The sequence below is a fragment of the Parasedimentitalea psychrophila genome (genome assembly GCF_030285785.1).
Classification (GTDB): domain Bacteria; phylum Pseudomonadota; class Alphaproteobacteria; order Rhodobacterales; family Rhodobacteraceae; genus Parasedimentitalea; species Parasedimentitalea psychrophila.
In genome coordinates this window covers 4,270,040-4,385,382 of record NZ_CP127247.1, presented here as the reverse complement: position 1 = coordinate 4,385,382, position 115,343 = coordinate 4,270,040, and the positions used below count along the sequence as shown (strand labels likewise).

Sequence of the window (115,343 nt, the reverse complement as noted above, 5' to 3'; positions counted from 1 at the left end):
GGATATCGGCACCTCGTGGCGATCTGGCACTCGCTTTGGCCCCAAACAGATACGGGCCGAGAGCGCCATGATCCGGCCCTATAATATGACCACCAAGGCGGCGCCTTTTGATTACCTGCAAATCGCCGATATCGGCGATCTTGCGATCAACACCTTCTCGTTGCCGGACAGCCTGCGTATCATCGAGTCCAGCTATGACGCGATTGTCGCCACCAATGTGGTGCCGGTGGCGATGGGCGGCGATCACTCGATAACCCTGCCGATCCTGCGCTCAATCGCCAAGAAATATGGCCCGGTGGCGGTGGTGCATGTGGATGCCCATGCGGATGTCAATGACGAGATGTTCGGCGAAAAGGAAACTCATGGCACCGTGTTTCGCCGGGCCTATGAGGAAGGTCTGATACAGGCGGACAAGACTTATCAGGTAGGACTGCGCGGAACTGGCTATGCGGCCAGCGATTTCACCGAAGCGCAGGGCTGGGGCTTTCAGCAATTCCCGGCGGCTGAGCTGTGGCATCGGTCGCTGAGCAATCTCGGCGCGGAAATACGTCGCGATATTGGCAATAGGCCGACCTATCTGACCTATGATATTGACAGTCTGGATCCGGCCTATGCACCGGGCACCGGAACCCCCGAGATCGGCGGATTGACGACTCCACAGGCGTTGGAACTGATCCGGGCCTTGCGGGGGGTGAATATTGTCGGCTGTGATCTGGTTGAGGTGTCGCCGCCATATGACACCACCGGCAACACCGCCTTGACGGGCGCCAACCTGTTGTATGAGATGCTGTGCATACTACCGGGTGTGACAACAAAATAAGATAGCTCCCCAAATCCAATTGTGGCTTTGGGGCCGCATCACAGCGGGGGGCGGCTGAGGTATGGGACGAATTATGATATTTGGCTGGATTTGTTTGGCCGCTGTTGTGGTGGTGCTGGGCTTGATCCGACTGGCTCCGGTTGACCCGATTGACTGGAACATCCAACCGGATTTTTCCGAGGACAAGACGTTTCGTGGCGGTGTGTTCCGGGTGGTGCAAACCGGGCCCGGCGGGCTGGCCCGGTTTGACCGAGTGGCCAGTGCCGCGCCGCGGACCAAACTGCTGGCGGGCTCTGTTGAGGACGGCTTGGCGACCTATGTGACCCGGACCAAATTTATGGGATTTCCAGATTATACCACGGCGCGACAAGATGGAGATTTCCTGAAAGTCTATGCCCGGCTGCGATTTGGACGGTCAGATCTGGGCGTGAACGGGGCGCGGATTGGTGACTGGCTGCGCCAAATGGGAATTGAGGCGGTTCCCGAGGCGATGCCGGCCGACTAGAAGACCGGCGTTTACAGCTGCGGATATGGGGCGACCGGGCTGTCGTTGCTCTGGTTTTGATCCAGCGAGGAGGACAGGCAGCCCTGCTGCACCTCGCGCCACATCGGCACATTGAGCGACATTTGGCACTGCGCCATGAACATGCGCCCGTCAACCTGCAGGCAGATGGTCTGGCCCAATTCTACCCGCGAGCCAGACCTGTCGGTGCAGTAGCAATCAATGGTCTTGCCGCCGGGGACAACGACATCAGACAGTACGGGTTGCGCCCAGAGGGCAAGGGTGGCGGCGATAACGGCTCTGGCATGTTGCATGGCGCTAGCATATCACAAGGATCAGGCCAGACCAAATTTCACTACAAGCGGATCACCCACCTATGGTTCCCGAACAACGTCTTGAACAGATCATCCAGCGGTTTCAGTATATTGAGGCCTTGATGTCCGATGGCACCAGTGGCAGCGATATTGCCCAGCTGGCCAAGGAATACTCGGACCTGCGCCCGGTTGTGGAACAGATCATGTCCTACCGACGGCTCATTACCGATCTGGGTGACGCACAAGAGATGCTGTCTGACCCGGATTTGAAGGGGCTTGCCGAAGAGGAAATCCCGGTTCTGAAGGCGGCGATACCGGCTGCCGAGACCGCCTTGCAACTGGCGTTATTGCCGAAAGACGCGGCAGATACCAAGCCGGCCATGCTGGAAATTCGCCCCGGTACCGGCGGCGACGAGGCGGCGCTGTTTGCCGCAGACCTGCTGCGCATGTACCAGCGATACTCTGAGGCGCGTGGCTGGAAATTCGAGGTGCTAGAGGAGCAATTCACCGAATTGGGCGGCATCAAGGAAGTTGTGGCCCATATCAAAGGTGAAAATGTCTTTGCCCGAATGAAGTTCGAATCCGGTGTGCACCGGGTGCAGCGGGTTCCGACCACCGAAAGTGGCGGCCGTATCCACACCTCGGCTGCAACTGTCGCAGTTCTGCCCGAGGCCGAAGACGTGGATATCGAGATCAACGCCACTGACCTGCGCATTGATACCATGCGGGCCTCCGGTGCCGGTGGCCAGCACGTGAACACCACCGATTCCGCTGTGCGCATCACTCATTTGCCCAGTGGTGTCGTTGTCACCAGCTCGGAGAAATCCCAGCACCGCAACCGTGAGATTGCGATGCAGGTGCTGAAGACCCGGCTGTATGATCTGGAACGTCAGCGGGTGGACAGTGAACGCTCGGCGGACCGCGCGGCGCAGGTGGGGTCGGGGGATCGCTCGGAACGTATCCGCACCTATAATTTCCCGCAGGGCCGGATGACCGATCACCGTATCAACCTGACGCTCTACAAGCTGGATCAGGTGATGGCGGGGGATCTGGACGAGATGATCGACGCTTTGTCAGCAGACAATCAGGCGCGGCTTCTGGCCGAAATGGGCCAATGAGCGGCGCCCAGACTGCGGCGCAGGCGATGGTCACCGCCACCGCACGGCTGCGTGCCGCCGGGGTGCCGGATCCGGCCCGTGATGCCCGCGTGTTGCTGGCCCATGCGGCCCGGATCGAGGCCAGCCGGGTCACTCTGATCGCACCTGAGGATCTGGATCCTGATATTGCCGAGCGCTATGACCAGTTGATTGCGCTGCGGGCCATTCGGGTGCCGGTGTCGCATTTGTTGGGCGAGCGCGCGTTTTATGGTCGCCGGTTCAAAGTGTCGGGTGAAGTTCTGGATCCGCGTCCGGAGACCGAATGCCTGATCGAGGCGGCCCTGTCACTGCCGTTTCAGCGGCTGTTGGATCTGGGCACCGGCTCGGGCTGCATTCTAGTGACGCTGCTGGCTGAACAACAGCAGGCCACCGGCCTTGGGGTGGATTTAAGCGAAGCCGCCTGTTTGCAGGCCAGTGCCAATGCGGTGCTGCAGCGGGTGCAAGCACGGGCTGATATTCGCCTATCGGACTGGTTTCAGACCGTGGATGGAAAATTTGATCTCATCGTGTCCAACCCGCCCTACATAGCGCTGTCTGAAATGCCGGGTCTGTCGGCCGAGGTGCGCGACCACGAACCGCAAATGGCGCTGACAGATGGCGGTGACGGTTTGGGCGCCTATCGCCGTATTGCCAGCGAGGTGGGAAATTACCTGACCCGGGGCGGCCGGGTGCTGGTTGAAATCGGCCCAACCCAGGCGGTGGCGGTGGCGGACCTGTTCGAGCAGGCCGGCCTGCGTCAGATCCGGGTGGTTCAGGATTTGGATGGCCGGAATCGGGTGGTTTGTGCGCAAGCCGACTAAATGGGATGCGTTTGGTCGCTAAATTGGCATTTTTGATCGAAAAAGTGGAAAAATCCCATCCTGCCCCTTGTCTGGATGTGCTGGTCAGGGTTACACATAGGTGTCGCAGAGTGTTCGGTTTGAAATCCTTACCGGCGACACCAAGCCCAAAATGGTCGATGATCCGGCGCTAATAGGCGCACTTTGGGATCTGCGACGCAACGAATCAAGGCTGACGTTAAACAAATGAGATCGTCTAAAACACGTTCGCGGTCGAAATCGAACCGCAATCGCCCCACTGGTGGTGGTAATGTTGTGAACCGGGTGTTCGATAGCTCGGGCCCAGAGGGCAAGGTGCGTGGCACTCCGCAACAAATCATCGACAAATACAATCAACTGGCGCGCGATGCCCAGTTGGGCAATGATGGGGTCGCCGTTGAGAACTTCCAACAGCACGCAGAGCACTATTTGCGGATGCTGGGAGAGGCTCAGCGCGAGCAGGATACCCGTCGCGAAGAGCAGGAACGGCAAAATCGGGAGCGCCAGGTTGAGCGCGACCGGGAACGCGCCGAGCGTCAGGAACGCGATGCCGCGGCCCGCAGTGACGCTGCGGCCCGGAATGAACCGGCAACCACCCCTCGCGATGATCCAGCAGGGGCGCCACAGCCTGATGTCCTGGAGGTGAGCAACACGGTCGAACCGGCAGGGGATTCCGGTCTGGTCGAGACGCCGGAAAGCAAACCTAAAAAAACCAGCACTCGCCGCCCGCGGACGCGAAAACCCGCTCCAAGACCTCAGGAACCAGTCGCCGTCAAAGCGGTAGAGGACCCTGTCGTAGCCAAGGCTGCAACACCCGTGGCGCCGGTCGCGCCCAAGGTTGAGGCACCGGTCGCGCCCAAGGTTGAGGCGTCGGTCGCACCCAGAGCTGAGGCGCCCACGGCGTCAGACCGTAAGGCTGGAGATGCGCCTGAAGCGGCTGAGTAAGCCTGTTTTATTGAGACAGAGAATAGAGACAGAGAAAAGCCCCGGTCCAGTTGGACCGGGGCTTTTTGCATTTGGGGTGTCGTGGTGACACCTCGCAGAATGTCAAAACCATAGCTGTTCTTGCGCCGGGGATTGGCAAGCCATAGGCGGGTGTCGCCGTCAGGTCCCGGGATTCAAGCTGCGTGCCAGGGCGCAGAACGCTTCGAGACCAACCTGCTCTGCGCGCTCGGTCGGAGGAATGCCGGCAGCCTTCAGGTGGTCTTCGATGTCGGGAGACACGCTTTTCAGTGCCGACCGCAGCATTTTCCTGCGCTGGTTGAAGGCGGCGGCCACCACCTGATTCAGGGTGCCGGCATCTGCTGGAAACCGAGGTTCGGGCAGCGCCGTCAGATGGACAACTGCGCTGGATACCTTTGGCGGTGGGGTGAAGGCTCCGGGCGGCAGCGACATCACGATATGCGGCTCGGCGCGCCACTGTGCCAAGAGGGCGAGACGGCCATATTTCTTGGTGCCCGGCTGCGCCACGATGCGTTCGGCCACTTCGCGCTGGAACATCAGGGTCAGGCTCTGCCAGAACGGCGGCCATTGTTTGGGGGTCAGCCAGCGCACCAGCAATTCGGTGCCGATATTATAGGGCAGGTTGGCAGTAACCCGGATTGGCGGGGTCAGGTGTTCAAGTGGATTGATCTCCAGCGCATCGCCTTCGATCACCTGCAGACGATTGGGGTAGGCGGCGGCGACCTGGGCCAGCGCGGGCAGGCAACGTGCGTCTTTTTCGACGGCCAGCACCCGGCGGGCCCCCTCGGCCAGCAGGCCTCGGGTCAAACCACCAGGGCCGGGGCCGATTTCCAATACGTCGCAGTCAGACAGATCACCGGCCAAGCGGGCGATCTTGGCGGTCAGGTTCAGGTCGAGCAGAAAATTCTGGCCCAGTGATTTGCGGGCGGAGAGCTGGTGGTCTGCAATAACCTCGCGCAGGGGAGGCAGGCTGTCGATGGTGGTCATATTGTTTCTAACTTGGGGTTGGGCGTTGGGACTGGACGTTGGGGAGGCTTCAAAACTTTATGCCTCCGGCGGGGATATTTGCAGCCAGATGAAGGATCAAGAGGATTTGGCCATGGTCTGCGCCATTTTGAGCGCTTCGATCAGGCTGCTGGGATTGGCCTGTCCCAAGCCGGCGATATCACAAGCAGTGCCGTGGTCGGGGGAGGTGCGAATGAAGGGCAGGCCGAGGGTGACATTGACGCCGCGATCAAAATCCAGTGTTTTGATCGGGATCAGCGCCTGGTCGTGGTACATGCAGATGGCAGCATCATAACGGGCGCGGGCGGCGGCGTGGAACAGGGTGTCGGCGGGATGTGGACCGGTGAGATCATAGCTGTCACTCTGCATGTCTTGAAGCAGGGCATTGATCCAGTCGAGTTCCTCGGAGCCCATCGCGCCGCCTTCGCCCGCATGAGGGTTCAGGCCGGCCACTGCGATGCGCGGGTGAGGGATTCCAAATTGGTCTTGCAATCCTTTGACCGTGATCTCGATGGTTTCGCGTAGCAGAACCGGGGTCAGATGCCGGGGCACCTGGGCCAGGGCAATATGAATGGTGGCAGGCACCACGCGCAACTGCTCGCAGGCCAGCATCATCACCACGCGGTTGCGCCCGGCCAGCGCCGCCAGGAATTCGGTGTGGCCCGGATAGGCAAAATCAGCCCCGTCGATCAGGGCCTTTTTATGGATTGGTGCGGTACAGAGTGCCGAGGCCTGGCCGCTCTGGACAAGGCTCACGGCTGTTTCGATCGACTGGATGACACCTGCGGCGTGCCGTGCAACAGGCAGTCCTGCGATGGCGGCACCGTCAAAAGCCATCGGTAAAACCGGCAGTGCGGTGGCGCAGACAGTCAGGGATTCGGCGGCGGTGGAAATTTCCACAAACGCAGTGCCCTCAGGAAGATGACGGGGATCGCCGATCCAGAAAAACGGGCAACTATCGCGCAGCTTGTCCCAGGCCTTGGCGGCGATTTCAGGGCCCACTCCGGCGGGCTCCCCACAGCTGAGGGCAATGGGGGGGAATGGGCTCACTTTATCACGATTTCGGCGTCGGCGCGAAGTTGTTCAATGAAACTGGCGGCATAGGCCTCAAGCCGTTGTTGGGTGAGCGCATTTGCGACCCCCTGACGGCCGTCATCCTCGTCGGTGCCCAGATCAGCGGTGCGGCCGCACATCATCAGCAGCACCAGGGTTTGGCCATTGTTGCGGGTCAGCACGGCAGAGGTCTCGCCACTGTCAAGTTTTGCCAGCTCCAGTGCCACATCCAGCGGGATCTCCGCCGGCGCCAGGCTCTGGATCTCCAGCACCGCAGGATCCTGGTCTTTGGCGATGCCGTAGAGGTCGTCACAGGTGTCGATCTGGGCGGCGAGCTGTTGCGCGGTTGCCTGCGCCTGCGGGCTGTGGCCACCTGCAATCAGGTAGCTGGCGTATTCAATAGCGGCAAAGCGAGGGGCGGCACCGGCGACTTCCCGGACGTCGCGCATCTGAAACAGGGCAATGGCGCCTTGCACTTGCAGCGGCGAGGTGATTTCGCCTGCGTTCAGAGCCAACACAACTTCCTGCAGTTGTGGCGGTAGCTTGGTCAGTGAGACCCAGGGCAGGTGACCCTGATTGTTGCGGCTATCGGCAGCGGAATATTGTGTCGCGGCGGATGAAAAGGCTGAAAAGCTGTCCAGCTGGCTGATTTGTTCTGCGAGTTCTTTAACCTGACCCACATTCTGTTCATTGATCGGGATGATCACTTCGGACAGCAGCACCTGCACACCACCGGTGTCGGCCCGGCCCATGGCCCGGTCGATTTCGCCTTCACTGGGGCGCGCCAAAGACAGGAACCGCGAGCCGACATAGTCCCGCCAGCTCAGGCCGGCAATGGTGTAGTCGCGCAGGGTTTCGGGGGCCACATCATTTTCCCCCAGCGCTTTGAGAAATTCCTCGAGGGTCAGGTTGGCCCGCCCGGCGAATTCGGTCATGCCAAGGGTAATTGCATCTTCGGAGAGCGTGATCCCGGCCTGGGCCGTGGCCTCTTTCTGGAGCCGGTCGTTGATCAGATCCTCAAGCGCCCGTTTGTTGGGGTCACCCGGGGTGCCAAGCAGCCGCATGAACTGGGTCCGTTGTTCCAGTTCGTATTTTGTGATCACCGATTCATTGACGGTGACAGCTGGCGAAAATAACCCCTGTGCTGACGTGGATTGCGGCACAATGACCGCCGCACCAAGAAAGAGGGCCGTGTAGGTTAAACGGATTGTGCCGCGGACCAGATCCGGGGCAGAGAACCAAGACTTTAGGAATTGCTGCATGATCGCCTGTAATTTTGTGTGCCGCTATCAACGGAAAACCCGTTCAATGCGATGGTAAAGCCGAAATCGGTCGAAGGCTCAACACTTGATGTGGTAGTATAGCGCCTGTTAACCGAAAGATCGACCTTGACGCATTCGTTTGTGTAGACAAATCCAATACCGGCGCGTGACGCACGAGAATCGGAAATATCGTAGCGCAGATTGGCGCTGGCGGACCAGTTCGAGTGAATCTGATAGCGGCCATTGAACCAAAATTCCGAGGTTTCCTCGGTTCGGCCTTCGGCCGCATCGGTGCCCAGCCATAGGTAGCTGCCCGAAATCTGGGCGTTCTGGTTGGACCAATCGCCGCGAAGTTCGGCCTTGGAGAAGTTCAGCGCGCCATTTAGCAAGCCGCGGGTTGTGATAGCGATATCGTCGTTAAGCCTGAGCTGCCCGGCCATCAATATATCGGAGGAGGTGCCGCTAAGGCCCGAAGATTTGGTGAATTGGCTGTCTGCAGTGCTGCGAAACACCTGGCCGAGGGCGGCGGAGGCCTGCCAGCCGTCTTGCGAATACCGAGCCCAGTTGATGCCATAAACCAAGGTCACGCCATCCTCGCGGGCATCGGTTGCCGGAAACCGGGACATTTCCAGCAAATTGCCCTGATCAAACTCGACGAAATTGCTTTCGTCATTTGGCACCGCATCGCCAATGGTATCGGTCCAGCCCAGCTGCACAATAGGTTCCAGGAATTCCGTGCCCCCAGAGGTGGATTGGCGCGTCATCGGCAGTCGAAATGTAATGGCACCGCGTGGCGTCAGACGGGATTCATTTGACGAATATGTACTGTCATCCTGAATGTTGAACGCATCGGCGGACAGGCCAAATTGGGTCTGGGTGACAACTCCGTTCTGTAGGTGCCATTCGCGTTGCCAGTTGGCATCCACCGTGGTGCGGGCGATATCGCGACCTATAATATCAGTGTTCGAAGAGCGGTTGTGGGCGTGGGCCAGCAGGGTCATTTGCAACTCACCGCCCAGTTGCTCAGGGTGAAAGCGCTGCTGATAATAAATGTCACCGATCGAGGATGGAATTTCAGTCTGCTCGTCGGAATCCCGCAGCGTTTTGTAGTAGATCATACTGGTGTGGAACAGGCTGTCGCGATTGACTTTTGTCAGCGTCAGTTGCGAGCGCAGACGGTCGAGATCTGGCAGCCCGTAATCGGCAAGATAGGCATCGTCCGAGACGGTTCTGATTTGAAATTCAAGATTGTAGCCTTTGCGCAGATCGAAGGCGCCATCAGCAAACAGATAACCGCGGGTATCGCCGGGCTGCAGGTCATCGCGGGTCAAGGCGCCTTCGACTTCCAGTGTTCCCGTTTTGAAGGCCTGTCGGTAGCGGGCGTCAAGGGTGCGTGTTTTGGACGACAGGTAGGGGGCCAGTGTCAGGTCCCGGGAGTCGCCCAGAGTGAAGAAGTAAGGCACTTTGACCCCGGTGCCCAAACCCGACGTGGTGCGTACTGACGGCACCAGTAAACCCGAGGCGCGCTCTAGTGTCGGATCGGGCAGGCGCAGAGCTGGGAAATAGAACACTGGCACATCCAGAATTCGGAACTGTGCGTTCTCAAAGTAGAGCTGTCTCTCCAGCTGGTCGTGGGTGACCTTCTCGGCCCGGATTTGCCAGAGCGGCGGCGAGCCATCATCACAGATCTGGCAGGAGGTGGCCGATGTCTTGTAGAGTTGCGTATAGCGACCACTGACCCGAGTCATCTGCACCGAGGCCAGTTGCAGCTGCTGCTGAAACACCATGCGGGCCCCCTTGAGGATACCATTGCGGAGGTCTTTGTCCATGTCAGCGGCATTTGCCAGAATGGTGATCTCGCCGCCCTGATCTATGCGAATAGGGCCTTCAATATGAAGGGTGCCCTTGTCGCGGTCAAAGGTGATTTTCTGTGCCCGCAAGCGGATGTCGCCCTGATAGGCTTCGACATTGCCCTCGGCGATCAAGGTGCGGTCCGGGGTGATGTAGACCGTATCGGCAACCAGCAATGCCGGCCGTCTGTCGTCCACTGACACCGAGGTTTGCTGGGCACCGGCCGTTGAGGCCAGGATCATCCAGGGAACCAAGGTCAATACATAAAGAGTACGACGCATGTCAGCCGTCCTCCGCATGCAGCAGCAGGCCAAGGGTCAACAGGACCGAGGCAACCGGCGGAGCCCAGGCCGCCAGGCTGACCGGGATCTGGCCGTTCTCGCCGAGGATTTGAGCGAAATTACGGATGAAATAGAGGCCAAAGCCCAACAGCACGGCTATCAGAACCGCCAGCCCGGTGCCTCCCGACCGCGCGTGACGCATGGTGAAAGCTGCGCCGACCAGAACCATGGCCATCAGAAACAACGGCCGCGCCAGTTCTACCTGAAACCGAACTTCATGCCGTTTGGTCGAAAACCCGGCCTGGCCAAGGACCCGAATTGTTTCTGGCAGGTCATAGATCGAAACCCCGTCGGCAGATCCAAGACTGTCGCGAATGCGATCCTGGGTCAGGGTTGTCGGCAGTCTAAGTTCGTCATGAATGGCCGAGTTTGTTTCAGGGTTGAGACCGGGCGTCAGAGGCCAGGCCTTGGCATTTTTCAATAGCCAGACGTCCCCCTGAATTTGAGCACTTTCAGCGATGATCTGGCGCACGGGCCCTCCGTCGGGAGCATAAGAAACGATGGTGACATCATACAGGCTGATATTGCCGGCCTCACCGCCATAGCCGGCGGCATGAATGACGGACTGGCCCTGAGCCCCGCCCTGGCGCAGCCAAAGGCCCTCACCAGACAGCGACAGCGCCGCTGAGCCGTCGGTGCGGTAGGAATCCGCCAGATCTTGATACCGGTTTGAGGTGGCTGCAACAATAGGGTTCAGCGTGGTGACTGTCAGCACGCCAATCAACGCAGCCATGCTCAGCGGTGCGGCCAGGGCGCGCAGCCCTGACCGGCCTATGGCACGGGTCACCACCAATTCGCTACTGCGTGCAAGACCGACAAACAACACAATGGTGGATAGAATCATGATCAGCGGCAGAAACTGGTCCAACGCCGCTGGCGCCGTCAATAAGGTCAGGTTTACCAGCTGACCAAAACTAAGACCAAACCCGTCAAAACGACGGAACTGTTCGTTGAGGTCGATCAACATCACCAGCGTAAGCAAGACAATGCAAATGATGGCGAACCATTGCAGGAAGCGGCGCGCATAATAGAGGTCTAGCGTCACTGGGCAGCCTCTCTTGTTGCCGGTTGTGAGGGGCGTCTAAACAGTTTGATCGGATGTGCTGCAAGTTGAAGGAAGATGGCTGCGATCACCAGCCCAATTGCCGAGGGAAGATAGATCAGTGGCCAAAGATCGGCATTCTCAAGGACCGGCCCAGCCACCACGCCGCGCAGACCTTCGATGACAACCAGCAGCACAAAGGCCAGCAGCGCCTGACGCCACACTCCGAACCGTGAAAATGTCCCCAGCATCAGTGACGAAAACCCGATCAACACAACCGCGACGCAGACAAGCGCCCGGGCAAAGCGCAGATGCAGTTCTTCGGTCAATTGGCCGCGACTGAATTTTTCCCGCTCGGCAATCTGATCCAGACGCGTCAGCAACTCATAACTGGGAATAACCCGAATGCCGCGGTTTCTTTGCCCGTTTTTGTCCGTCAAGCTACTTATATCATATGAGAAATCAGAAAAGACAGTTGATGATAGCTTGCGGCCCTGAAGATCCATGCGAAGCGCCATTCCGTCCACCATCACCAGATGGGAGCGATCCTGTTCTCGAACCAGAAAGGCCCGCGCCCCGGTATAGAGGACGCTTTGACCCGGGGTGCGCCGGTCGGAAAGGAATACATCGTTCAGCGTTCCGTCCGGGTCGATTTTGCGGATGTAAACGGTGACGCCCTTAGCGGGGTGCAGGAAACTGCCTTCGTTCAACAGCTTGGCGGTAATATTGCGGGTGACTTCGGATTCACGGTCCTTCAGCTGGCCAATCGATGCAGGCAGCAGGAAATGGGTGAGCACCGACATCATCAGCGCGGTGACAACACCAAAAACAAGCGCTGGCCGGGCCATTTGCCAGGGGCTGGTGCCGGTGGCCCGCAACACTGTCAGCTCACTTTCTCTGCTCAACCGGTTGGTCACCCAAACCGCCGAGGCAAAGGCGGCAACCGGCAGAACCATCCGCACAAGGTTGGGCAGCGCCAATGTGGTGAATTCAAGAAATACAAGCGCCGATTGTCCATCGCCAATCAGCCGATCAAACAGCACCACCGCCCGGTTGATCCAGAATACCGCCACCAGGATCAGCGAGAAGAAGCCGAAAAACAGTAGATATTGGGACAGCAGGTACCTGTCGAATCGTGACACTGCGATCCCCCCAGATCTAGCCATATTTATTGTCGTCGATGTTAGCGTAGATTGAGGCCGGGTAAAACTGCAATTTCCACGTCAACGCAGATCCTTCGCCTTCGACTGCCCCTAGCCAATTGCGGTGTCGCAGGCTAGCTGTTGCAGCACCTCGTATCAACCTAAGCTGGAGCCCGCTTCATGAGCCATCTGACACCAATCCGTTTTGTCGATTACGACCCCAAGTCACTGTCAGAACAGGTCGGGCGTCTGGTGATCCTGATCACCCCCGAGGGCCTCATGGATCAGGCTGGACGCAGCGCCAACCGACTGAGCAAAGGCGCCTTGGCGCGGCTCATCGCCAGCGACAGTTTTAAGAAAGCCAAGACCGGCCAGATCATCTCTCTGGGCTGGCCTGCCGGACTGCAGGTCGAAGCGTTGGATGTGCTGGTACTGCCACGCCGGGTCACTCCGATTGAGGCCCGCAAGGCCGGTGCGGCCCTGGCCAAAATAGGGGCCGGCAAGATCATGACGGTGATGGCCGGATCAATGCCCAAAGCCGCCGATCTGGCGCTTGGTATTGCTCTGCGCAGTTACTCATTTGATCAGCATAAAACGGCCCAGGACAGCAAGACACTCGACGCCGTGGTGATTGCGCATAAGGCGCATGAAGAGACTGCCACCAAATTTGCACCGATGCTGGCGGTGGCCGAAGGCGTCCACATGACCCGCGATCTGATCAATGAGCCCGCCAATGTACTGACCACAACCGAATTCGCCAACCGCCTGGTTGAGATGGAAGCCATCGGCCTGAAGGTCGAGGTGCTGGACGAGCCGCAGTTGGAAGAGCTGGGGATGCGCTCGCTGCTCTGTGTCGGTCAGGGCTCCGATAGCCCCTCCAAAGTGGTGATCATGCAGTGGAACGGCGGCCTTGAGGGCGAGGCTCCACTGGCGCTGGTCGGCAAGGGCGTGGTGTTTGACACTGGCGGTATCTCATTGAAACCGGCGGGAGGCATGGAAGATATGACCATGGACATGGGCGGGGCGGGCGTGGTGGCCGGCACCATGCGGGCGCTTGCGCTGCGCGGCGCCAAGGCCAATGTGGTTGGCTTGGTTGGGTTGGTGGAAAACATGCCCTCTGGCAATGCCACCCGTCCCGGCGATGTGGTGACATCGATGAAGGGTGACACCATTGAGGTGATCAACACCGATGCCGAAGGGCGTTTGGTGCTCTGTGATGTGATGTGGTACACGCAAGAGCGGTTCAACCCGGTTGGCATGATTGATCTGGCCACCCTGACAGGGGCCATTATCGTAGGCTTGGGGCATGAAAATGCCGGTGTGTTTTCGAACAATGACGCGCTGTGCAATGCCTTTCTCAAAGCCGCCGCTGCCGAAGATGAAGGTGCTTGGCGGATGCCCTTGGGAAAGGGCTACGATGATCTGATTAAATCCCGTATTGCGGATATCAAGAACACCGGTGGTCGCGCAGCGGGATCCGTTACCGCAGCCCAGTTCCTGAAGCGGTTCGTCAAGGACGAGACCCCTTGGATTCACCTGGATATTGCCGGCGTTGCTTCGGTCAAGGCAGACACCAGCTATGCGCCCAAGGGGGCCACCGGCTGGGGCGTGTCTGCGCTGAACCGGTTGGTACACAATGGCTTCGAGACGCAGACCGAGACGCAGACCGAGACGCAGACCGAGACGCAGACTGGGGCGGAGTGAGGCGATAATGGGCGCGGTCTTCTTTTATCACCTCACCCGCAGGTCCCTAGAACAGACCCTACCCATGCTGCTGGAAAAGGCAGGGGGCGCGGGTTGGCGGGTTGCGGTTCGCGGTCGGGACCCGGATCGCATGGGGTGGTTGGACGAACATCTCTGGCAGGGCGCTAAGGATAGTTTTCTGCCACACGGGGTGCAGGGTGGGCCCAATGATGCGCTGCAGCCGGTACTTCTGACCACTGGCGCGATGGCTGCCAATACCCCGGATTGCGTGATGGCTGTCGATGGTGCATCGGTGAGTTCGGACGAGGTGGAGGCGCTGCAGCGGGTCTGTGTCTTGTTTGACGGCACCGACGGAGATGCCGTCAAACGCGCGCGCAGCCAATGGAAGACACTGACGGACGCTGGCTGTTCTGCACAATACTGGTCCGAGGCCTCGGGCCAGTGGGAAAAAAAGGCAGAAACCTGAAGCCAGGGGCGCTGCCCCTCTTGGCCTGCGGCCAATTCACCCTGAGGTATTTTGGACAAGAAGAAGCAGGCCCGGCTCTCCTTTTAACCGAAGGTTAACCAAAACCTGATTTACTTCCTATGCGGTACAGGCTGAGGAGCCAATGACCGCACAAGGAGAAACCTCGCTGCGCGATCCATCTGCGTCCCGTGGCGGGGGGCCTTGCGATCAGCCTTAAAGTGTCTTGCCGCCGATGTGGGCGCCACCTGTTTTTCTTCTTGTTTCAAATACCTCCGCCGGAGGCCTGCGCCAATAGGCGCATTTTTTGTCAGCGGGTCAATACCAACGAGCCGTTGCGAATTTCAATGCTGGACCAGCGTTGAAGATAACTCATACCAAGCAGCGATTGGTCCAGTTCGCCTTGATTGACCCAGGCCCGGATATTGGTGTCAGTGATGGGGCCCAGTGAAATGCTGTCGAGCCAGACCGAGGCGGTGCGCACCTCTCCGTTGGCCGTGTTGGCGCGGCCCAGGTAGGCCAGGGCATCAGGGTCTATTCCGGCCCTGCGCGCATCTTTTGCGTTCAACACAACATCGGTGGCGCCGGTATCGACCAGAAAGGTGACAGGCACGGAATTGATGTTGAGGGTCAGATAATAGTGACCGTCGGCTGAGCGTGGTACCGCGATCTGGCCGCTGTTGCGGATCACGGATTGTTGCGACAGGACCGTGCGGCGGATGTCATCCCAGAGCCCATAACCTGCAATCACGCCCAGAAAGATAAAGGCCCAAATGGCGAGCTGCTGTATTGTTTTTCCCAGCCGCTGGCGGTTTTGTACAAACACCCAGGACCCCACGGCGGCCAGCATCAGCACAAGGTAGATCACCCGGCCAAAATCGACATCTGTCATCAAGCATCCCCCCTGCAGTCTAATTTAGACATCGATGCTGAACTTGCTAGCCTGCAAATCCGAAGTCCTTTAGCCCGTCGAGAATGAACTGCACCGACAGGGCGGCCAGCAGCATTCCCAGAAGTCGGGTGATCACATTGATGCCGGTTTTGCCCAGCATGCGCTCAAACAGGCCAGAGGCGAGAAACATCACCACCAGCACGGCCAGCACCGCCAGCATAACGGTTATCACCATGGCAAAGCCTTCGATACCTGGCCTTTGCCCGGCCAACAGGATCACCGTCGCAATCGAACCTGGTCCGGCAATCAGCGGCATTGCCATTGGAAAAACCGAAGGATCGTCAATGTCGTCGTCGCTGCCCTGATCTTGCCGCCGCTTTGTGCGCCGCTCAAACAGCATGTCCAGTGCGGTGAGGAACAGCAGGGCGCCGCCAGCCACCCGGAAGGCGGCCATCGAGATGCCAACAAATCCCAGCACCGCCTCGCCAAAGGCGGCAAACAGGGCCAGCAGTCCGGCTGCGGTGAAGCAGGAGCGCAGCCCGACCGAGCGCCGTCTGGCTGGGCTCATGCCTTGAGTCAGTGCCAGAAATACCGGTGTCAGGCCAATCGGATCCACAATGACAAACAGCGTCACAAACGAGGTGATCAGAAAGGCCGTGTCGATCATAGAGCTTCCGCTTTTTCCAGTTTCTCCAGCGCCTTCATCCACATGGTCTCGGCACGCCCCAGGGCAATCATGACTTCGGCGTGCTTGCTTTGCCAGACCTTGGCCTGATCCTTGTTCTCGGGCTGGTACATCTCGGGATCACCCAGTTTGGTGTCCAGCTTTTCCTTCATCTGCGTCAGCTTTTCCACCCGCTGCTCGCTTTTGCGGGCATCTGAGCGCAGCGCCAAAATGGCATCCCGGGTGGGGCGTTTGGGTTTTGCCTTTGCTGCGGCCGCTTTTGGGGCTGGCTTGTCCTTGGCCAGCAGCAGGTCGCGATAAGAGGCCAGATCGCCCTCATAGGGGGTCACTGTGCCCTTAGAGACCAGCCACAGGCGATCGGCCACCAGGCTGAGCAGGTGCATGTCGTGGCTGACCAGGATCACCGCACCGCTATAGGCGGTCAGCGCCTCGACCAGCGCCTCGCGGGATTCAATATCCAGGTGGTTGGTCGGCTCATCGAGAATCAGCATATGCGGCGCATCAATGGTCGCCAGCAACAAGGACAGCCGCGCTTTTTGGCCGCCGGACAGCCGTCCGACTTCGGTGTCAGCCTGATTGGCGCCCAGGCCAAATCCGGCCAGACGGGCGCGCAGTTTCGACTGGCCCTCGCCGGGGCGTTCCCGTTGCAGGTGCATCAGCGGCGTTTCGTCAATGAACAGCTCGTCGACCTGGTGCTGGGCAAAGAAACCGATGCGCAGTTTGTTCGACTGGGTCATCTTGCCCGACATCACCTGCAGGCGCGCCGACAGCATCTTGGCCAGGGTGGATTTACCCTCGCCGTTTTTGCCCAGCAGGGCAATGCGGTCGTCCTGGTCGATGCGCAGGTCCAGATTGCTCAGGATCGCCTTGCCGTTATAACCAACCGAGGCCCCCTCGGTGGCGATGATCGGTGGTGACATTTCTTCGGGCTCGGGGAAGGTGAAGACCGTGCGCGCGGCATCTTCGGGCGCGCGGATGGTTTCCATCTTCTCCAGCATCTTGACCCGGCTTTGCGCCTGCTTGGCCTTGCTTGCCTTGGCTTTGAACCGGTCCACAAAGCCCTGCAAATGGGCGCGACGCAGATCTTGCTTTTTGGCAGCGGCGGCTTGCACGGCCCGGTTGGCAGCACGCTGACGGGCAAATTGATCATAGTTGCCAGAGTAATAGGTCAAGCCGCGTTCTTCGACATGCAGGATGCCACCGACCGAGCGGTTCAGCAATTCGCGGTCGTGGCTGATGATGATCACGGTATGTGGGTATTTCACCAGATAGGCTTCAAGCCACAGCGCGCCTTCGAGGTCGAGGTAGTTGGTCGGCTCATCCAGCAGCAGCAGGTCCGGTTCGGAAAACAGCACCGCAGCCAGGGCCACCCGCATCCGCCAGCCGCCAGAGAAGTCTGAGCAGGGGCGTTGCTGCGCTTCGACGTCGAAACCCAGACCCTTGAGGATCGAGGCGGCACGGGCCTCGGCGGACCAGGCGTCGATATCGGCCAGACGGGTCTGAACGTCGGCGATCCGGTGCGGGTCGGTGGCGGTTTCCGCCTCGGCCATCAGCTCAGCGCGTTCGGTGTCGGCGGCCAGAACGGTGTCGATCAGCGACACGTTCGATGACGGGGCCTCTTGCGAGATGCCGCCGATACGGGCCTTGTTGGGCAGCGATATGTCGCCTGATTCCAACACCAGTTCGCCGTAAATCAGCCGGAACAGAGTGGTTTTCCCGGTGCCATTGCGGCCAACCAGGCCAACCTTGTGCCCATTGGGAATGGTGGCGCTGGCGCCTTCGAACAGGGGCCGACCTTCGACCGCGTATGTGATATCTTTGATGCGTAACATAAAGCCGGACGTAGCAGACAGTGACGGTGTGCGCCAGTCTCTGTTATGGGGTTCGATGCGATCTGTTTGTTGCGGCATTTCCGGCGGTCAGACGCCGACTGTCCCCTTTCCAAACGGTGGCTGCCGTGCTACCCGAGCGCCAAATTAGATCACTGGCGGTGGGGCGTTTTGCCCGACCCCAATAACAGGAGAAGCCCGATGGCTCTGGAACGCACATTTTCGATCATCAAGCCCGATGCAACACGCCGTAACCTGACTGGCAAGATCAACGCCAAATTCGAAGACGCCGGCCTGCGCATCGTCGCACAAAAGCGTATTCACCTGACCATCGCGCAGGCGGGTGAGTTCTACAAAGTACACGCCGAGCGTCCGTTCTACGGTGAGCTGTGTGAATTCATGGCGTCGGCTCCTATCGTTTGCCAGGTTCTGGAAGGCGAAGGCGCCATTGCCAAGAACCGTGAAGTCATGGGCGCAACCAACCCAGCAGACGCTGCCGCCGGCACCGTGCGCGCTGACTTTGCTGAGTCGGTTGGCGAAAACTCGGTTCACGGCTCCGACGCTCCGGAAACCGCTGCTGAAGAAATCGCTTACTTCTTCTCCGGTCTTGAACTGGTTGGCTAAACCTTAGCCGGTTTTGAAAATTGATTGGGCCGTCTGTTAACGCAGGCGGCCTTTTTTGTATGATGAGGGCTTAGCGGCGTTTCTCGACGACACCGATCTGGTTCAAGGTCGCCTCCAGCTCTGACAGCCCTTTGTCAAAGGCGCGGCCCTTGATGTCGTCAAACCGGACGCGAAGCGCCTTTTTTTCCTCCCCCTTGCAGTCATTCCACGGCCGACCCTGCAGGCCCATCACCAACACGTAATAGCCAATGAAATGGGGTCTGGTGCCGGTTTTCAACAACTGCTCATAGGTCTCATCAGCGCCTAGCTGCCGCAGCTGTTCAGCCGTTTGGATGCCCGCACGGGCACAAGCCTCTTCATATGCGGGGCCAAGGTTGCGGATCGAGGATATCGGTGTGTTCATGTTTCGTTTCTATCCGGGCTGAACGCGGTTGTCATCCATAGAAAACGCCCGGACAGAGACCGTTTGCCCCTCCTGGCAATTGACAGTGTACTTACAGTCATTCACCCTATCTGTGAAATTGAGAGAGGGTGATGGGAATGGCCGCAAACAGAGCGTTGCAAGCAAATGTGAATATTGAAGGCTTTGATCTAGCGAATCCGCCGCAGGGGTTTGTTGACGATCCTTTTCCCTACTATGACGCGCTTCTGGCAGAGGCTCCGGTTTTGCCGCAGCCGGATGGGTCGGTGATGCTGTGCCGTCACCGTGATCTGGATCGTATTTACCGTGATACCACCCTGTATTCGTCAGATAAAAAGGCGGCATTTGGGCCCAAGTTCGGGGTTGGTTCGCCACTGTTTGAACATCACACCAGCTCGCTGGTGTTTTCCGACCCGCCGCTGCACACGCGGGTGCGCAGGATCATGACCTCGGCACTGGCGCCGCGCGCCATTGCCCGAATGGAGACAGGGTTGATCGCAACCGTCGATCATTTGCTGGAGGATATGGCGCAGCGAGATCAGGTGGATCTGATCGAAGATTTTGCCTCCTCTATCCCGATCCAGATCATTGGCAACCTGCTGGACGTACCGATGGAGGAACGCGGACCGCTGCGGGACTGGTCGCTGGCGATCCTCGGGGCGTTGGAACCGTCGCTGAGCGCCGAACAGCTGGCGGCCGGTCAAACGGCAGTTGCCGAGTTCAAAGCCTATTTGTCGGACCTGATTGGACGGCGGCGGGCGCAGCCGGGGGATCTGGAAAACGATGTGCTGACCCGATTGATTCAAGGGGAGGGGGCCGACGGCACATTAAGCGAAATCGAGTTGATTCAGAACTGTATCTTCATCCTGAACGCAGGCCATGAAACCACCACCAACCTGATTGGCAACGGATTGGCCCTTTTACAGGATCATCCGGATCAAAAAGAGCGATTGCTGAACAGCCCTGAGTTGATCAAACCGGCCATTGAAGAGATGTTGCGGTTTCGCTCTCCCAATCAGCTGGGCAACCGCGAAACCACGGCAGAGGTTGAGATCGACGGCAGGATCATCGCCAAGGGCACCAATTTGCATCTGGTGATTGGCGCAGCTAATCGCGACCCGGATGTGTTCGACGCGCCCGAGATTTTCGACATATCACGGGCCCGGAACCGCCACCTGGCGTTTGCAGGTGGTCCGCATGTCTGCGTGGGTCTGACGCTGGCGCGGATGGAAGGCTGGATTGCGATTGGACGATTTTTGAATCGGTTCCCGGATTTTCAGATCCTTCCCGGTCGCATAGGTGGAGGCCGGATGAGGTTTCGCGGCTACGCCAAGCTTCCGGCTGTGCTGTAAACGCCGGTCCCAGGACGCATTAGAACAGACCGGCTTCTTTTGCAGTGATCGCAGCCTGGGTTCTGTTTTTTGCGTCCAGTTTGCGACACAGGGTCCGCACATGCAGTTTGATGGTCACTTCCTGCAACTCCAGATCGCGGGCAATTTCCTTGTTGGATTGTCCGCGGCAAAGACCGCTCAGAACTTCGACCTCGCGCGGGCTGAGTTTTTCAGCCAAAGGGTGAACGTTTGCAGGTGATTGCTCTCTGAGCAGCTCAACCGGGACATATACCTCGCCTGCGCTCATGAAGCGGACGGCGTTCAGCAGCGATTTAGCCCCCATGGTTTTTGGCAGATAGCCAATGGCGCCCGCGTCCAGCGCATCCTGAGCGGTGTGGGTGGGGGCGCTGCCGGACAGGATGGCGACGCCCTTGCCGCCATTGCTTTTCAACGCGCGCGCCAGCCCCTCGAGGCCAAACATCCCCGGCATGTTGTAATCGAGCAGAACAAGATCAAATGGACCAGTCTTTTCGATCTGGTCCAGTGCATCTGGCAGGTTGACGGTCGAGGTTACTTCGGCGCCGCCTACTGAATGCAGGTAGGCGGATATGGTGTCACGAACCATGTCGTGGTCGTCTGCAAGTAATATGCGCATGAAACTCACTTACTGGATTAAGTTCCCCCATATTTTCAATATAGCGGTAAACTTGCCAATACCATCCACTTTTGTGAAATGGAGAGCGTTTTTTTTCGACCTAAATGCTTCAAATTTTTATGGACATCACCCTCGAAGTTCAGGGTTGGGCTGCTCATTTGAGACCTGATAAGCTTGGCTGAGGAGGGGGCGACCTAAGTACAGCCCATATACAAAAGGATAGTCGGGTATACTTAGGCTAACGTGCGTTCCAGCCGTTTCTGTGTCAGGTTTGGCCGGTCGTCCGCTATTGAGTGTCGCACTGACTTTTTGATTTTCCAAATAGATTTTCAAGGTTGTCATATTTATTATCTTGGCTGCGCCTCGTTGTCTTCACCCCTGATTCTGGGACTAAAATGCTGATTGGTGCGGTTCGTCCTGCAACCCGATAATTAGGAAGGTCTGCCAATTGAACTCCAAACGCGCCACAGCACGCACAAGACTGGTGCTCACGCTGACGATTGCATTTCTTGTTGGCCTTGGGACGCTTTCGCTAGGACTTGGACGGCTCGTTCTGGATGAGCTGGACACGGTTGGGGGCAAAGCCTCCGAGCGATTGACTTGGAACCTAGCACAGGTTCAGTTTTCCCACATAAAAATGACGGAAATTGCCTATCGGGCCAAGGAAGGCGAGAACCTGAATGTTTTTCGTCTTGAATTCGCCAAATATTACAATCGCGTAGCCACATTGCACGATTACCCGATGTTTGATGAGGTGCGGGCAGATGGCATTGTGGCTGAGAAGTTCATCCGAATCCAAAATCGGTTGGATTATTTTGCGCCGATTGTGGCCGGGCCGGATAGGGATTTGGTCAAATCACTGCCCGAGTTGATCATCAAGTTTCAACAAAATGACAGCGATATTCGCGATTTGATCCGATATGGTTTGCAAATGGAAACTCTGCTCGGTGCCGAAAGCAAACAGCGCGTGTCACTCACGATCAGGCGGCTGGGAAGGGTGTTGTTGACGCTGGTGGCGGCATTGGCAATGACGGCGATAATGATCCAGCGTCTGTTCCACCACAGTCAGGGTTTGATCGCGGAAAATCGGGCCACTGCAGAGCGGTTACGCGTTATCGTCGACTCGTCTTTGGAGGCCATTGTGTCGGTTGATGTTTCGGGCCGAATTCTGAGCTTTAATAGCGCGGCTGAGAAAACATTCGGCTATTTGTGCAAAGACGTGGTCGGGCGACGCTTGATGGATGTGATCATTCCGGAGCACCTGCATCAATTCTCCGAAGACAACACCGCAAGTTTTCTGAAAACCGGCGATGGTGAACTAATCAACAAGGGGCGCACACGGGTAGAGGCCAAACGGAAATCCGGGGAGATTTTCCCCATCGAGCTCAACGTGACAGCCAGTCAGGATGGCGATGATTTGGTTTTTGTGTGCTTCATACGTGATATCACTTCCCGTATTGAAGGCGAGAAAGCGTTGCGCTGTGCGCGCGATGATGCACAGGCAGGGGAGCGGGCCAAGGACAAGTTGCTGACAGTTCTCAGCCATGAAATCCGAACGCCACTGAACGGAATTATGGGTTCGATTGAGCTACTGGAGACGGCTGACACGCGGTCCCAAGAACAGCAATACTTGCGGGCGATGCGGCAGTCCGGAGAGTTATTGCTGCATCATGTCGATGAAGTTCTCGAAATGTCCCGGCTCGAGTCTGCTGCAGAACTCGAACGCAGTGAGCCATTCGATTTGCAGGAAATGCTAGCGGGCTTGATTGACGGCCTCCATCCGACCGCCCAATCGGGTGGCAACCTGATACGTTTGCGGTGCCGGTTGCCTGAGGATGCGCATTGCATCGGTAACTCTAAGAGTATTCGGAAAGTGCTGCAGCGGTTGATTGGCAATGCCCTGAAGTTCACCGAACGCGGAGAAGTCACCATTGAGGTTGAACGTCTTGCGCACAGCGATGCGGTTGAGTTTCGCGTTTGTGACACGGGCGAGGGGATCGCTGCCGATGATCTGGAACGGATTTTCGACGACTTTGTAACTTTGGATGCCAGTTACAGCCGCCAACAAGAAGGGACCGGACTGGGATTGTCGATCACCCGTCTTATTGTTGAGCAAATGGGCGGCGAGATTGGCGTTGAAAGTGAACCGGGAGAGGGCAGTATGTTCTGGTTCACATTGTCCTTGCCGCTGGTGTCCTCGCGTCAAAACCAGCACCCAAAGATGTCTATTGATGATGTTGCCGCGCGCCGGATTCTGGTTGTCGAAGACAATGATATTAACCGGATGCTGTTGGAGGAAATGTTGTTGCGGCAAGGCCACCGGGTGAGGTGTGCCACCGGCGGAGCAGAGGGTGTCGAGGCGGTGCAGCATGAGAGATATGATCTGATTTTGATGGATATTAGCATGCCGGGTTTGGATGGCATCGAAGCGCTTGGGCAGATACGGTCAAGAAAACTGGCCGAAGGTGTGGAAATTATCGCGTTGACGGCTCATGGCGCAGGTGATGATCAAAGGCGCATTCTGGATGCGGGATTCACTGAAATCCTGATCAAGCCTGTGACACTGGCGAAATTGGCATTGGCGATCGACCGCTACACGGGCCAGAAAACACCGATTAAAATGAATCATGAGGGTTCGGATATCCAGCAATTCATCGAAGCTCTAGGCAATGAAAAGGCGCAGGGCTATCTCAATGCCCTTTGCCGGGATGTTGCTCAGTTTCGTCAGGATCTGGGCGCAAGCGAACAGGTTAGCCAATCCCATCAACGCGAGGCGCACCGTCTGGCGGGCTCTGCTGCTGTGCTGGGGCTCACGGCGCTTCGCACCTGTCTGCAAGAGATAGAGGCGGCGGCGGCGGGCAGTGTGCCGCCGTCGGACGCGCTGGCGGATGCATGGGGTGAGGCAGGCGTTATTCTGGGCCCTTATCTGGTCAGTAGCCCGGTCAATGCGGGTATTTCGCAGGCATTTTTTCCGCCCGGTAGCTCTGCCTGACCGAGGCCAAAATCAGAATGCCCGGAGCACAGGGCCCCGTGACAGCGCGGGTTTTAACAGCGCCGTGCCCTAGCGCCAAAAAGCCACCCAATCGATCAGTTCGTAAAACCGTTTGCCAAGAAAAACCACATGGACAGTTCCAAACAGGGCGATATCAGCCACAAGGGAGGCGATGATTATCAGACCAAGAACGATAGAAATTTTGGTGGTCATGTCGCCTCGTTAAGATATCTCACCCGGGCAGATATGCCTGACCGGGTGAGATATCTCAAGCTCAAGCCGCCTTGGACAGGGCAGAAAGACGGCCCATGGCGCAGGCAACATCCGCCATGCGCACAGAAAAACCCCACTCGTTATCATACCAGGCCAGAACACGGACCATACGGCCGCCCACAACACGGGTCTGATCCGGGGCAAAAATCGAGCTTTCCGGCGAGTGGTTGAAGTCGGTCGACACCAAAGGCGCCGGCTCGTAGCCCAGAACGCCTTTCATCGGGCCTCTTGCGGCCTCGGCGACGATTGAATTGACCTCGTCCACGGTCACATCCCGTGAGGCATAGAAAGTCAGGTCCACCGCCGATACATTTGGCGTCGGCACCCGGATGGCAGAGCCGTCCAGACGGCCCTTTAGATTGGGCAGAACCTCGCCCAGGGCAATGGCGGCGCCGGTTGAGGTCGGGATCATCGACATGCCAGCCGCGCGGGAGCGGTACAGGTCATCATGGCGGCGATCCAGGGTCGGTTGGTCGCCGGTGTAGGCGTGGATCGTGGTCATGATGCCATGTTCAATGCCGATGCCTTCGTCCAGCACTTTGGCCAGTGGCGCCAGACAGTTGGTGGTGCAGGAGCCGTTTGAAATCATGGTGTCGGTGGCGCGAAGCTCATGATCATTGACGCCATAGACAATGGTTCTGTCGATGTTTTTGCCCGGCGCTGAAAGCAACACCCGCTTGGCGCCCCGCTCCAGGTGCACCTTGGCCAGGTTGCCGTCGTTGAACTTGCCAGTACATTCCAGAACAATATCGCAGCCGTCCCAGTCCAATGCGTTCATGTCATAGGTGGAGTACATCTGCATGTCGCCGCGACCCAGGTTCATGGTGCCGTCGCCGATGGTCACTTCGCCTGGAAAACGGCCGTGCACAGAATCATATTTGATCAGGTGGGCCGCAGTTTCCAGCGGGCCGGTGGCATTCACCTTGACCACTTCGATGTCATCACGACCCGAAGCAGCGATATGTGACAGGGTGCAGCGGCCAATACGGCCAAATCCATTGATCCCGACTTTGATGGTCATGTGTATCTCTCCAAGCGAGCAATCCTTAAGCAGGATATAATGCGGTGCCGGTCAGTTCGAAAGGGAGAAAACGGATATAAATCCATACTGTTAGCGCAAAATACTCATGTTAACGATAACGGAAATTGACTGGTGGCGGTAACACAAAAGGCGATTGCGCTAACGCTTGTGCCACCGGTGGTATCGGTTAGATTGGCCCGCATAATGACAGGCTGAGAGGGACTTGCGATGAGCGGATTGCTGGCACTGCTGGATGATGTGGCTGGAATTGCCAAGGTGGCGGCGGCCTCGATCGACGATGTGGCGGCGCAGGCTTTGAAGGCTGGTTCAAAGGCTGCCGGTGCGCTGATCGACGACGCCGCCGTGACCCCAAAATACCTGCATGGTTTTGCCGCCAGCCGCGAGTTGCCGGTGATCTGGAAGATCACCAAGGGCTCGCTAAAGAACAAACTGCTGTTCCTGCTACCCATCGGCTTGCTGCTGGTCAATTTTGCCCCCTGGTTGATCTCTCCGTTGCTGATGCTGGGTGGGTCGTATCTGTGTTTTGAGGGCGCCGAGAAGATCTATCACCTGCTGGTGCCCCATGACGAGACCCATGTGTTCAAAGAGGATGAGGCCGGAGATCCGGCGCATCTGGAGGAACAAAAAGCATCCGGCGCCATCAAGACCGATTTCATCCTGTCAGCCGAGATCATGACCATCGCACTAGCTGAAATTCCTGATAGTAACATCTGGATGGAGGCGGCAACGCTGGCGCTGGTGGCTGTTGGTATTACAGTGGCCGTATATGGCTCAGTCGCCTTGATCGTCAAAGCCGACGACGTGGGTCTGTACATGGCGAAGAATGGCTATTTTGGCGTAACCCGCAATCTGGGAACGGGGCTGGTCCGGATGATGCCGGGCTTCCTGAAGCTGCTGATGGTTGTTGGCACTGCGGCAATGCTGTGGGTTGGCGGGTCCATCGTCATCCACGGGATGGAGCAGCTGGGTTATGGCTGGCTGGGCAATCATATCCACGATTACGCAGCGGCGGTGGGGCATCTGGTGCCCGAAGGCTGGACCGGATTTGTAGAATGGTTCGCCAAGGCGGCGATGGACGGGCTGTTGGGTCTGGTGCTGGGGTTTGCACTGATCCCACTGGCGACCAAGGTGATTGCGCCTATTTGGGGCGCTTTCAGAGGCTCCAAATAATCAGGCTCAAAGATAACTGAATGAACACAAATTAACAGGCCGAGATATTATGGCGAAACAACCGACAACAGCAATTATCAAAATCATTTCCGGCCCTTCGCCGACAATGAAAGGGGTAACCGGAGCAGCGTCCGGCGGCCTATCGCCGCTTTTTTCGGCGTTGAGTACAGCAGCGGACCTGGCGCCAATGGATGCCAAACAGCTTTATGGGTTTCTTCACTTTCGAGTTGAAGCAGCAAGCAGAGCTGAAGGCCGTAGTGGTTGGTTTGGAGGCCGGATGTACAATAAATTCAGTGGAGAAAGTCCTGATTACATCCCTCTTTCTGGGACGCAGCTAAGACAGGCCTTCCTGGTTGCTGGTATTCAACCACCTGATTTTGTCGTTGCTGCAGGCCAATATGAACTGCGTCTGGATTATGTGCGCAAGGCGTATAATGCACTTAAGGCGGTAGTCGAGACAAAGGCGTCGTAGTAAATTGTACGTGCAAATCACGGGCAGAACCCTGACCGAACCCGAGGCGAGGCGCTTTGCACCCCATTTCTCGACCCGGACGCCGGTTATGTAAGTCTCAAGTGCTGTTTCAAAAGAAATGGGCGCCCAAAGGCGCCCATTCTTGATCCGACAGTGTAGGGTGCGTGCTTGCACGCACCGTTCAATTTAGCCCAGCAGGTCTTTGACCTTGGCAGCAGTCGCATCCGCTGTGATGCCAAATTTCTCGTACAACTCGCCCGCAGGGGCCGAGGCGCCAAAGCTATCCATGCCAACAAACGCGGCTTTCTTGTCCTGGCCACGCTCGCCCATCAACCAGCGATCCCAGCCGCCGGCCCGCATGGCGGCTTCGATACCAACCCGAACTGGTCCTGCAGGCAGCACTTTGCGGCGGTAGGCTTCGTCCTGGGCTGCAAACAGCTCCATACAGGGCATGGAAACAACACGGGTGCCGATGCCCATCGCCTCCAGCTTGGCTTTGGCCTCCATCGCGATTGCGACTTCGGAGCCAGTGGCGATCAAGATGGCCTGACGCTTGCCCGTCGCTTCGGCCAGCACGTAGGCGCCCTTGGCGGTCAGGTTGTTCAGCTTGTGCTCGGTCCGTACAGTCGGCAGGCCCTGACGGGTCAGCGACAGAACCGATGGCGTGTCTTTGGTGGTCAGAGCAATTTCCCAGGCCTCGGCTGTTTCCACCGCGTCTGCTGGGCGGAACACATAGGTGTTCGGGGTGGCGCGGCAGATCGCCAGATGCTCCACCGGCTGGTGGGTTGGGCCATCTTCGCCCACACCAATTGAATCGTGGGTCATCACAAACACAGTTGGGATCTTTGACAGGGCCGCCAGACGCATCGACGGGCGCGCATAGTCGGTGAAGCAGAAGAAGGTGCCCGAGTAGGGGCGAATGCCGCCGTGCAGCGCCATACCGTTCATCGCGGCGGCCATGCCGTGCTCGCGAATACCCCAATAGACAAAACGACCCTTGCGGTTATCCAGGTCGAACACGCCCATGTCGCCGGTCTTGGTCAGGTTTGAGCCAGTCAGATCAGCCGAGCCACCAACGGTTTCCGGCATGATCGGGTTGATCACCGCCAACGCCATCTCTGACGCCTTGCGGGTGGCGACCTTTGGCAGGTCTTCGCTGATCTGCTTTTTCAGGGCTTTGACAACAGCCGACAGCTTTTTCGGCGCGTCCATTGCATAGGCACGGTTGAAGCGATCCTGTTTCTGCTGTGAAACCTCAGCAAAGCGACCCTCCCACTCAGTACGATCCGCAGCGCCACGGCTGCCAATGGCTTCCCACTGGGATTTGATGTCGGCAGGGACTTCAAATGGACCAGAGGTCCAACCATAGGCCTCTTTGGCCGCTTTCATCTGGTCGGCGTCGGTCAAGGCGCCGTGACCTTTGGAGGTGTCCTGCGCGGCGTGACCAAGGGCGATATGGGTTTTGCAGGCAATCATCGAAGGTTTCTTCGATTTCTTGGCGGCAGTGATTGCCTCGTCGATGGCCAGTGGATCGTGGCCGTCGATTTCAATGACCTGCCAGCCAGACGCCTTAAAGCGCTGCACCTGATTGGTACGATCGGACAGCTCGACGGTGCCGTCGATGGTGATGTTGTTGTTGTCCCAGAACAGGATCAGTTTGCCGAGGCTGTGACGCCCGGCCAGACCCATGGCCTCTTGGCTGATGCCTTCCATCAGGCAACCGTCGCCGGCCATGACATAGGTGTAGTGGTCGACAATCTTGCGGCCATACTGCGCCCGCTGCATTTCTTCCGCCATGGCAAAGCCAACCGCGTTGGCCAGACCCTGACCCAGCGGGCCAGTGGTGGTTTCAACCGCGTCCAGCAGGAAATTTTCCGGGTGACCGGCAGTCAGCGCACCCATCTGGCGAAAATTCTTGATCTGGTCCAGGGTGACCTGGGCATCGCCGCAGAGGTGCAGCAGCGAATAAATCAGCATTGAGCCATGGCCAGCCGACAGGATGAACCGGTCGCGGTCGGGCCACTGAGGCGCAGATGCATCAAACTTTAGATGCTTTTCAAACAAAACGGTAGCGACGTCAGCCATGCCCATCGGCATGCCAGAGTGCCCCGAATTGGCAGCGGCAACGGCATCAAGGGTCAGGGCGCGGATGGCGGCAGCCTTGGCCCAATGTTCGGGGTTTGCAGTACGCAGGGCGGTCAGGTCCACTGGGTCATTCCTTTGGGTTTTCACGCAGATAGAGGGCTCAATAGCAGTGATTTGACAAAGATCAAGTATTGCTGGGCGTTACATCGCCGCCCAAGGTCAAGATTGGCCTGCAAGTGGTTGAAAGCAAACATGGGGTAATTTACTCCTGCTTTGAGTAAGCTGGCACAAACCGGGCCGCAGGTGCGATTCGCTTGTGGGGTTGGGTTTAAGCAGATGGTGCGGATTGGTGAGGAACGGGCATGAGGCAAATCGAGGAACTGCAAGGCCGCATAGCGGCCGCGATGGACAGAATCGGGACCGGATTGGGCGCTCTCGAGGCGGCTCAGAACGCGGCTCTGGGTGCGGCTGCACAAGACGATTTGACCCAGGCTTTGGACGATGAAAGACTCGCCAATGCTCAGCTCCAAGAGCGCCTGAAAACGCTAAAGGCGCAATTGGCGGATGTGGCACCGTCGGCGGATACGTCCGGGGATCTTGAGTCTTTGCAGGCCGAAGTTGAATTGCTGCGCAATGAAGTCGGAAATACCGCCGAAAAAGACGCCCTGAAGGCTGAAAACCAGCGGTTGACAGCTGATTTGGAAGCGGCGGGTAACACTGCAGCCGTGATGGCCGAAAGCAAAGCGGCGCTAGATGCCGAGGTCGCCGAACGGAACGCGGATATCACAGCGCTGCAAGCCCGGATCGCCGAGGCAGAGGGCGCGGCCAGTGAGGACGAAGACAGTGCGGATGCGGACAGTGCGGATGGCGGCTCTGCTGAGCTGCGCGCAGAAATTGAAGATTTGAAGGCGCAACTGCAAACCGCGCAGGGTGAATTGGCCGCGGCCCAACCCGCAGCTGCACTGGCGGATGGTGACGTCGGGTCCGACCACAGCGAAGAACTGGACCGGCAGAATGATATGCTGGTTCGGCTGGACACTGAATTGCAGCAGTTGCGCCACGCCAACGAAAGCCTGCGCAGCGCCAATACGGCCCTGCGTGAGGCCAATGCCGCCGGGGTTGGCGATGCGGATTTGATCAATACAGCGATGGAAGCCGAGATTGCAGGTCTGCGCGCCGCACAGGCCAGCGATCAGGCTCAGGTCAATGTGGTTCTGGCCAAGCTGGAACCGCTGTTGGCCCATGCGCGAAATCTACCAGAAGGGGAGGAAGTCTGATGCCCGAGTTGACCATTCATATCGGCGGTCGTGATTTTGAAGTTTCCTGTCAGGATGGCGAGCAGAGCTTTTTGCAATCGGCAGCCAAAATGCTGGACGATGAGGCGAAGGTGTTATCGGATCAGATCGGCCGGATGCCCGAGGCCCGGATGCTACTGATGGCCGGCCTGCTGCTGGCGGATAAAACCGCGGCGGTTGAGGACCGGATCAGAATCGTCGAGACTGAGCTGGCGGCGCGGGATGCGGAGCTGGTCTCGCGGGACGCGGAACTGGCCGAGCTGCGGGCCGCGCCGGCCCCCGAGCCCGAGCGCATCGAGATTCCGGTGGTGCCGCCACAAGTCACCGATACGCTGAGCGAATTGGCCACCAGGGCCGAGGCAATGGCGGCGCAGGTCGAAGAAAAACTGGCACAGTAACCGCCCGGTATCTGCATTTCTCCATCAGTTGAACGACAAAAGGCCCCCAGATCGCTCTGAGGGCCTTTTCGTTTCTGGGCAGATCAGCTCAGGCGTTGGATTCGCGGATCTTGTTGGAGGCCTCTTTGTCATAGGCGATACCATTTTCGTCAAACATACCGTCCAGCTCACCGGACAGGGTCATCTCGACGATGATGTCGCAGCCGCCAACAAATTCGCCCTTGACGTAGAGCTGCGGAATGGTGGGCCAGTCGGAGTAATCCTTGATGCCGGCACGGATGTCTTCGTCGGCCAGCACGTTGACGTCGGTATAGTCGATGCCGATGTAGTTCAGCACACCGGCGACCTTGGAGGAGAAGCCACACTGCGGCATCTCTTTGGTGCCTTTCATAAACAGCACCACGTCATTGGCTTTGACGGTTTCGTCGATACGGGTTTTTGCGTCAGTCATGTCGCGTTTCCTTAGTCTACCGCGCTGTCGCGCTTCATTTGATGTTACGGCTGCTCAAGCGCCTGCCGACGTCTTTTAACAGCTGGTTTTGTCTTATGGCCTGTTCAACCAGATCCAGATCCGTTGCTTCTTGTCCCAGCTCAACCTTTTTGCGGTTTCCATGGCGCATTTTGGGTTGCGACTGCGACAGTGCCCGTCTTTTGTTGCGCTTCACATAGGCTTCAATGCCGATTGCCGCAACAATAAGTGCAACAATTCCAGTTATGATCCAGGGACCAGTGGTCACTCAGGCGCTTTGGTGGTCAGACCCAGGGCGTGGATCTCGCCATTGGCGCCATCCATCTTGCCCTTGAGCGCCGCCATCACCGCGCGTTGTTGTTGCACCCGGTTCTTGCCCCGAAAGCTCTCGTCGATCACCTGGGCCGAGAAATGCACCCCGTCGTCCCCCATCACAGTGATCTCGGCGTTTGGGAAGCTTTCTCGGATCAGCGCTTCGATGTCTGAGGCTATCATGGCCATTAGGGTCGTCTCCTGTCTTGTTGGCTTAGATGTAGATGTGCTGGGGCGGGGCTGCAAGGGGGAGCTGTGATGACTGGGGGATCTGGGGGATCTGGGGGCCCACAAGGCGACAGATCAAAGCCACCCTTCCTTAAGGGGAAGGGGTGGCTTTGATGTGATTCAGATTGTGTCGTGGTGCCTAGGCCACTGCTGCGGCAAAACTGCTGCGGTAAATGGCGGACAGCTCAGCCAGCGGCGCCTCGCTGCCACCGATCTTCACCGTGTCGCCTGAAAAGTGGCCAACAGTGGTGAGGGTCACGCCAGCTTGCCCGGCAGTCAACATCAGTGCCTCGGCCTGGTCAAAATTGCAGGCCACCAGATAGCGCGCCTGATCTTCACCAAACAAAGTGGGGGTGTCGGCGGCGTCAATTTGCACCCCAACTCCAGCCTCTTCTGCCATCTCAAAGGCCGCCAGTGCCAGGCCACCATCAGCCAGATCAGTACAGGCCTTGATATAGTCCCGGTTGGCGCGGATGAACTCGCCGTTACGCTTTTCGGCAGCCAGATCCACTGCCGGGGCGTCGCCGTCTTCGCGGTTGAAGATCTCGGCCAGCAGGGCAGACTGACCCAGGTGGCCAAGGGTTTCACCTACCAGCAGGGCGATATGGCCGTCGCGGGCCTCGCCAATGATCGGCTCTTCACCGGCGGCAATCAGGCCAACGGCTCCGATGGTCGGGGTTGGCAGAATGCCCTCTCCGTCGGTCTCATTGTAAAGTGAGACGTTGCCGGAAACGATGGGCATGTCCAGCGCAGTAACCGCTTCGCCGATTCCTTGAATAGCGCCGACGAACTGGCCCATGATTTCGGGCTTTTCCGGGTTGCCAAAGTTCAGGTTGTCGGTGGTGGCCAACGGGGTGGCACCGACGGCGGTCAGGTTACGATAGGCCTCGGCCACCGCCTGTTTGCCACCCTCAACGGGGTTGGCTTTGACATAACGCGGCGTCACATCCGAGGTGAAGGCCAGCATCTTGTCGGTGCCATGCACCCGGATCAGGCCGGAACCGGCACCGGGGCGGCGGGCGGTGTCGCCCATGACGGTGGTGTCATACTGCTCATAGACCCACTGTTTGGCGGCGTAGTTGGGCGAGCTGATCAGCCCTTTGAGCCCGTCGATCGGGTCAATGGTGGGGACGTCCGCATCGGTCAATGGTTCAGCGGCGGGGGTAGCAACCCAGGGGCGGTCATATTCAGGCGCCGAGCCCGCCAGAGTGGTCAGCGGCAGATCTGCCTTGATCTCGCCGTTGTGCAGGATCAGGAAGCGGTCTTCGGATATGGTTTCGCCAACGATGGCAAAATCCAGATCCCATTTCACAAACACCGCCCGGGCTTCGGCCTCCAGCTCGGGGTTGAGCACCATCAGCATGCGTTCCTGAGATTCCGACAGCATCATCTCATAGGCTGTCATGTTCTCTTCGCGCTGGGGCACGTCCTCCAGGTTCAGCTTGACGCCCAGCTTGCCCTTGTCGCCCATTTCCACAGCCGAGCAGGTCAGACCCGCAGCGCCCATGTCCTGGATCGAGATCACCGCCCCAGTGGCCATCAGCTCAAGCGTGGCTTCCATCAGGCGTTTCTCGGTGAAGGGGTCGCCAACCTGAACGGTGGGGCGCTTGTCTTCGATGCTGTCATCAAATTCAGCCGAGGCCATGGTGGCACCACCAACGCCGTCGCGGCCTGTTTTGGCGCCAAGGTAGACAACTGGCATACCGATGCCAGAGGCGGCTGAATAGAAAATCTTGTCGCTGTCTGCCAGCCCGGCGGCAAAGGCGTTGACCAGGCAGTTGCCGTTATAGGCGGGGTGGAAGCGGACTTCGCCGCCGACGCAGGGCACACCAAAGCAATTGCCATAACCGCCAACGCCCGCCACCACGCCATTGACCAGCTGGGTGGTCTTGTGGTGGGCAGGTTCGCCAAAGGACAGCGAGTTCATCGAGGCGATGGGGCGCGCACCCATGGTGAATACGTCGCGCAGAATGCCGCCAACGCCGGTCGCGGCGCCTTGATAGGGCTCGATATAGCTGGGGTGGTTGTGGCTTTCCATCTTGAAAACCACACATTGGCCATCGCCGATATCGACGATGCCTGCATTCTCGCCGGGGCCGCAGATGACTTGTGGACCTGTGGTTGGCAGCGTGCGCAGCCATTTTTTGGAGGATTTGTAGGAACAATGCTCGTTCCACATCGCCGAGAAGATGCCCAACTCGGTGTAGGTCGGATCGCGTCCGATGATTTCCAGGATGCGCTCGTATTCGTCCGGGCTTAGTCCGTGGCTCTCAATCAGTTCGGATGTGATGGCTGGTTCCTGCATTGATCATTTGTCCCCGGATGGCTGGATGTGGGCGCCTTTTAGGACAAGCTGGCCTCAGGGGGAAGGGAAAAGCGGTCATTTGGGTTTCAGCCGTCGGTGTTTCCTGTTCGCGCAGGCGCGAAAAGCGCTGACAGATCGCAGCTCCCGCCCGTCGCTGGGTATCAGAGATACCCGCTCCCGTTGGGCGTGGCGCCGCGCTTTGCGCGGCGCCACGCCCAAGTCGGCAACGTGTATTGGCCTCGCCAATGCTCGGCGCAGACGCGGGAGGGTTTGGAGGGCGGCGGTGACATTGCAATGGGCCGCGTAAATGGGCGCCGCAGAGGGGCTCGGCTGTCAGAACCGCTGCCCAACATAGATATAGATCTGATCATCGCCCAGATTACTATGGCTGAGGTCAACCGAAAAATCGACCGGGAACTTCTTGGAGACACGATACCTGGCGCCCAGCCCGACGGCGCTGTGGCTGCCGTTGTCGCCAAGCGAGCTGAGGTCTGCGCCGGTCCAGCCAATGCCGCCAAACACAACAGCACCCCATCGCGGCCCAAATCTATGCCGGTATTCTGCCTGCAGAGATGTGGAGCGCAGATCGAGAAACTGGGTGGAGTTGAACCCGCGCATATTATCGGTGGCACCGATCGAGCATTGGTCAAAAAACGGAGTTTCATCCGTTGCCGCGCAGAGCACCCCGCGAAAAGCCAAGCTCTTGTCCGCCCCCAGAGGGTGGTAGGCATCATAGGTGACATCGGCCTTATCATAGCTGGCTCTGACACTATCAATTAAAAAGCTGCGGGTGGCCTCGGCTGTCAGGCGGGAGCCATCTGTTGGGTAATCACTGTTATCACGGCGATCCCAGTCGGCGCTGAAGCCGGCGGTGATGATTTCCAGGTTTAGATCAGGCTCATAGCTGGGGGGCAGCGACGGAAGGCCGGGTCTGTCGCCAGAAATGGAGGTGTTCAGGTATCGCATGACACCGCCGAACGAGAGTTCCTCGGTGACACCATAGGCCAGATTAAAACGTGCTAGATCACCATCCTGATGCACTGGAAACGGGCCAAGCGGCGTGTACAGATCATATCGGACATCAGCCTTGCCTGCGAAAATGCTCACCAGCCAGCGGTTGTTATTAAAGGCCAGATTGGTCATCAGGCCAACGGCCTGGCTGCCATTGTCTGACCGCATGGCCCCCAGTCCGATCACCGAGGTATTGGAGCCGGGATCGGTTTTGAACAGATAGCCGGCACCAAGGGCCAGCCCGGACCCGATTGTTGGATTGGAAAACGGAACCGGCGCCACAATCACTGACCCGTTGCTAAATCCGAAGTTGGACTCTGCCCCGGCGGTTTGAACGTGATCCATCTGTCGGTGAACGTCGTCGGGGCCAACAGCCTGCACCGCCTGCGGCGCCGTGCAACACAAAAGCACCAAGGCAACCGCCCGCGACAGGCAGCTTTGTGAAAGTGTCAGACGCTTGTATCCGAACGCGTCTGACAGGAATGGCCGGGAAATTTGATCAGTCATTTTTGTACAGTTCACTTGCTCTTTTTTGCAGCCTCGGCCTGCTTGGCTTCGACCTGCTGCTGAACGGCTGCTCCTGCCGCAGCTGCAATTGCGGTTTTATCCGCTTGGTTCAGGGTTTCACTGTTCTCCAGCCCAGGCAGGGCAACGCGGACCTCGCGGCGGGCGAATTCAATGCCGTTGGCCTCGAATTCTTTGCGAACCCGGTTGTAGATCTCCTTGCGAATGGTGAATTGAGTGCCGGGCTTGGCCATGAACTTACCCCGCATGACGATGCCAACATCATCAAACTGAAACACCCCCTGGCTTTTGAACGGCTCCAGGAAATCATCCTTGTACAGAGGGTCTGAAATCATTTCGGCACCGATCCTCTTGAAGATCTTTTTGACCTTGTTGGGGTCGGTATCAAACGGCACCGTGAACATCAGCTTCATGATCACCCAGTCGCGGCTGAAGTTGGTCAGCTTGGGGATCTCGCCGTAGGGAATGGTATGCACCAAGCCACGGTGGTGACGCAGCTGCATCGACCGAATAGAGATCTTCTCAACGGTGCCCATGGTGCCGCCAACCTCGACATATTCGCCAACGCGAAAGGCGTCGTCGACCAGGAAAAACACGCCGGACACCACATCGGTGACCAGTTTCTGCGCGCCAAAGCCTATCGCAAGGCCAAGGATCCCGGCGCCCGCCAGCAGCGGCGTGATGTCGATGCCAAGGCTGCCAACGGCCAGCAGTCCAAAGATCACCACGATCGCAGATTGGGCGCTGATCAGCGCCAGCGGCAGGACTGTGGTCAGACGAGACCCGCCTGCGCCGCCGCCTTCGCCGCCGCCCAGATCGCCTTCGACCGCGCCGCTGGCTGTTTGTTCCTTGGCCAGCTTGCGGTTGACGTAAAGCGAGACCAGTTCATAGATCACATAACCGGTGGCAACGGTCATGATGAACTCAACCGAATTGGCGGCAAACCGTTCCCCAACACCGGCCGCAGCCAGATTGCGCAGATCCAGGTTCCAGGCTTCGGCGACCCTGAGCACCACAAAAAGGCCGGCAATAACGCGACCGATTTTGATGTAGCTGCGTTTGGTGGCCTTATAGGCGGCCTCGGCGACGGCGCCTTTGCCGATCATGGGAGGCAGCAGATGGCGCACCAAACCCCTGATGGCAGTGTCGATGGCCGGTGCCAGCAGTAGCCAGAACATGGTGGTGTAATGCGGGGTTGTCAGCAGCAACTTGAAATAGCCATGGCCAGACAGCAGCTGGACAACGGTCCATGTGATGGCGGCAACTGAAATGGCAAAATAGGGATAAGCAGAGGCCACCCAGACATCAAACCGGCTGCGATCCGAATCGGTGCCCAGCATCATCTGGGTCAGGCCTTCGCGGGCGGTCCAGAATATCCATGCCACGTAGATGTGCACGGCGGTGTTGAGCCAAAAGGCAATCCGGGTTTCACGGATGGCAATGCCGTTGGCGATATCAAAGCCAATGATGAACAGGGTAAACCCAGCCAGAAGCACCAGGCCAATCAGGTTCCGGTGCAGATAGCTGGCCCAGCGGTCGTCGATGTTGACCAGTCGCAGGTCAGACCGATTTGGTGCCAGTACAAAGCGCGAGATCGCGGCGCCCAGACGTGGGAACCAGATCAAGTAGGTGACAAACGGGCCAGCAAAGGACAGCTGGGCTGGGCTGAGGAGGGCGAGGCCCACCAGTCTAAGCGCAAAATAGAATGCAACCAAACCAAGGATGTCGCGGCCAAAACGGCGCGCCAAAAAGGCAAGCGCGCTCCACAACGTGGCGTCTTCAGCTGCGGTTTCAGCCCCTTGCCAGCGTTTCGAGATTTGCTTGACGATCCACTCGGCAGCGAGGCCGGCGCCAATGGCAATCGCCATGAAGGCAAATAACTTCAGCAAACCCTTATCGCCAAATGAGCTTCTGAAGTTAGAGAGGGCCTCGCCCTGCTTACTGAACAACACCGGCAGCTTTTCAATGGCGCCCAGACCGGGCGAATAAAACGCGCTCCAGTTTTCTTCCAGAACTGTGATCATTCCCTTGCTTGCCGTTGGGGCGGCCTGAGCTGCGGCAACGGCGTCCAGCCGGTCCAGCAATAATCCCCGAACCTGATCATCCGACATTCGGGCGACCATTTCGTGGATCGCCTCTGGGGTCAAAGGATCTGGGAGTGCCACAGACTCCGCAGAATCAGCGCCGGTATTCGCAGTTGTAGGCAACATCGGCGATTGGGCGGAAAGAGGCACGGCCGTCGCAATGGTCATCAGAACGACAAGCAAAATGGAAGCACAACGCTGCAAAAGAGTATTCATATTATCCTCTCGGAAATTGGTCGTCAGGTGCAAATTCGAAAAAGCGGCAGAACACTGGCAGTGCCCTTGGTTAATATAATGTGACTGTTTCGCGTAGTTTGCTGGAATTTTCCAGATAGGAAAAGCAAAAAAAAAGGCCGAGCACAAGGCTCGGCCGAAGTCCAACAGGGAGGTATGAAGGTGAAGCAATCGCCATCACCTTCGAAAGCTGATCTAGGCGCGCTGAGTTAGCCCTTCAAGGCAATAATTGCTTGGATTGGATCAAAGCCGTTATGCGTTTTTTGCATGGCTCATATTTTGCCCAGCTCTTTTAGATGTTTGCGGTGGGCAATGATCTCATTCTGCACAAAATCACGGAAGGCTGAAATCCGTCGAGAATGACGCAATTCCTCTGGATAAGCTAAGTATACAGGGACGTCAGTGGAATATTTGTGTTGGAATATCTGCACCAGATCGGGGAAATCCTCGGTGACATAATCCGGCAATACGCCGATACCGAGGTCGTGTAAAACCCCTTGCAGCACACCGAAATAATTGTTCACAGTCAGCAGGGATGCAGGGTTATGTGTCATCAAATTCTGCACCAGACTGGCGGCCGTCCCAACTTGCGGTGACCGTGGGTTCTGACAGATCAACCGGTGCTTCGACATGTCGCTGAGTTCTTCGGGGGTGCCGTTGCGTTCAAGATAGGCGCGCGAAGCATAGAGCTGCATTTTGACGGTCATCAGGCGTTTTCGAATCAAATCAGCCTGGCTGGGCTCTTTCATGCGAATCGCTACATCGGCTTCGCGCATCGGCAGATCCAGCACACGCTCTTCCAGCATGAGGTCGATTTTCAGGTTTGGGTATTGCTCGTAGAGCTTGGTCAGACGCGGCGCCAGCCATAGGGTGCCAAAGCCAAATGTGGTGGTGACCCGCAACTCGCCAAACACCTCTTCATCGCTATCGCGAATCCGCGCCGAGGCGGTTTCCAGCCGTTTCGACATCGCCGCGGTCGCATCGAACAGCAACTCGCCCTGTTCGGTGAGTATCAGCCCACGCGCATGGCGGTGAAACAGCGTTGCACTCAGGCTTTCCTCCAAAGCGCGAATCTGCCGACTGACGGCCGATTGTGACAGGTTCAACTTGTCACCGGCATGGGTAAGACTGCCGGCATCAGCCACCGCGTGAAATATTCTAAGCTTGTCCCAATCCATAGCCATCTCTTTTGATCCGTTGGGGCTAACCTATATGAATTGTATCGCTTGTTTCAATTTTAACCGTGCCCAAACCGCAAATTTTTGGAAATGCGGCTATACAGGTCAGTATTTGTGACCTAATAATGGATTGAACACAGCACGCCAGTCAAGGTTGGGAGGCCCCGATGAGCAAGCAGGATATTTCGCTTAATGATAAATATGACCTAGAGAAATCCTCGGTCATGTTGAACGGCACCCAGGCCCTGGTGCGGTTGATGCTGACGCAAAAATTGCGCGACACCGCCGCCGGGCTAAACACTGCGGGTCTGGTCACCGGCTACCGGGGCTCGCCGCTGGGGTCCGTCGACACCATGATGGTCCGTGCCGAAAAGCAGCTGAAGGCTGCGGATGTGACCTTCCAGTACGGTCTGAACGAAGACCTCGCGGCGACCGCTCTCTGGGGCAGTCAGCAGGCTGAGGTGCGCGGCGAAGGCAAATACGACGGTGTGTTTGGCCTGTGGTACGGCAAGGGTCCGGGGGTTGACCGTTCGGGCGATGTCATTCGTCACGCCAATATGGCGGGCAGCTCCAAACATGGCGGCGTGCTGATGGCCATGGGCGATGATCACACCGGTGAGTCCTCGACCGTTTTGCACCAGTCGGAATGGTCTCTGATGGATTCCTATCTGCCGATTGTCAGCCCGGCGGGCGTGCAGGAGATCCTCGACTATGGTATTTATGGCATCGCGCTCAGCCGGTTTTCGGGTCTCTGGGTTGGCCTGAAGACAATGAAAGACACCATCGAGGTCACCTCGGTTGTGGATGGCGACCCTACCCGGGTGCAGCTGGTGACGCCCGAGTTTGAAATGCCAACCGACGGGCTCAATATCCGGCTTGCCGATGACCGCTTCCAGCAGGAAGACCGCCTGATTGACCACAAACGCTTTGCCGCCGAGGCGTTCTCCCATGCCAATAAGATGGACAAGCGGATCTGGGGCCAGCGCGGTGCCAAAATCGGCTTTGTCGCAGCCGGCAAGAACTGGCTGGACCTGACCCACGCACTATCGCTGCTCAATATCGACGAGAACACCGCCGAACGGCTGGGGATCACCACCTATAAAATCGGCCAGACCTTCCCGCTGGATATGAAGGGTTTTCACGATTGGGCCGAAGGGCTGGACCTGATCGTTGTGGTCGAAGAAAAACGCAAGCTGATCGAGGTGCAGATCAAAGAAGCCATCTTTGACGACCGTCGTGGCCGACGGGTCTATGGCTGGCACAAGGGCGGCGGTGCGGGCTCAATGCACGGCGAAGAGCTGTTCCCAACCCGCTACGCGCTGGACCCGATCATGATCGCCGAGAAGCTGGGCCAGATCCTGATCGAAGAGGGCCGCGAAACCGATGCGATTCACGCCGGTCTGGCGGCGCTGGACCAGGCCCGCCAGGCTGACAACGCCGAAGAAATCACCTCGCGGCTGCCGTATTTCTGTTCCGGCTGCCCGCATAACTCCTCCACCAAACTGCCCGAAGGCTCGCGTGCCTATGCCGGCATCGGCTGCCATTTCATGGTGCAGTGGATGGACCGCGAAACCACCGGGTTCACCCATATGGGCGGCGAGGGTGTCAACTGGATCGGTGAGGCACCATTTTCCAAGCGGCCGCATGTGTTCCAGAACCTCGGCGATGGCACCTACAACCACTCAGGCGTGCAGGCAATCCGTGCTGCATTGGCTGAGGGCACCACCATGACCTACAAGATCCTGTATAACGACGCGGTTGCGATGACCGGCGGCCAAGGCAACGAGGGCGGTCTGGATGCCCCCCGCATCGCTCGCGAACTGCTGGCCATGGGGGTCAAAACCATGGCGGTGGTCTATGATGAAAAAGAAGATGTGAGTGCCAGCCAGTTCCCCGCAGGTATGCGGATGCATGAACGCAGCGAGCTGATGAGCATTCAGCGCGAGTTCGAACAGGTCGAAGGCGTCTCGGCGATCCTGTATATTCAGACCTGTGCCGCCGAAAAGCGCCGTCGCCGCAAGCGCGGATTGTTCCCGGACCCGGATCAGCGGGTGTTCATCAACACCGATGTCTGCGAAGGCTGCGGCGATTGCGGTATCCAGTCAAACTGCGTGTCAATTGTGCCGGCCGAAACCGAACTGGGCCGCAAGCGGGCGATTGATCAGTCCTCCTGCAACAAAGATTTCTCATGTCTGAGCGGCTTCTGCCCCTCTTTCCTGACAATCGAGGGCGGCACCCCACGCAAAAATGCTACTGCTGAACTGGAGCTGCCAGAGCTGCCACAGCCTGTGCTGCCGACAATTGACGGCACCTTCAACGTGGTCATTACCGGCGTTGGCGGCACCGGTGTCGTCACCCTTGGAGCGGTGCTGGCCCAGGCGGCGCAGATTGACGGCAAAGGTGCCGGCATGATGGAAATGGCCGGTCTGGCGCAAAAGGGCGGCGCCGTTCACATCCATTGCCGTCTGGCCAACCACCCCGAAGATATCAGCGCCATTCGAGTGGCCACAGGCGAGGCCCACGCGCTGATCGGCGGCGATCTGGTGGTCAGTGCCGGCGCCAAGACGCTTGGTCTGGCCACCACCGGGCGCACCGGTGCGGTGGTCAACAGCCACGAGATCATCACCGGTGATTTCACCCGCGACACCAATTTCAAAATCCCCTCGGACCGGCTGCAACTGGCGCTCAAAGCGCGGCTGCGGGATCGCCTTGATCTGTTCGACGCCACTGATTTGGCCAAGGCAACACTGGGCGATTCGATTTTCTCCAACATGATGGTGTTTGGCGCCGCCTGGCAGCGCGGCTTGATCCCGTTGAGCCTCGATGCGCTGACCCAGGCGATCACCTTGAATGGCACTGCGGTCGCGCGCAACCTGCGGGCCTTTGACATTGGCCGCTGGGCGGTGCTGTTCCCGGTTGAGGCCGCACAGCTGAGCCAGTCGAAATTGGCGCAATTGCCGGTGAGTTTGGACGACAAAATAGCCTATCGCAGCACCCAATTGGTGGCTTATCAGGGGCCCAGACTGGCCAAGCGTTATGGCAAGCTGCTGGACGGGATCAGCGACCCAGCCCTGAAAGAGGCGGTCGCCAAGGGTTATCACAAAGTGCTGGCCTATAAGGATGAGTATGAGGTCGCCCGGCTGCTGCTGGACAGCCGCGCCAAGGCCGAGGTGGAGTTTGAGGGGGATTTCAAACTGTCCTACAATCTTGCGCCGCCGGTTTTGGGTGGAAAAGATGCCAATGGCCGCCCCAGAAAACGCAAATTCGGCCCCCGCATGCTGCCGCTGCTGCGCCTGTTGGCGCGGTTGAAACCGCTGCGAGGCACGCCACTGGACGTGTTTGGCTATACCGCTGATCGCAAAATGGAACGCGCCCTGATCAAGCAATATGAGGCGGATATGAAGACCTGGTTGCCCAAAGCCAGTCCCGAACTGCTGGAGCCGCTCATCGCCTTGTCAGAGCTGCCATTGCAGATCACCGGATTTGGGCCGGTCAAACATGCAGCCGTACAAAAAGCCGCCAAACGACGTGAGGAGCTGCTGGCTGTGCTGGCACAGGGCGGCGCTCAGATCGGCAAGGCGGCAGAATAACCGCAAGCGCTGCGCGGCAGCGCCGCGCTCTAAACCGGGGGCCGGTTCTTCATCTGGCGATAAATATCCCGGGGTCCGGGGCTGGCCCCGGTGCAACAGCTGTTGCGTGCACAAACGCCGGTTTTGCCGGTGGTCGGCCGGTGGTCGGCCTGTGGCTGGCCGCCGGATAGTGCCGCTGCGCGGCAGATTGGCGATCCGATTTACTGCGACAGACTTCAGCCGCGGCACTCAGGCGCCAAAGCAATGATGGATTTCCTGCGCAAAGCCCCGTATGAGCTTTCCCCAACGCCGCTAAAAACTTATGATTACGGCTCTGACTTCGAGGACAGGCGTCGCGCCTGACAGGGACTATGGCAGTTGGTATCTTTGATTCCGGATTGGGCGGCCTGACCGTCCTGAACGCCGCGCAGCAGCGGCTGCCCGATGTTGACTTTCTCTATTATGGCGATAATGCCCGTGCGCCTTACGGGGTGCGGGACGCCGAGGATGTCTTTCAGCTGACCAGAGGCGCGGTTGAAACCATGTGGTCGCATGGCTGTGATTTGGTGATTCTGGCCTGCAATACCGCCAGTGCCGCGGCGCTGCGGCGCTTGCAAGAGGGCGGCTTGCCGCCGGGCAAACGGGTGCTGGGGGTCTTTGTGCCGCTGATCGAGGCGCTGACCGAGCGCCAATGGGGCGACAATTCGCCACCGCGCGAAGTTGAAGTCAAACATGTTGCGCTGTTTGCCACGCCGGCAACCGTCGCCAGCCGGGCTTTTCAGCGCGAACTGGCGTTTCGGGCCATTGGTGTGGACGTCGAGGCGCAGAGCTGTGGCGGGGTGGTGGATGCCATTGAGGACGGCGATGAGATCCTGGCAGAGGCCTTGGTGCGCAGCCATGTGGAGGCGCTGAAGCGCAAGATGCCCGAGCCGCAGGCCGCCATCCTGGGCTGCACCCATTATCCGCTGATGGAAGCCTGTTTTCAAAAGGCGCTCGGGCCGGATGTGAAGGTATTCAGTCAGGGTGATCTGGTGGCTGAAAGCCTGGCCCATTATCTGGATCGTCACCCCGACATGATGGGCAGCGGGCCGGCTGGGTTTCTGACCAGTGGTGACGCCGCCCGGGTGAGTGATCGCGCGACCCAGTTTCTGCGACGAGAAATCACTTTTGCCGCCGCATGATCAAGCCGCATGATCAAATTGCCTGATCCAGGTCAAGGCGCTTGTCCCTTCCAACCCTATCTTCATCACCAGTCCTGGCGATGACATATGACATTCAAGAAAGAGGTCTGATATGGCCCATAAAATAGCTATTCTGGGCGCCAGTGGTTATACTGGTGCCGAACTGGTGCGGTTGATTTCGCAGCATCCGGGTCTGGAGATCGTTGCCCTGTCAGCCGACCGAAAGGCGGGTATGGAAATGGCGCAAGTCTTTCCTCATCTGCGGCACCTTGCGCTGCCAACTCTTTGTAAAATCAATGAAATTGACTTCTCTCAAGTCGATCTGTGTTTTTGTGCCCTGCCGCATAAAACCAGTCAGCAGGTGATCTCGGCACTGCCGGACACCCTGAAAATCGTCGATCTGTCAGCAGATTTCCGTCTGCGGGATCCAGCCGACTACGAGGCATGGTACGGCAACCCGCACGCGGCGCCAGAGCTGCAGAAAGAGGCGGTTTACGGGCTGACCGAGTTTTATCGCGCGGAGATTGCCGCGGCGCGTCTGGTTGCAGGCACTGGCTGCAATGCGGCAGCTGGGCAGTTTGCCCTGCGGCCCTTGATCGCCGCCGGAGTGATTGATCTGGATGATATCATTCTGGATCTGAAATGCGCGGTGTCCGGGGCTGGCCGCTCGCTAAAAGAGGGCCTGCTGCATGCTGAGCTGAGCGAAGGCTATAATGCCTATGCCGTGGGCGGCAGTCACCGGCATCTGGGTGAGTTTGATCAGGAGTTTTCCACCATCGCCGGGCGTCCGGTTCAGATTCAATTCACGCCACATCTGATGCCCGCCAACCGGGGCATTCTGGCGACGGCCTATGTCAAAGGCGATGCGCAGGAAATTTACTCCACCTTTGCGGCAGCCTATGCGGATGAGCCCTTTCTTGACCTGCTGCCGTTTGGCGAAGTGCCCAGTACCCATCACGTACGCGGCTCAAACTTTTGCCATATCGGTGTCTCGGCGGACCGGATCGAGGGCCGGACCATCATCATCGCAGCATTGGATAACCTGACAAAAGGTAGCAGCGGTCAGGCCTTGCAGAATGCCAACCTGATGTTAGGTGAAGATGAAACAACGGGGCTGATGATGGCTCCGCTTTTCCCGTGAGGACGACATGAAAACACTGAAAAAGCGGCGGCGGGTGCAGATTATTGTGGTGTCGGTGGTGACTCTGGCGCTGGCCACCGGGCTGATCGGCTGGGCCCTGCAGGATGGTATCAACTTTTTTCGCGCACCCAGCGAAGTGATTGCCCAGCCGCCGCTGGCCAGTGAAGTCTTTCGAATTGGCGGTCTGGTCGAAGAGGGAACGCTGGTCAAGGGACAAGGCAAGGTGGTGACATTTTCGGTCACCGATGGTGGGGCCTCGGTTCCGGTGTCATATACCGGTGTTTTGCCGGACCTGTTTGAAGAGAACCAGGGGATGATCGGCACTGGAAACTACATCGATGGTGTGTTTGTGGCCACTGAAATTCTTGCCAAACATGACGAGAGCTATATGCCGAGAGAGGTTGTCGATGCGCTGAAAGAGCAGGGTGTTTACGTCGATCCCGACAGTTGAAGCAACCTGACGGCTGCGGCCTCCGGCGGAGGTATTTAGGACAAGAAGAAGCGCGCGGTCTGGATAACAGGGCGCGCGCTCTGCTGTCTGGGGGGTAAGGTTTTGGCGGCAGAGTGTTGCGCACATCCTATAGGAGAGCGTAATGCCAACTGTGCAGCAGATTGCTGAGGATATTGTCGCCCGTGAAGGCGGCTTTGTGAACGACCCTGATGATCCGGGCGGTGCCACCAATCATGGGGTGACGCTGGCGACGATGCAGCGATTGGGGCTGGATCTGACACGAGATGGCCGCATTGGGGTGGCGGATGTGCAGGCTCTGAGCCGGGCCCAGGCGGTGGATATATTTGTGAAGCATTATTTTGCCGCGCCACAGATCTGTGATCTTCCGGCTGAGCTGCAACCTTCGGTGTTCGACATGTATGTAAATGCCGGCGCCAATGCGGTGAAGATCCTGCAGCGGCTGTTGCGTGACATGGGCTATGATGTTGCCGTGGACGGCGTGATCGGACCGCAGACAGAGGCGGCGGCCCGGGCGGCTGGCGCGGTGGATACGATGGCGTTGCGGGACGCCTATGGGGTGGCGCGGCGCAACTACTATTTCCGGCTGGCGGATCGTCGGGTCGCCAGCCGGAAATATGCCCGCTCAAAGGCGGGGGGCAAAGGCGGCTGGATTCGCCGCGCCGAAGCGTTTCTGTCGCCCTGTTATCATCTGAGCGATCTGGGTTTTCGGGCGCGGGTGGCAGCATGGGGCTGATATCTGAAGTCTTGAGTGTAATTTTTGGGAGCAACCGCAATGTGTTGCGTGAAACTGTTGAAGTGCTTCGGGAGAATTCAGAAGCGGGTGCAGGTCGCGGCCATGACCGAGAGATGGCTGCTCTGGCACAGATGCAGGCTGAATTTTCGGTGGCGCAAAGGGGCCGATTTGATCGGCTGATGGATGCGGTGAACCGAATGCCGCGACCGGCTCTGGCGCTGGGGACCCTGGGGTTGATGGTGTCGGCGATGGCGGATCCGGTGTGGTTTGCGCAGCGAATGCAGGGAATTGCGCTGGTGCCAGAGCCATTGTGGTGGTTGTTGGGGGTTGTGGTGTCGTTCTACTTTGGGGCGCGACAACAGGTGAAAAGTCAGCAATTGCAAAGCGATATGGCGCAAATTCTGGCGCGAGCCCCGCAGGTGGTCAGAAACATCTCGGCGCTGCGCGGGCTGGCTGAGGGACCTATGGACAATGCGGCAACGCAGGGCGTTGCTACGGATGAAATTGCAGTGGTCACGCCGGGGGAAAACCCGGCGCTTGATCACTGGACCAACACCCACCGGGGAGGGACGGAATAAAGCACAAACCTGTGACGGGATGGCGCGGTAATTGCCATTGGCCCGCCGCCCTGTTCAGCCTATACAGTCGCCATGATTACAGAACTCGGACACTTCGCCCTCATCCTCGCCTTTTTGATTGCTATCGTGCAGATGGTGGTGCCGCTGATTGGTGCCCATATGCGATGGCCGGGATGGATGGCGGTTGCCGAGCCGGCCGCACAGGCGCAGTTCCTGTTTACCGCCTTTTCCTTTGGCGCCCTGACCTGGGCCTTTGTGACCTCTGATTTCTCGCTGAAGCTGGTGGTGGAAAACAGCCATTCGGCCAAGCCCATGCTGTATAAAATCAGCGGTACATGGGGCAACCATGAGGGCTCGATGTTGCTGTGGGTGCTGATCGTTTCGCTGTTTGGCGCGGTTGCCTCGGTGTTTGGCGACGGTTTGCCGCCAACCCTGAAGGCGCGCGTGCTGGCGGTGCAGGCCTCGATCGGGGTGGCGTTTTTTGCCTTTCTTCTGTTCACCTCGAACCCGTTTTTGCGCATGGTGGTGCCACCGTTTGATGGCCAGGATCTGAACCCGCTGCTGCAGGATCCGGGCCTGGCCTTTCACCCGCCGTTTTTGTACCTCGGCTATGTGGGGCTGAGCATGGCGTTTTCCTTTGCCATTGCCGCCCTGATTGAAGGCCGCGTTGATGCGGCCTGGGGGCGCTGGGTGCGGCCCTGGACCCTGGCGGCCTGGGTCTTCTTGACCATCGGCATCGCTCTGGGCAGCTGGTGGGCTTATTACGAGCTGGGCTGGGGCGGCTTCTGGTTCTGGGATCCGGTTGAGAATGCATCCTTCATGCCGTGGATTCTGGCCACTGCGCTGCTGCACAGTGCGATTGTGGTCGAAAAGCGCGAGTCGCTGAAAAGTTGGACAATTCTGCTGGCGATCCTGGCCTTCAGCTTCTCTCTGGTGGGTACGTTTATCGTACGATCCGGATTGCTGACCTCGGTGCATGCCTTTGCCACGGACCCGGTGCGCGGGGTGTTTATCCTGTATATCCTGGCGATCTTTACCGGTGGTGCGCTGACGCTGTTTGCCACCCGTGCGCAGGCGATGGAGGCCAAGGGGGTGTTTGGCGTGGTTAGCCGCGAGAGCATGCTGGTGGTCAATAACGTGCTGCTGGCCGTCAGCTGTTTTGTGGTGTTCTTTGGCACTCTGTGGCCGATTGTGGCCGAACTGGCCTTTGATCGGAAGCTCAGCGTCGGGCCGCCTTTCTTCAACGCCGCCTTTACGCCCTTTATGGTGGTGCTGGGGCTGGTGATGCCGGTGGGAGCCATGTTGCCGTGGAAGCGGGGCAGGCTGGGCCGTGCGGCCTGGACCCTGCGTTATGTGTTTGTGCTGGCGGTTGCCCTGGGTGTCACCGCCTGGGCGATGCAGTCGGGGCGCTCGGTGCTGGGGCCGGTGGGGTTGTTCCTGGGGTCTTGGATGGTGTTTGGCGCCGCTGTTGATCTGTGGTCGCGCACCGGACGATCCGGTGTGGCCGGGCGGCTGGCGCGGCTTGTGCGCTTGCCGCGGGCCGATTGGGGCAAGACGCTGGCACACGGTGGTCTTGGCATCACCATGTTTGCCATTGCCGGGCTGACCGCCTGGGAGGAAGAGGATATCCGGGTGGCCTATATCGACCAGCCGTTTGAGGTTGGTGCCTATAGTTTGACGCTGGAAGGTGTCGCCCGCAGTCGTGGGCCGAACTACTACGCAACAACTGGCACTGTGCGGGTGACCAAAGCCGGGCAGCTGGTGGCCATGATGAAACCCGAGAAACGCAATTACCCGGTGACGCGGATGCCAACCACCGAAGCGGCTATTGATTTCCGTTTCCTGCGGGATCTCTATGTGGTGGTTGGTGATCAGCAAGCTGACGGTGGCTGGGTCATCCGGACCTATATCAAACCGCTGGCCAACTGGATCTGGGGCGGCTGTTTGCTGATGGCACTGGGTGGTTTGCTGTCGCTCAGTGATCGCCGGTACCGGGTTGCTGTTGGCGCCCGTAAGTCACGGATGACGGGGGTGGCTGCGGAATGATCAATAGCTGGAAAATCTGGGTCGCTGCCTTGGCTGTGATGCTGAGCCTGATTGGCTCGGCCTGGGCGGTGCAACCGGACGAGGTGCTGGACGATCCGGCGCTTGAAGCGCGGGCACGGGAGCTGTCCAAAGATCTGCGCTGTCTGGTGTGCCGCAATGAAAGCATTGATGAAAGCAACGCCGACCTGGCCCGCGATTTGCGTGTCCTGCTGCGAGAACGTCTGGTGGCTGGCGACAGCGACACAGAGGCTATGGAGTTTATCGTCGACCGGTTCGGTGAATATGTGCTGCTGCGGCCGACAACAAGTGGCGCCAATTGGCTGCTGTGGGCGGCGGGTCCAGGGATGCTGATTATGGCGATGATTATGGCCGGGCTCTATGTGCGCGGGCGCGCGGCCCCATCAAAATCCTCCGATGCGGGGTTGACCGGGGCCGAGCAGGCCCGGCTTAAGGAACTGATGGACGAGTGATTGCATCGCTCGCCTGCGGTTGCTAGGGTGAACTTGGTCAGCAGTTCACCCAGGCTCCGCCATGCGCTAAACCTGCTTTTTGTATATCCGGATCCTTTGCTCAGGATACCATTAGGATAAGGGCGGGCATCCACATCCCTGAACGGGCTGCGGTATCCATGGGAGAGACATATGACCCGGGATGTTATTCGGCTGACCATTGCCGACCTGTCACAATTCACCAAATCACTGCGCAGCATATTGCCCGATCCCCCCAGCCACGTTGAAATGTTGAACGTGGTGGCACAGGCGGCGGGCTACAAGAATTTTCAACACCTGCGGGCGACAAATACGCCGACCCCGCAAGTGGACCGACGTCGGGTTGACCGTGCCCTGCGCAATTTCGACGCTGAGGGACGGTTTGCCAATTGGCCGGGTAAAACCAGCATGCAAAATCTTTGCCTTTGGGCGGTCTGGGCCTTGATCCCGCCGCGAACCATTATGAATGAGCGCCAGATCAGCGCCTTTATCGATCAGCAAACAGTAACCAGTGATGCCGCGCAAATCCGTCGCTCGCTGGTGGAAATGAAACTGCTGACCCGCACCAGGGACGGCTCGCAGTATTGCCGGGTCGAGCAACCGGTGCCTGCCGATCCCCGGGCGCTGATTGCCGAACTGCGCGAGGTGCAAAGACCAGCTTTGCCTGACGTTGCGTTTGCCTTTCACCGACCGGCTACCTAAGTCAGCATGTAAACAACGTAAAATGATGTGAGGCCGAGTGATGGACTACAAGGAAATTACCTATTTGCTGGCGGATGGGCTGGCGATTGTGACGTTGAACCGCCCTGAAAAAATGAACGCGCTGACCAGCCAGATGCGGGCCGAGATAACCCACGCCATGCGCCGTGCTGGTGGCGAAGCGCGGGCCGTTGTGTTGACCGGGGCAGGGGCGGCCTTTTGCTCAGGGCAGGACCTGAGCGATGCCAGCAATGGTAAAGACCTGGATCTGGAACGCACCCTGCGGGATGAATACACTCCGATGCTTGAGGCGGTGTATGACTGTCCGGTGCCGACCATTGCGGCGGTGAACGGTCCGGTGGCTGGCGCCGGGGCCAATCTGGCGCTGGCAACAGACGTGGTGATCGCCACCGAGAGCGCCTATTTCATGCAGGCCTTTGCCCGTATTGGTCTGATGCCGGATGCCGGCGGCACCTGGTTCCTGCCGCGGCAGATGGGTATGGCCAAAGCCATGGGTGCTGCGCTGTTTGCCGATAAGATCTCGGCCCGGCAGGCCAGTGATTGGGGCATGATCTGGGAAGCGGTGCCGGACGCGGAGTTTGGCGATCAGTGGCGGGCGCGTGCCACCTATCTTGCCAAGGGTCCAACCAAGGCCTTTGGCGCCATCAAACAGGCGATCCGGGCCAGCTCGGGCAATACTCTGCCGGAACAGTTGTCGGTCGAGGCCAATCTGCAGGGCGAATGTGGCAAATCCCGCGATTTCCTGGAGGGCGTCACCGCCTTTATGGAAAAACGGCCAGCAAAATTCGAAGGCCGCTAAACCTGTGGCCGCCGTTTGGGATCAAGCGGCGGCCATTTCATGTCCTGTCATCTCTGGTGTCAAGCGGCGGGCAACAATGCGATATCGGTGCTGATGTCAAAGGTATCGCCTGCGTTCTCTAACCGCATGACTATGACACCGTCAGCCATAATGACCGCGTCGCTGCCGCCGCTGCTGTTGGCCTCGGCGACCATGGTCATCTTAGGTTCTGGCTGGCTGTCGTCATAAATATAGCCCAGAACGTCTTCGCCCTCAGTGAAATCGGTAATCACGGCGGCCTCATGGCCTTCGATCCAATCGCCAGTCAAAAAGACGTCCTCGCCTTCGCCACCGGTCAACGTGTCACCGATGCCGGCAAAAATCGTGTCGTTTCCATCGCCGCCATCAACGATATCTCCGTCACTGTCGGTATCCTGCGAAAAGTCCAGTTTCAAAAGTTCCTCCAACTCGGCAGGCGTCAGGTCGGCAGGAGGATTGGTGAATAGATCAACAAGAACCTGATCATCGATGAAGCCACTGGCGTAAATAAGGTCATCGCCACTGCCCCCATTTAATTCATCGGTTCCAGCGCCGTCCGTCAGGATATCATTGTTGGCACCGCCGTTCAGCGTGTCATCGCCGTCCTGACCAAAGAGCAGGTCTAGGCCGTCACCGCCGTTGAGCACATCATTGCCCTCACCGCCAGTCAGCAGATCATCGCCAAGGTTGCCGCCGACAGTGTCATCACCGAGACCACCGTCAACCAGATCATGACCGTTGCCGCCAGAGACGCTGTCATCACCACCGCCGCCATAGATGGTGTCATCACCTACGTCACCAAAAACACGGTCTGCTCCAGCGCCGCCGCGCAGAAAGTCATTGCCGTCCTGGCCCAGAACGGTGTCGTTGCCCTCGCCGCCATAGACGCTGTCATCACCGGCACCACCAGAGGCGACATCATTGCCACGACCGCCATAAACCTTGTCGTTATCTTCGCCACCATCCAATTGGTCGTTGCCGTTGCCGCCAAACAGGCTGTCGTCGTCAAAGCCGCCGGTAATGGTGTCATTTCCGTTGTCGCCAAACAGCCGATCGCCCCCTTTGCCGCCGGTCATTTCGTCGTCGCCGTCCAGACCAACCGTGCTGTCCGCGGCAGAGGTTCCAAGCAATAGGTCGTTGCCCGCGGTTGCTGCAGTTGGTTCCTGCTCGATAGGTATCTGGTCGCTGTCACTTTCGGAGGTGTCATCGTCGTCATCTGCCACCACAAAACCGACAACCAGTCCCAAACCAATCAATGTCATCCAAATCATTATAAGTGTCCGATCTAAAGAATGTGGTGAAATTATGTAGAATTAATGGAAAATTAAGACGTAGGCTGAAGGGGCGTCAAGAAGAAACGATCATTATGTCGATGCTGGGAACAATGGCCGGAAATCAGGGGTGTTGTCGCAAAAAAAGAGCCCCAAACCATCAGGTTTGGGGCTTTTGTTAACGACGCTTTGCCTGCGGTTTAGCAGGACCAGACTACCGATTCTCGATGTCGGTATAGTTGCGTGCAGTCTCGCCCAGATAAAGCTGACGCGGGCGGCCGATTTTGTTCTGTGGATCGGCGATCATTTCCTTCCACTGCGACACCCAACCAACGGTGCGCGCAACCGTAAAGATCGGCGTGAACATCGAGGTTGGGAATCCCATCGCCTCAAGAATGATGCCCGAATAGAAATCGACGTTGGGGAACAATTTCTTTTCGATGAAATAGGGATCATGCAACGCGGTCTGTTCCAGCTCTTTGGCAACCTGCAGCAGCGGGTTGTCTTCGATGCCTAGCAGTTCCAGAACCTCGTCAGCCGACTGTTTCAGCACCGTGGCGCGCGGATCGGTGTTCTTGTACACCCGGTGGCCAAAACCCATCAGGCGGAACGGATCGCTCTTGTCTTTGGCGCGGGCGATGAATTCAGGAATGCGGTCAACGGTGCCGATTTCCTTGAGCATTTCCAGGCAGGCCTGGTTGGCGCCACCGTGGGCCGGACCCCACAGACAGGCGATGCCTGCGGCAACACAGGCAAACGGGTTGGCGCCCGAGGACGAGGCCAGACGCACGGTTGATGTGGATGCGTTCTGTTCGTGGTCGGCGTGCAGGGTGAAAATGCGGTCCATGGCGCGGGCCAGGATCGGGTTCACATTGTAGTCTTCTGCCGGCACCGAGAAACACATGTGCAGGAAGTTGGCAGCGTAATCCAGATCGTTGCGCGGATAGACAAAAGGCTGTCCGATTGAATATTTATAGGCCATCGCTGCGATGGTCGGCAGTTTGGCGATCAGCCGGATTGATGCCACTTCACGCTGCCACGGATCGGCGATATCGGTTGAATCGTGATAGAAGGCCGACATTGCCCCAACAACACCAACCAGCGTCGCCATCGGATGAGCATCGCGACGGAAGCCACGGAAAAAGTTGTGCATCTGCTCATGCACCATGGTGTGGCGAGTCACACGGCCTTCGAAATCTTCCAGCTGGGTGGCAGTGGGCAGCTCACCGTAAAGCAGCAGGTAGCAGACCTCTAGGTAATGTGACTTACCGGCCAGTTGGTCGATGGGATAGCCGCGGTGCAGCAGTTCACCCTTGTCGCCATCGATAAAGGTGATGGTGCTGTCGCAGCTGGCTGTCGAGGTGAAACCCGGATCGTAAGTGAACACACCCGCCTGGGCATATAGCTTCCGGATATCAATAACATCTGGCCCGGCTGTGGGTGAAAAGATCGGTAGCTCATAGGATTCGCCATTGAGGCTAAGCGTGGCGGACTTCTTGGTGTCGGTCATGGATATCCCTTCCTGTTACTGGCATGAAGTGGCATCGGGCCACTGCACGCAGGCACGGCCTGCGCGATTGAACCGCAGGCTTTGTTATTTTGAGTAGATTACAACAGCATACAGCTGGTTAACCCACGGCATCGTTGAGTCGGGCCATGGTTTCATCGCGGCCCAGAATCGACATCATGTCAAAAACCGAAGGCGTCACCGCGCGTCCTGCCAGTGCTGCCCGCAATGGGCCAGCCAACTTGCCGAACTTGGTGTCATGGGCTTCTGCAAATTCAGTCAGAAGCTCCTCCAGATCATCTCTGGTCCAGCTAACATTTTGCAGCTGCGGCGTCAATTCACTCAGTATACCATCGGATACAGCAGCCAGCGCCTTGGCGGCTTTCTGATCCGGCTGAATGGGACGTGACGCTAGGGCAAATTCAGCCTTTTCAAGGAGATTCGGGAATGTTTTGGCCCGTTCCTTGAGGCAATACATCGCTTTCTCCAGAGCGGCTGACTGAACGTCAGTCAGGGTGGGCTGTTTCGCCGCTGCCAGATATTGCTGAATTTCATGCCGCAACGCAGCGTCATCGCTGATTGCGATGTGTTGGCCAGACAGGTTCTCCAGCTTTTTGGTATCAAACCGGGCCGGGCTTTTGCCGATTCCGCCCAAATCAAACCAGTCAAGCGCCTGGGCATCGGTAAAGAACTCGTCATCGCCGTGGCTCCAGCCCAGACGGGCCAGATAGTTGCGCATGCCACCCGCCGAATAGCCCATCGCCTGATATTCCTGGGCGCCAAGGGCGCCGTGGCGTTTCGACAGTTTCTTGCCATCTGGCCCATGAATCAACGGGATATGCGACCAGACCGGCACCGGCCAACCCATTGCTTGATAGATGGTCATCTGGCGGGCAGCATTGTTCAGATGGTCATCACCCCGGATCACATGGGTGACGCCCATGTCATGATCGTCCACCACCACAGCCAGCATATAGACCGGGGTGCCATCCGAGCGCAGCAGGACCATGTCGTCCAGCTGATCATTTCGAATGGTAACGTCGCCCTGCACCTGGTCCTCGATAATGGTCACGCCGCGCTGCGGCGCTTTGATGCGGATCACATAGGGCGCATCGGGGTGGGTGGCGGCGTCCGCGTCACGCCAGGGGGAGCGGTACAGAGTGGATTTGCCGTCGGCCTTGGCCTGTTCTCGAAAGGCGGCGATTTCCTCCTGAGTGGCAAAACACTTATAGGCTTTGCCCGCGTCCAGCAACTGATGCGCCACCTCGGCGTGGCGGGCGGCGCCGTCAAACTGGCTGATGACCTCTCCGTCATGATCCAGCCCCAGCCATGCCATGCCCTGCAGGATCGCAGCGGTTGCCTCGGGAGAGGATCGCTGCCGGTCGGTATCTTCGATGCGCAGCAGAAATTTACCGCCCCGGCCGCGGGCATAGAGCCAGTTGAACAGTGCGGTGCGGGCGCCGCCAATATGGAGAAAGCCGGTCGGGGATGGGGCGAAGCGGGTGACGACCTGTTGAGACATGGGGGCCATTTACCTTTTGGAAACTATTGTGGGGGTAACTTTGAGCCCTGTTTACCGAGCCAAACGGTGAGGAGCAAGATGTCTGCGACTGCCGCATTCGACACCCTGTTGCTGAGCCAACGGGGGCATCTGTTCCCCTGGGCCCCAGTGTGTCTGGGCGCAGGGGTTGGGCTATATTTTGCGCTGATGGCTGAGCCGGACGTCGAAATATACCTCGCTCTGGCGCTGCTTGGCACCTTTGGCGGGTTGATTGGCCTGCGGGCCCCGGAAAATGCTGCGGTCTTGGGATGGGCGCTGATGTTGGTTGCCGCCGGGTTCTGTCTTAGCGGGTCCCGCGCCCATTATGTCGCGGCTGCGGTGTTGCCCTACCGGTATTACGGTCCGATCGAGGGCCGAGTCATTGCCATTGACCGCTCTGCCAGCGACGCGGTGCGGCTGACCCTGGACCGGGTGAGATTGCGCGATATGGCGCGCGTGGAGACCCCTGAACGGGTGCGCATATCGTTGCATGGGTCGAAAAACATACCGGTTCCGGGCAGTCAAATTCTCACCACTGGCCATCTGATGCCGCCGCAAGGCCCGGCCGAGCCCGGCGGCTTTGATTTTCGCCTCCATGCCTGGTTTCAACAGATTGGCGCCGTTGGTTACACCCGTTTGCCGGTGCTCCTGGCCGCTCCCAACCGGAGGGATCTGTGGCTGCAGCGATTTCGCAGAGATGCCTCAACCTATATCCAGAAGCGTCTTCCGGGCGAGACCGGCGGCTTTGCCGCGGCGCTCACCACCGGAGACCGAAGTGGCATCGGACAGGGTAGTCTGATGGCGTTGCGCGGCAGTAACCTGGCGCATCTGCTGGCGATTTCCGGTCTGCATATGGGGTTGCTGAGCGGATTTGTCTTTGCTTCCCTACGGCTGTTTCTCTGCCTTTGGCCGAGAGTTGCGCTGCGGCTGGCGGTGAAAAAGATCGCCGCTGTGGGGGCTTTGCTGGTGGCGGCGGCATATCTGGCGCTGTCGGGCGGCAATGTTGCAACCGAGCGGGCCTTTATCATGGTGGCGGTGGTGCTGGGCGCGGTGCTGCTGGACCGGCGGGCCTTCTCTTTGCGGGCGGTGGCACTGGCGGCGATGATTGTGCTGGCACATCGACCGGAAAGCCTGATGAGCCCGGGGTTTCAGATGAGCTTTGCTGCCACCACGGCACTGGTTGCGGTGTTCACTTGGATCCGGGAGACGGGGGTGTCGCTGGGGCCTGGCTGGATGCGGGGCGCTGTTGCGGTGGTGATTTCCTCAGCCGTGGCGGGGGCGGCGACGGCGCCGTTTGGGGCGGCGCATTTCAACACTCTGTCGCATTACGGATTGATTGCAAATCTGGCGTCAGTGCCGCTGATGGGGGTGCTGGTGATCCCGGCGGCGGTGCTGGCATTATGCCTGGCCCCGCTGGGCGGCGAGATGATCGGCTTGAGGCTGATGGGCTGGGGATTGGACTGGATCCTGATGGTGGCGCATTGGGTCACCGGGTTGGAGGGGGCGCAGGGCCGGGTGGTGGCGCCCGGTCCTGTCGTTTTGCCGCTGATCACCTTTGGCATGTTGCAGCTAATCCTGTGGCAGGGGCGGTGGCGGAGCCTTGGTCTGGTGCCTGTGATGCTGGCCTTTATCCTATGGGCGCAGGCCACCCGCCCGCCGGTGCTGATATCTGCCGATGGCGCTTTGCTGGGAAAGATGACCGTCGGCGGCCGGGCGCTGTCAAAACCAAAAGGCGCTGGTTTTGCGGCCCGGATCTGGCTGGAGAATGACGGTGACGGCAGTGATCAGGCCGCTGCTGCGGCGCGCTGGACTGGTCCTGTCAAAAGCACCATGATTGGCAGCACCGAAGTGATACATGTGATCGGCAAACGGGCCGTTGAGGCGCATGATGTCTGCCTGACGGGGCAGGTCATTGTCACCACGGTGGACAAGGATCTGAGCGGCGGCTGCCAGCTGTTTGATCCTGCCCGTTTGCGCCAGCTGGGCAGTCTGATGATCACCTCGGATGGCACCCTGTTGAGCGCGCAGGAGCTGGCGGGACAGCGTCTGTGGACCGGCGCCTTGCCAAACGGCGCCAGCGCCGACCGCCGCTGATGCCTCAATAGGTGCGGATCAACCCAACCAGACGGCCCTGCACCTTGACATTTTTTTCCGGGTAAACACGGGTTTCATAAGCCGGATTGGCCGCTTCGAGCGCAATGGAGCCGCCCTGGCGGCGAAACCGTTTCAATGTTGCCTCTTGCCCCTCAACCAGCGCAACGACGATATCACCATTGTCTGCCACCGTGGTTTCGCGGATCACCACAACGTCACCGTTGTTGATGCCGGCCTCGATCATTGAATCGCCACGCACCTCAAGCGCATAGTGCTGGCCGGCGGTGGAGAGCATTGAGCTGGGCACCGAAACCTGATGGGAAACCTGGCTGATGGCCTCGATCGGGACACCGGCGGCGATGCGTCCCATGACCGGCAGCTCCACCGCCATTGCCCGGGCGGGTTCGACATTGGCTGGTGCCGCAGACGAATTGCCGCCTTGGATCACCCGGGGTGAGAAGCCAATCGGCGCATTGCTACCGCCCAGGGTTTCCGGCAGGCGGATGATTTCGATGGCCCGGGCCCGGTGCGCCAGACGGCGAATAAAACCGCGTTCCTCGAGGGCGGTGATCAGCCGGTGGATGCCGGATTTGGAGCGCAGGTTTAGCGCCACCTTCATCTCGTCAAAGCTGGGTGGCACGCCGTCCTTTTGGAGCCGATGGTGAATGAATTCAAGTAAATCCAACTGTTTCTTGGTCAGCATAAGGGGATCCTCCGCACCGCCGCGTTTTGATTTGTTCTAGTCCTGTTCTTGTTTTGTGTCAACGGCGTTGCGGCTTTGCCCCAATTTTAGAGGGGCCGCGCCCGGGGCACGGGCCTCCGGCGGAGGTATTTAAGGACAAGAAGAAATGGTTCAGAGTGGCAGATATGCGACCTGCTCGCCGATGGTGCGGGCCGGGTCGTTTGGCGGCCGGATCAGCAGAGCGTTGGCCTCGGCGAGAACCGTCAGCAAGGCGCTGTCCTGGCGATCAAAGGCGCGGATCTTGCCCTGGTCCAGTTTTGCACGCATGTAGTGCTGGCGCGGCCCATTGGCTGGCAAAGGCGCAGACAGGGATGCGGTTCGAGGGGAGCAGGGAACCGCCCCCAGACCGAGCATGCAGCGGATCATCGGTGCGATGAAGATATGGCCGCAAACCATTGCAGATACAGGGTTTCCCGGAAGACCAACCATTGCGGCGCCGGTCATCCGGCCGCCCATCAGAGGCTTCCCTGGGCGCATTGCCACTTTGTAAAAGGAGCGCTCCAGCCCCAGATCGCCGGCCACTTTTCCGACCAGATCATGATCACCAACCGAGGCACCGCCAATGGTTATGATCAGGTCGGCGCCGGCTGCGAGGTCAAAACCCATCGTCAGCGAGGCCTCGGTATCACGGGCGATTGGCAGGATGCGGCAATGGGCGCCGAGCTGATCCAACATCGCCTTGAGGCCAAAGGTGTTGGAGGCGATGATTTGATCCGGGCCCGGATTTTCGCCAGGCATCACCAATTCGTCTCCGGTTGAGATCAGCGCCACCTGCGGCCGCCTGGTCACCGGCACATTGGCGATGTTCATTGACGCCAGAAGGGCTATGTCGCTGGGGTTGAGCAGGCGCGGTGCCGTCACCCGGTCGCCGATTTTGAAATCACCGCCCAGGGCGCGAATGTTGGCATTGCTGCTGGGGGCGCTGGCGATGGTGATCAGGTCGCCGGAGCGGCTGATGTCCTCCTGAATGACCACAAAATCGGCACCTGCCGGCACCGGCGCACCGGTGAAGATACGCACCGCCTGACCCGGTTTGACCTGGCCCTCAAAACGATGACCGGCCGCGGATTCGCCAATCACCTTGAAGATAGAATGCTGCTCCACCTCGTCGGCGCGCATGGCGTAACCATCCATCGCCGAGGCGGCAAAAGGCGGCTGATCGCGCCGCGCTGTCACATCTGTGGCCAGCACCCGACCGGCGGCCTCGATCAAGGGGACCTGTTCGCTGTCCAGTGGTGAGACCAGCGCCATAAGATGGCCAAGAGCGTCGTCAACTGTGATCATCTATGCCTCGTAACGTCCTGATTTACCGCCGTCTTTTAGAATAACGCGCAGCCCGCCGATCTCCATCGCCTTATCAACTGCCTTGCTCATGTCATAGACCGTTAGGGCGGCGATACTGGCGGCGGTGAGCGCCTCCATTTCGATGCCGGTCTGGCCAGTTGTCTTGACCGTGGTCTCAATCCGCACCCCGGGAAGGTCCGGGTCCAGGGTCAGCTCAACCGCCACTTTGGTGATGGGAAGCGGGTGACACAGCGGGATCAGATCGGCGGTTTTCTTGGCCCCCATGATGCCTGCCAGACGCGCCACGCCCAGCACATCGCCTTTTTTCGCGCGCCCCTGCGAGAGGATGTCGAATGTGGCCTGGGCCATGCGGATATAAGCCTGGGCGCTGGCAATGCGCGCGGTCACCGCTTTGTCGGAGACGTCAACCATATGGGCATCGCCCTTGGTGTCAAAATGGGTCAGCGGCATCACATGGCTCCGGGTCTGAGGGGCGAGGCAAGTAGGGTGCGGGTGGCGCTGGCCACGTCGTCCTGACGCATCAGGCTTTCGCCGATCAGGAAGCTGCGGGCGCCGTAGCGGGCCATTGCCGCCAGATCCTGCGGGCTGGTCAAGCCGCTTTCGCTGACGATCATACGGTCGGCGGGGACCAGTTTTGACAGGGTGCGAGTGGTGTCCAACGTGGTCTCAAAGGTCTTGAGATTGCGATTGTTGATCCCCATCAGCGGTGATTGCAGCGCGCAGGCCCGCTCCAGCTCCGCCGCATCATGCACCTCGAGCAGCACATCCATGCCCCAGTCAAATGCCGCCTGTTCCAATTCGGCGGCCTGGGCATCAGAGACTGAGGCCAGAATGATCAGAATGCAGTCGGCGCCAAGCGCGCGGGCCTCGGCGACCTGATAGGTGTCATACATGAAATCCTTGCGCAGGGCCGGCAGGCTGCAGGCGGCGCGGGCCTGGACCAGGAAATCCTTGGCGCCCTGAAAGCTGGGCGTGTCGGTCAGCACCGAAAGACAGCTGGCACCGCCCAGCTGATAGGCCTGTGCCAGTGCTGCGGGCTCAAAATCAGCGCGGATCAGGCCTTTGGACGGGCTGGCCTTTTTGATCTCGGCGATCAGGCCATATCCCTCGCGGTTGGCCCTTTTCAGCGCCTGGGCAAAACCACGCGGCGGGCTGGCCTCGCGGGCTTCGGCCTCGACCTCGCTTAGGGGTTTGGCAGCCTTGTCGGCGGCCACTTCTTCCAGCTTGTAGGCCTTGATCTTATCGAGCACATTTATTGTCATTTCAACGCCTCCGGGGGGTTCGTCCAATTGATTGTAACCTCACCGCGAGAGTTCAGCCAGCGGTTTACCGCTGAAAACGGCTGCGAGCCAAAAAAGCCGCGTCGCGCCGAGAGCGGCGAGGGATGGGGCGATTTCAGGATCAGGTGATCGCCCGGATTGATATAAGTTTCAAGCTTTTGCGCCGCGTTGCCCCAGAGAATGTAGGCGGTGGGTCGGCGAGACGTCAGGTCCAGCACCTGATGGGCTAGCCGGGACCAACCAAGCTGTTTGTGGCCATTGGCCTCGCCCGCCGGAACCGACAGCGCGGTGTTCAGCAGCAAGACCCCCTGGGCGGCCCAGTGGTGCAGGTCTCCGGATAAAGGGGCCTGACCGGTATCGTCGATCAATTCCTTGAAGATATTGTTCAGCGAGCGTGGCAATGGGCGCACATCTGGTTCGACCGAAAAGGCCAGCCCGTGGGCGTGCCCCGGCGTCGGGTAGGGGTCCTGGCCCAGAATCACCACGCGGGTTTTTTCGGGCGGGGTGAGCTGCAGCGCCGCAAACCGCTGATGATCAGGCGGCAGAATTTGCCGAGCATCGGCGGCGATGGCTGCGTCTATTGCTGGCCAGTCCTCGGCAAAGAACGCGAGGTCTGACCAACCCGGGGGCTTGTTGGATTTGCTCATCGGGGTCTCAGCTCGCTGCAGTGGTGATCCGTGCCAGGGCCTCCAGCTTCGATTTTGCCGCCCCTGATTCAATGCTTTCTCGTGCCATTTCAACACCTTCCGGCAGGTTCCTCACCTTTCCAGCGACAATCAAAGCCGAGGCCGTGTTGAGCAGAACCGCGTCGCGGTAGGCTGATTTTTCACCATTTAGCAGCGCCCGAAAGGCGTTGGCGTTGTCGGTCGGTGAGCCTCCAATGATGTCCTCGAATGGGTGAACGGGCAGGCCCGCCTCTTCCGGGTGAAGTTCGAAATCCTTGACGCTGCCGTCTTCTTCCAGCGCCGAGACCCAGCTGACACCGGTGATGGTCAGCTCGTCGGTGCCGTCGGAGCCATGCACCAACCAGGCCCGCTCAGAGCCCAATTGTCCCAGCGTTTCCGCCATTGGCCGGATCAGGTCGCGAGAGAAGGCTCCGGTCAACTGGCGTTTGACGCCGGCCGGGTTGGTCAGTGGCCCAAGGATGTTGAATATGGTGCGGGTGCCCAGTTCTTGCCGGGTTGGCATCACATGGGCGGTTGCCGGATGGTGCATCGGCGCCATCATGAAGGCGATGCCGCATTCCGCCAGTGCTTTTTCCACCACATCCGGCGTCACCATCACGTTGATACCCATCTGGGTCTGAACGTCAGCAGTCCCCGAGCGCGATGACAGGTTGCGGTTGCCGTGCTTGGCCACCACCACTCCGGCGCCGGCTGTGACAAAGGCGGTGGCTGTGGAAATGTTCAGCGTGTGTTTGCCATCGCCGCCGGTGCCCACGATGTCCATGGCGCCCGCCGGCGCCTTAACCGCATTGCATTTTGACCGCATCACCGTAGCGGCGGCAGCATATTCATCGACAGTTTCACCGCGGGTCCGCAAAGCCATCAGAAGCCCGCCGATCTGGCTGGGGGTGGCCTCGCCCTCAAACAGCAGGGTAAAGGCCAGTTCCGCCTCGTCGCGGGTCAGCGGGCGTTCTGCCGATGCGCCGATCAGCGGCTTCAGTCGATCACTCATGCGGGCTCCTTCATTTCGTTCAGAAAGTTCTTCAGCAGCGCATGGCCATGTTCCGAGGCAATGGATTCGGGGTGGAACTGGACGCCGTGAATGGGCAGGGTTTTGTGCTGCAGCCCCATGATGGTGCCATCCTCCAGCTCGGCTGTGATCTGCAAACAGTCCGGCAATGTATCACGGTCAACCACCAGAGAATGATACCTGGTGGCCTCAAACGGGGTTGGAAGGCCGCGGAACAGACCCTTACCTGTGTGTTTCATGGTGCCCATCTTGCCATGAACGATCTCGTGGCAACGCACGATGTTGCCGCCAAAGTTTTGGCCGATGGTCTGGTGGCCAAGGCAAACGCCCATCAGCGGCGTGCGGGTTTCGGCGGCGGCCTGTGTCAGCGCCAGACAGATACCGGCCTGATCAGGATCGCGGGGGCCGGGAGACAGCAAAATACCGGCGGGTTTCATCGCCATTGCCTCTTGCACATCAAGGGCATCATTGCGGCGGATTTCGACCTGCGCGCCCAGTTCTCCTAGGTAATGCACCAGATTGTAGGTAAAGGAATCATAGTTGTCTATTAGCAGCAACATGTTGACAGGCTCGTTTAAGGGCTGGCGGGGCGGGGCCACGCCGCATTATAGTGGTCACAACATACATGTTCAGGGTTGCGTGGCAGCGTCAAGGGCGCAGGGTGGCGCGGCAGTTATTCCACCGGTGTTGATGGGCGCAGTGGCCGCAACTCTGACGGGCAGACGCAAGACGCGAAAGGCGAGACAGGCATGCGAGAATTCCTGGGTGGGATAAGTTTGGGGGCGGTGGTCGCCGTCGGTGGCGCAGCGATGTTATCATTGTCGGCACCGCTGCCAAACGTGGTGGATGTCACGGTTCAGACCCCGTCTGAGGCCAGCGAACCGACAAAGGAAACGGGCCTGCCGACGGACACACCTGGCCCGGATGCCCATCTGGTCGAGGTGGCTCCGGTTGCACCCACGGGCGAGGCCGGTGATATCCTGAGCAGGATGTTGCAAGACGTTGACACCCAAACCGCTTCCCGCCCCCTGGTTGCCACCACCGGGACCGCGCTGTCTGACACTGTCGAGCTGCCGGGCGACGGTGGGTCTTCCCCGAATGTTGCGGTGCAGATGGATGTCGCCGTTGTGCCCGTCGATCCGCTGCCGGTGCCCTTGGCGCCGTCGCCGGAAGCTGAGATCGTGGTCTCCAGCGAACCGGCGCAGCCGCCGCAGGCAACAGTGATGCCGCAATTGCCCGAACTGGACCTCGAGACCTCTGAGGCCCCGGCGCCACAGATTGCGGACAATACCGCCGATGGTGCTGAGGGGGGGCCGTCAACTGGGCGCGGCGCTGACCTGGAAGCCAGCCCCGACATGGGGGTTGCCCCGATTGCCCCCGAAGGCGCCGCAGCGGCCCCGGTGACGGTACCCGAGCTAAGCGCTGAGGTGCCAAGCCTGCAGGCGCCGGACTCTGGCACCATGCCGGTCAGTCAATTGCCAGTCGTGACCACCGCCCCAGCCGAGCAATTTGTTCCCGGAGAAAGCCGCAATACCGCCGAAGCGCAGGACGAAACCCAGGGTCAGCCGGGCGAAAGGGTCGCTGCCCTGCCGACCACTACGGGGGGGCGGGACACGTCTGAAGCTGTGACAATCGGCACGCCCGTTGTACCGTTGACCGAGCGCAACACTGAAACCACTGGCGGCAATTATTCTGCTGCTCAGCTGGAATCGCCTTTTGACGCATATGCTGAATCTTTCACAAATCTCGAAGGCCGGCCGCTAATGGCCATTGTGCTGATTGACGACGCCCAGTCGATTGGCGCCGAGGCACTGGTCGGGTTCCCCTATCCGCTGAGCTTTGCCATCGACCCGGAAGATCCCAATGCGGTCGAAAAAATGCACGCGCGCCGGGCATCAGGCTTTGAGGTGTTAATCTTGACCGATTTGCCCCGCGAAGCAGCACCTCAGGATGCGGAAACCGCGCTGGCGGTTTGGTTTGAGACCCTGCCCGAATCGATTGCCGTGCTGGAAGGCACCGGCACCGGGTTTCAGGGCAACCGGCCGCTGGCCGATCAGGTCTCGGCTGTGGTCGCGGCATCGGGGCGCGGCCTGCTGACACAGAATCACGGGCTGAACACTGTGCAGAAACTGGCGGCCCGCGACGGGGTGCCGGCCTCGGTTGTGTTCCGTGACTTTGACGGCGCCGGACAGAACCCCAAGGCGATCCGCCGCTTTCTCGATCAGGCGGCATTTCGCGCCGGTCAGGAAGGTGCGGTGATCATGCTGGGCCGGGTCAGGCCGGACACCATCTCGGCGCTGTTGCTGTGGGGGCTGCAAGATCGTGCCTCACGGGTGGCATTGGCGCCGGTGTCTGTCGCGCTGTCACATCAGACCGGCGACAATTAACCACCGCATTTGAGAACCGCCGATCCTGGCTATCCTAACAAAAGAGAAAACTTCTCATGATCGACCTGGTGGTTCTAATCACGGCCGCGTTTCTGGCGGGGGGCCTAAATGCCATTGCCGGCGGTGGCAGCTTTCTGACCTTTCCGGCCTTGGTGTTTACCGGCGTTGCACCGATCGCTGCCAATGCCACCAGTGCGGTCGCGGTTTTCCCAGGCTATGCCAGTGGCGCATTGGGATTTCTGAGTGAGCTGCGGCGCTTTGATCGTCGGGTGCTGATCCGCCTTCTGGGCCTGTCGGTGCTGGGCGGTGTATCGGGCTCGCTACTGCTGCTGGTCACGCCTGCCACTGTGTTCAACTGGGTGGTGCCCTGGCTCTTGTTGTTTGCCACTATACTATTTCTGTTAGGGGGGCGCATCAACTCCTGGATCGAGGCGCGCGGTAGGGCCGAGAGCAACAGCTGGTTGCCCACCTTGTTGGTGTCGATCTACGGCGGTTATTTCAACGGTGGGCTTGGCATCGTGCTGCTGGCGCTGTTTTCGGCGCAGGGGATGCGCGATCTGAACCTAATGAACGGGTTGAAGAATTTACTGTCGTTTTTGCTGTCCGCCGCTTCGGTGGTCACCTTCACGCTGGCGGGGATTGTGCACTGGTATGAGGCGGGGTTTATGATGGTCGCTGCCACCATCGGCGGTTACTTCGGAGCACGGGTGGCGCGGCGGCTGCCGGTGGCGATGATCAAGGCGATTGTGGTGCTGGTGGGTCTGGTGATGACCACTGTGTTTTTCGCGCGTAGTCTTGCCTAATGCCAATTGCAACGGTGTTTTTCCCGCCGACCGATAGGCGGCACAGGCAACTGCGGTGAAAAGTCGTTCAACTGTAAACCAATGAACTTGAGTGCTAAAGGAAATGGCGCCCCAATAGTGAGCCGCCATATCCCAATTTGTTGATTGCCCGCGCTGGCAGGCTCAGCGGTTGCCGCTGCCAGTAAAGCGGCCCGCGTCTGCGGCTGCGCGGCGAATGGCGTTGGATTTGTGGACCGTCTCCATATATTCGGATTCCGGGTCGCTGTCGTAGACCACGCCTCCGCCGGCCTGAATATACAGCTTCTTGTCCTGAACAACGGCGGTGCGCAGCGCGATGCACATATCCATATCGCCGCCCGCCGAGAAATAGCCAACACCACCGCCATAGATGCCGCGTTTTTCCGGCTCCAGCTCGTCGATGATCTCCATCGCCCGCACCTTGGGCGCCCCGGACACGGTGCCGGCCGGCATCCCGGCAAAGAAGGCATCCAACGCATCCTTGTCCTCGGCCATTTCACCGACCACATTGGAGACGATATGCATCACGTGGCTGTAGCGTTCGATGATGAACTTCTCGGTGGGGCGCACGGTGCCGATCTTGGCCACGCGGCCGGTATCATTGCGGCCCAGATCCAGCAGCATCAGATGCTCGGCCAGTTCTTTCTTGTCGGCTAGCAGGTCGGCCTCAAGTGCGCGGTCCTCCTCGGGAGTGGCGCCACGGGGGCGGGTGCCGGCAATGGGGCGAATGGTGATCTCTTCGCCGAACACCCGCACCAGAATTTCCGGGCTGGCGCCGACCACCTGAAAACTTCCAAAGTTGAAATAGAACATGAAAGGCGACGGATTGGTGCGGCGCAGCGAGCGATACAGCGCAAAGGGCGGCTGCCGGAACTCCTGCGTCCAGCGTTGTGCTGGCACCACCTGAAAGATGTCGCCGGCCCGGATGTAATCCTTAGCCTTTTCCACCGCCTGCATATAGCCGGTTTTGGTGAAGTTGCTGACCGGCGGCGCGATCTCGTCGGCCTCTCCGAGATCGCGGGTCTCGGCGGGCATGGCGCGTTCCAGATCCCGCACCGCATCCATCACCCGTTCCGCCGCCTGCGCATAGGCAGCGCGCGCAGACTGGCCATCACTGACCCAGCAGGGCGACACCACTGTGACCTCGCCCTTGACGCCATCCAGCACCGCCACCACCGAGGGCCGCATCATCAGCGCATCCGGCAGGCCCAGCGGGTCGGGGTTCACATTCGGCAGATGTTCAACCAGCCGCACCATGTCATAGCCCAGATAGCCAAACAGCCCGGCCGCCGCCTGCGGCAGATCCTCGGGCAGATCAATCCGGCTCTCGGCAATCAGCGCCCGCAGATTGTCCATCGGGTTGCCGGTCTGATCGGTGAAATCCTCGGCATCAAACCGGGCCGAGCGGTTCAGCGCCGAGGTCTCACCGTGGCAGCGCCAGACCAGATCCGGCTTCATCCCGATGATGGAATAGCGACCGCGGATCTCGCCTCCGGTCACCGATTCCAGCATAAAGGCGTCCTTTTGCGCGCCTGTCAGCTTCAGCATCAGTGACACCGGCGTGTCGAGATCCGCGGCCAGGCGGGTATAGACAACCTGGTTCTCACCGGCCTCATAGGCCTTGGCGAAACTGTCGAAATCGGGGGTCAGAGCCATGATCTGCTGCCTTGGTTACTGAAAGTTGGCCTGGACGGCATTGATTGCCTGCTGGTCGATTGTCGGCCGTGCGCGCGACTGAGCGTCCTGCGCAAATGCCTGGAACAGGGCCTGAGACAGCGCCTGATTCAGCTGTGCCTGCAAGGCATTGGCCAGTGCTGCCAGATCATTGTTTTCATCCGCCGGCAGGATTTCCTCCAGCCGCAGCACCACGGTCGAGCTGTCGTCTGAGACCAGCCGCAACTCGCCCGGAGCCATTTCGAACAGCTGAGTCATCATGTCTGCGGGTGTATTGTCGATATAGGCGGTGCGGGTCAGGCCGGTTTCCGAGGTCACCGTCAGATTATCGTCAAACTCACCATTGATCTCGGCGCGGGCAAGAATGGCCTTGGCCTCGGTGGTGATGGCGTTCTGGCGCTGCTCTGCATTCCAACCCTGCAAGGCCTTGGTCATGGCATCTGCCAGCGGCTCCGGGCGGGCCGGTAGCGTGTTGTCCAGACGGATGGCAAACAGGCTGCCGTCCTCCAGGAAGTTGACCGCCGGGAAATCTTCTGCGGTGACGGCAGCCGCCGCCTCGCGGAAGCCATTATAGGCGGCAACGCCGTCGCTGCTCTGGGCGGTCCAGCTGATCTGGCCCCGCTCCATGTCGGTCTCGTCTGCGATGTCATCCAGGGTGGCTCCACCGGCCAGCAGATCGTCGATCTCTTCGGCTTGCTGCTCGATCAGGCGACGGGCACGGCCGCTGGCCAGCTCGTCACGCAGCTCGGCCTCGACATCTGCCAACAGGGTGACGCGGGCGCCCAGGTGGCCATTGATGCGGAACAGTGCCGGGCCAAGATCGGTGGGCAGCGGGCCCACGACGTCGCCGACCTGTGCCGAGAAGATCTCCTGACCGGCGGCGCCCAAGGCCCCCATAGTCACGTCACCCATATCGACGTCGGCCAAAGCCAACCCGCGATTGTCCACCAGGGACTCAAAGGTGGCGCCATTGGTTTCCAGCTGTGCCATGGCGCTGGAGGCTGCGGCGTCATCGGAAAATACCAGCCGCTCGACCAGACGACGTTCCGGCGCCTGATACTGCTCGGCGCGTTGGTTGAACAGGTCCTGCAGCGCCTGCTGCTCGATCTCGACCTGATCAATCAACATGGTTGGCGACATCAGCACATAGGTGATTTCTTTGGCCTCGGGCAGGGTGAACTGATCCGGGTTGGCATCGTAATAGGCCTGCAATTCGGCATCTGTCGGCGCCAGCGCGATCATTGCGGTCTGATCCTGGCCCAGTTGCACCCAGGAAAAGCTGCGGCGTGCGCCGATAAAGCTGGTAATGGTGTCGCGCATGGTTGTCGGCATCTCGGCGCCGACCATCATCGCCCCCTGCACCAATGTCCGGGCGGCCTCGCGGCGCAGATCGTCCTCAAAATCCCGCTCGGACAGGCCTGCATTGTTCAGGGCATAGGTATAGGATTCGCGGTCGAATTCACCGCTGAGCCCCTGGAAGCTGGGGACTTCGACGATTTCCTTCAGCAAGTTTTCGTCGCCGATGGAGATGCCCAACTGGCCGACCTCGTTGTCGATGGCAGCAACGGACACCAGGCGACCCAGTACCTGCCGGTCGACACCCAGCGCAGCAAGCTGTGCCATCGGGATCAACTGCCCGGTCTGTGCCTGCAATGCGCGCTGTTCGCGCTGCATTGCACGATAATATTCCTCGACGGTAATTTCGCGATCACCAACCGTCGCTACGGCTGTGTTCGACCCCGAAAAGCTGACGGCGCCAAAGCCCACAAGGCCAAACATGATCATCCCCATCAGGATCCACACGAAAGTTTTTGAAAGATGTTTCATGCCTACGGCCATGATGCCCTCTTATTTGTCGGTGCCTCTGCATCTTGCGCCTTTGAAACAGCCGCAGCAGGGGGGTGTAAAATTTGCTGATGCCCTGAATACGCTGCCACCCGGTCAGGAGCAAGCCGTGTTGGGGGCTCAGAGATTAATCAAGTCTGGCCTTAGGGTTGAAATGCAGCCAGTCGGTGAAACAATTCGGTAATTCCGCCCCGATCGACATTTGCAAAGGCAATGCGAAATTGCCGCGCTCCCGCTGGATCGTCCTTGGGCATGAACATGGAACCTGGCAGCATCAGGATCGAGGCGTCCGTTACCAGTTTGCGGGCGATCTCATCTGCGGGCTGCGGGAACGGGTGCTCCACATAGGCAAAATAGGCACCGCAACCCAGCAGTTTCCAGCCTTGCTCGGCTATAATCGCAAAGCCATCCTGAATGGCGGCGCGGCGATCCAGGATCTCGTCGCGTTCACCTGCAACCCAGTCGGATAGGTTTTGCAGCCCCCACAGGGCGCCAATCTGACCCAGTTGATTGGGGCAGATGGTCACGGTGTCAAGAAACTTGGCGATCTCGAACAGCTGGGCAGGGGAGGTGGCAACGGCGCCAACCCGGTGGCCGGTCAGCCGGTATGCCTTGGAGAAGGAATAGAGGTGGATCAGTGTCTGGTCCCAATCGGCCAATTGCAGCAATTGATGCGGCGGGCCGGAGCGGCTGTCGAAGTCCCGATAGGTTTCGTCGAGGATCAGCGCCAGCCCGTTGGATTTTGCCAGATCATAAAATGCGCGCAATAGCTCGGCGGGGTATTCGACGCCGCAGGGGTTGTTGGGGGACACCAGCGCGATGGCGCGGCTGCGCGGGGTGATCAAAGCCGCAGCCTGATCCACATCCGGCAGCATATCGGCGCCCACCGCAAGCGCAACGGCGTTGACGCCGGAGATATCCAGCCACATTTTGTGGTTGAAATACCACGGCGCCGGGATGATGACCTCGTCTCCATCGACGCAGAGCGAGGCGATTGTGGCCGCAAAGGCCTGATTGCAGCCTGAGGTGATTCCGATCTGCTGGCTGCTGATATCAGCGCCGTAGTGATCCGAGATCTGCGCCGCCAGCTCGGCTCGCAGATCGTCGCGGCCCAGCACCGGCCCATATAGATGGGCCGAAGCGTCGTGCAACACGGCCCGCGCCATTGCCTGGCGAAGACCTTTGGGCGGCGGATCAATCGGGGCCGCCTGGCTGACGTTCAATAGGGGGCGATCCGGCGGAAAGCTGACGCCGTCAAGCCAGCTAAAGGATTCGACAATTGGCGACACAAAGGTTGAACGGGTGCGGGACATCGACATTTACGGTTTCCTGTTGCGCTGCCCAGGGGATGTACGGCCCAGGGGATGTGGGGTGAACCAAGGCAACTGGAGCAAAGTCGGCAAAAATTCACCCAATCACTGGCAGAGCCTGCAACAGCTTGCAAGAAAAATGGGTGGCGTTTTTCTGACGCGGGCGCAAATGCAAAAAGCGCGCCCCAAAGGGGGGGCGCGCTTGTATTGTATTGATCAATTCAGGCCAGATCAATTCAGGCCAGATCAATTCAGGCCAGATCAGGCCAGTTCGGGCCGGGTCAATCGGTGCCGCGATAAGGTTCAACATATTGCAGCGCCATATCCCAGGGGAAGAAGATCCAGGTGTCCTGGCTGACCTCGGTGATAAAGGTATGCACCATCGGGCGGCCTTTGGGCTTGGCGTAAACGGTGGCAAAATGCGCCTTGGGGTACAGGTTGCGCACCAATTCAAGCGTTCTGCCGCTATCCACCAGATCGTCGATGATCAGGATGCCTTCGCCGTCCGCGCCCATGATGCCGGCATCCGGTGCCTTCAGCACCTCTGCCTCACCCTGCGCCTGATGGTGGTAAGAGCGCACCGAGATGGTGTCGACGGTGCGGATGTCCAGTTCCCGCGCCACAATCATTGCAGGCGCCATGCCACCGCGGGTGATGGCCACAACGGCGCGCCAGGCGCCCTCGTTTGGTCCCTGTCCATCCAGACGCCAGGCCAATGCGCGGCTGTCCCGGTGGATCTGGTCCCAGGAAATGTGAAAGCCTTTTTCATGTGGCAGACGATCGGTCATAGTGTGGCTCTCCGCTGAGTGCGTCTAAGTTGCTGCGATCTTGACCCCAAGCAGGGCCAAAAGCCCGCCAAAGGTTCGGTCGATCACATGTTTCAAATTAATATAGATAAGACGGGTCTTTTCCAAAGAAAAAAGCCGCGCGACAAGGGCGTTCCACAGGGTCTCGCCAAGGAATATACACAGCAGCAGGGCCGCCAGGACCAAGCCGGGTGTGTTGGTGGGAACCGTGCCGATAAAAACCGCGCCAAAGAACACGGCGGGTTTTGGATTGGCCAGCTGCGTCACCAGCCCCAGCCGAAATCCCCCCAATGGTGAGCGCGGCGTTGCGGGCATGGTGGTTTCGGCAATCGGCTCATCAGCGCCGCGCCACATTTTATAGGCCATCCAGATCAGAAACCCGGCGCCGCCAAACTTCAACGCAGTCAACAGCACCGGGGCATAGTCAAACAGCAGCGCCAGCCCAAACAATGCTGCGGCGGCCCAAATCACCGCACCCGCTCCGATGCCGATGGCCAGCGCAACTCCGGTGCGCCAGCCTTCGGTCAAGCCGATGCGCGCCGCCATCAATACGGCAGGGCCGGGGCTGATGGCGGCCATCAGGCAAAGCAGAACTGCAGCTATGAAGGCGGCGAGGCTCATTCTTTGGACATATCCGGCGCATCAACCGCCTTCATGCCTACCACATGATAGCCCGCATCAACGTGCAGGTTTTCACCGGTCACCCCGGAAGACAGGTCAGACAGCAGATACAGGGCCGATTTGCCTACATCGTCGATTGTCACGTTGCGGCGCAGTGGCGAATTATACTCGTTCCACTTCATGATGTAGCGGAAGTCGCCAATGCCCGAGGCCGCCAATGTCTTGATCGGACCAGCTGAGATGGCGTTGACGCGGATGCCGTCTTTGCCCAGATCCTCGGCCAGGTATTTGACCGAAGCCTCCAGCGCCGCCTTGGCAACACCCATGACATTATAATGCGGCATCACCTGCTCGGCGCCGTAATAGGTCATGGTCAGGAACGATCCGCCCTCGGTCATCATCTTTTCAGCGCGTTTCACAACGGCGGTGAAGGAGTAGACCGAGATATCCATGGTCATCTGGAAATTGGACCGGCTGGTGTCGACATAGCGTCCGCGCAGCTCGTTCTTGTCGGAAAAGCCAATGGCGTGCACCACAAAGTCCAGCTTGCCCCATTTTTCTTCCAGCGAGGCAAACAGCGCGTCGATCGAATCTTCATCAGAGACGTCGCAGGGCAGCACAATGTCACTGCCCAGTTTCTCGGCCAGCGGGCCGACCCGTTTCTTGAGCGCTTCGCCCTGATAAGAAAAGGCCAGTTCGGCGCCGGCATCGGCGCAGGCCTGGGCGATGCCCCAGGCGATTGACTTGTTATTGGCCAGGCCCATGATAAGGCCGCGCTTTCCGGCCATCAGTTGATTAGACATGCAGGTTCTCCGCCCGTGTTCGCGTGATTTAGCGATCTTTAGATTATTGGGCGGTTTGCTTCAAGGGTTGGTGGTCTTGCCGGCTGCGGCCAAGCTGCCTAGGGTGCCGGTGACACTATAGTGAGGGACCGATGTCAGACCGCAGTGAACTTTTTTCAGGTGACGATCCGTTTGAGATTGCCCGTACCTGGCTGGCCGAGGCTGAAAAGACAGAGCCCAATGATGCCAACGCTATAGCCCTGTCTACGGTCGATGCCGAGGGCATGCCAAATGCACGAATGGTGCTGCTGAAAGAAATCGAAGCAGCCGCATTTGTGTTTTACACCAACTATGAAAGCGCCAAGGCAAATGAATTGGATCAGGCTGAGAAAGCCGCCTTTGTGATGCACTGGAAGTCGCTGCGCCGCCAGATTCGGGTGCGCGGACACATCAGCCGCGAGGATGGGGCGCAGGCCGATGCCTATTATCAGTCGCGCTCACTGCAAAGCCGCCTTGGCGCCTGGGCCTCACATCAGTCACAGCCGCTGTCCAGCCGGGCGGCGCTGATGGCTGAGGTCGCCAAGGTCACCGCAACCAAGGGCCCGTCTCCTAAGCGGCCGCCATTTTGGGGCGGATATCGGTTGGTCCCCACGGAAATTGAGTTTTGGGCGGATGGAAAGTTTCGGCTGCATGATCGGTTTGTCTGGCGTCGGTGTGACCTAGCGTCACGCTGGTCGGTTACCCGAATTAGTCCATAATGTTATTGTGACAATGAAATAATGTGGCCTCAAAAATGTATCTTTCAGACCAGAGTTTGGACTTGAAATAGATATCGTGTTTGACGCAGTAATTGTGCTAACAGCAATAAAAACAAGAACACGCGGTGGACATAAAATTGGCAGAAGATCTAAGTAGCATGCATCAGGTTTGTGGCCAGGTTAAATGGTTCGACCCAGCCAAAGGCTATGGCTTTGTGGTGTCCGAGACTGGTGGCCCTGACATCTTATTGCATGTGAATGTGCTGCGCAATTTTGGCCAAAGCTCGGTTGCGGACGGCGCTGAGATCGTGATTCTCACCCATAATACAGACCGGGGCGTTCAGGCTGTCGAAGTGGTCTCGATTGTTGCACCCGAGCGAGACGATACACCGGTGCTGGCTGATTTTGCCGAACTTGATCTGGATGCCCTGCGCTCTGAACCGCTGGAAGCGGCGCGGATCAAGTGGTTTGACAAGGGTAAGGGCTTTGGATTTGCCAATGTGTTTGGCAGCAATGATGACGTCTTTGTGCATGTCGAAGTTCTGCGCCAATCCGGACTGGCAGACCTGCAACCGGGCGAAGCGCTGGCGATGCGGGTGATCGATGGCAATCGTGGTCGGATGGCGGTCGAGGTGCAGGCCTGGGAATGCGCCGTACTGGCAGAGTCGTGAGAAAATCGGTATGAAAAGACATGTCGCGGCACTGGCCTTTGGTATTGCGGCGGCTGTTTCAGGCAGCGCAGAGGCCGGCTGCCAGCCGGATCGTGCCGATTTACGGGGCGATTGGGGGCAGGCCTCCTTTCATATAGAAATTGTCGACACCCCAGAGGATCGCGCCCAGGGACTGATGTTCCGCGAGACAATGCCGCGTGGCGCCGGCATGCTGTTTGTCTATGACCAGCCTCAGCGCGCTAGTTTCTGGATGAAAAACACTCTGATTGCCCTGGATATCATTTTCATTGATGTGAGCGGTCTCGTCACCCGGGTGCATGCCAATGCCATCCCAGGCGATTTAAGTCCGATTCCCGGCGGTGATCAGGTCTTTGCGGTGCTGGAAATCAACGCCGGACTGGCCGCCCGCTATGGGATTTCTGCCGGAACCGAGATGCGCCAGAGTGTTTTTTCAGACGGAGCGCCAAAATGGCCATGTTAGGGGTTTTCGAATCCTTTGGGCACAGCTAGAGAAGGCGCACGGTCCGGGGCGTGGCGCAGTCTGGTAGCGCACCTGTTTTGGGTACAGGGGGTCGTGAGTTCGAATCTCGCCGCCCCGACCATTTTTCCTTTGTCCAGTGATAGCAGGCCACTTGGTCGGATCACTGGACAGGGCGAAAACAAACAACCGCCGGGCATCACGGCGATTCTCAAACAGAATTGGAAATTCGTTTTAGTGTCACCGCTCCGGTAATTGTGCGGCGGCAATTGCGCTATTGAAGCCACATATCTGCGGCAGGCAGTACCACTCGGCCGATTTCCGCAGCCCCGACTTGGGAAACTTATTCGCAACCTAAGCCGCAATTCGGCCTGTGGATTAAATTGCGACCTGAGCAATACGGGTCGGTTTTTTCCGGCCGATTTAGCTGCCGATCCTGAGGTGCAGTCAACAACTCGTTACCTTGTCGGGATAATTTCCAACGCAGCACTCGGCGGCGTGGCGCTCTGCCTGGCGCGCCACCTTGTGGATGAATCACCTGAGGCATCAGGCCGGAATTCCAGAATGGGCGGTCAATATAAAAGATGGTGTTTCCGGGCTAATTTTACCGTTGACCAAATATGCTAATATACGCCAAATTGTAGCAACAAGTTGGAGTGCCACTAGATCTAGCGTGATCTTCCTGGAACAACTCTGACAACATTAACAATTGTAACAACCGTTTTGATGGCCGATTTCAGGTCAAAGTGCCCGCTTGCCCGCGTGGCCCTGCGGATGTTTCTTGCGTTTTTATGATGGGCCGTGCAGGGGCAACGCACCAAAACACTTGAAGACAAAGGCAGCAGAATGAAGATTGAAAGAAAGTTCACCACGGCCGGGCGGGACGCTTACGCAGATCTGAATTTCATCTCTGCCACGTCGGAAATTCGAAACCCGGATGGAACAATTGTGTTCCGCCTTGATAATGTCCAAGTGCCCTCCAGCTGGAGCCAGGTGGCCAGCGACGTTATTGCCCAGAAATACTTCCGCAAGGCCGGGGTGCCATCGCGGGTGAAGAAGATCCGCGAAAAGAACGTCCCCGAATTTCTCTGGCGCTCGGTGCCTGACGGCGACGATGTCGAATTTGGCGGCGAGACTTCGTCAAAGCAAGTGTTCGACCGCCTAGCCGGTGCCTGGGCCTATTGGGGCTGGAAAGGCGGCTATTTCAGCTCCGAAGACGACGCCCGGTCCTACTATGACGAGATGCGGTTTATGCTGGCCAGCCAACGCGCTGCCCCCAATAGCCCGCAATGGTTCAACACCGGCTTGCACTGGGCCTATGGTATTGATGGCCCCGCTCAGGGCCACCACTATGTGGATCACAAAACCGGCAAACTGACCAAATCCAACAGCTCTTACGAGCACCCACAGCCCCATGCCTGTTTCATTCAGGGTGTGCAGGATGATCTGGTCAACGAAGGCGGCATCATGGATCTCTGGGTGCGTGAGGCGCGCCTGTTCAAATACGGCTCTGGCACCGGAACCAACTTCAGCCACCTGCGCGGCGCCGGCGAATCGCTGTCCGGCGGCGGTAAATCCTCGGGGCTGATGGGTTTTCTTAAAATTGGTGACCGGGCCGCTGGTGCCATCAAATCGGGCGGCACCACCCGGCGCGCCGCCAAGATGGTCATCGTTGATGCGGACCACCCCGATATTGAGCAGTTCATCGAGTGGAAGGTGCTCGAAGAGCAAAAGGTCGCCTCTATCGTGGCCGGTTCAAAAATGCATGAGAAGATGCTGAATGGTATCTTTGAGGCGATCCGGTCCTGGGATGGCGGTGAGGCCGATGCCTATGACGCCGCCAGCAACAGCTCCCTGAAGACGGCAATCCGCGCCGCCAAAAAGGTGATGATCCCGGAAACCTATATCAAACGGGTGCTGGACTACGCCAAGCAAGGCCACACCAGCATCGAATTCCCCACCTATGATACCGATTGGGATTCCGAGGCCTATAACTCGGTGTCCGGGCAAAACTCGAACAACTCGATCCGGGTCACCAATGCCTTTCTGGCGGCGGTAGAAAACGACGCCGATTGGCAGCTAATCAACCGCACCGATGGCAAGGTCGCCAAGACCATCAAGGCGCGGGATCTGTGGGACCGGGTTGGCCATGCCGCCTGGGCCTGCGCCGATCCGGGTATCCAGTACCACGACACGGTCAACGACTGGCACACATGTCCGGCAGATGGCGAGATCCGCGGATCCAACCCCTGTTCCGAGTATATGTTTCTGGACAATACCGCCTGCAACCTGGCCTCGATCAACCTGCTGACCTTCCTTCAGGGCGACACATTCCAGGCAGATGATTACATGCACGCCTGTCGGCTGTGGACGCTGACCCTGGAAGTCTCGGTTATGATGGCGCAGTTCCCGTCCAAGGAAATCGCACAGCTGTCTTATGACTTCCGCACCCTGGGGCTTGGCTACGCCAATATCGGCGGCTTGCTGATGAACTTGGGGCACGGCTATGACAGTGTTGAGGGGCGGGCGCTCTGTGGCGCTCTGACGGCTCTGATGACCGGGGTTGCTTACACCACCTCGGCTGAAATCGCTGGTGAGTTGGGGCCGTTTGACGGCTATGGCCGCAACGCCGAGAACATGCTGCGGGTGATCCGCAATCACCGCAATGCCGCCCACGGTGAATCAGAGGGTTACGAGGGGTTGTCTGTCAATCCAGTGCCGCTTGATTTGCACAATTGCCCGGATGCACAGCTGACGGATCTGGCCAAAACGGCTTGGGACGAGGCGCTGGCCTTGGGTGAAAAACATGGCTACCGCAACGCGCAGACCACGGTGATTGCCCCAACCGGCACCATCGGTCTGGTGATGGATTGTGACACCACCGGGATCGAGCCTGATTTTGCTTTGGTCAAGTTCAAGAAACTGGCGGGCGGCGGCTATTTCAAGATCATCAACCGTTCGGTGCCCTCGGCGCTCGAGGGGCTGGGCTATTCCTCGGCTCAGATCGAAGAGATCTCTGGCTATGCTGTCGGCCACGGCACCATCGGCAATGCGCCGGCCATCAACCACATCTCGCTGGCGGGTCATGGCTTTGGCGCCAACGAGCTGTCCAAGATTGATGCGGCACTGGAGAGCGCCTTTGATATCCGCTTTGTGTTCAACCAGTGGACTCTGGGCGAGGATTTCTGCACCGGTGTGTTGGGCATTCCGGCGACCAAGCTGAATGACCCGACCTTTGATCTTCTGCGCCATCTTGGCTTTACCAAGGCCGATATTGAGGCCGCCAATGATCATGTCTGCGGCACCATGACCCTGGAAGGGGCGCCGCATCTGAAGGAGGCGCATTATCACATTTTTGATTGTGCTAATGCTTGCGGTAAAAAGGGAAAGCGTTTCCTGCCGGTAGACAGCCACATCACCATGATGGCAGCGGCGCAATCGTTCATCTCGGGGGCGATTTCCAAGACCATCAACATGCCCAACAATGCCACCATTGAGGACTGCCAGAAAGCCTATGAACTCAGCTGGTCCTTAGGCATCAAGGCCAATGCGCTGTACCGCGACGGATCCAAGCTGAGCCAGCCGCTGGCGGCGGCTCTGGTAGAAGATGACGACGACGCGGCCGAAGTGCTGGAAACTGGCAATAACCACGAAAAGGCCACGGTGCTGGCCGAGAAGATTGTGGAAAAGGTCATCGTCAAAGAGATCATCAAATCCCACCGAGAAAAGATGCCACATCGCCGTAAAGGCTATACCCAGAAGGCCGTTGTCGGTGGCCACAAGGTCTATTTGCGGACCGGCGAATATGAGGGTGGCACCCTGGGTGAGATCTTCATCGACATGCACAAGGAGGGTGCTGGCTTTCGGGCGATGATGAACAACTTTGCCATCGCGATCTCGGTGGGTCTGCAATATGGCGTGCCGCTGGAAGAATTCGTCGATGCCTTTACCTTTACCAAGTTTGAGCCGGCCGGCATGGTGCAGGGCAATGACAGCATCAAGAACGCAACCTCTATTCTGGACTACATCTTCCGCGAACTGGCGGTCTCTTATCTGGATCGCACCGATCTGGCGCATGTCAAACCCCAAGGCGCCACATTCGACGATATCGGCCGTGGCGAGAACGAAGGGGTCTCAAATGTCTCTGAGATCAGTGAGACCGCTGCCAGCAGATCACTGGAGGTGCTCAAGCAGATTTCCTCCACCGGCTATCTGCGCAAGCGGTTGCCGCAGGATCTTGTCGTGCTTCAGGGCGGGCAGGGGCTTGGCTCGGGTCTGAAAGTCGATGAGAAACCGGCCACCACCGCGCCGACCGCAACCCCGGCTAATCCGGGCATGACGGCGCGTACCAAGGCCAAAATGCAGGGCTATGAGGGCGAAGCCTGTAATGAGTGCGGCAATTACACATTGGTGCGCAATGGCACCTGCATGAAGTGCAATACCTGCGGCGGCACATCTGGCTGCAGCTAAGGATCACGCCGCAACACGGCTTGCGGGGCACGGACCGATTTTGGTCTGACCCCGGATTAAAAACAAATAGGGCGATGAGCCGCCCATATTACCACGACACGGGGCGGGTGCGCTTGCCCCAGGCGCTATTCAGGCCGCAGGCAATAACAAAACGAGCGGTAAACTACTGAGCTTGGATAGCGAAACCTTGGGGGGCCTTGAGCCCCCCATTTTTTTTGTGTTAGTCGACATTTGCAGCCTTAAACCGGAGACCCGTTATGGAGCCCGCCCTCAGTATCTGCATTCCTGCCTATGAGATGGGCGGCTTTGGTGCCCATTATCTGGATCTGTCGCTGGAGATATTGGCGCAACAGGATTTTCCCGATTTTGAAGTGGTGGTTTCCGATCAGTCCAACGATGATGCGGTGGCAAAGCTCTGTGCTCTGCGGGGCCAGCACATGGATATCCGCCATGTCTGGAACAGGGACGACAAACGCCAGGCCTCGGCCAACGTCAACAATGCTATGGCGCAGGCCAAGGGGACTGTTCTGAAAATTCTGTTTCAGGATGATTTCTTGAATGGAAATAACGCGTTGCGACAGATTAATCAGGCCATGGATGGCGGCGAAAAATGGCTGCTTTGCGGCTCATCAGTGACCCGTGACGGCACCACATTACATCGACCCATGGTGCCGCGGCTGACCGAAAAGCTGCAGTTCGGCAAGAACACAGTGTCCAGCCCCTCGGTGTTGGCCATGCGCCGTGACTGCGCGCTGCAATTTGATGAGAGACTGATCTGGCTGATGGATGTGGAGCTCTATAAACGGCTTTGGGATAGTCTTGGTGACCCGGTGATCCTGCCGGATCCGCTGATCGTCAACCGGCTGCACGAGGGACAGGTCAGCGCCACGATCAGCAAGCAATTGCGTCACAGGGAGCTTCGCTACATCCGTGCAAAATTTGCCGGCACCACCAACTTTCGCGGCTGGATGGAATACCTGCGCCAAAGGCTCAAGGCACTTTAACGCCCCAGAAACCGGGTCAGAAATGGCAGTTTCTTCGGCGTGCCAGGAGAGACTGGATGTGCCCTCACGGGCTCCTGGCAGTCATACCCGAATTTCTTGAAATCCTCGGCGTAGAGTGCCGCGATCAAATCCAGGCTATCAGGAGTCAGCGGTGTTTTCACCGGTGCTTGGCCTGTTTCGCTGCGACGCTTATTCTCATGTGGTATTTGACGCGATCCCGCCGTCTTGCCCTCCAGCTTGTCCAGGTGGGCAACAATGTCATCCAGATTGTCTTCCATCCTGAAAATCGTGCTGTTGGCAACAATGAGGTCGCAGGCCGGGCGCAGATGGTGATCAAACTGGTATGGTTCCGTTTGGCAGCTGTCGGCCCATTGCTGGATCCACAGGTTGATATCCATGTCTTCGGATATGGTTTTTTCACCGGTACGCTGATAATCAAAGGCGCTGCGCAGGCGGGAAATGGGATGGCGCACCACCGCGAAACTGGACTTGATCCAATCTTTGGGAAACAACAGCGCAATGGCCTCGGCATCCACATGTTGCGGCGATGTTTTTGTCCACCGAAAGCTGTCTTCACGTCGGTAGAATTTTGAGTTCACAAAGGCCAAGCTACCAAAACGAGCCCGCAGGTAGTGTTCGACGGAGGCCCCTGCACATTTGGGGACGTGGCAGAAATAGTGGAATTCAGAGCGAATGCGAAAAATGGGCATGCATAGTTTCCCATGAATTGACGTTGCTTGGCTGGTACTGTCTGACCGGTTCCAGCACAAGGCAAGAGTTGATGCGCAGGGCACCCAGGGCAACTCTGGACAGGTTGGTGCGGTGGATGCTGTCGTAGGGGCGAAATAACAGGCTTGGCGGCGGCCTGGTGGCGTGGTAATCACAGGGTATGAAACAGACTTGCCCCCTTATTATCTGCTGCATTTCCTGCTGACTTATCCAGCGGGCCGGTATCTGTCGTTTCAATCCTTCTGACACTTTGCTAAGCCCGCGCTGCGCGCCAGGTACATTTCGTGCCAACCTTAGGAGCTGTCATGACAACTGACATCGTGATCAAACTGCACAACACCAAGACCCGCCGCAAAGAGGTCTTTACCCCGATCGATCCGGATAACGTGCGGATGTATGTCTGTGGCCCCACGGTTTACGATCGCGCCCACTTGGGCAACGCGCGCCCGGTGGTGGTGTTTGATGTGCTGTACCGGTTGCTGCGCCAGACTTACGGTGCCGAGCATGTCACCTATGCGCGCAATTTTACCGATGTGGATGACAAGATCAACAAACGGGCTGCGGATAGTGGCCGCGACATTGGGGTGATCACCGATGAGACCATCCAGTGGTTTTTGGAGGATATGGGCGCGCTGGGAGCGTTAGAGCCGGACCACATGCCCCGCGCCACCCAGTATATTGCGCAGATGGTCACCATGACCGAGGCGTTGATCGCCAAAGGCCACGCCTATGCAGCCGAGGGCCATGTGTTGTTTGCGGTGGACAGCTGGAAACAGGGCTATGGAAAACTGTCTGGCCGCTCGGTTGATGACATGATTGCTGGTGCGCGGGTCGAGGTGGCGCCCTATAAGCGCAACCCGATGGATTTTGTGCTGTGGAAACCGTCGACGGCGGATCAGCCGGGCTGGGACAGTCCTTGGGGCCGGGGACGTCCGGGCTGGCATATTGAATGTTCGGCGATGTCTTATGAGTTGCTGGGCGATAGTTTTGACATCCACGGCGGCGGCAATGATCTGATGTTCCCGCACCATGAAAATGAAATTGCCCAAAGCTGCTGCGCCAATGGCGATGACAGTTTTGCAAAAGTGTGGCTGCACAATGAGATGCTGCAGGTCGAGGGCAAGAAGATGTCCAAGAGCCTGGGGAATTTCTTTACTGTCAGAGACTTACTGGAACAGGGCGTTCCGGGAGAAGTGATCCGCTTTGTGTTTTTGTCTACGCACTATCGCAAGCCGATGGACTGGACCGACAAAAAGGCAAAGGAAGCCGAGGCAACGCTGCGCAAGTGGACGCGACTGACACATGGTATCGAATTGGATCAGGAACTGATCTGTGATGAAGTAGTGGAGGCTCTAGGACAGGATTTGAATACTCCGCTAGCATTATCTATTCTTAAGCGTCTAGCTAAAGAAAAGAGAGTTAGGGAACTGAAGGGGTCGGCGAGACTTATCGGATTGACGTTTTATGTTGACCCCGATGACGAAGATACTCTTACTTACGGTGATGCCTCGGACCGGTTCGTTGATCCTTTTTATGATCCGAATTCAATTGCGGTTCGATTGGGGGAGAGCCTGAGAAGGACATCATTGAATCTATCAAGTGCTGTACGTCAATTGTACCAAACTATTCAGGATGAGTACTCAGAAGAAGCTGCCACTGTTCACGGAGATACAAGTTGTAAACTCAAGGTCTTTGAGCAAGCTAAACGCGAGGGAATCGCGAATATCACTGTCGCGTATCAAACTGCTCGAGACGCTAAGGATTTTGTCCAGGCTGATCTTTTGAGGGATCAGGCGGTTGAACTTGGATTTCAGCTTGTTTCTGAAGATGGTGTAGCGAAGTGGCTGAAAACATGACGCGCGAAAAACTCTACCTCTACGACACCACCCTGCGCGATGGGCAACAAACCCAAGGCGTGCAGTTCTCCACCCCGGAAAAGATCCAGATTGCCAAGGCGCTGGATGTTTTGGGGCTGGACTATATCGAGGGCGGCTGGCCGGGGGCCAATCCCACCGATAGCGCGTTTTTTGATGAGATGCCCAAAACCCGCGCCCGGCTGACCGCTTTTGGCATGACCAAACGGGCCGGGCGCTCGGCCGCGAATGACGATGTGCTGGCGGCGGTGATGAATGCCGGCACCCAGTCGGTCTGTCTGGTGGGCAAGGCGCATGACTACCATGTGACCACCGCGCTGGGGATCACGTTGGACGAGAACCTGGAGAACATCCGGGCCTCAATCGCGCATATCGTGGCGCAGGGGCGCGAGGCGCTTTATGACGCAGAGCACTTCTTTGACGGCTACAAGGACAATCCGGACTATGCGCTGGCGGCCTGCCGCGCAGCACTGGAGGCCGGCGCCCGTTGGGTGGTGCTCTGTGACACCAATGGCGGCGTGCTGCCCAGCGAAGTGGGGCGTATCGTTGGCGAGGTGATCGGCGCCGGGTTGCCGGGGGATCATTTGGGCATCCACACCCATAATGACACCGAAAATGCGGTGGCCTGTTCGATGGCGGCGGTTGATGCAGGCGTGCGCCAGTTGCAGGGCACACTTAATGGGCTGGGCGAGCGCTGTGGCAATGCCAATCTGACCACGCTGATCCCAACCTTGCTGCTGAAACAGCCCTACGCCAGCCTGTTTGAGATCGGGGTCGGCCGCGATGCGTTGTCAGGGCTGACACAAGTGAGCCGGATGCTGGACGATATTCTCAATCGGGTGCCGATGCGCCAGGCGCCCTATGTTGGGGCCTCGGCCTTTGCCCATAAGGCCGGGTTGCATGCCAGTGCGATCCTGAAAGATCCCAGCACCTATGAACATATTGCGCCGGAACTGGTAGGCAATGCCCGCATCATTCCGATGTCGAACCAGGCCGGCCAGAGCAACCTGCGGCGGCGGTTGACCGAGGCAGGATTGAGCGTTGAAAAAGGCGATCCGGCGCTGGCCCGCATTCTGGAGCGGATTAAGGTCCGCGAGGATGAGGGCTATTCCTATGACACCGCGCAGGGCAGTTTCGAATTGCTGGCGCGCGACGAACTGGGGCAATTGCCCGAGTTCTTTGAGGTCAAGCGCTACAAGGTCACGATTGAGCGGCGCAAGAACAAATACAACAAGATGGTCAGCCTGTCCGAGGCGGTTGTGGTGGTCAAGGTCGACGGTGAAAAGCGCCTTTCGGTGAGTGAGTCAATGGACGAGACTGGCACTGACCGCGGCCCGGTGAATGCGCTGGCCAAGGCGCTAACCAAGGATCTGGGGCGCTATTCACAGGTTCTGGCTGATATGCATCTGGTGGATTTCAAGGTGCGCATCACCCAGGGCGGCACCGAGGCGGTTACCCGCGTGATCATCGACAGCGAAGACGCCACAGGCCGGCGCTGGTCGACGGTCGGGGTCAGCCCGAACATCATCGACGCCTCGTTCGAGGCGCTGCTGGATGCGATCCGCTGGAAGCTGATCCACCACGGTGAAGCAAGGTGATATCACCCCTTCTGCGCAGTGGGGCCATTTGGATATTGTTGATGCGGCGCAGTCTCTGATCGCTATTGAGGAAGACTTGGATGGGTTTTGACGACGACCTGAAATCTTGTGCCGAACTGGTGCAAAAGGGTGATGTGGATCGGTTTCAGGCGGTGATGGCGGCGCCGGTTGCCACACGCGAAGTGCTGTTTACTCTCTATGCCTTCAATGTTGAACTGTCACGTGCGCCCTGGGCCAGCTCGGAAAGCATGATTGCCGAAATGCGGCTTCAATGGTGGCGCGATATGGGCAATGAAATTGCCTCTGGCAAATCGGTGCGGCGGCACTTTATCGGGACCCCGCTGGCGCGGCTTTTGCGGCCTGAACTGGCCACGACCATTGACGCCATGGCCGAGGCGCGGCGGTGGGATATCTACCGCGACCCCTTTGCCGATGAGGCAGAATTCGACGGCTATATCGACGCCACATCGGGCGGATTGATGTGGATGGCGGCGGCCTCTTTGGGCGCAGCAGACGAAGCCGTGGTGCGCGATTTTGCCTATGGCGTCGGCGTCGCCAAATGGCTGCAGGCGATCCCCAAACTGGAGGCGCAGAAACGGGTTCCCTTGCTGGATGGAACCCCGGACGGTGTGCGAGCTTTGGCATGTAAGGCTTTGGAACGACTGATGAATGCGCGCGCAGCTGGTGGCCGGGTATCACCCAGTGCCGGTGTTGCCCTGCTGGCTGGATGGCAGGCCGAGGCGATCTTGCGCCAGATCATCCAGCAGCCTGAACGGGTGGCCTTGGGGGCGCTTGGCCAAAGCGAGTTCCGCCGTCGTGCGGGGCTGATCTGGCGGGCGGCTCTGGGGCGCTGGTAGCGGTTTCGGCACAAAGGATAACGCGGGATTAGGCGTTATCCTTTGTCACCTATGTAGCTGTCCTGGCGCGGACGCAGGGTGAGCCATATCAGCGCGCCACCGGCCAGCACCAAAAACGGTGCCATCGCCATGTTGACGGCGTTCCAGCCCTCAACCGGATTGCCACCCGAGCAGTTCATCAAACCGCCCGATGACAGCGAGGCAAAGGTCACGCCGCCAAACACCAGCAGATCATTCAGCCCCTGCATGCGGCCACGCTCGTGCGGCTCGTGGGCGCCGGCCAGCATGGTGGTGGCGCCGATGAAGCCAAAGTTCCAGCCAAAGCCCAACAGGATCAGCGCGCCAAAGAAATTGCCCAGTTCGACCCCATTCAGCGCCACCGCGCCTGCGCCGGCCAGGATCACCAAACCGGCGGCAACGACCTTTTCGACGCCAAAGCGCGAGATCAGGTGGCCGGTGAAAAACGACGGGATATACATCGCCAGAACATGCATGGTGACCACATCAGCGGCGTTGTTCTGGGTGAAGCCACAGCCGACCACCGCCAGCGGTGTCGATGTCATCACCAGGTTCATCAGCGCATATGAGACCATGGCGCAGATCACCGCAACGGCGATGCGCGGCGTTTTCAGAAGCTCCCACCGGGTGCGGCCACGCGGGCTTGTGGCACTGGGGGGCGTCGGCTTGGGAATGTCGAGAAACAGGAACAGCAAGGCGCCAACCAGATTGATCGCGATCACTGTCAGGTAGGTTCCCATAAAGGGGACGACAAAGGCCTGACTGGTCAGTTTGACCAATTGCGGGCCAATGATGGCCGATAGCAAGCCGCCTGCCATGACGTAAGAGATGGCCTTGGGGCGGAACCCCTCAGAGGCGGTGTCAGCGGCGGCAAAGCGGTAAAATCCCTGGGCGCTCATGTAGATACCGGTCAACAGGCTGCCAACCAGGAAGATCGGGAATGAGCCCAGATACAGGCCATAGGCCCCCACCAACCCGCCGGTCGCACCACCAAATGCGCCAATGATAAAGCCGGTGCGGCGGCCCCATTTCTGCATGATTGCGGAAATCGGCGTCGCCGACAGCATCGAGCCCAGCACGATCAGCGAGATCGGCAGGGTGGCAAAACAGGCGTTACTCGCCAGCGATTGCCCGGCCAGCCCGCCAAGGATAAAGATCATCGGCATCTGGGCGCCAAGAAACGCCTGCGCCATCACCAGAATGGCGACGTTGCGTTTGGCGACACTGTCGTCGCGAGGGGTCATGCTAATTGTCATTTGAAATGGGTAGCTGCGAAAATTGCCGGATACAACCCGGTTGCAGTGCTGCAGGCTGCGGCTAATCTGCAGGCAATGGCGATAGAGGAGAGTGACGTGGCGTCAGAACCAAATGTGGGGCGTATCATCACAGGTGATGCCTGTGTGGCCGAAGGGGCCGCCTGGTTGGCGGCCAAAGATCCGCGGTTTGCAACGGCGTTGCAATTGACCGGACCATTGCCGTTGCGGCGCAAGGCGGATGGCTTTGCCGCATTGCTATCGGCGATTGTCAGCCAGCAGGTCAGCCTCGCCTCGGCGGCGGCGATTTGGGGCCGGATGAAAGAGGCGCAGCTGACCGATCCGCGCCAAGTGATAACATCCAGTGACGCGCAGTTGCGGGCGGTTGGGTTGAGTCGTCAGAAGGTCAAATATGCCCGTGCCTTGGCCGAAGCGGGTATTGATTTCAACGCCTTGCGGGGGACTCCGACTGACGATGTCGTCAGGACACTTATCCAGGTTCAGGGGATCGGCGCCTGGACTGCTGAAATATACGCCATGTTCTCACTTGGGCGTGCGGATGTGTTTGCGCCAGGGGATCTGGCGTTGCAAGAGGCCGCACGCATTCTGTTTGAGCTGCCTGACAGGCCGAAAGAACGAGAGTTGCGCAAAATGGCCGCAGGTTGGTCACCCTGGAGGTCGGTTGCGGCGCGGCTGTTGTTTTCCTATTACCGGGTAGCGAAATCCAGGGAAGGAATCTGATGACTCGTGTATTGACCGCAGAACGCAAAGAACCGCTATCGGGAACAACCCGGTCTGTTGTGGTGTTCTTGCATGGCTTTGGCGCCAATGGGGCTGACTTGCTGGGGCTGGCTGATCCACTGGGCGAGCACTTGCCGGATACATTGTTCATAGCGCCCGATGCGCCGGAACGCTGTGCGGGCGCGCCGATGGGATATCAATGGTTCCCGATCCCCTGGATCGACGGCTCATCCGAGGAAGAATCCGAACGCGGTATGCAGTCGGCGATTGCGGATCTGAATGCCTTTTTGGATGCGCTGATGGTGGACGAGGATGTGCTGCCCGAGCAGCTGGTGCTGTTTGGCTTTAGCCAAGGGTCGATGATGGCTCTGCATGTGGCGCCACGGCGCGAGGATCCGGTGGCCGGCATCGTCGCCTTCTCGGGGCGTCTGTTGTCGCCCGAGACGCTGAAGGACGAGGTGGTCAGCAAGATGTCCATCCTGTTGGTGCATGGCGACGCTGATGACGTGGTGCCGCCGCAATCGCTGCCTGAGGCGGCAGAGGCGCTGCAGGAGGCCGGGTTCAGGGATGTCTTTGCCCATATCCAAAAGGGAACCGGACACGGAATTGCGCAGGACGGGCTGAGCGTTGCGCTGGCGTTCCTACGCGACAAGCTAGGGCTGTAATCGTCTATTGCCACGAGAGACGGACCGCCAGGGGAGACCTTGGCGGTTGTGCTTTGATACTCCAGACTATGCCTCGTGCGTAGATGCATCTCACTAGCGCGCCCATTCTACCGAGGGCTCGGTTCCTGTGCCGGGGCTGTCAGACCCGGCGGTAATCGCGATTGGCGATGAAACTGACAGGGAAAGAAAAAATCAGCGTCAAGCAGGCGTGCGCGGCTCTGGTTTTTCTGCAACGGTTGGCGTCGCGCGTGTTGCGCTGGTTCGATATGAGTATTTATCTGCAAAAAGAAACTAGGGACGTGCAGCCCGCGTTGGCTTCTTTTTGCTAAAAATACTCAATTCCTAAGATGCATCAATGGGGCGGCCCAGTGTTTTGAGTAAGGTCCCGACTAATAGCGACGAGACTTTTGGGTGGTTTCTGGCGGGCTGACATCCCGCCAGGTTCCAGGTTGCAGCCCGTCCAGTGTCCAGTTTCCGATGCGGTAGCGAATCAGCCGCAGGGTGGGATGCCCAACCGCAGCCGTCATTCGCCGCACCTGACGGTTGCGGCCCTCGCGCAGTGTCAGCTCGATCCAGGCATCGGGGATGTTTTTGCGCACCCGGATCGGCGGCACCCGTGGCCACAGGTCGGCAGGGTCCCCCATAAGGCGGGCGGTTGCCGGTTTTGTGATCCCGTCTTTTAGGTCGACGCCATTTGCCAGAGCCGTCAGCGCCGCAGCATTCGGGCTGCCCTCGACCTGAACCCAATAGGTCTTGGCCATTTTGTGTTTTGGATCAGATATCCGCGCTTGCAAGCTACCGTCGTCGGTCAACAGCATCAATCCTTCGCTATCGCGGTCCAGTCGGCCTGCCGGATAAACCCCGGGCAAGGTGATGAAATCGCTGAGGGTGCGGCGCGGGGTGCCCTGGCTGCCGCGATCGGTGAATTGCGGCAGAACATCAAAGGGTTTGTTGAAGCGGATCAATTGGGTCATGCTCGCCCATAAAAGGCGGCTGCCACCAAAGCAAGGGCTGTGTCACCATGTCGTTGCAAAAGACCGCTAAGTTTCACCCGAGATATAGTGGAACCGCAGGGCTTGTCAGGTTTGAACCACGATATATAGTTAATATTATGCTGGGGCCGTATCCGCGGTCCGGTGCTGGAATGTGAGATAACATGGCCAGAGTTGCGAGACAAAAGAAGGGTGGCAAGACAGGCAAGCCGTTGCGGGTGCCGGGTGCTGTGGTGCCGCTGCAGCCTTTGAGAGTGGCGGCGGTCGAACTAACTCTGCGGCTCTGTCAACCGGTGCGCTTGCCCCGACCGGGCAAATTGCCGTCTATTGCGGCGATGTCGGATCGCAGCGGGGGGACCGGACCCGGGACAAATCACCTTTCCTGTGCGGCGGGGGGGATGGCATGAACCAGGCTGTTGGCTCGTTGCGGACATTGGTCCTGAATGCAAATATGCAGCCGCTCAGCTGGGCGCCGCTGTCCGTGTGGAACTGGCAAAGCGCCTTTGTGGCTGTTCACCAGGACCGGGTGGTGCAGATAAAATGTTATGACGACATCATTGTTCACTCGGCCACGCAGTCCTTTGAGGTGCCGGCCGTGGTGGCGCTGAGGCGTTATCACAAACGAAGGACGGTTGGCTTTACCCGCTACAATCTGTTTCTGCGCGATGAGTTCAAATGCCAGTATTGTGGTGAACGGTTTCAGGCAAAAGACCTGACGTTTGACCATGTGGTGCCCCGCAGCAAGGGCGGCGGCTCGGTGTGGTGCAATATTGTGGCATCCTGCGAGGCGGATAATCTGCGCAAGGCCAACAGAACACCAAAGCAGGCTGGAATGCGCCTGTTGCGGCCGCCGTTTGAGCCCACGGCGCACCAATTGGACGCTGCGGCCCGGCGTCAGCCCTTGGCCGCAGGGGGCTTGCACCAGACCTGGATGGACTATCTGTACTGGGGCGCTGAGCTAGAGAGCTGACGCATCAGCCCCGCCGCCTAACGGCCGATATCGGCCCTGTCATAGGGGGTGGTCTGATAGATTTCGTTGATCCAGTTGCCATAGAGCAGATGCGCCTGACTGCGCCAGCGATTCAGCGGTTTTTGGCTGGGGTCGTTCTCTGGATAGTAGTTATCTGGCACATTGATCGGCGTGCCTTCGGCCACGTCACGGTCGTATTCTTGTTTCAGGCTGTCACTGTCATATTCAAAGTGGTTGAAGATATACAGCGCCCGGTGCGCCGGGTCTTCGATCAGGCAGGGGCCAACTTCGGGGCTGCCCAGCAGGGTTTGCAGGCCAGGGTGCTGATCAACCTCATGCTGGCGCATTTCGGTCCAGCGCGACACGGGGATCACAAAATCATCGGAAAAACCGCGCAGGTAGGGAGAGGTTGGCACCAGGTTTTGCTGCCGGAAACAGCCAAAGGCCTTGTGCGGCAGACTGTGTTTCTTAATGCCGTGGAAATGATTGATCATCGCCATGCCGCCCCAGCAGACGCCAAAGGTGGAATGCACATTGGTCTGGGTCCACTCGAACACCTCGCGCATTTCCTGCCAATAGGTGACATCGGTGAAATCCAGATGCTCGATCGGGGCGCCGGTGATGATCAGCCCGTCAAACTTCTGGTCACGCAGCTCGGAAAACGGCAGGTAGAATTCCGCCATATGTTCGGCCGCTGTGTTGCGGGTGCGGTGCTCGCTCATCCGGATCAGGGTCAGATCAATCTGCAGCGGCGTCGCGCCAATCAGCCGGGCAAACTGGTTCTCGGTCTGGATCTTCTTGGGCATCAGGTTGAGCAGCGCGATGCGCAGGGGCCGGATATCCTGACGCGCCGCCTGATCCGGTGACATCACCATCACACCTTCGTTCGTCAGAACGTCATAGGCGGGCAGGTCAGACGGAATTTTGATAGGCATATCAGGGTCTCGCGGGCTGGATCAGGGAAGTTGCAGATAAGGGTTTTAAGGGCGGGTCTCAAGGGCTGCGTCAATTGCGCCGGCGATCAGATCGGTGAACCGGTCCTGATCTGTGGCTGCGGCGACTTGATCGGCGGTGACGGTGACGCCCCAGTTTCTCGCCATCGCCGCATAGCGTGGCTGCCGGTGGGCCAGCGCCTGAGCATAGGTCCAGCGGATGAAGGCATCAGGATTAACATCACCGGCTTCGATATTGTTTTCGCACAGATATTCATCCCAGACGCGACTCAGGAATTGCGGCTGATAGGACATTGGCTTGGGGGCGCGGTCAAAGCGGCGCACCAGTTCTTCTGAATGGGCGTCATCGCCCTTGATCCAGACCATTAGCGCCCGGCTGGACAGTTCCGACAGCACCGGATCCTTGGGGTCATCGGCATCCACCCATTCGCAGATTGACCCACCTGTGTCACAGATGAAGTTATCATAGCCATAGAGGCGCTGTGCGCGGTCGGCGAAATATTCGGTGTCGAGCAGGGCGTGGATCTCGGCCAGACGGAACTGTTCCTGACGACGACGATACTCCTCTATCGGCAGGCCGCCCTGGGACAGCGCACCGGGTTTGCCCAGATAGCTGGCCACCGGGGTCAGGTTCTCAAAGCTGATGTTTGAGCCGATATAGATCGAATCCGACAGCAGAAGATCGCGCAGGAACGGCACTTTCATCGCCTCGGCCTTGGCGTTGTCGGCGATGTATTCGCCCATGTAGCGGGTGCCGATGCGGTAATCGATGGAGTAGTGGAACCACTGGCCGCCGTCGCGCAGCATATTGCTGACATGGGTTTTTCCCAGCCCGGACATGCCAAAGAACAGCACCCGTTTGTGCGGCGCATCGCGCCAGTCCTGTGCGGAAGAATAAAGCATGGTGGCTGTGGTCCCTGTGGTGTCCCGCCTTGCTAGCCAGTGAGGAGCGCAGGGTCAATCATCGGCTTGGGAGTTGTCGGGTTGGGCACAAAAAAACGCCCCGCGAAAAGTCGCGAGGCGTGGTGGTATGGTGTGGTCGGTGTGGCTTTTAGAAGCTGTAGCCCAAGCGAAGGCCGACAGCGATGGCGCTGCTGTCTTCAAACAAAATGGGACCAGCGTCCGAATTTACATATTGATCGCCTGGAACAACGTAGCGAACGCCACCGGAAATCGACAGTTTGTCAGTTGCCTGGTAGGTGCCGCCGAGGCCAATGCTGGTTGATCCAGTTGTCGGTGCCAAAGCTGTTGTGCTGGGACGGGTTCCGGGTTCTTCGAAGCCAAGAGAAACCGCCAAGGACAGCTTGTCGGTGATTTGGCGCCCGATACCTATTTCGTAGGTAATGGTGTCATCATCGAAATTCACCCATTCGATGTCTCCAGCTGCGCCTGGGGTGACTAGGCTGAAGCCTCCCCATCCGACCCAACGGACCGAGCCAAATAGTAAGGTGTCTTTTGCAATCCCAGTCTGAAAGTCAAGGTTGACGCTTTCAGGGAACTCAAGATCAAAAATTGGATTGGTTGAGATGTATGCAGGGGCGGGGGACACCAGTTGTTCTTGAGAGGACGAAAAACCGGCAGTAATTGCAGAGGAGTAAGTTAAAGCAACGCGTAGAGCAATATCAGGTTTTTCATAGGCAACCCCAATGACGCCGCCAAAATCGTAGTCGCTGCTGGCGTTGAGTTTTCCGTCACCGGAATTGATTGTCCCATCAACTGTCAAAGCGCGGAAACCGCCGTGGACACTAAAACCGCCATCAAAGTTATATTGCAGAAGGCCTGTAATCGCATGGCTGTCGATCTCTGCCATAGCATTATAAGGCAAAGGGCCGGCCGATGAAAAAGGACCATCTGCATACAGAACATGCGCCCCAAATGGCTGGTCGATGATGATGGCGGCATCCAGGCGGTCTGTCAGCTTTTGCTTATAGCCAAAACTGCCGTAACTGTAGGACTGCGCCACATTATTCGACGCAAAAGGAAAACCGGCAGGTGGGCTACCGTTCACGTCAGGTGATACGTGGCTGTATGACATCTGCACATAGGTGCCATCCTCGAACAGGATGTTCACACCCTGTCCCGAACGGTCGATGCCACCGGCGGACGCAGCGCCGGAAATCAGCGCCAGCGCAGCTGACGTTGCAAGATAGTTTTTCATTGTCTCTCCCCTCAGGCCGAAGCCTGGCATTTTTTCTTATTCTGAAGCGAAGCTAATCAATATCAAATTGTCAGATCAATGATTACGGCGCGGAACCCTAGTCTGACTGTTGAAATTTCAGCGTGCCGTACAGGTCGCGCGCGCCTGTTTGGGCTGCTTAGCATCCATTATATTCATATAGTTAGCGGCGAATATGACAATTGCGCCACAGAATACCCAAATATCCAGTGGCTCGTTGTAAAGCAGCATGCCCAACACCGCGATCAGCGGCAGGCGGGTGAAATCAATCGGCACAACCACTGTCGCCGGGGCGACCGCAAGGGCGTTGGTGAGGCAGAAATGCGCGGTCAATCCCGCCAAGCCGATCAGGATCAACCAGGGTAGGGTTGTCAGGTCGGGCAGGGTAATGTCACCGTCATATCCAGCGGCCAGAAACCCCATCACCAGTTGCATGGTGGTCAGCCACAACAGGATGGATCCGGTGCTTTCAACCCGCGTCAGTCGTTTGGTAAATATGTTGGTCAAAGCAAAGAAAACAGCCGAGGCGGCGGCGGTGAGGACGCCGATATTCATCGTTTCCGGGCTTGGCCGGGCGACAATCAGGATGCCGATAAACCCGCCAAGTGCCGCCAGACTGCGGGTGCGGGTCAGCCGCTCGCCCAACAAAAACGGCGATATCAGGATGACCCAAAGCGGAGAGGTGAATTCCAGCGCAAACACCTGCGCCAGCGGGATTGCGGTGACGGCAAAAAACCACAGGTTCTGGCCGGTGAAATGGGCCGCATTGCGGATCAGATGGCTGCCCAGCCGCTGCCGCGAGACCTGATGCCACTGTCCGGTTGCGGTGAGCACAATCGCCACAACACACACTCCAACCACGCTGCGATACAACATGATTTCAAATGTATCGAGGGCAAAGCTCACTTCACGCCCGGCGATGGCCATGGCTGAAAATGAGGTGATTGCGCCAATCATCCACAGCGCTGCACGTCCGATCTGAACGGGTTGGTCTGACATATTCTTTCCTTGCCTGTGCGTGGCCGAGAAGGCGTCAAATTTTCGCTGCCGTCAAGCCGCCAGAAAGGCCGGGCCTGAGGCTGGAAATGCAACACCCCGCGACCAGAGATCGCGGGGTGTTGACGGCAAGGTCACAGAGGGATCATTCCCATTCGATGGTGCCCGGAGGCTTTGATGTGATATCATAGGTTACCCGGTTGATACCCTTGATTTCATTGATGATCCGCGTCGCGGTCTCGCCCAGAAATTCATGGGTGAACGGATAATAATCGGCGGTCATACCATCCACCGATGTCACCGCGCGCAGGGCGCAGGCAAAATCATAGGTGCGGCCATCGCCCATCACGCCGACGGTGCGCACCGGCAGGATGGCAACAAAGGCCTGCCAGATCTCGTCGTAGAGCCCATGTTTACGAATCTGGTCGATATAGACCGCATCCGCCTGGCGCAGGATCTCCAGCTTTTCGCGGGTGATCTCGCCGGGGCAGCGAATGGCCAGGCCGGGGCCGGGGAAGGGGTGACGGCCGATAAAGCTGGCGGGCAGACCCAGTTCACGGCCCAATGCGCGCACCTCGTCCTTGAACAATTCGCGCAGGGGTTCGACCAGTTTCAGCCCCATTTTTTCTGGCAACCCACCGACGTTGTGGTGCGATTTGATGGTCACCGAAGGCCCGCCGGAGAAGCTGACCGATTCGATCACATCCGGGTACAGGGTGCCCTGGGCCAGGAATTCAGCACCGTCGATGGAATTGGCGTGTTTCTGGAATACGTCGATGAACAAGCGACCGATGATCTTGCGCTTGGTCTCGGGGTCGGACTGGCCGTCCAGCTCGCCCAGGAACAATTCCTGCTCGTCGGCGTGGATGAACTGCATGTTGTAATTGTCGCGGAACATGGTGACGACTTCGGCAGCCTCGTTCTTGCGCAGCAGGCCGTGATCGACAAAGACGCAGGTGAGCTGATCGCCGATCGCCTCGTGTAGCAACACGGCTGTGACCGAGCTGTCGACGCCGCCGGACAGGCCACAGATGACTTTCTTGTCGCCAACCTGAGCGCGGATCGCCGCAATGGCCTGTTCGCGGTACAGGCCCATGGTCCAGTCGCCGGTAAAGCCAGCAAGGCGGACAAAGTTTTCGTATAGTTTGGCCCCGTTGGGTGTGTGGTGCACCTCGGGGTGGAACTGGACCGCATAGAAATTGCGCGAGATATCTGCCGTGATGGCGTAAGGCGCGTTGGGAGAGGTGCCGTAGACCTCAAACCCCGGTGCGATCTCACTGACATGGTCGCCGTGGCTCATCCAGACCTGTTCGCGGTCGGCGTCATCGGCAAACCAGCCGTCGAGCAGTGGCAGCGATTTGATGCAGGGAGTCACATAGGCGCGGCCAAATTCGGCGGTGCCGTGGCCGCTATCAACCTGGCCGCCCAATTGCTGCATCATCATCTGCTGACCATAGCAGATGCCCAGAATGGGCACGCCGTAGTCAAAGATCTCTTGCGGCACCCTCGGGCTGCCCTCGCGGGTCACACTGTCGGGCCCGCCCGAGAAGATCACGGCCTTGGGCGCCATATCGCGCACAAAATCCATCGTGATGTTCTGATAGGGGTGAATTTCGCAATAGACGTTCAGCTCTCGCAGGCGGCGCGCAATTAGCTGCGTAACCTGGCTGCCGAAGTCGATGATGAGAAGGCGGTCATGGGATGTCTGGCTCATGCTGGCGCCATAGGCCAGACCAAGAGGTTTCGCAAGGGAAATTACACAAACGGCGGTGGTGTTTTGCGGTATCGGGACACCAAAGGCGGGCTGGCTGCCCGCTCTGGCCTTGCGGGCCATCCCCCCAGGGTAATTTTTTGAAGAGATGAAATAAGTCGGGCGGACGGGTCGGCCCGAGGGAATGTCGCTTTTCAACTTGAATGGCCGTTATCCTTCGACGGCACCCGCCATTGCTGGGGTAGGTAAAGATAACAATACGTATGCTAAAGAGGACAGAATATGGCCGAAGAAACTCCACGTCGACGCGGCCGTTCAGGGGGTGGGGCATCGCGCCGCGCTGAACGGACCGCTGTTAAAATTGAAACGGCCAAATACATCGAGCGCAATATCCCGAATTTCGAGGTGTTGAGCGAAGAGGCTTTGGTGGTGATTGAGACCAATGCCGAAACGGTGCTGGCTGAAATTGGTGTCAATTTCGTCGACAATCCGGCGGCGCTGCAGCGGTGGCGTGATGCCGGTGCTGAGGTCGAGGGCGAACGGGTGCGGATCCCGCGCGGCCTGGCCAAGAAACTGATCGCCACGGCGCCGTCCGAGTTTACCCAGCATGCCCGCAATCCTGAGAAATCAGTTGTCATCGGCGGCAAGAACCTGGTTTGCGCCCCGGTCTACGGACCGCCGTTTGTGCGGGACGTCGAAGGCGGCCGCCGCTATGCCACCATAGCCGATTTCGAGAAGTTCGTGAAGCTCGCCTATATGTCGAAGTGGCTGCATCACTCTGGTGGTACGGTTTGTGAGCCAACGGATATTCCGGTGAACAAGCGGCATCTGGATATGTTGCTGGCCCATATGACACTGTCGGACAAGCCGTTCATGGGCTCGGTGACCGATCCCAGCCGGGCGCGGGACAGTGTTGAAATGTGCGAGATCCTGTTCGGCAAGGAGTTTGTGCAGAACAACACCGTAATGACCTCGCTGATCAACATCAACTCGCCGATGACCTTTGACGATGTGATGATGGGAGCGCTGGAGGTTTACGCAAAGAACAACCAAGCATGCATCATTTCGCCGTTCATTGTCGGCGGTGCTATGGCGCCGGTTTCGGTGGCTGGGACCTTGACCCAGGTGCTGGCCGAAGTAATGGCAGGCATCGCCTATAGCCAGTTGATCCGTCCCGGCGCACCGGTGATTTTTGGAGCTTTTGTCAGCTCGATCGATATGAATTCCGGGGCACCGACATTTGGCACCCCCGAGGCCTCACTGGTGACCTATGGGGCCGGCCAGCTGGCGCGCCGACTGGGTCTGCCATTCCGCTCATCCGGGTCGTTCTGTGGCTCAAAGCTTCCCGATGCGCAGGCGGCTTATGAAACCGCCAACAGCCTGAATATGGGGCTGATGTCCGGCGTCAACTTTATGCTGCATTCTTGTGGCTGGCTGGAAGGCGGGCTGGTGGCGTCGTTCGAGAAATTTGTGATGGATGCCGACCAGTTGGGCACATTGCATGGGCTGGCCAAGGGCGTGCCGATGGAGGAAGAAGATCAGGCCATGGACGCGATCCGTGAAGTTGGGCCGGGGGGGCATTATCTTGGTTGTGCCCATACGCAGGCCAATTTCAAGACCGCATTCTGGAAATCCGAGGTCTTTGACTACAAGCCCTTTGAGACCTGGGATGAGGAGGGCGCGCGCGACACCACCGCGCTGGCCAGCGATCGGGTGGCCCATCTGATCGCGAATTATAAAGCCCCCAGTATGGATCCGGAAATCTATGCGGCATTGGTGGCCTATGTGGCGGACAAGAAAGCCACGATGTCTGACGCCTTTGCATAACTCCGGGTGTCAGCAACCGGCTTTTTGAAATGAAACAGGGCGGCTGCCGGTATCGGTGGCCGCCGCATTTTTGGGGCGCTGTTGTTGGTTGTCTGACAGTAGCTGCGACTCGCCCATCATCGCGATCAGCACCTCTACGTGGCGGGTCAGCGGGTAGCCGGGTTCATTGTCGAGGCGCCTTTGGTTTAGGTGTTGCTCCTGTTCGATCAATTGCATCACCGCCGAAGCTGGCCTGGGCAATCCGCCATATCCCAAAAGCCGTGGCAGATGGCGGGTTCGGCTATAGTCGCGAGCCCCGATGCGGGCTGCGCGGATCAAAAGCCGTGGGCGATGCAGAGACGATAGCCGTGCAATCAGATCCAACATTTCCGGTCCTTTCTGTGTGCGAGTTATCCACAGTATCTCACAACTTTGCCGGGTGTTGCTGCGATGCAGTACCTGCGAGCGGTGCCTTTATTATTGATTACCAAATGGAAACAATGATGGCAGAAATGAATGATTGTTGAAATGAGGGATAAGCAGGTCACCGGCGCCGTGTGGGTAAATATGGGGATAAACGGTGGATGATTTGACCTGACTGCCTGCTGTTGGGATATCAGAGAATGCAAAAACAGCCAGTTTCACCCTTGCCGAATTGGGTGCCTGAAGAAGCCAGCCGCTATCTGGACCATACCGAAGCCGGACAATCGATCCGGCAATTGGCACGCGCGGCCGGCTGCCACCCCTCGACTGTGTTGCGTCAGGTGCGTCGGATCGAAACGCGGCGGGATGATCCGCTGGTTGACGGCGCATTGCAAAACCTTGCCGCCCGTCACTATGGATCGACGGAGGCGGAGGCGGAGGCGGCGGCGGCGGCGGGGCGTCAGCTGTTTGACGCTCCGGAGGGGGGGGCGGCCACATTTGAGCAGGAGCTTTGCCGGGTTTTGCGGGGGCTGTGCCATAGCGGCGCGGTGCTGGCGCTGGCCGAAGGCATGGACAAGGCGGTTGTCGTCCGCGAAGCAGGGGCAGAGGCTGCTCAGAAAACAGTCGTCGACCGTCATATCGCCGAAGCGCTGGCGTTGTGCGACTGGATTAGCTGCGCCTGCCCGGGGCGGCTGAGCCGATATCACATCACGGCCTCTGGGCGCTCTGCGTTGAGCGTCATGATGGCGGCGGCTGAAAACCGAGCGCAGATACTGGCGGATGGGTTTGGCGAGGCAGGTCAGCCTTTTGCGGCGCAGGGGCAGCATGACAAGGTCAATTCAAAGAGACCCCGGCGGGTCAGATATGGGCTGGCGGAAAGCCCCCTGGACACTTTGGCGCGGCTACATGACCGCGATGGAAAACCCTTTCTGACCGCCGATCTGGTGGCGGCTGGCGAGCGCCTGCGGGAGGATTTTGAGCTGGCGCAAATCGGGGATCATTTAGCACTTGGTCAAAACCAATTTAGCACGGAACATTGTGGTGCATCGCAAATGACCAACCCTGTAGAGGCAGCCAAGAGGCGTGCCGCTGGGGCGCTCAACCATCTGGGGGCAGGGCTGAGCGACATTGCGCTTCGATGTTGTTGTCATCTGTTGGGGCTGGAGGCTGCGGAGCGCCAATTGGGCTGGTCTGCACGCTCGGGCAAGGTGGTTTTGCGGATCGCATTGCAGCAACTGAAGGCCCATTACGATGGGCTGTCCGGGTCAGACAACCTGATCGCTGGCCTGATCGCGGGCCTGCCTAGGGTCCGATCTCCGGGTTTCCGGCTGCTCTTAGCAGCGACAGAAAAAGGGCCCGCCATTGGCGAGCCCGATCTAGCACCGATTTGAACCGCAGTGAGACGCAGGATTAGGCCGCGTCTTTTGTCAGATAGGTCAGAACGGTTTCCGGCGAGGAAACGCCATAGGGGTCTTCACCGTGGTTGTCTGCCAGTCCGGGCTCTTCGAACCAGGCCTCAACCACACCGTTATTAACAACCGCAGCGTAGCGCCAGGAGCGGTTGCCAAACCCGAGGTTTTCCTTGGCGACCAGCATGCCCATCTTACGGGTGAATTCACCGGACCCATCAGGAATGACGCTGACGTTCTGAAGCTTTTGCGACTCGGCCCATTTGTTCATCACAAAGCTGTCGTTCACCGACATGCAGTAGATCGCGTCGATTCCCTTTGCGGCAAAATCGGCAAATCCGTTTTCAAAGCCAGGCAGCTGGTAGGTTGAACAGGTCGGAGTGAAGGCACCGGGCAACGAGAACAGGACCACGCGCTTGCCGCTGAAAAAGTCTGCGGTTGTCTTGTCTTCCCAGCGGAACGGGTTTGGTCCACCGACGGCCTCGTCACGCACGCGAGTGTTGAAAGTCACGTCGGGTAGTTTTACGCCAGCTTGCATTTGCAGGTTTCCTGATTTCTTGAGAATGGTTCCGGCGCGAGACTTAAAATGATTCTAAAGTCGCCGCAATAAAAGAGTCTGGCTGTGATCAACAAGCCTTGGTGAGAATTTCACATTTGTCGGCATGTGTGCGGCACAATACAGCATTGCATTCTGGATCATTTCGATGCCATTGATCTGTGCTAGAAACGGTCAAGACAGTTGCCACAAAGGACATCCGCGTGAGAGATCTTAAAATTCCCGAACAGCGTCATCCTGAAAAGGCCCGGCGTCCGGACAATGCCCAGCCCAAAAAGCCAAGCTGGATTCGGGTGCGAGCACCCGGTGGCAAGGCCTATGCTGAAACCCATAAAATCATGCGTGACAATGGCTTGGTAACGGTATGTGAAGAAGCCGGCTGTCCGAACGTCGGCGAATGCTGGTCTCAGGGACATGCCACCATGATGATCATGGGCGAGGTCTGCACCCGTGCCTGCACCTTCTGTAATATTGCCACAGGCAAACCGCCCGAGGATCTGGACGCCTTTGAACCCGGCCGGGTGGCGCATGCTGTCGAGAAACTGGGGCTGAACCACGTGGTGATCACCTCGGTGGACCGCGATGACATCACCGACGGTGGGGCCGATCATTTTGCCCAGACAATTCGGGCGATCCGCCACCGCAGCCCAAAGACCACAATTGAGATTCTGACGCCGGATTTCATCAAATGTGACCCTGCGGTGCTGGAAGTGGTGGTCGAGGCACGCCCGGATGTGTTCAATCACAATCTGGAAACCGTGCCGGGCCTGTACCCCGAAGTTCGCCCCGGTGCCCGCTATTTCCATTCGCTTCGTCTTTTGCAGCGGGTCAAAGAGTTGGATCCGTCGATGTTTACCAAATCTGGTATCATGGTTGGACTGGGCGAGAACACCCAATCGGTGCGCCAGGTGATGGACGATATGCGTATGGCGGATATCGATTTTCTGACCATTGGCCAGTATTTGCAGCCGACACCCAAACACCATGCTGTGGACCGGTTTGTCACCCCAGAGGAGTTTGCTGCCTATGAGAAGGCGGCCTTTGGCAAGGGGTTCCTTATGGTTTCTTCGACGCCATTGACCCGGTCATCATATCACGCCGGCGATGATTTTTCCCGCTTGCGCGACGCCCGCCAGAAGAAGCTCGGTCAAGTGTGAGTCTCCATGTCATGGCGCGGCTTTTGCCGCTGCGCCATGACGAACCGCGCCTCTAGGTGAGGCAAGAGACTGTTTGATTTTGCGATCGTATCCCGGGTTAACCGGGCTCGTCGGTGAAGCGCACGGTTCCGATATATGGCAGATTTCGATTTCGTTGCGCATAGTCAATTCCGTAGCCAACAACAAATTCGTCCGGGATTTCAAATCCGATCCAATCCGAGCGGAAATCCACTTCGCGCCGACTTGGCTTGTCCAGCAGTGCAATTGATTTCAGCCGCTTCGGACTGCGACTAAGCAGCAATTTGGTGACATGGTTCAATGTGTGGCCGGTATCAACGATATCCTCGACAACCAACACATCCCGGCCTTCAATGGCGCCGCGTAAATCCTTGAGGATACGAACTTCACGGCTGCTTTCCATGGCGTCTCCGTAAGAAGAGGCTTCGAGGAAATCAACCTCGATCGGTAGATCCAATTCCCGCACCAGATCGGCGATGAATACAAAAGATCCCCGCAGCAATCCGACCACAATCAGTTTGTCGGTGCCGACAAATTCAGTAGTGATTTCGCTGCACAGATCCTCGATCCGGGCTGCGATGGTTTTGGCACTGATCATAACATCAATGACATATGGCCGCTGTGACATAGTTGACCTCTTGAATTTTTCGCTTTTGTAGGACAATACGCGCCATGAATACAGTAGGAAACTCCAAACCTTATGCCGTCACATTCTGAAATACGTCACCTGCCATTCACCGCGCAACAGATGTACGATCTGGTGGCCGACGTCGCCCATTATCCAGAATTTCTGCCGTGGTGTTCTGCGGCCCGTATTCGCGGCAGCAGCCAACGGGATGACGCGGTGATCATGGAGGCGGATTTGGTGATTTCCTTCAAAGTGTTCCGCGAGCGATTTGGCAGCCGGGTCACACTATACCCGAAGGATCAAAAAATCGTTACCGAGTATCTGGATGGACCGTTCCGGTATCTGAGTTCAACATGGTCATTTGCAGCGGCAGAGGGCGGCTGCGAAGTCTCGTTCTATGTCGATTTCGAGTTCAAGAATGCGATTTTGCAGGGCATCATCGGCGTTGTTTTCAATGAGGCGATGCAACGCATCGTGAGAGCATTTGAACGGCGTGCCAGTGAGCTATACGGCTAGGGTGCTGATCCCGGGCCAGAGCTTTGCGCAAGGATAATGTTCGGCAGGCGACGAGGTTGGCGGTGGCTTTGCATTTTTAGGGCTTTGCATCTGATGGGGTTCACACATCAAATTTTGCGTCTATCTTTGAGGTAATGCAGAGAGTGCTGCATTTTATCGGTGATGATTGGCCTAACGAGGTGGATTGTCAGGCTATTTTTGCAAATTGCGCCGAATGGAGACGACGGCCTGCTGCAAAAGATCCAGCGCATGATCCCGAGCAGCGTTGCGCAGGTTTTCGCGTCCAAGCGCGCCAAACTCTACCGTTTCTGATCTGTCCGGTTGACCGGCTATGGCAAGGCCAAAACAAACCCGGCCTTCGGGTTTGTGGTCGGATCCTCCGGGGCCGGCAATTCCGGTGATTGATACCGCAAGATTGGCGCCGGACTTGCCAAGGGCGCCGCGCGCCATTTCTTCAGCGACCTGCTGACTAACGGCCCCGTAGGTGGAAAGGCTTGCCTCGGACACGCCGAGCATCTCAACCTTGGCCGCGTTGGAATAAGTGACAAAGCCGCGATCAAACACCGCAGACGCCCCCGGACTCTCTGTCAAAGCGGCGGCCAGCAATCCGCCGGTGCAGCTTTCAGCGACGGCAATTGTCACCCCGGCAGACTGCGCCGTGGCGATGAACTCCGGAAGGTCCAGGGTCATAGCCCAAACATCGGCTGCAGGAGACCGTGCCAAAAACCTGCCAAAAGCACCACGCCAATGGCGGCAAACAGGCCGGCAATCACATCATCCAGCATCACCCCCAGCGCGTCACCGCGGCGATCGGCGCGTCCGATCGGCCCTGGCTTGGTGATGTCGAACAGGCGAAACAGCGCAAAGGCCGCGATCCAACCGGGCCACATGGCAAGAATATCAATGCCATGCATCCAGGAGGCATAGCTGAGAGGCAGCAGCGCAATGAACTGGCCCGCCACTTCATCAATGACAATTTCCGAGGGATCGTGGTCCTCGGACCCCTCGGTCATCTCTTTGGTGGCCCAGATACCTTTGACAAAGGTGCCGACAACCGCCAGCGCCAAAAGCGGCATCCCACCCAATGTGTGAAAGCCCCAGGCCAAGGGCAGAGCGGCCAAAGATCCCCAAGTTCCGGGGGCAGGGCGCAGGTAGCCGATGCCACCAACAGTGGCTGTTAATTGTGCTAGTCTGTTCATATCTTCACCAATGCGGCAGTAGCCAATGCGGCGATGCCTTCGCTGCGGCCTGTGAAGCCAAGTTTTTCTGAGGTTGTGGCCTTAACCGAGACACGGTCGATCTGGATCGCCAGGATGCGCGCCAGCTCTGCCCGCATTTGCTCACAATGGGGACCAATTTTGGGAAATTCGCAAACCAATGTGCAGTCGACATTGGAGATGGTAAATCCCAGATCGCGGGTCAGCTCAACGGCATGGCGCAAGAAGATCTCGCTTGCGGCACCTTTCCACTGTGGGTCCGAGGGGGGGAAGTGTTGGCCGATGTCACCGCGCGCCACGGCACCGTATAAGGCATCCGTGATCGCGTGCATCCCGACATCCGCATCAGAGTGGCCCTGTAACCCCCTGTTATGAGGGATTTCCACCCCGCATAAGGTGACCTGGTCGCCGGCGCCGAACCGGTGCACATCGTAGCCGTTTCCCAGTCTGATATCCATTTACATCCCCAAAATTCGCTCAGCCCTGGCGAAATCGCCCGCTGTGGTGATCTTTATATTGTCTGGGTCGCCCGGAATGATAGCCACGTCAAGCCCCGCAGCACGGGCGACCTCGACGTCATCGGCGGCGCCTCCGGGATGCGCCAGATGCGCGGCAAGAATTGCGCCATAGTGAAAGCCTTGCGGCGTTTGGGCGGCGAATAACCCGGTCCGGTCGCGGGTGCCGGTGACCCGCCCGTCAGCGCCGGTCCACAGGGCATCGGTCACTGCAACTGCCGGCGCCGCCGCCGGGGCGTGTTCCAGCGCTGCAATGATGCGCTCAATCAGGTGCAGGCTGATACAGGGGCGGGCCACATCATGGATCAGAACCTTGCTGACATTGTAATTTTTCAGCGCCTCTAGCCCGTTCAGAACCGATCCGGCGCGGTCCTGCCCGCCGGTAACGAGGATCAACCCCGGGATCAAAGCAAAGGAGCGCCAGATGTCATCATCGCCCAAAGGCAGCACCAGCACAATGTGATCCACATTGGACTGCCTGAAAGTGCTCAGGGTCCAATCCACCACGCGTTGCCCTTTGAGCGGCCGCCATTGTTTGGCCTGACCTGCGCCCGCCCGAAGACCCCGTCCGGCGGCGACGATGAGGGCTGCTGTGGTCATGAAAATCTCTCCGCTGGTTGGCAACTACCTATGGGGTGAAGGGCGCCGAGGCAATCATTCGCAAATTTTTGCCTAAAATTTGGGCATCTACCGCGCCTCACCACCTTGATTGGCCTGGAATGATTGTAGCATACCCACTTTGTCGGTTAATACCGCTTCATACGCACAAGGATTAGGCATTTGACCTTCGTACTCGGATCTACCTCCATGACGCCGCCAATCGCCTTGGCACCGATGGCGGGAATCACCGACCGCCCATTTCGCGATCTGGTTCGCAGCTTCGGGGTTGGGCTGATGGTCAGTGAAATGGTCGCCAGCCAAGAGATGGTGCAGGCCAAACCAGGCGTTCGCGAACGCGCTGAGTTGAGTGCGGATGTGGAGAATACGGCGGTTCAGTTGGCGGGCCGGGAGGCCTATTGGATGGCTGAGGCGGCGCGTCAGGTGGCCGATCGCGGCGCCAGGATCATTGACATCAACATGGGCTGTCCGGCGAAAAGAGTGGTGAACGGCTATTCCGGCTCGGCCTTGATGAAAACGCCAGACCATGCGCTGACGTTGATGGAAGCGGTGGTGGCCGCTGTCGACATCCCGGTGACACTGAAAACCCGGCTTGGCTGGGACGACAGCAATTTGAACGCAGCCAGTCTAGCCTGCCGGGCCCAGGATGTCGGCATTGGGATGGTGACCATCCATGGGCGAACCCGCTGCCAGTTCTATAAAGGCTCGGCCAATTGGGCGGCGATCCGCGCGGTAAAAGAGGCGGTGTCCATACCGGTGCTGGCCAATGGCGATATCATTGATACCACCACGGCGGGCGCGGCGCTGAAACAGTCTGGCGCCGATGGCGTGATGATTGGCCGCGGCGCCCAGGGCAAACCCTGGCTGCTGGCTCAGGTGGCCCATGATCTTTGGGGGGCGCAGGCCCCTGTGGTGCCTTGTGGGAGCGCGTTAATCGAAATGGTTTCAACGCATTACAGTGCGATTCTGAGCTTTTATGAGGGGCAGCTTGGGCTGCGCGTGGCGCGAAAGCATCTGGGGTGGTACATGGATGTTGTGGGCACCGAACCCGCTGCGCGCCGCGCCGTATTGACCGAGAAAAACCCGGATATGGTCCTGCGGCTGCTGGTGGATGCATTGGCGAAAACCGATCATGGGGTGGCAGCATGATATCGGGCGCTGAGCTCTGGGCCTCGCTGCCGGTGCCGGCGTTTCTGATTGATGCGGAGGACCGGATTGTCGATGTGAATGCGGCGGCAGAGGGGTTTTTGAATGCCTCGCGCAAGTCAGTTCTGGGCCAGCCGATTTGGGACCAATTGGCAATTGACGCACCGATTGAGGGGGCCTTTGCACGGGCGCGACGGGATGATACCGCCTTGTTTGTCAACGACATTGATGTCGGGTCGGGTCATCGGGCTCCGTTGCAATGTGGCGTCCAGGTGGCGCCTGTGGCGGGTCATCCGGGGCAGATGCTGTTGATGCTGTCGCCGCGGGAGCTTGCCGGGCGAATGACCCGCACCCAGTCTGCCAAATCCGCCGCACAATCGGCCATTGGCATGGCAGAAATGCTGGCCCATGAAATCAAAAACCCGCTGGCTGGAATTACCGGCGCAGCCCAATTGCTAAGCATGAGCCTACCATCGGAAGACATTGAATTAACCGATTTAATCGTCGGAGAATGCCGCCGTATCGTAAAGCTGCTGGAGCAGGTGGAGCAGTTCGGTAACCTGTCGGAGCCAGATTTTCACCCGGTCAATCTGCATGATGTTCTGGACCGCGCGCGGCGCTCGGCCAGCCTGGGATTCGGTGCCCATATGACCATCAATGAGGACTATGATCCCTCGCTGCCGATGGCCTGGGGGGACGCTGACCAATTGCTGCAAGTGGTGCTGAACCTGCTAAAGAATGCCTCGGAAGCGGCGGTGGCACATGGAACAATCACCCTCCGAACGTTCTATGAGCATTCGTTTCGATTGCGCCGCAGCGACGGTAGCGGCAAGACCCTGCCATTGCAGATTGAAATCATTGACGATGGTCCCGGACTGCCGTCGGCAATTCAGGACGATATTTTTGATCCCTTTGTATCCGGGCGGGAAAACGGCACCGGCCTGGGCCTGGCGCTGGTCAGCAAAATCATCTCAGACCACAATGGCTGGATCTCGGTGAATTCGACCCCAGGGCGGACTGTGTTCCGTTTGTCCCTGTCGCGGGTGCCACAACAGATCAAGACTAAAGGAGTTTAGACATCATGGACGGCACTGTCCTCGTCGCTGACGACGATCGCACCATTCGCACCGTCTTGACACAGGCGCTGACCCGCGCCGGGTGCAAGGTACACGCAACATCGTCGCTGACCACTTTGATGCGCTGGGTCGCTGAGGGCAAGGGCGATGTTGTCATCTCGGACGTGGTGATGCCCGACGGCAATGGGTTGGAAATGCTACCAAAAATCGCAAAGGACCGCCCGGGCCTGCCGGTCATCGTGATATCTGCCCAGAACACAATCATGACCGCCATCAAGGCGGCTGAGGCAAATGCCTATGATTATCTGCCCAAACCTTTTGATTTGCCCGACCTGATGAAGCGCACGGCCAAGGCGCTTGCGCAGAAGGAAATTGGCGGCACCTCGGCACGGATGGAACCACTTGAGCGACCGGATGATTTACCTTTGGTGGGGCGCACCGAAGTGATGCAAAATCTGTATAAACTGATCGCACGGGTGATGAATACCGATCTTCCATTGCTGATAACCGGTGAAAGCGGCACTGGTAAAACATTGATATCCCGGGCAATTCACGATTTCTCGGATCGCCGGGCACGGCCGTTTGTCTGTGCGACCTCTTCGGATTTCGAGGAGGTGGATGGGCCGGTTCGACTGCTGGCCAAAGTCAAGAATGGCACCCTGTTGATCGACGAGTTGCTGGATCTTTCGGAGCAGGCACAGGCCAGGCTGGTTCATATGATGGATTCTCCGGGTGAATTCAGCCCTCGGTTTATCGCCACCAGCCAGCAGGATCTGACCGCGGCAATGGACATCGGAACGCTTAGGCCGGACCTCTATTACCGGATTTGCGGCACCGGGTTGCAGGTTCCGTCGCTGCGGCAACGCGTCGAGGACATCAACCTGTTGGCAGAGCATTTCCTGATCAACACGGAAAACGATGGCGCGCCTCATCGCTATTTGAGCGACGGCAGCCGCGAGATGCTGCGGCATTATTCCTGGCCCGGAAATGTCCGGCATCTGGAAAATGTCATCCGCCGTCTTAGCCTGACCGCGCGCAGCGAGGAAATTACCAAGACCGAAGTCGCGGCGGTGCTAGGGCCGCAGCCACAGGTAGATCCGGCGCTGGGAGGGGTGGGCGAAGAAAAGCTGTCGGAAACCGTCGCCCGGCATCTGCAACGCTATTTCGATCTGCACGGCGACATCCTGCCGCCACCGGGGCTGTACACCCGTCTGCTGCGCGAGGTGGAAATGCCATTGATCGAAATTTCGTTGCTGGCCACCGGCGGAAATCAGGCAAAATGCGCCGACTTATTGGGGATCAACCGGAATACACTGCGGAAAAAGATTACCGATCTTGATATTCAGGTGACACGCCGCCGCAAACTGATGTAATATCGCCACATGAGCGTGGTAATCCGGCGGTTCAGCTGGTGGGTGACCACGATATGCGGCGGTTGACCCGTTGGATCATACATCAGGATGAGGGCAGCACGTGGCACAGAGGTCACATATCCATTCGGCATATGGGCCCCTTGCGGGCTTGGACCGGTGGCGCAGAACCAGGCAGGCCCGCAATATGGGCACGCTTGGAATTGTGGTGCTGGGGCCGCTGCTGGCCGTTGTTACATTTATGGTGCTGGGGCCTTTTGGCTGGAGCGCTTCCTCGCCGGTATTGCGACTGATCCTATTGGCCGATTTGGTCTATGTGCTGACAATTGCAGCCCTTGTGTTGGCGCAACTGGGACGATTGGTGGCCGCGCGGCGGATAAAGTCGGCGGGATCCCGCCTGCATTTGCGGTTGATCGGGGCGTTTACCTTTCTGGCATTGGTGCCGACGGTAACCGTGGCGGTCTTTGCCGGGCTGACAGTGAACGTCGGGCTTGAGGGCTGGTTTTCGGAACGGGTCCGGCAGGTTGTTGGCAGCTCACTGGCGGCGGCAGAGGCCTATGAAAGCCAACAGCGCCGGGATCTGTCCGAAGATGCCATCGCCTTGGCCCGTTTTTTGGATCAAAGCCGCTCCCGCAGCTTCTTTATAAATGATGCCGAACTTCGGCAGGTTCTGACACAGGGGCAGCTGCAAATTCAGCGGGGTCTGCGTGAGGCTTATGTTATTGACGGCGACGGCGAGATCCGAATTCGCGGTGAGCGGTCCTATGAGTTTGATTTCGAACGACCCGGTGGCGATGATATCAGCAATGCATCGATTGATGGCCTGACCATTTTGCAGGACTGGGACAATAACGAATTCCGCGCCCTAGTTCGGTTGGATGCCTATATCGATCGTTATCTATATGTCAGCCGCAATGTCGATGGCGAGCTTTTGAACCTGCTGGATGAGACCAAGCAAACAGCGCATCTTTATCAGCAGTTGGAGAATGAGCGGGGACGGGTGCTGTTCGAATTTGGCCTCTTATATCTTGGTTTTGCAATGATCCTGATCTTGGCCGCGATGTGGCTGGGCATGTGGTTTGCCGAACGGCTCTCACGGCCGGTCGGTCGCTTGACGGTGGCGGCCAAGCGGGTTGGCGGCGGTGATCTGAACGTTCAGGTTCTCGAAGAAGATACCGATGATGAGATTGCTGATTTAGGACGCTATTTCAACCATATGACGCGAGATCTTCAGGTGCAGAGAGAAGCGCTGCTGGAAAACACCCGCCATATCGAGGGCCGACGGCGTTTGTTTGACTCGGTTTTGTCCTCGGTGACCTCTGGGGTGGTAGGCCTGGACGACCAGGGGCGGGTGACTTTTGTCAACAAATCGGCTGAACGGTTGCTGGGCTGGCGCGAAGATCAGCAGTCTTTGGCATTGTCGGTGTCGGTTCCGGAATTTGGGCCGCTGTTTACCGACCTGACTGCTGCGGGCGGCGAAGGGGTGCAGGGTGAAGTCAAAGTGACCCGACAGGGGCGGTTGGAAAATCTGTTGGTCAGGATGTCACCACGACTGTCGGAAAGCGGCGAGCTGGAAGGCTATGTGGTGGCATTTGAGGATGTGACCGATCTGGTGAGTGCCCAGAGAATGGCTGCCTGGGGTGACGTGGCGCGGCGTATTGCGCATGAGATCAAAAATCCACTGACACCTATCCAATTGAGCGCCGAGCGGATCAAGCGCAAATTCGCCCCGCAATTGGGCGAGAAAAACAGTGACCAGCTGGAGGCTATGACAGATGTTATCATTCGCCAGACCAACGACTTGCGACGTATTGTTGATGAGTTCTCAAAATTTGCACGGATGCCTGAGCCGGACCGACGCGAGGAAGACCTGAGCAAATTGGTCTCAGATGCTGTGTTGCTTCAGCAATCCGGTCAGCCCGGCATCCAGTTTTCAACGGATTTACCACAGGGACCCTGTTTAACCGAAGTGGATGCGACGATGATTAGCCAGGCGCTGACCAATCTTATCAAGAATGCCGGAGAGGCCATTGAAACGCGGCAGAAAAAGACCGGGCAAGTGGTAGTCGATCCGCAGATCCGGGTGAGCCTGAGCGAGCGCGACAACAGCTATCTAATCACCATCGCTGACAATGGGATCGGTCTGCCGGAAGATCGGGCGCGGCTGTTTGAACCCTATGTCACAACACGCAATGAAGGCACCGGGCTAGGATTGCCGATTGTGAAGAAAATTATTGAAGAACATGGAGGTAGCCTTGTGTTAGAGGACGCCCCACTGTTCGACGGTCAGCAACACCGGGGCGCTATGGCGGTGATCCGGTTGCCAGCCGCGGCGTATGTTGCGCAATCCAACAGGACTACAATGAAGGCAGGTCTGACATGAGTGACATTCTGGTTGTCGATGACGAACGCGATATTCGGGAGCTAATTTCGGATATTCTGGAGGATGAGGGGTTTTCAACCCGCAAGGCCGCCAATTCGGATGAGTGTATGATGGCCCTGAACGATGAGGAGCCGTCGCTGCTGATCCTGGATATCTGGCTAAAAGACAGCCAGATGGATGGTATTGACATCCTAAAGGCGGTGAAGCGGGACAATCCTGAGATCCCGGTGGTTATCATCTCGGGGCACGGAAATGTCGAAATCGCAGTGGCCGCGATCAAGCAAGGCGCCTATGACTTCATTGAAAAACCCTTTAATATTGACCAGTTGATGGTGGTGATCCGCCGGGCGATGGAAACGTCGCGCCTGCGCCGGGAAAACACCGATCTCAGACGGCTGGAGAGCGGAAGCGCCGAAATGATCGGCAATTCGGCGGTGTACCGCGCGCTGACCGGTCAGTTGGATAAAGTGGTGAAATCCAACGGGCGGGTGATGCTGAGCGGTCCGGCAGGCAGTGGCAAAGAGATTGCCGCCCGATATATTCACAGCAACTCAAACCGCGCTTCTTGTCCCTTTATCACGGTGAACTGCGCCAGCATCGAACCCGAGCGGATGGAAGAGGAGCTGTTTGGACGCGAAACACCCGAGCGTGGGATCGAGCCGGGCCTGTTGGAACAGGCCGATGGCGGGGTTATCTATTTCGACGAGGTGGCAGACATGCCGCTGGGCACCCAGTCCAAAATACTCCGGGTATTGGTCGATCAGCAGTTCCACCGGGTTGGCGGCGCCGATAATGTCCGGGTTGATCTGCGGGTGATTTCTTCGACCAACAAGGATTTGTTGCAGGAAATTGCCGCAGATCGGCTTCGCGAAGAGCTCTTCCACCGGCTGAATGTGGTGCCAATTGATGTTCCCTCGCTGGCAGACCGCCGGGAGGACATCCCATTGTTGACCGAGCATTTCATCAGTCACTTCAATGAAACGCAGGGGTTGCCGTTGCGCAGCATCAGCGAAGAAGCGGTGGCGCTGATGCAAACGATGCTGTGGCCGGGAAATGTGCGGCAGCTGAAAAATGTGGTGGAGCGGGTTCTGATCCTTGGCGACGGCGGTGGCCCAATCGAGGCTAGAGAATTGCCTCGTGAAGATGAAACCCCCGGCGAAGAGGGTCGGGTGGTGCTGTCCGGGGCTTTGGCCACTTTACCGCTGCGTGAGGCGCGCGAGGCCTTTGAACGTGAATATTTGCTGACCCAAATCAACCGGTTCGGCGGCAATATTAGCCGCACCGCAACTTTTGTCGGCATGGAGCGCTCGGCGTTGCACCGCAAATTGAAATCGCTGGGCGTGGTCACATCAAATAAATCCGGCGCCCGGATCGCCCATTTGGATAGTGAGGACACGCTGGCTTAGTGGGCTAAAGTCACCTCCCTGGGGGCGGCCGTTTGGTTATGGTGGATGGCGTTTGCGGGATCGCAGGCAGCAGGATGGCCGTGTGACAACCGCTTGCTGTCCTGCGGGCCGGGTCAGCCCGGCTCAACAATCTGAAAACTACCATCCTTGTTTTTGATCGCACAGGTGTTTTCGCTTAGTTGTGGCAGTCGCGTGGTTGCCGCCGGTGCTGCGGCTTTTGTGATCGACAGATTGCAATTTGGCAGCTTGACTAGCTGATAGTCTTTTTCGGCCATGCAGCTTTGCTCAACCCGTTGGCGCAGGCCAAGGTTGACATCGACGGTATAGATGTGGCCCGGCATCCAGTACCCTGGGCTGTAATAGCAGTTTGTGCCGTTGCAATATCTGTCGCCGCGATAGAATATTGGCGGTGACTGCCGGATTTCATTGGCCACCGGCGCCTCTCTTAAGGCCCGGGTTTCGCAGCCAAGCGTATCGGTCTGCATGCGGGAGACTTCGGCCCCGGGTTTGTAATACAATGTGAGTGGGGTACAGCTGATCACGCCAAGGATGATGGTCAAAAAAACTGAAATTTTGAATGGTACGGCCATGGAGTTACAATGCCGCCACAAATAGAAAGTTACAATTGAATTGACCCAGTTCAAGGCTTCTGTCATGGCAATTACTGGCTAAAACGCGCCTAGGGGCAAAAAACATGAAAGTCATCATTTGTGGAGCCGGGCAAGTTGGCTGGCAGATCGCGCGGCACCTGTCTGGTGAGCTTAACGATGTCACTGTGGTGGACAGCAACCCCGATTTGGTGCGCCGGGCCACCGAGACTCTGGATGTTCAGGGGGTCGCCGGATTTGCCTCCTACCCGGATGTTCTGCAACGGGCCGGGGCGGCAGATGCGGATATGATCATTGCCGCGACCCATTCGGATGAAGTGAATATGGTCACCTGTCAGGTGGCCCATTCGGTGTTTTCGATTCAACGCAAGATCGCGCGTCTGCGGTCACAAAGCTATCTGGATGCGATTTACGCGGACCTGTACCGCCGGGACCATCTGCCCATTGACGTGGTGATCAGCCCCGAACGCGAGGTGGCGGCTGCGGCCATGCAGCGGCTCTCGGCACCGGCGGCCTTTGACATTGAAACCTTCATGGATGGCAAGGCGCAACTTCTGGGCATCACCATTGATGATGATTGTCCGGTGGTCCACACCCCGCTGCGTCAGCTGACCGATCTGTTCTCTACCCTGCGGGCCATTGTGGTTGGGGTGCGGCGCGACGGCACCTTGTTTGCACCAGACCCGGGTGATCAGCTGTTTGTCGGCGATAATTGTTATGTTTTCACCCATATCGAAGACGTCAACCGAACCATGGAAGTGTTTGGCAAAAAGGAAACAAAGCAGGACCGCGTGGTAATCGTTGGCGGCGGCAATGTGGGCTTGGAGGTCGCCAAGGCGTTGGAAAAGCGCACCAGCAGACCCCGCGTCAAGATGGTCGAGCGAGACCGCAAAAAGGCGGAACGCGCTGCCGAGGAACTGGTGCGGACAATTGTGTTGAATGGCGATGGGCTGGATCGTGCCTTGCTGATCGAGGCGGGCACCGACCGGGCGGATGCGATGTTGGCGGTGACCGATGACGACAAAACAAACATGTTGGCTGCCGTCCGCGCCAAGGCCGAGGGATGTGCTCTGGCGATCGCCCTGATCAATGACCCGACACTGGTGCCATTGATGGCACCGTTGGGAATTGACGCCTATATCAATCCTCGCTCGACCACGGTGAGTTCGATTCTGCGCCACATCCGCCACGGCAGGGTCCGTCAGGTCTATTCCATCGGCGACGCCGAGGCCGAAGTGATCGAGGCCGAAGTGATGTCGACCTCGCCGATGGCGGGGCAGATGATCCGGGATATCGATTTTCCGGAAGGGGTGCTGGTGGGGGCGGTCTACAAGGGCGGCGAGGTGCTGCGACCCAGTGGTTCGATGCGGATTGAGGAAGGCGACGTGATTGCCTTGTTTGCCATGTCTGATGACGTGCCCGAGGTCGAGCGCCTTATTCAGGTCTCGATCGATTTCTTCTGAGATGAAACGGAAATCAACATCCCAGGGCATTTTACGGCTGCCGTTGTTCTTGTTGATTTGGGGCATTGCCTCTCTGGCAATGTGGGTGCCGGCCATCCATGCGGTGGTTTTGAACGATCACCCGACGTCTCAGAGCTTTTTCTATTCGGGCCTGGTTGGGCTGATGATCGTGACGCTGATCGGATTGTCGCTGGCGAACCGGGTGCCACGCTATGGAATGCTTGGCCAATTGCTGTCGTTACTGGCGACCTTTGCGGTTTTGCCGTTGTTTCTGGCGATACCCACCTATGATGCTTTGCAAAATACCAGCTACCTAAACGCCTATTTCGATATGGTCAGCGCCGTCACCACCACCGGAGCGGATATCTTTGCCGACCCCGGTCGGCTGCCCGGCAGTGTGCATCTCTGGCGGGCGCAAGTGGGCTGGCTGGGCGGGCTGCTGATGTGGATTGCGGCGTCCTCGGTGTTGGCGCCGTTGTCGTTGGGGGGATTTGAGGTCACCGCACGGGGCGAGCCAGGCCGTGGTGCAACTGCGCCGGCGCATATGCAGCGGGGCGATCCGCGACGTCAGTTGGTGATGGTCACCAAGGCGCTGGTGCCGATTTATGCCGGTTTGACACTGGCGCTGTGGATCTTGCTGATGATGACAGGCGAAGAAAGTCTGACCGGATTGAGCCATGCCATGTCAGTGATGGCAACATCCGGCATTTCGGCGGTTGGTGGGGTGGAAAACGCCAACAGTGGTCTTGCCGGTGAAATGGTGATGTTCATGTTCATGTTTTTTGCCCTGTCGCGGTTGACCTTCTCAACCGATACGGCAGGTTTGGGCTATGTCCGGCTGGACAAAGATCCGGAATTCCGCATCGGGCTGATCCTGGTGATCGGAGTGCCCTTGCTGCTGTTTTTACGCCACTGGTTGGCGGCGCTGGAAGTCAGTGCATCAGAAGACCTGCCCCAGGCCCTGCATTCCCTTTGGGGGGCGATGTTCACGGTGATGTCATTTTTGACCACAACCGGGTTTGCCAGTGCCGATTGGCTGGCGGCGCAGCAGTGGTCGGGGCTGGGCACCTCCGGTTTGATCCTGCTGGGGCTGGCGCTGGTGGGTGGCGGGGTGGCGACAACGGCCGGTGGGGTCAAACTGCTGAGGGTCTATGCGCTGTATCTCAACGGGATGCGGGAAATGGAGCGATTGGTGCATCCTTCGTCGGTGAGCGGCGAAGGGGCCGGCAATAAGCGGTTGCAAAAAAACGGCGCCTTTGTTGCCTGGATCTTTTTTATGCTGTTTGCCCTGTCTCTGGCGGTCATCAGCAGCAGTCTGGCCGCCTTGGGGTCGGGTTTTGAACAAGCATTGGTTCTTGCGATTGCGGCGTTATCCACCACGGGGCCGCTGATCGACTTTGCGGGTGAAACGACAATTAGTCTGCCGTTGCTGGCGCCGTCGGCCAAATTGGTGCTGTGTTTTGCGATGGTATTGGGGCGTTTGGAAACTCTGGCGATTATTGCATTATTGACGCCAAACCTCTGGCGGAACTGATTGGTTCTGGTTAACAAGGCAATATTGTCCAATGTTTTATGGTTGGAAACACTCAAATTCTGTGCCCATACTGATGATATAAGAGTCGCGCTGGTCCGCAGCGCGCAACAAGAACAAAAGCGAGAACAAACTATGGCTTCGGATCGACAGAACCTTCAGGATGCATTCCTGAATCATGTGCGTAAAACCAAGGTTCCAGTTACCATTT

The 115,343-nt window shown here is 58.4% G+C and carries 104 protein-coding genes, 1 tRNA gene and 2 pseudogenes (2 of these 107 running past the window's edge); 53 read left to right on the top strand and 54 right to left on the bottom strand.

Features of this window, described 5'->3' with window-relative positions:
- Positions 1–820, top strand: the 3' portion of a protein-coding gene (gene speB / locus QPJ95_RS21155; RefSeq protein ID WP_270918056.1) for an agmatinase. 128 nt of this gene lie to the left of the window's left edge; only the last 820 of its 948 coding nucleotides appear in the window; its start codon lies beyond the left edge, outside the window; the stop codon is at positions 818–820.
- A 61-nt stretch (positions 821–881) separates the two neighbouring features.
- The gene (locus tag QPJ95_RS21150) at positions 882–1,325 is read left to right on the top strand and encodes a DUF1499 domain-containing protein (RefSeq protein WP_270918057.1); all 444 of its coding nucleotides are present in this window, start codon (positions 882–884) and stop codon (positions 1,323–1,325) included.
- 11 nt (positions 1,326–1,336) lie between these two features.
- Here QPJ95_RS21150 and QPJ95_RS21145 read toward each other — a convergent pair whose 3' ends face one another.
- Positions 1,337–1,636, bottom strand: coding sequence for a hypothetical protein (locus tag QPJ95_RS21145; RefSeq protein WP_270918058.1), 300 nt, complete (start codon positions 1,634–1,636; stop codon positions 1,337–1,339).
- Positions 1,637–1,698: 62 nt separating this feature from the next.
- Between QPJ95_RS21145 and prfA the strand changes: the two genes are divergently transcribed.
- From prfA to QPJ95_RS21130, 3 genes are all read left to right on the top strand, one after another.
- Positions 1,699–2,754 (top strand): peptide chain release factor 1, encoded by a 1,056-nt coding sequence (gene prfA, locus QPJ95_RS21140; protein WP_270918059.1) that lies wholly within the window; start codon positions 1,699–1,701, stop codon positions 2,752–2,754.
- The gene (prmC, locus tag QPJ95_RS21135; protein WP_270918060.1) at positions 2,751–3,593 is read left to right on the top strand and encodes a peptide chain release factor N(5)-glutamine methyltransferase; all 843 of its coding nucleotides are present in this window, start codon (positions 2,751–2,753) and stop codon (positions 3,591–3,593) included. The genes prfA and prmC overlap by 4 nt, the downstream gene beginning before the upstream one ends.
- A gap of 225 nt (positions 3,594–3,818) precedes the next feature.
- The gene (locus tag QPJ95_RS21130; protein WP_270918061.1) at positions 3,819–4,556 is read left to right on the top strand and encodes a DUF4167 domain-containing protein; all 738 of its coding nucleotides are present in this window, start codon (positions 3,819–3,821) and stop codon (positions 4,554–4,556) included.
- 159 nt (positions 4,557–4,715) lie between these two features.
- Here the strand turns inward: QPJ95_RS21130 and rsmA are convergent, their stop codons facing one another.
- The 6 genes from rsmA to lptF form a co-directional block, all read right to left on the bottom strand.
- On the bottom strand, positions 4,716–5,561 hold the full coding sequence (gene rsmA / locus QPJ95_RS21125; RefSeq protein WP_270918062.1) for a 16S rRNA (adenine(1518)-N(6)/adenine(1519)-N(6))-dimethyltransferase RsmA: 846 nt from the start codon (positions 5,559–5,561) through the stop codon (positions 4,716–4,718).
- 96 nt (positions 5,562–5,657) lie between these two features.
- Complete coding sequence (pdxA, locus tag QPJ95_RS21120; protein WP_270918063.1) at positions 5,658–6,629, bottom strand: 4-hydroxythreonine-4-phosphate dehydrogenase PdxA; 972 nt, start codon at positions 6,627–6,629, stop codon at positions 5,658–5,660.
- Positions 6,626–7,894, bottom strand: coding sequence for a peptidylprolyl isomerase (locus QPJ95_RS21115; RefSeq protein ID WP_270918064.1), 1,269 nt, complete (start codon positions 7,892–7,894; stop codon positions 6,626–6,628). The genes pdxA and QPJ95_RS21115 overlap by 4 nt, the downstream gene beginning before the upstream one ends.
- Positions 7,879–10,026, bottom strand: coding sequence for an LPS-assembly protein LptD (locus QPJ95_RS21110; RefSeq protein ID WP_270918065.1), 2,148 nt, complete (start codon positions 10,024–10,026; stop codon positions 7,879–7,881). The genes QPJ95_RS21115 and QPJ95_RS21110 overlap by 16 nt, the downstream gene beginning before the upstream one ends.
- 1 nt (position 10,027) lies before the next feature.
- A complete protein-coding gene (gene lptG / locus QPJ95_RS21105) occupies positions 10,028–11,131 on the bottom strand; it encodes an LPS export ABC transporter permease LptG (protein ID WP_270918066.1) in 1,104 nt (367 codons plus the stop codon).
- Positions 11,128–12,270 carry an LPS export ABC transporter permease LptF gene (gene lptF / locus QPJ95_RS21100; protein ID WP_270918067.1) on the bottom strand — a complete coding sequence of 381 codons (1,143 nt, stop codon included), beginning with the start codon at positions 12,268–12,270 and terminating at the stop codon, positions 11,128–11,130. Before lptF ends, lptG begins: the two co-directional genes overlap by 4 nt.
- 180 nt (positions 12,271–12,450) lie before the next feature.
- Between lptF and QPJ95_RS21095 the strand changes: the two genes are divergently transcribed.
- Together QPJ95_RS21095 and QPJ95_RS21090 are read left to right on the top strand one after the other, a co-directional pair.
- A complete protein-coding gene (locus tag QPJ95_RS21095; RefSeq protein ID WP_270918068.1) occupies positions 12,451–13,974 on the top strand; it encodes a leucyl aminopeptidase in 1,524 nt (507 codons plus the stop codon).
- 7 nt (positions 13,975–13,981) lie between these two features.
- Positions 13,982–14,440, top strand: coding sequence for a DNA polymerase III subunit chi (locus QPJ95_RS21090; protein WP_270918069.1), 459 nt, complete (start codon positions 13,982–13,984; stop codon positions 14,438–14,440).
- A gap of 307 nt (positions 14,441–14,747) precedes the next feature.
- Here QPJ95_RS21090 and QPJ95_RS21085 read toward each other — a convergent pair whose 3' ends face one another.
- From QPJ95_RS21085 to QPJ95_RS21075, 3 genes are read right to left on the bottom strand one after another with little or no spacing between them, the layout of a single operon-like run.
- A complete protein-coding gene (locus QPJ95_RS21085) occupies positions 14,748–15,329 on the bottom strand; it encodes a retropepsin-like aspartic protease family protein (protein ID WP_270918070.1) in 582 nt (193 codons plus the stop codon).
- Positions 15,330–15,375: 46 nt separating this feature from the next.
- The gene (locus QPJ95_RS21080) at positions 15,376–15,996 is read right to left on the bottom strand and encodes a MarC family protein (RefSeq protein WP_270918071.1); all 621 of its coding nucleotides are present in this window, start codon (positions 15,994–15,996) and stop codon (positions 15,376–15,378) included.
- Positions 15,993–17,846 (bottom strand): ABC-F family ATP-binding cassette domain-containing protein, encoded by a 1,854-nt coding sequence (locus QPJ95_RS21075; RefSeq protein WP_270918214.1) that lies wholly within the window; start codon positions 17,844–17,846, stop codon positions 15,993–15,995. Before QPJ95_RS21075 ends, QPJ95_RS21080 begins: the two co-directional genes overlap by 4 nt.
- Before the next feature lie 198 nt (positions 17,847–18,044).
- Here QPJ95_RS21075 and ndk point away from each other — a divergent pair, with 198 nt between their 5' ends.
- Complete coding sequence (ndk, locus tag QPJ95_RS21070) at positions 18,045–18,467, top strand: nucleoside-diphosphate kinase (RefSeq protein ID WP_270918072.1); 423 nt, start codon at positions 18,045–18,047, stop codon at positions 18,465–18,467.
- Positions 18,468–18,537: 70 nt separating this feature from the next.
- On the opposite strand, the gene QPJ95_RS21065 is transcribed toward ndk, so the two are convergent.
- Positions 18,538–18,870, bottom strand: coding sequence for a TfoX/Sxy family DNA transformation protein (locus QPJ95_RS21065; protein WP_270918073.1), 333 nt, complete (start codon positions 18,868–18,870; stop codon positions 18,538–18,540).
- 137 nt (positions 18,871–19,007) lie between these two features.
- Here QPJ95_RS21065 and QPJ95_RS21060 point away from each other — a divergent pair, with 137 nt between their 5' ends.
- Positions 19,008–20,240 (top strand): cytochrome P450, encoded by a 1,233-nt coding sequence (locus QPJ95_RS21060; protein ID WP_270918074.1) that lies wholly within the window; start codon positions 19,008–19,010, stop codon positions 20,238–20,240.
- Positions 20,241–20,259: 19 nt separating this feature from the next.
- Here QPJ95_RS21060 and QPJ95_RS21055 read toward each other — a convergent pair whose 3' ends face one another.
- A complete protein-coding gene (locus QPJ95_RS21055) occupies positions 20,260–20,874 on the bottom strand; it encodes a response regulator (RefSeq protein ID WP_270918075.1) in 615 nt (204 codons plus the stop codon).
- A 448-nt stretch (positions 20,875–21,322) separates the two neighbouring features.
- Here QPJ95_RS21055 and QPJ95_RS21050 point away from each other — a divergent pair, with 448 nt between their 5' ends.
- Complete coding sequence (locus QPJ95_RS21050) at positions 21,323–23,866, top strand: PAS domain-containing hybrid sensor histidine kinase/response regulator (RefSeq protein WP_270918076.1); 2,544 nt, start codon at positions 21,323–21,325, stop codon at positions 23,864–23,866.
- Between the two features lie 69 nt (positions 23,867–23,935).
- On the opposite strand, the gene QPJ95_RS21045 is transcribed toward QPJ95_RS21050, so the two are convergent.
- A complete protein-coding gene (locus QPJ95_RS21045; protein WP_270918077.1) occupies positions 23,936–24,079 on the bottom strand; it encodes a hypothetical protein in 144 nt (47 codons plus the stop codon).
- 61 nt (positions 24,080–24,140) lie between these two features.
- A complete protein-coding gene (gene gap / locus QPJ95_RS21040; RefSeq protein ID WP_270918078.1) occupies positions 24,141–25,160 on the bottom strand; it encodes a type I glyceraldehyde-3-phosphate dehydrogenase in 1,020 nt (339 codons plus the stop codon).
- A gap of 228 nt (positions 25,161–25,388) precedes the next feature.
- Between gap and QPJ95_RS21035 the strand changes: the two genes are divergently transcribed.
- Positions 25,389–26,351, top strand: a complete 963-nt coding sequence (locus QPJ95_RS21035) for a DUF808 domain-containing protein (RefSeq protein ID WP_270918079.1) — start codon at positions 25,389–25,391, stop codon at positions 26,349–26,351.
- A gap of 49 nt (positions 26,352–26,400) precedes the next feature.
- Positions 26,401–26,823 carry a hypothetical protein gene (locus tag QPJ95_RS21030; RefSeq protein WP_270918080.1) on the top strand — a complete coding sequence of 141 codons (423 nt, stop codon included), beginning with the start codon at positions 26,401–26,403 and terminating at the stop codon, positions 26,821–26,823.
- Positions 26,824–27,009: 186 nt separating this feature from the next.
- Here the strand turns inward: QPJ95_RS21030 and tkt are convergent, their stop codons facing one another.
- Positions 27,010–29,031 carry a transketolase gene (gene tkt, locus QPJ95_RS21025; RefSeq protein WP_270918081.1) on the bottom strand — a complete coding sequence of 674 codons (2,022 nt, stop codon included), beginning with the start codon at positions 29,029–29,031 and terminating at the stop codon, positions 27,010–27,012.
- Positions 29,032–29,270: 239 nt separating this feature from the next.
- On the opposite strand from tkt, the gene QPJ95_RS21020 reads away from it, so the two are divergent.
- Positions 29,271–30,185 carry a coiled-coil domain-containing protein gene (locus QPJ95_RS21020; protein WP_270918082.1) on the top strand — a complete coding sequence of 305 codons (915 nt, stop codon included), beginning with the start codon at positions 29,271–29,273 and terminating at the stop codon, positions 30,183–30,185.
- On the top strand, positions 30,185–30,601 hold the full coding sequence (locus QPJ95_RS21015; protein WP_270918083.1) for a cell division protein ZapA: 417 nt from the start codon (positions 30,185–30,187) through the stop codon (positions 30,599–30,601). Before QPJ95_RS21020 ends, QPJ95_RS21015 begins: the two co-directional genes overlap by 1 nt.
- Positions 30,602–30,689: 88 nt before the next feature.
- Here the strand turns inward: QPJ95_RS21015 and grxD are convergent, their stop codons facing one another.
- From grxD to QPJ95_RS20980, 7 genes are all read right to left on the bottom strand, one after another.
- The gene (gene grxD, locus QPJ95_RS21010; protein WP_270918084.1) at positions 30,690–31,052 is read right to left on the bottom strand and encodes a Grx4 family monothiol glutaredoxin; all 363 of its coding nucleotides are present in this window, start codon (positions 31,050–31,052) and stop codon (positions 30,690–30,692) included.
- 34 nt (positions 31,053–31,086) lie between these two features.
- Positions 31,087–31,338 carry a hypothetical protein gene (locus tag QPJ95_RS21005; protein ID WP_270918085.1) on the bottom strand — a complete coding sequence of 84 codons (252 nt, stop codon included), beginning with the start codon at positions 31,336–31,338 and terminating at the stop codon, positions 31,087–31,089.
- A complete protein-coding gene (locus QPJ95_RS21000; protein WP_270918086.1) occupies positions 31,335–31,571 on the bottom strand; it encodes a BolA/IbaG family iron-sulfur metabolism protein in 237 nt (78 codons plus the stop codon). Before QPJ95_RS21000 ends, QPJ95_RS21005 begins: the two co-directional genes overlap by 4 nt.
- 178 nt (positions 31,572–31,749) lie before the next feature.
- On the bottom strand, positions 31,750–33,915 hold the full coding sequence (purL, locus tag QPJ95_RS20995; RefSeq protein ID WP_270918087.1) for a phosphoribosylformylglycinamidine synthase subunit PurL: 2,166 nt from the start codon (positions 33,913–33,915) through the stop codon (positions 31,750–31,752).
- A gap of 333 nt (positions 33,916–34,248) precedes the next feature.
- Positions 34,249–35,433, bottom strand: coding sequence for a BamA/TamA family outer membrane protein (locus QPJ95_RS20990; protein WP_270918088.1), 1,185 nt, complete (start codon positions 35,431–35,433; stop codon positions 34,249–34,251).
- Positions 35,434–35,444: 11 nt separating this feature from the next.
- Positions 35,445–37,616: a mechanosensitive ion channel family protein gene (locus QPJ95_RS20985; RefSeq protein WP_313851479.1), complete on the bottom strand. Its 2,172-nt coding sequence runs from the start codon at positions 37,614–37,616 to the stop codon at positions 35,445–35,447.
- 425 nt (positions 37,617–38,041) lie between these two features.
- A complete protein-coding gene (locus QPJ95_RS20980; protein WP_270918089.1) occupies positions 38,042–38,947 on the bottom strand; it encodes a LysR family transcriptional regulator in 906 nt (301 codons plus the stop codon).
- Positions 38,948–39,114: 167 nt separating this feature from the next.
- On the opposite strand from QPJ95_RS20980, the gene QPJ95_RS20975 reads away from it, so the two are divergent.
- From QPJ95_RS20975 to QPJ95_RS20925, 11 genes and pseudogenes are all read left to right on the top strand, one after another.
- Entirely contained in the window at positions 39,115–42,537 is a 3,423-nt protein-coding gene (locus tag QPJ95_RS20975) for an indolepyruvate ferredoxin oxidoreductase family protein (protein ID WP_270918090.1), read from the top strand.
- Positions 42,538–42,723: 186 nt separating this feature from the next.
- Positions 42,724–42,879, top strand: a pseudogene (locus tag QPJ95_RS20970) (lysophospholipid acyltransferase family protein); the annotation flags it as partial.
- An 8-nt stretch (positions 42,880–42,887) separates the two neighbouring features.
- On the top strand, positions 42,888–43,697 hold the full coding sequence (locus QPJ95_RS20965; protein ID WP_270918091.1) for a glutamate racemase: 810 nt from the start codon (positions 42,888–42,890) through the stop codon (positions 43,695–43,697).
- Between the two features lie 112 nt (positions 43,698–43,809).
- Entirely contained in the window at positions 43,810–44,838 is a 1,029-nt protein-coding gene (gene argC, locus QPJ95_RS20960) for an N-acetyl-gamma-glutamyl-phosphate reductase (protein WP_270918092.1), read from the top strand.
- 7 nt (positions 44,839–44,845) lie between these two features.
- Positions 44,846–45,289: a cytochrome c maturation protein CcmE gene (gene ccmE, locus QPJ95_RS20955; protein WP_270918093.1), complete on the top strand. Its 444-nt coding sequence runs from the start codon at positions 44,846–44,848 to the stop codon at positions 45,287–45,289.
- A 142-nt stretch (positions 45,290–45,431) separates the two neighbouring features.
- Positions 45,432–46,043, top strand: a complete 612-nt coding sequence (locus QPJ95_RS20950) for a holin-associated N-acetylmuramidase (RefSeq protein ID WP_270918094.1) — start codon at positions 45,432–45,434, stop codon at positions 46,041–46,043.
- Positions 46,034–46,621 carry a 3TM-type holin gene (locus QPJ95_RS20945; RefSeq protein WP_270918095.1) on the top strand — a complete coding sequence of 196 codons (588 nt, stop codon included), beginning with the start codon at positions 46,034–46,036 and terminating at the stop codon, positions 46,619–46,621. The genes QPJ95_RS20950 and QPJ95_RS20945 overlap by 10 nt, the downstream gene beginning before the upstream one ends.
- A 72-nt stretch (positions 46,622–46,693) precedes the next feature.
- A complete protein-coding gene (locus tag QPJ95_RS20940) occupies positions 46,694–48,667 on the top strand; it encodes a heme lyase CcmF/NrfE family subunit (RefSeq protein WP_270918096.1) in 1,974 nt (657 codons plus the stop codon).
- Positions 48,664–49,137, top strand: coding sequence for a cytochrome c-type biogenesis protein (locus tag QPJ95_RS20935; protein ID WP_390922709.1), 474 nt, complete (start codon positions 48,664–48,666; stop codon positions 49,135–49,137). Before QPJ95_RS20940 ends, QPJ95_RS20935 begins: the two co-directional genes overlap by 4 nt.
- 171 nt (positions 49,138–49,308) lie before the next feature.
- Positions 49,309–49,857, top strand: a complete 549-nt coding sequence (locus QPJ95_RS20930) for a DUF2087 domain-containing protein (protein ID WP_270918097.1) — start codon at positions 49,309–49,311, stop codon at positions 49,855–49,857.
- 40 nt (positions 49,858–49,897) lie between these two features.
- Positions 49,898–50,674: an enoyl-CoA hydratase-related protein gene (locus QPJ95_RS20925; RefSeq protein ID WP_270918098.1), complete on the top strand. Its 777-nt coding sequence runs from the start codon at positions 49,898–49,900 to the stop codon at positions 50,672–50,674.
- Between the two features lie 59 nt (positions 50,675–50,733).
- Here QPJ95_RS20925 and QPJ95_RS20920 read toward each other — a convergent pair whose 3' ends face one another.
- From QPJ95_RS20920 to gltX, 3 genes are all read right to left on the bottom strand, one after another.
- Complete coding sequence (locus QPJ95_RS20920; protein WP_270918099.1) at positions 50,734–51,963, bottom strand: calcium-binding protein; 1,230 nt, start codon at positions 51,961–51,963, stop codon at positions 50,734–50,736.
- A 214-nt stretch (positions 51,964–52,177) separates the two neighbouring features.
- Positions 52,178–53,473 (bottom strand): citrate synthase, encoded by a 1,296-nt coding sequence (gene gltA / locus QPJ95_RS20915; RefSeq protein ID WP_270918100.1) that lies wholly within the window; start codon positions 53,471–53,473, stop codon positions 52,178–52,180.
- A 118-nt stretch (positions 53,474–53,591) separates the two neighbouring features.
- Positions 53,592–54,992 (bottom strand): glutamate--tRNA ligase, encoded by a 1,401-nt coding sequence (gene gltX, locus QPJ95_RS20910; protein WP_270918101.1) that lies wholly within the window; start codon positions 54,990–54,992, stop codon positions 53,592–53,594.
- 78 nt (positions 54,993–55,070) lie between these two features.
- Here gltX and QPJ95_RS20905 point away from each other — a divergent pair, with 78 nt between their 5' ends.
- Positions 55,071–57,104 carry a ComEC/Rec2 family competence protein gene (locus tag QPJ95_RS20905; RefSeq protein ID WP_270918102.1) on the top strand — a complete coding sequence of 678 codons (2,034 nt, stop codon included), beginning with the start codon at positions 55,071–55,073 and terminating at the stop codon, positions 57,102–57,104.
- 4 nt (positions 57,105–57,108) lie between these two features.
- Here the strand turns inward: QPJ95_RS20905 and lexA are convergent, their stop codons facing one another.
- From lexA to QPJ95_RS20870, 7 genes are all read right to left on the bottom strand, one after another.
- Positions 57,109–57,807 (bottom strand): transcriptional repressor LexA, encoded by a 699-nt coding sequence (lexA, locus tag QPJ95_RS20900; RefSeq protein WP_270918103.1) that lies wholly within the window; start codon positions 57,805–57,807, stop codon positions 57,109–57,111.
- Between the two features lie 150 nt (positions 57,808–57,957).
- The gene (locus QPJ95_RS20895; protein WP_270918104.1) at positions 57,958–59,130 is read right to left on the bottom strand and encodes a molybdopterin molybdotransferase MoeA; all 1,173 of its coding nucleotides are present in this window, start codon (positions 59,128–59,130) and stop codon (positions 57,958–57,960) included.
- On the bottom strand, positions 59,131–59,601 hold the full coding sequence (gene moaC, locus QPJ95_RS20890) for a cyclic pyranopterin monophosphate synthase MoaC (RefSeq protein ID WP_270918105.1): 471 nt from the start codon (positions 59,599–59,601) through the stop codon (positions 59,131–59,133).
- The gene (gene trpC / locus QPJ95_RS20885; RefSeq protein WP_270918106.1) at positions 59,601–60,413 is read right to left on the bottom strand and encodes an indole-3-glycerol phosphate synthase TrpC; all 813 of its coding nucleotides are present in this window, start codon (positions 60,411–60,413) and stop codon (positions 59,601–59,603) included. Before trpC ends, moaC begins: the two co-directional genes overlap by 1 nt.
- Entirely contained in the window at positions 60,410–61,078 is a 669-nt protein-coding gene (locus QPJ95_RS20880) for a uracil-DNA glycosylase (protein WP_270918107.1), read from the bottom strand. Before QPJ95_RS20880 ends, trpC begins: the two co-directional genes overlap by 4 nt.
- 7 nt (positions 61,079–61,085) lie before the next feature.
- Positions 61,086–62,108, bottom strand: a complete 1,023-nt coding sequence (gene trpD / locus QPJ95_RS20875) for an anthranilate phosphoribosyltransferase (protein WP_270918108.1) — start codon at positions 62,106–62,108, stop codon at positions 61,086–61,088.
- Entirely contained in the window at positions 62,105–62,686 is a 582-nt protein-coding gene (locus tag QPJ95_RS20870; RefSeq protein WP_270918109.1) for an anthranilate synthase component II, read from the bottom strand. Before QPJ95_RS20870 ends, trpD begins: the two co-directional genes overlap by 4 nt.
- Positions 62,687–62,875: 189 nt before the next feature.
- On the opposite strand from QPJ95_RS20870, the gene QPJ95_RS20865 reads away from it, so the two are divergent.
- Both QPJ95_RS20865 and QPJ95_RS20860 read left to right on the top strand, forming a co-directional pair.
- Complete coding sequence (locus tag QPJ95_RS20865; RefSeq protein ID WP_270918110.1) at positions 62,876–64,513, top strand: polysaccharide deacteylase family 2 protein; 1,638 nt, start codon at positions 62,876–62,878, stop codon at positions 64,511–64,513.
- 56 nt (positions 64,514–64,569) lie between these two features.
- Entirely contained in the window at positions 64,570–65,316 is a 747-nt protein-coding gene (locus QPJ95_RS20860; RefSeq protein WP_270918111.1) for a sulfite exporter TauE/SafE family protein, read from the top strand.
- Between the two features lie 162 nt (positions 65,317–65,478).
- Here the strand turns inward: QPJ95_RS20860 and trpE are convergent, their stop codons facing one another.
- The 6 genes from trpE to fabI form a co-directional block, all read right to left on the bottom strand.
- Positions 65,479–66,990: an anthranilate synthase component I gene (trpE, locus tag QPJ95_RS20855; RefSeq protein WP_270918112.1), complete on the bottom strand. Its 1,512-nt coding sequence runs from the start codon at positions 66,988–66,990 to the stop codon at positions 65,479–65,481.
- Positions 66,991–67,005: 15 nt separating this feature from the next.
- On the bottom strand, positions 67,006–68,847 hold the full coding sequence (locus QPJ95_RS20850; RefSeq protein ID WP_270918113.1) for a peptidylprolyl isomerase: 1,842 nt from the start codon (positions 68,845–68,847) through the stop codon (positions 67,006–67,008).
- 149 nt (positions 68,848–68,996) lie between these two features.
- Positions 68,997–70,172: an aminotransferase gene (locus tag QPJ95_RS20845; protein ID WP_270918114.1), complete on the bottom strand. Its 1,176-nt coding sequence runs from the start codon at positions 70,170–70,172 to the stop codon at positions 68,997–68,999.
- Between the two features lie 272 nt (positions 70,173–70,444).
- A complete protein-coding gene (gene gpt / locus QPJ95_RS20840; RefSeq protein ID WP_270918115.1) occupies positions 70,445–70,951 on the bottom strand; it encodes a xanthine phosphoribosyltransferase in 507 nt (168 codons plus the stop codon).
- 24 nt (positions 70,952–70,975) lie between these two features.
- On the bottom strand, positions 70,976–71,590 hold the full coding sequence (locus QPJ95_RS20835; protein WP_270918116.1) for a LysE family translocator: 615 nt from the start codon (positions 71,588–71,590) through the stop codon (positions 70,976–70,978).
- A complete protein-coding gene (gene fabI, locus QPJ95_RS20830; protein WP_270918117.1) occupies positions 71,587–72,393 on the bottom strand; it encodes an enoyl-ACP reductase FabI in 807 nt (268 codons plus the stop codon). The genes QPJ95_RS20835 and fabI overlap by 4 nt, the downstream gene beginning before the upstream one ends.
- Positions 72,394–72,524: 131 nt before the next feature.
- Between fabI and pdxH the strand changes: the two genes are divergently transcribed.
- The 6 genes from pdxH (at position 72,525) to QPJ95_RS20800 (ending at position 79,753) form a co-directional block, all read left to right on the top strand.
- Positions 72,525–73,130, top strand: a complete 606-nt coding sequence (pdxH, locus tag QPJ95_RS20825) for a pyridoxamine 5'-phosphate oxidase (RefSeq protein ID WP_270918118.1) — start codon at positions 72,525–72,527, stop codon at positions 73,128–73,130.
- A gap of 137 nt (positions 73,131–73,267) precedes the next feature.
- Complete coding sequence (locus QPJ95_RS20820; RefSeq protein WP_270918119.1) at positions 73,268–73,801, top strand: cold-shock protein; 534 nt, start codon at positions 73,268–73,270, stop codon at positions 73,799–73,801.
- Between the two features lie 10 nt (positions 73,802–73,811).
- Positions 73,812–74,282, top strand: coding sequence for a DUF192 domain-containing protein (locus QPJ95_RS20815; protein ID WP_270918120.1), 471 nt, complete (start codon positions 73,812–73,814; stop codon positions 74,280–74,282).
- A gap of 44 nt (positions 74,283–74,326) precedes the next feature.
- Positions 74,327–74,403: transfer RNA gene (locus QPJ95_RS20810), tRNA-Pro, on the top strand.
- Between the two features lie 722 nt (positions 74,404–75,125).
- Complete coding sequence (locus QPJ95_RS20805; protein ID WP_270918121.1) at positions 75,126–78,749, top strand: vitamin B12-dependent ribonucleotide reductase; 3,624 nt, start codon at positions 75,126–75,128, stop codon at positions 78,747–78,749.
- Between the two features lie 257 nt (positions 78,750–79,006).
- On the top strand, positions 79,007–79,753 hold the full coding sequence (locus tag QPJ95_RS20800; protein ID WP_270918122.1) for a glycosyltransferase family 2 protein: 747 nt from the start codon (positions 79,007–79,009) through the stop codon (positions 79,751–79,753).
- Here QPJ95_RS20800 and QPJ95_RS20795 read toward each other — a convergent pair.
- Entirely contained in the window at positions 79,750–80,463 is a 714-nt protein-coding gene (locus QPJ95_RS20795) for a sulfotransferase family 2 domain-containing protein (protein ID WP_270918123.1), read from the bottom strand. The two genes, QPJ95_RS20800 and QPJ95_RS20795, sit on opposite strands and share 4 nt — an antisense overlap.
- Before the next feature lie 324 nt (positions 80,464–80,787).
- Here QPJ95_RS20795 and cysS point away from each other — a divergent pair, with 324 nt between their 5' ends.
- From cysS to QPJ95_RS20780, 3 genes are all read left to right on the top strand, one after another.
- Positions 80,788–82,338 (top strand): cysteine--tRNA ligase, encoded by a 1,551-nt coding sequence (gene cysS, locus QPJ95_RS20790; RefSeq protein WP_270918124.1) that lies wholly within the window; start codon positions 80,788–80,790, stop codon positions 82,336–82,338.
- Complete coding sequence (gene cimA, locus QPJ95_RS20785) at positions 82,335–83,954, top strand: citramalate synthase (protein ID WP_270918125.1); 1,620 nt, start codon at positions 82,335–82,337, stop codon at positions 83,952–83,954. The genes cysS and cimA overlap by 4 nt, the downstream gene beginning before the upstream one ends.
- Before the next feature lie 80 nt (positions 83,955–84,034).
- Positions 84,035–84,811 (top strand): squalene/phytoene synthase family protein, encoded by a 777-nt coding sequence (locus tag QPJ95_RS20780; RefSeq protein WP_270918126.1) that lies wholly within the window; start codon positions 84,035–84,037, stop codon positions 84,809–84,811.
- Between the two features lie 35 nt (positions 84,812–84,846).
- Here QPJ95_RS20780 and QPJ95_RS20775 read toward each other — a convergent pair whose 3' ends face one another.
- Positions 84,847–86,085, bottom strand: a complete 1,239-nt coding sequence (locus QPJ95_RS20775) for an MFS transporter (protein ID WP_270918127.1) — start codon at positions 86,083–86,085, stop codon at positions 84,847–84,849.
- A gap of 75 nt (positions 86,086–86,160) precedes the next feature.
- On the opposite strand from QPJ95_RS20775, the gene QPJ95_RS20770 reads away from it, so the two are divergent.
- The 3 genes from QPJ95_RS20770 to QPJ95_RS20760 all read left to right on the top strand — a co-directional run bounded on the left by QPJ95_RS20770 (position 86,161) and on the right by QPJ95_RS20760 (position 87,817).
- Positions 86,161–86,823, top strand: a complete 663-nt coding sequence (locus QPJ95_RS20770) for a DNA-3-methyladenine glycosylase family protein (RefSeq protein ID WP_270918217.1) — start codon at positions 86,161–86,163, stop codon at positions 86,821–86,823.
- Positions 86,823–87,488, top strand: coding sequence for an alpha/beta hydrolase (locus tag QPJ95_RS20765; protein WP_270918128.1), 666 nt, complete (start codon positions 86,823–86,825; stop codon positions 87,486–87,488). The genes QPJ95_RS20770 and QPJ95_RS20765 overlap by 1 nt, the downstream gene beginning before the upstream one ends.
- 161 nt (positions 87,489–87,649) lie before the next feature.
- A complete protein-coding gene (locus QPJ95_RS20760; protein WP_270918129.1) occupies positions 87,650–87,817 on the top strand; it encodes a hypothetical protein in 168 nt (55 codons plus the stop codon).
- A gap of 60 nt (positions 87,818–87,877) precedes the next feature.
- Here QPJ95_RS20760 and QPJ95_RS20755 read toward each other — a convergent pair whose 3' ends face one another.
- Positions 87,878–88,462 carry a pseudouridine synthase gene (locus QPJ95_RS20755; RefSeq protein WP_270918130.1) on the bottom strand — a complete coding sequence of 195 codons (585 nt, stop codon included), beginning with the start codon at positions 88,460–88,462 and terminating at the stop codon, positions 87,878–87,880.
- 421 nt (positions 88,463–88,883) lie between these two features.
- On the opposite strand from QPJ95_RS20755, the gene QPJ95_RS20750 reads away from it, so the two are divergent.
- The gene (locus tag QPJ95_RS20750) at positions 88,884–89,450 is read left to right on the top strand and encodes an HNH endonuclease (RefSeq protein ID WP_270918131.1); all 567 of its coding nucleotides are present in this window, start codon (positions 88,884–88,886) and stop codon (positions 89,448–89,450) included.
- 17 nt (positions 89,451–89,467) lie between these two features.
- Here the strand turns inward: QPJ95_RS20750 and metA are convergent, their stop codons facing one another.
- The 5 genes from metA to guaA all read right to left on the bottom strand — a co-directional run bounded on the left by metA (position 89,468) and on the right by guaA (position 95,289).
- On the bottom strand, positions 89,468–90,385 hold the full coding sequence (metA, locus tag QPJ95_RS20745) for a homoserine O-acetyltransferase MetA (protein ID WP_270918132.1): 918 nt from the start codon (positions 90,383–90,385) through the stop codon (positions 89,468–89,470).
- 45 nt (positions 90,386–90,430) lie between these two features.
- Entirely contained in the window at positions 90,431–91,306 is an 876-nt protein-coding gene (locus tag QPJ95_RS20740) for an ATPase (RefSeq protein WP_270918133.1), read from the bottom strand.
- Between the two features lie 148 nt (positions 91,307–91,454).
- Positions 91,455–92,561: an OmpP1/FadL family transporter gene (locus tag QPJ95_RS20735; RefSeq protein WP_270918134.1), complete on the bottom strand. Its 1,107-nt coding sequence runs from the start codon at positions 92,559–92,561 to the stop codon at positions 91,455–91,457.
- Between the two features lie 117 nt (positions 92,562–92,678).
- Positions 92,679–93,578, bottom strand: a complete 900-nt coding sequence (locus QPJ95_RS20730; protein WP_270918135.1) for a DMT family transporter — start codon at positions 93,576–93,578, stop codon at positions 92,679–92,681.
- A gap of 142 nt (positions 93,579–93,720) precedes the next feature.
- Positions 93,721–95,289 carry a glutamine-hydrolyzing GMP synthase gene (gene guaA / locus QPJ95_RS20725; protein WP_270918136.1) on the bottom strand — a complete coding sequence of 523 codons (1,569 nt, stop codon included), beginning with the start codon at positions 95,287–95,289 and terminating at the stop codon, positions 93,721–93,723.
- 279 nt (positions 95,290–95,568) lie between these two features.
- Between guaA and QPJ95_RS20720 the strand changes: the two genes are divergently transcribed.
- Positions 95,569–97,113 carry a trimethylamine methyltransferase family protein gene (locus tag QPJ95_RS20720; protein WP_270918137.1) on the top strand — a complete coding sequence of 515 codons (1,545 nt, stop codon included), beginning with the start codon at positions 95,569–95,571 and terminating at the stop codon, positions 97,111–97,113.
- Positions 97,114–97,122: 9 nt separating this feature from the next.
- On the opposite strand, the gene QPJ95_RS20715 is transcribed toward QPJ95_RS20720, so the two are convergent.
- Complete coding sequence (locus QPJ95_RS20715; RefSeq protein WP_270918138.1) at positions 97,123–97,479, bottom strand: DUF6477 family protein; 357 nt, start codon at positions 97,477–97,479, stop codon at positions 97,123–97,125.
- Between the two features lie 236 nt (positions 97,480–97,715).
- Between QPJ95_RS20715 and QPJ95_RS20710 the strand changes: the two genes are divergently transcribed.
- Complete coding sequence (locus QPJ95_RS20710) at positions 97,716–98,906, top strand: DUF6456 domain-containing protein (RefSeq protein WP_270918139.1); 1,191 nt, start codon at positions 97,716–97,718, stop codon at positions 98,904–98,906.
- A gap of 19 nt (positions 98,907–98,925) precedes the next feature.
- Here the strand turns inward: QPJ95_RS20710 and QPJ95_RS20705 are convergent, their stop codons facing one another.
- On the bottom strand, positions 98,926–99,462 hold the full coding sequence (locus QPJ95_RS20705; protein ID WP_270918140.1) for a peroxiredoxin: 537 nt from the start codon (positions 99,460–99,462) through the stop codon (positions 98,926–98,928).
- A 221-nt stretch (positions 99,463–99,683) separates the two neighbouring features.
- Between QPJ95_RS20705 and lipA the strand changes: the two genes are divergently transcribed.
- A complete protein-coding gene (gene lipA / locus QPJ95_RS20700) occupies positions 99,684–100,637 on the top strand; it encodes a lipoyl synthase (RefSeq protein ID WP_270918141.1) in 954 nt (317 codons plus the stop codon).
- A gap of 97 nt (positions 100,638–100,734) precedes the next feature.
- Here lipA and hpt read toward each other — a convergent pair whose 3' ends face one another.
- Positions 100,735–101,283 (bottom strand): hypoxanthine phosphoribosyltransferase, encoded by a 549-nt coding sequence (gene hpt, locus QPJ95_RS20695; protein WP_270918142.1) that lies wholly within the window; start codon positions 101,281–101,283, stop codon positions 100,735–100,737.
- A gap of 72 nt (positions 101,284–101,355) precedes the next feature.
- On the opposite strand from hpt, the gene QPJ95_RS20690 reads away from it, so the two are divergent.
- Positions 101,356–101,799 (top strand): type II toxin-antitoxin system RatA family toxin, encoded by a 444-nt coding sequence (locus QPJ95_RS20690; RefSeq protein ID WP_270918143.1) that lies wholly within the window; start codon positions 101,356–101,358, stop codon positions 101,797–101,799.
- A 192-nt stretch (positions 101,800–101,991) separates the two neighbouring features.
- On the opposite strand, the gene QPJ95_RS20685 is transcribed toward QPJ95_RS20690, so the two are convergent.
- The 3 genes and pseudogenes from QPJ95_RS20685 to QPJ95_RS20675 form a co-directional block, all read right to left on the bottom strand.
- Positions 101,992–102,489, bottom strand: a complete 498-nt coding sequence (locus QPJ95_RS20685; protein ID WP_270918144.1) for a CinA family protein — start codon at positions 102,487–102,489, stop codon at positions 101,992–101,994.
- The gene (locus QPJ95_RS20680) at positions 102,486–102,998 is read right to left on the bottom strand and encodes a phosphatidylglycerophosphatase A family protein (RefSeq protein ID WP_270918145.1); all 513 of its coding nucleotides are present in this window, start codon (positions 102,996–102,998) and stop codon (positions 102,486–102,488) included. The genes QPJ95_RS20685 and QPJ95_RS20680 overlap by 4 nt, the downstream gene beginning before the upstream one ends.
- A pseudogene (locus QPJ95_RS20675) lies at positions 102,995–104,131 on the bottom strand (bifunctional 2-C-methyl-D-erythritol 4-phosphate cytidylyltransferase/2-C-methyl-D-erythritol 2,4-cyclodiphosphate synthase). Before QPJ95_RS20675 ends, QPJ95_RS20680 begins: the two are co-directional and overlap by 4 nt.
- A 180-nt stretch (positions 104,132–104,311) precedes the next feature.
- On the opposite strand from QPJ95_RS20675, the gene dusB reads away from it, so the two are divergent.
- From dusB to QPJ95_RS20660, 3 genes are read left to right on the top strand one after another with little or no spacing between them, the layout of a single operon-like run.
- On the top strand, positions 104,312–105,298 hold the full coding sequence (dusB, locus tag QPJ95_RS20670; RefSeq protein WP_270918146.1) for a tRNA dihydrouridine synthase DusB: 987 nt from the start codon (positions 104,312–104,314) through the stop codon (positions 105,296–105,298).
- Complete coding sequence (locus tag QPJ95_RS20665) at positions 105,295–106,371, top strand: two-component system sensor histidine kinase NtrB (RefSeq protein ID WP_270918147.1); 1,077 nt, start codon at positions 105,295–105,297, stop codon at positions 106,369–106,371. Before dusB ends, QPJ95_RS20665 begins: the two co-directional genes overlap by 4 nt.
- Before the next feature lie 5 nt (positions 106,372–106,376).
- Positions 106,377–107,744, top strand: coding sequence for a response regulator (locus tag QPJ95_RS20660; protein ID WP_270918148.1), 1,368 nt, complete (start codon positions 106,377–106,379; stop codon positions 107,742–107,744).
- On the opposite strand, the gene QPJ95_RS20655 is transcribed toward QPJ95_RS20660, so the two are convergent.
- The gene (locus QPJ95_RS20655) at positions 107,714–107,875 is read right to left on the bottom strand and encodes a hypothetical protein (RefSeq protein ID WP_286018298.1); all 162 of its coding nucleotides are present in this window, start codon (positions 107,873–107,875) and stop codon (positions 107,714–107,716) included. The two genes, QPJ95_RS20660 and QPJ95_RS20655, sit on opposite strands and share 31 nt — an antisense overlap.
- Between QPJ95_RS20655 and QPJ95_RS20650 the strand changes: the two genes are divergently transcribed.
- Entirely contained in the window at positions 107,845–110,124 is a 2,280-nt protein-coding gene (locus QPJ95_RS20650) for a sensor histidine kinase NtrY-like (RefSeq protein ID WP_270918149.1), read from the top strand. The two genes, QPJ95_RS20655 and QPJ95_RS20650, sit on opposite strands and share 31 nt — an antisense overlap.
- Entirely contained in the window at positions 110,121–111,530 is a 1,410-nt protein-coding gene (gene ntrX, locus QPJ95_RS20645; RefSeq protein ID WP_270918150.1) for a nitrogen assimilation response regulator NtrX, read from the top strand. The genes QPJ95_RS20650 and ntrX overlap by 4 nt, the downstream gene beginning before the upstream one ends.
- A 113-nt stretch (positions 111,531–111,643) precedes the next feature.
- Here the strand turns inward: ntrX and QPJ95_RS20640 are convergent, their stop codons facing one another.
- A complete protein-coding gene (locus QPJ95_RS20640) occupies positions 111,644–112,120 on the bottom strand; it encodes a hypothetical protein (RefSeq protein ID WP_270918151.1) in 477 nt (158 codons plus the stop codon).
- A 104-nt stretch (positions 112,121–112,224) separates the two neighbouring features.
- On the opposite strand from QPJ95_RS20640, the gene trkA reads away from it, so the two are divergent.
- The 3 genes from trkA to hfq form a co-directional block, all read left to right on the top strand.
- On the top strand, positions 112,225–113,601 hold the full coding sequence (gene trkA / locus QPJ95_RS20635; protein ID WP_270918152.1) for a Trk system potassium transporter TrkA: 1,377 nt from the start codon (positions 112,225–112,227) through the stop codon (positions 113,599–113,601).
- Position 113,602: 1 nt separating this feature from the next.
- Complete coding sequence (locus QPJ95_RS20630) at positions 113,603–115,135, top strand: TrkH family potassium uptake protein (RefSeq protein ID WP_270918153.1); 1,533 nt, start codon at positions 113,603–113,605, stop codon at positions 115,133–115,135.
- Positions 115,136–115,267: 132 nt separating this feature from the next.
- On the top strand, positions 115,268–115,343 hold the 5' portion of the coding sequence (gene hfq, locus QPJ95_RS20625; RefSeq protein WP_007119530.1) for an RNA chaperone Hfq. It continues 164 nt past the right edge of the window; only the first 76 of its 240 coding nucleotides appear in the window; its start codon is at positions 115,268–115,270; the stop codon falls past the right edge of the window.

Coding starts and splice junctions, on each gene's coding strand:
- QPJ95_RS20655 (WP_286018298.1), bottom strand. CDS start 107,875: ATGCCGAATGGATATGTGACCTCTGTGCCACGTGCTGCCCTCATCCTG.
- ntrX (WP_270918150.1), top strand. CDS start 110,121: ATGAGTGACATTCTGGTTGTCGATGACGAACGCGATATTCGGGAGCTA.
- gap (WP_270918078.1), bottom strand. CDS start 25,160: ATGACCATCAAAGTCGGGATCAATGGATTTGGCCGTATTGGCCGCTGC.
- QPJ95_RS20920 (WP_270918099.1), bottom strand. CDS start 51,963: ATGATTTGGATGACATTGATTGGTTTGGGACTGGTTGTCGGTTTTGTG.
- trpE (WP_270918112.1), bottom strand. CDS start 66,990: ATGGCTCTGACCCCCGATTTCGACAGTTTCGCCAAGGCCTATGAGGCC.
- QPJ95_RS21020 (WP_270918082.1), top strand. CDS start 29,271: ATGAGGCAAATCGAGGAACTGCAAGGCCGCATAGCGGCCGCGATGGAC.
- QPJ95_RS20715 (WP_270918138.1), bottom strand. CDS start 97,479: ATGTTGGATCTGATTGCACGGCTATCGTCTCTGCATCGCCCACGGCTT.
- QPJ95_RS20850 (WP_270918113.1), bottom strand. CDS start 68,847: ATGGCCGTAGGCATGAAACATCTTTCAAAAACTTTCGTGTGGATCCTG.
- QPJ95_RS20835 (WP_270918116.1), bottom strand. CDS start 71,590: ATGAGCCTCGCCGCCTTCATAGCTGCAGTTCTGCTTTGCCTGATGGCC.
- QPJ95_RS20880 (WP_270918107.1), bottom strand. CDS start 61,078: ATGAGCAAATCCAACAAGCCCCCGGGTTGGTCAGACCTCGCGTTCTTT.
- QPJ95_RS20990 (WP_270918088.1), bottom strand. CDS start 35,433: ATGACTGATCAAATTTCCCGGCCATTCCTGTCAGACGCGTTCGGATAC.
- QPJ95_RS20795 (WP_270918123.1), bottom strand. CDS start 80,463: ATGCCCATTTTTCGCATTCGCTCTGAATTCCACTATTTCTGCCACGTC.
- QPJ95_RS21130 (WP_270918061.1), top strand. CDS start 3,819: ATGAGATCGTCTAAAACACGTTCGCGGTCGAAATCGAACCGCAATCGC.
- gltA (WP_270918100.1), bottom strand. CDS start 53,473: ATGACCGACACCAAGAAGTCCGCCACGCTTAGCCTCAATGGCGAATCC.
- QPJ95_RS21030 (WP_270918080.1), top strand. CDS start 26,401: ATGGCGAAACAACCGACAACAGCAATTATCAAAATCATTTCCGGCCCT.
- QPJ95_RS20940 (WP_270918096.1), top strand. CDS start 46,694: ATGATTACAGAACTCGGACACTTCGCCCTCATCCTCGCCTTTTTGATT.
- QPJ95_RS20720 (WP_270918137.1), top strand. CDS start 95,569: ATGGCCGAAGAAACTCCACGTCGACGCGGCCGTTCAGGGGGTGGGGCA.
- rsmA (WP_270918062.1), bottom strand. CDS start 5,561: ATGACCACCATCGACAGCCTGCCTCCCCTGCGCGAGGTTATTGCAGAC.
- QPJ95_RS20805 (WP_270918121.1), top strand. CDS start 75,126: ATGAAGATTGAAAGAAAGTTCACCACGGCCGGGCGGGACGCTTACGCA.
- QPJ95_RS20765 (WP_270918128.1), top strand. CDS start 86,823: ATGACTCGTGTATTGACCGCAGAACGCAAAGAACCGCTATCGGGAACA.
- metA (WP_270918132.1), bottom strand. CDS start 90,385: ATGCCTATCAAAATTCCGTCTGACCTGCCCGCCTATGACGTTCTGACG.
- trpD (WP_270918108.1), bottom strand. CDS start 62,108: ATGAGTGATCGACTGAAGCCGCTGATCGGCGCATCGGCAGAACGCCCG.
- QPJ95_RS21085 (WP_270918070.1), bottom strand. CDS start 15,329: ATGACAGATGTCGATTTTGGCCGGGTGATCTACCTTGTGCTGATGCTG.
- QPJ95_RS20770 (WP_270918217.1), top strand. CDS start 86,161: ATGGCGATAGAGGAGAGTGACGTGGCGTCAGAACCAAATGTGGGGCGT.
- QPJ95_RS20640 (WP_270918151.1), bottom strand. CDS start 112,120: ATGGCCGTACCATTCAAAATTTCAGTTTTTTTGACCATCATCCTTGGC.
- QPJ95_RS21075 (WP_270918214.1), bottom strand. CDS start 17,846: ATGTTACGCATCAAAGATATCACATACGCGGTCGAAGGTCGGCCCCTG.
- moaC (WP_270918105.1), bottom strand. CDS start 59,601: ATGCCGCTGACCCATTTTGACACCAAGGGCGATGCCCATATGGTTGAC.
- QPJ95_RS20945 (WP_270918095.1), top strand. CDS start 46,034: ATGGGGCTGATATCTGAAGTCTTGAGTGTAATTTTTGGGAGCAACCGC.
- QPJ95_RS20665 (WP_270918147.1), top strand. CDS start 105,295: ATGATATCGGGCGCTGAGCTCTGGGCCTCGCTGCCGGTGCCGGCGTTT.
- cysS (WP_270918124.1), top strand. CDS start 80,788: ATGACAACTGACATCGTGATCAAACTGCACAACACCAAGACCCGCCGC.
- QPJ95_RS20750 (WP_270918131.1), top strand. CDS start 88,884: ATGAACCAGGCTGTTGGCTCGTTGCGGACATTGGTCCTGAATGCAAAT.
- ccmE (WP_270918093.1), top strand. CDS start 44,846: ATGAAAACACTGAAAAAGCGGCGGCGGGTGCAGATTATTGTGGTGTCG.
- QPJ95_RS21145 (WP_270918058.1), bottom strand. CDS start 1,636: ATGCAACATGCCAGAGCCGTTATCGCCGCCACCCTTGCCCTCTGGGCG.
- QPJ95_RS20950 (WP_270918094.1), top strand. CDS start 45,432: ATGCCAACTGTGCAGCAGATTGCTGAGGATATTGTCGCCCGTGAAGGC.
- QPJ95_RS21115 (WP_270918064.1), bottom strand. CDS start 7,894: ATGCAGCAATTCCTAAAGTCTTGGTTCTCTGCCCCGGATCTGGTCCGC.
- QPJ95_RS20845 (WP_270918114.1), bottom strand. CDS start 70,172: ATGTCGATGTCCCGCACCCGTTCAACCTTTGTGTCGCCAATTGTCGAA.
- fabI (WP_270918117.1), bottom strand. CDS start 72,393: ATGTCTAATCAACTGATGGCCGGAAAGCGCGGCCTTATCATGGGCCTG.
- QPJ95_RS20870 (WP_270918109.1), bottom strand. CDS start 62,686: ATGTTGCTGCTAATAGACAACTATGATTCCTTTACCTACAATCTGGTG.
- QPJ95_RS20930 (WP_270918097.1), top strand. CDS start 49,309: ATGACCCGGGATGTTATTCGGCTGACCATTGCCGACCTGTCACAATTC.
- QPJ95_RS21045 (WP_270918077.1), bottom strand. CDS start 24,079: ATGACCACCAAAATTTCTATCGTTCTTGGTCTGATAATCATCGCCTCC.
- QPJ95_RS21080 (WP_270918071.1), bottom strand. CDS start 15,996: ATGATCGACACGGCCTTTCTGATCACCTCGTTTGTGACGCTGTTTGTC.
- hpt (WP_270918142.1), bottom strand. CDS start 101,283: ATGTCACAGCGGCCATATGTCATTGATGTTATGATCAGTGCCAAAACC.
- QPJ95_RS20680 (WP_270918145.1), bottom strand. CDS start 102,998: ATGAACAGACTAGCACAATTAACAGCCACTGTTGGTGGCATCGGCTAC.
- QPJ95_RS20980 (WP_270918089.1), bottom strand. CDS start 38,947: ATGGATTGGGACAAGCTTAGAATATTTCACGCGGTGGCTGATGCCGGC.
- QPJ95_RS21000 (WP_270918086.1), bottom strand. CDS start 31,571: ATGGCCATGATAGCCTCAGACATCGAAGCGCTGATCCGAGAAAGCTTC.
- QPJ95_RS21060 (WP_270918074.1), top strand. CDS start 19,008: ATGGCCGCAAACAGAGCGTTGCAAGCAAATGTGAATATTGAAGGCTTT.
- trpC (WP_270918106.1), bottom strand. CDS start 60,413: ATGACAATAAATGTGCTCGATAAGATCAAGGCCTACAAGCTGGAAGAA.
- QPJ95_RS21055 (WP_270918075.1), bottom strand. CDS start 20,874: ATGCGCATATTACTTGCAGACGACCACGACATGGTTCGTGACACCATA.
- QPJ95_RS21095 (WP_270918068.1), top strand. CDS start 12,451: ATGAGCCATCTGACACCAATCCGTTTTGTCGATTACGACCCCAAGTCA.
- QPJ95_RS20965 (WP_270918091.1), top strand. CDS start 42,888: ATGGCAGTTGGTATCTTTGATTCCGGATTGGGCGGCCTGACCGTCCTG.
- QPJ95_RS20730 (WP_270918135.1), bottom strand. CDS start 93,578: ATGTCAGACCAACCCGTTCAGATCGGACGTGCAGCGCTGTGGATGATT.
- cimA (WP_270918125.1), top strand. CDS start 82,335: ATGACGCGCGAAAAACTCTACCTCTACGACACCACCCTGCGCGATGGG.
- QPJ95_RS20690 (WP_270918143.1), top strand. CDS start 101,356: ATGCCGTCACATTCTGAAATACGTCACCTGCCATTCACCGCGCAACAG.
- lexA (WP_270918103.1), bottom strand. CDS start 57,807: ATGCTGACCAAGAAACAGTTGGATTTACTTGAATTCATTCACCATCGG.
- guaA (WP_270918136.1), bottom strand. CDS start 95,289: ATGAGCCAGACATCCCATGACCGCCTTCTCATCATCGACTTCGGCAGC.
- ndk (WP_270918072.1), top strand. CDS start 18,045: ATGGCTCTGGAACGCACATTTTCGATCATCAAGCCCGATGCAACACGC.
- QPJ95_RS20710 (WP_270918139.1), top strand. CDS start 97,716: ATGCAAAAACAGCCAGTTTCACCCTTGCCGAATTGGGTGCCTGAAGAA.
- QPJ95_RS20975 (WP_270918090.1), top strand. CDS start 39,115: ATGAGCAAGCAGGATATTTCGCTTAATGATAAATATGACCTAGAGAAA.
- QPJ95_RS20630 (WP_270918153.1), top strand. CDS start 113,603: ATGAAACGGAAATCAACATCCCAGGGCATTTTACGGCTGCCGTTGTTC.
- grxD (WP_270918084.1), bottom strand. CDS start 31,052: ATGACTGACGCAAAAACCCGTATCGACGAAACCGTCAAAGCCAATGAC.
- QPJ95_RS21015 (WP_270918083.1), top strand. CDS start 30,185: ATGCCCGAGTTGACCATTCATATCGGCGGTCGTGATTTTGAAGTTTCC.
- QPJ95_RS21065 (WP_270918073.1), bottom strand. CDS start 18,870: ATGAACACACCGATATCCTCGATCCGCAACCTTGGCCCCGCATATGAA.
- pdxH (WP_270918118.1), top strand. CDS start 72,525: ATGTCAGACCGCAGTGAACTTTTTTCAGGTGACGATCCGTTTGAGATT.
- trkA (WP_270918152.1), top strand. CDS start 112,225: ATGAAAGTCATCATTTGTGGAGCCGGGCAAGTTGGCTGGCAGATCGCG.
- QPJ95_RS20740 (WP_270918133.1), bottom strand. CDS start 91,306: ATGCTTTATTCTTCCGCACAGGACTGGCGCGATGCGCCGCACAAACGG.
- QPJ95_RS20800 (WP_270918122.1), top strand. CDS start 79,007: ATGGAGCCCGCCCTCAGTATCTGCATTCCTGCCTATGAGATGGGCGGC.
- QPJ95_RS20735 (WP_270918134.1), bottom strand. CDS start 92,561: ATGAAAAACTATCTTGCAACGTCAGCTGCGCTGGCGCTGATTTCCGGC.
- argC (WP_270918092.1), top strand. CDS start 43,810: ATGGCCCATAAAATAGCTATTCTGGGCGCCAGTGGTTATACTGGTGCC.
- purL (WP_270918087.1), bottom strand. CDS start 33,915: ATGCAGGAACCAGCCATCACATCCGAACTGATTGAGAGCCACGGACTA.
- QPJ95_RS20860 (WP_270918111.1), top strand. CDS start 64,570: ATGATCGACCTGGTGGTTCTAATCACGGCCGCGTTTCTGGCGGGGGGC.
- QPJ95_RS20905 (WP_270918102.1), top strand. CDS start 55,071: ATGTCTGCGACTGCCGCATTCGACACCCTGTTGCTGAGCCAACGGGGG.
- QPJ95_RS20685 (WP_270918144.1), bottom strand. CDS start 102,489: ATGACCCTGGACCTTCCGGAGTTCATCGCCACGGCGCAGTCTGCCGGG.
- QPJ95_RS20780 (WP_270918126.1), top strand. CDS start 84,035: ATGGGTTTTGACGACGACCTGAAATCTTGTGCCGAACTGGTGCAAAAG.
- gpt (WP_270918115.1), bottom strand. CDS start 70,951: ATGACCGATCGTCTGCCACATGAAAAAGGCTTTCACATTTCCTGGGAC.
- QPJ95_RS20775 (WP_270918127.1), bottom strand. CDS start 86,085: ATGACAATTAGCATGACCCCTCGCGACGACAGTGTCGCCAAACGCAAC.
- QPJ95_RS20895 (WP_270918104.1), bottom strand. CDS start 59,130: ATGATCACAGTTGACGACGCTCTTGGCCATCTTATGGCGCTGGTCTCA.
- QPJ95_RS20660 (WP_270918148.1), top strand. CDS start 106,377: ATGGACGGCACTGTCCTCGTCGCTGACGACGATCGCACCATTCGCACC.
- QPJ95_RS20925 (WP_270918098.1), top strand. CDS start 49,898: ATGGACTACAAGGAAATTACCTATTTGCTGGCGGATGGGCTGGCGATT.
- QPJ95_RS20815 (WP_270918120.1), top strand. CDS start 73,812: ATGAAAAGACATGTCGCGGCACTGGCCTTTGGTATTGCGGCGGCTGTT.
- prfA (WP_270918059.1), top strand. CDS start 1,699: ATGGTTCCCGAACAACGTCTTGAACAGATCATCCAGCGGTTTCAGTAT.
- gltX (WP_270918101.1), bottom strand. CDS start 54,992: ATGTCTCAACAGGTCGTCACCCGCTTCGCCCCATCCCCGACCGGCTTT.
- QPJ95_RS21150 (WP_270918057.1), top strand. CDS start 882: ATGGGACGAATTATGATATTTGGCTGGATTTGTTTGGCCGCTGTTGTG.
- QPJ95_RS21110 (WP_270918065.1), bottom strand. CDS start 10,026: ATGCGTCGTACTCTTTATGTATTGACCTTGGTTCCCTGGATGATCCTG.
- QPJ95_RS21035 (WP_270918079.1), top strand. CDS start 25,389: ATGAGCGGATTGCTGGCACTGCTGGATGATGTGGCTGGAATTGCCAAG.
- prmC (WP_270918060.1), top strand. CDS start 2,751: ATGAGCGGCGCCCAGACTGCGGCGCAGGCGATGGTCACCGCCACCGCA.
- QPJ95_RS20755 (WP_270918130.1), bottom strand. CDS start 88,462: ATGACCCAATTGATCCGCTTCAACAAACCCTTTGATGTTCTGCCGCAA.
- QPJ95_RS20865 (WP_270918110.1), top strand. CDS start 62,876: ATGCGAGAATTCCTGGGTGGGATAAGTTTGGGGGCGGTGGTCGCCGTC.
- QPJ95_RS20935 (WP_390922709.1), top strand. CDS start 48,664: ATGATCAATAGCTGGAAAATCTGGGTCGCTGCCTTGGCTGTGATGCTG.
- QPJ95_RS20705 (WP_270918140.1), bottom strand. CDS start 99,462: ATGCAAGCTGGCGTAAAACTACCCGACGTGACTTTCAACACTCGCGTG.
- QPJ95_RS21090 (WP_270918069.1), top strand. CDS start 13,982: ATGGGCGCGGTCTTCTTTTATCACCTCACCCGCAGGTCCCTAGAACAG.